Here is a 115,343-nt window from a genome sequence, read left to right on the forward strand (position 1 = left end):
TCTTGTCCCTGTCTATGCCTGCTGCCAGAGCCATGTTAACCGACTCATCCAGATCTGATACAACATCAGCCAGATAGTCTGTGTAATCTGTGTTCTCCCTGTTGTGCATAAGACAGCACGCCTTGTCGTACTTCGCTATGACAGCCGCCATCTTCTCATCGTACTTCAGTCCCCATATATCGTTTATGAGATCTGCACCTGCATGTATACCCGCCTCAGCCACCGCAGACTTGTATGTGTCGAGTGATACTGCCACGTCGAAATCTCTCTTTATCGCCTCTATGATCGGTGCGATCCTCTCTATCTCCTCCTCATCCGATATCTTTGTATATCCAGGTCTTGTGGACTCACCGCCAACATCTATTATCACAGCACCCTCAGCTATCATCTTCTCTGTGGTAAACAGAGCTGTGTCCATGGTGTTATGCTGTCCTCCATCCGAAAATGAATCCGGGGTCACATTCAGTATCCCCATCACATAAGGTTCTTTTCCACTCTCAAATGTCTTGTTTCCTATTATCATCCTTTTATCCTCCAGATATTAAATATCCGCACATGACGTGCGACCCCTTGGTACTTCCCTTAATATTTTATCCCTGTATTGCGTGCACTCTCCAGCCAGTAACACTGGTCTGATGCCTTGCAGTCAAAACAGTTTCGAGACAGCTTATCCGCATTATACAACACATATGCCAGTCCTTCCCGCTCAGCACCGTCTGTATTGTGTGAGCCTATGGCATCACATATCTGCTCATTCTCCTGCGTGGAAAATCCGCACTGCTCCAGTATCCTGCCCGCATACTCAACACTCAGCTCATGATGCTTCCTGCCGGTGTCATCAGGATCTGCCCGTCCCACATCGTGAAGAAGTGCCGCGGCATATATGATCTCCCTGTCTATCGCATATCCCTGTTCGATATTCATTATATACGCTATCCTGGCAACATCCAGGCAGTGCTCAAGTCCATGCCGGCAGAATATCCTGTCGGTCTCCTTGTTCCGCACAGTCTCCATGAGACGTCTGTATTCATCGTTGTATATGATCCTGTCCACTCTGTCCATCTCTGTCTGCATCAGCTTTCTATATATCCTCCATGTTCCGCACGGTCTATGATCGGCCCAATAAATGACAGCGAGCCAAATACCATAACCACCGGATCCTGCCTGGCATCAGCCAGCGTCATCGTCAGCCTCACGGCATCGTCCACATCTTCCTGCTCATAGACTTCATCTATATATGTCCCTGCCAGCCTTTTCAGCTCATGCCTTGAAAGTGCTCTCGGGTTATCCGGCTCAACTGCTATGAACGCAGAAGCCCCCGGCATCATGATCCTGAGCATCTGCTCATAGTCTTTGTCCTTGAACACCCCACATATATATATGAGGTCTCTTCCGGCAAAATACTCATCTATGTTCTGTCTAAGTGCTCTCCAGCCTCCCGGATTGTGTGCGCCATCCACATACAAGAGAGGTTTGTCCATAAGCTTCTGGAATCTTCCCTTCCAGAACGTCGCTTTAAGTCCTCTCCTTATGTCATCCTCAGTCAGCTCATATCCAAGCCTCATGAGAACATGTGCGGTCGCAGCCGCTGTGGCACTGTTATATATCTGATATATGCCCGGAACCTGAAGTTCGTATCTCTGTCCGTCATATATATATTCACTTCCACCTACTGACTCTCTGCATATCTCTATATCCTTCTCCCTGATAAGTACCGCCAAGTCCGATATATTATTCTGCTCACATGCCATATCCCACATATCCTCAAGCTCTGAGGCAAGCGGGTACGCCACACATGGGCAGTTCTTTTTCAATATTCCAAGCTTCTGTCTGTATATATCCCTCAGGGTATTCCCGAGGAAATGCATGTGATCCATGCTTATACTTGCTATTATCGTACAGACCGGGTGGCTACACACATTTGTGGCATCCTCCAGGCCTCCCATTCCGGTCTCAAGCAACAGGAAATCGACCTTTTTGTCGCAGAAATAACAGAACGCCACCGCTGTCTCCGTCTCAAACGATGTGGGTCTTCCCCAGCCGTCCGACACCATGTCATCCGCTGCATCTTTCACCGTCTCAAGATATACGGCAAAATCCTCCTCAGACATATATTCCTTATCTATCTGAAATCTCTCAAGATATGTAAATATCGTCGGAGATATATATCTTCCCACACTGTATCCTGCACTCTCAAGTATCTCGTCCAGAAATGCGCATATCGAACCTTTGCCATTTGTTCCTGCTATATGTATAACCGGGACTGCGTCCTGCGGATCGCCCAGCCTTCTCAGCAGCTCCTTTATACTGTCAAGCCCCAGAACGCTTCCCATGGTGTCCGTATATTCTATATAACTTCTTGCCTCTTCATAAGTCATGGCATATATCCGTCCCTTCTCATCTGTGCCTGATAAGTGGTGCATTCTCATCTATAGGCAGCAGCTCATACCCATCATCCCGGAGTCTTTCAATGAGCATCGGCAGTGATTCCACCGTGGTGTGCCTCGACTCAAGATCATGCATCAATATGACCACATCGTCGTGCTGCAGTGCATCCTTCATGATATTGTCGACAAGCTGCTCCGGCGTGTAGCTGCCACACACGGCATCATTGTTCAGCGCATTCCAATCATAATATATAAGCCCCTCGGCATTCACATAGTCTATCAGGGTGTTCATATCCACTCTGGATACCGTATTTGAACTGCCGCCCGGGAATCTGTAATATACACAATTTACACCTGTTACATCATACAATAAATTTCGCAATTCCTCAATATCTTCGGAGAAATCAGCAAGGCTTCCATATATTTTATCGTAATCATGGGTGTACGAATGAAGCCCCAGTGTATGTCCCCTATCCACTATATCCCGGTAGGCATCATAATAGCTCTTGTCGCGCCCCACGACAAAAAATGTCGCCTTCACATCGTATTTATCAAGGATATCCAGTATCTCCACTGTGTTCCCGGATGGCCCATCGTCAAATGTGAGATACGCCCTCTTCGTTATCTCCGGCTCCGCATCAGACTCCGTTTCATCCTTCTCCGGCTGCATCTCCCCGGTATCATTTGCCCCATCCACCTCCGATGGTGTGCTCTCATCCGCCCCCAGGACATTTGCCTGCTGCCTGACCGGCCCTCCGGCAGTATAAAAGCCCCACCTCGACTGGCTGATTATGTAATAACAACAGAAAATTATGGCAAGAAATATGGCAACCGCCAGCATAATATACTGCCATCTGTCAGTCACCTCCTGCACATTGTCAATTTTTTTCAAATGATCCTCGCCGCCTATAGCATTTTTTCTATTATATTATTTTTTATTTTTAATTATGTGTCTATTTTTTATGCCATGAATATTTCTCAGATATACGGAGAATATAAATAGCAAATATTAAAAAAAGGAGAACATGTACAATGAAAAAATACTTTTTACTTGTGACGTGTATGACACTCACCATGATCCTCTTCTGTGGTTGTGGCAATTCAAACGGTGCTTCAAGCACTGGCTCATCTTCAGCAGCCAGCACCCAGACAACATCTGAGGCTCAGAATGGTAACAGCTCTGAGGAAAACAGCACCGACTCATCTGACAAAGGCGTTGTAGGCGGAGCAGCCGACGCTGTAAAGGATGTCGCTGACGGCGTGGCCGACGGTGTAAAGGATGTCGCTGACGGCGTGGGAAACACCGTGTCAGGCATCTTCGGTTCATTCGATGATGCCCAGGACTGGTTCATGGATCAGCTTCCCGCAGGTGACGGAAGATTCGAGGTTGCCAACAGTGACAAGGATCTCACAGAATTTTCCGGTGGAAAAACAGGCTACCACATCGAGCTCCACGACAACAATAAAGAGGGCGACACCAAGGTCGGTGATTTCTATATCGACTCCAGCGATGGCAAGGTGTACAGATCCGATGAGCACGGGAAGACATTTGCAGAGTATGATTTCTCTGATTATAAATAGATGAAATATCCCGCATGAAAAAACAAGCGGCACGGAGGTATCTGAAAACCTCCATGCCGCTTTATTCTATGTTCTTATTCTGCCACATCCGCTGCATCATCAGCTTCAGTAACAGTCACTGGTTCGTCTTCACCCTTCTTGTCTGAGCTCAGCATCTCTCCTGTGAGCGGATTGATCTTGACTCCCATCTCCGACGCAATGAGATTGTACATGTCAAACTCTCTGTCTCTGGCAGCCTTCTTTCTGGCCTTTACGCCCCTGGATCTGACCAGCTCCACTATTCCGAATCCGATCATCAGTATGCCGAAGAATATGAAGCCCGCCATATTTTTTGAAAAAAATGCATGAGCCACACTTATTGCGCCTATTCCGATCATCACGATACCCATAACGAAATTGAACATATATGCTTTACCGCCTTTCACCAATCATCTGTTTACAAACGCATCTATGCCCGCCTTCTCGAGCATTCTGTCGTATTGCTCATACATATACTGGACACTGTTCTCAAGAAGATGATAGTGCATTATGTATGGAACAAGCAGCACCATGAATGCAAGTGCAAGTATCAGCAGCGATATATTGTCCGTCACTACAAATGTTATACATGTTGCAACCGTCAATACGGCAAACAATACCAGCACTATGAGGTGGATAAGTCTCTCATGCATGAAAAATCCTACCTGCGTGAGATGTCTCTCTGCCTCCCGTGCAAAGTCCACATCATTCCTCTTTAAAAGCTCATCAATATATGCTATATACCGGCGTATCCTCTTTGCCATCTGCCGCATCTTCCTTTCCTGATCCCTGCCGAACCGTCAGGCTAGTTCATCACCTTGTTCATAAAGTGCTCCCACTGTGCGATCACCTTATCATAGTAAAAACTCAGAACATAGGATTCCTCATCCACATCTATTATCATCTGATAGCATTTTCTGTCAGCATTCTCCGAAGACTTGAGCATCTCCTTTGGCTGACCCGAATAAAATACAACCTTGCCCTCAAAGCTCTTCAGCACATCCTCATAGTCCGCCCTGTCCACAGGCTTATCCGGTACTGACTCCTGGAGGACATCGTTCGCATCGTAATACTTATGACCCTCTAGCAGAAGTGCCTCGATCTCAGGCTCAGTGAATCTGACCTGCATATCACTGGCATATCTGTCAGTATAGAGCTCATTTGCAGAGTTGTCCTCTCTGACTACCGCGCCGTCAAATTCAAATTCCAGGATTCCCTGCTTCTCCGAATATATGCATCTGATCAGAGTCGCATCCCTGAAAGAGAGCGTCTCGATCTCATCTACACTCTTGTACTTCATATCTGTATCTCCAACTAGTCCATTGCCTTCTTGATGGCCGCAAGAAGCTCATCGTATGTCTCAAATGCCTCAAGATCAGGATTGTCCGCCTTGATCTGATCTGTGCTCTTGAACAGGAAGCCTGCCTTGCTCGCATAGATCATTCCCAGATCGTTGTGGCTGTCACCGCTTGCTATAGTGTCGTAGCCGATTGACTGCAGAGCCTTGACTGTTGTGAGCTTCGACTGTGGGCATCTCATCTTGAAGCCTGTGATCTCACCGTCATCTGCAACGATCAGCTCATTACAGAATATTGTAGGGTAACCGAGCTTCTTCATGAGAGGGCCTGCAAACTGTGAAAATGTATCGCTTATGATTATCACCTGTCCTATGGATCTCAGCTCATCCAGAAACTCCTTTGCTCCAGGGATAGGATCTATCTTTGCTATAGTCTCCTGTATCTCCTTGAGTCCAAGTCCGTGCTCCTTAAGTATACCAAGTCTCCAGTTCATGAGCTTATCGTAGTCAGGCTCATCCCTTGTTGTTCTCTTAAGCTCAGGTATTCCGCTTGCCTCCGCAAATGCGATCCAAATCTCAGGCACCAGTACTCCCTCTAAATCAAGACATGTTATATACATATTATATTATCCTCCGTTCTTATAAATAGTGTGAATTAATGCATGTCATACTCCTCCCGTTTCTGACCACACAGATGCATTATAGCACAGTATCACGCAGACTAACAATCACTACTTTCAGGCATTTGCCCGGACTTCTTCCATCTGTCCAGAGCGTATCCATAATCCCGGATTATCATGTCGAGCTGCACCCTTTCCGTCACTCTCATGTGGCTTCCCTTCAGGTATACTCCGTCCATGAAACCGGTCCGTATCGTCATTCCGCACTCACCTCTCATCGCAGCCGGTCTTTTCACCACACTTGCCCCCGCCGCCTTCTGAAGCTCTTCGTACCTTTCATAATTCTTCTGCCATGCCCTCATATAGGTCTCAACTTTCCTTCCCGGAATATTGACCCTCACTCCACCATAGCGTCCATCCGGCCCCGGGAAGAAATACTCTATCCTGAAGTCATTCTCACTTATTATTAGCGTACCGCCGCTCGCCAGCTCTTCTCTGCATGTTCTTCCCATAACTTATCCTCACACATTCCTGAGACTTTCAAATGTATTGTAAATGTTCAGCAGGCCATATCCCCACTCGGGATTCGGATACTGCCTGATCTCCAAAAGCCCGCCCGAACTTCCCGGTCTCACCGCTCCCCTTATCAGGTAGCCCCTTATCTGGTTGCCGTTTATATTCCTTATCATCTTTCTCCCATACGACCACTCAAGCATGATGGCACTGCAGCCCGCAGTGTACGAAGCCGCCACTGAGGTGCCGCTTCTTATAACCGTCTCCCCGCTGGCTCCTTCTCCCCTTATATTCACTCCGGGAGCGAGAAGATCCGGTTTCACCCTGCCGTCCGCCGTATAGCCTCTGCTGTTGTCGATATACAGATTACCATTTGAGTGATCATATGCGCAAGTGCATATCGCAGTCTCCGCCACCGCCGGGCTCGTTATGGTCACTCCCGGATCACTTGACACAAATCTCGTCCCCGGGGATACAAAGCTGCTTATGGGCAGCCACGCGTTAAAGCTGAGCTCCGTGGTTCCAACACCGTACACCCTTATCCGCCATATACCATTTGCCGGGGTTATAAATCTGAGCATGATGAGCTCCTGCCCAGCAGAATCCTCTACGAGAAAATAGTCGACATATATCATCCCACCTCCAAATATCGGACGGATGATCGAGCTCCTGTCATACCTCGGCGATATCCTCTCTATAAATTCCCCGCCGGGAATCTCTATGGCCACCGAGTAGGTATTGGTGGACTTACCCCATATCTCAAGTGTAAAGCTGTTGTGATCTGCCACATCGATCTCAACGACATCATATGCCCCTGTGACGATCCCGGAATAATGATGTCCTGCTCTCCCCTCGTTGCCACCGGCAGCAGATACCGCAAACCCCTGAAGATCTCCTATGTTGTTTATATATTTGTCCAGCGCTCCCGCCCCCGTATGGCTTCCACTGTTGGTCCCAAGCGTCACGAGTATGCTCATAGGCATGCGCAGCTTTTTCTGCTGCTCAAGCAGATATGCTATCGCTGTCATTATGTCAACCTCACTGTACGCATTTGCATCCGATGGAATACCATAAAAGCTGCGGAGATTCTCCTTTGCCTGCTTTAACTTCACCACCACCAGGTCTGCCGACGGAGCCACACTCACAGCCGTTCCCGCGCAGAAGCTTCCATGCCCGGTGGTATCCGTCAATATCCTTTGTCTCTCATCCACAGCAGCCTGTATCTCCTCCGTGCTATACTCCCTGCCGTAGCCGTATGATGCGTTGTCAGCCTCCTCCACAGTCTGATCCCACGCCGCAAGTATCTTTGTCTTACCCCCATCCCGCACAAATGAACTGCCAAATATATCGATCCCCGTATCAACGATGCCAAGCAGTATCCCCTTTCCGGTGAGTCCGAGTATATTTTCCTGCTGGATATTGATAACCCCTATAGCCTCAAGAGCCCCCACATCGTCCATCAGGCCGTACACTTTTGGGAAAAGATTGTACTCAAGCCTTGAAAAACTCTCCATATACCCGGCCGGAAACGGCTGATATGCCACCGCATATCTGTCGTCTATTATGTTGAGCCCGTATGGCTGATACAGATCCATCAGAGCTTCCCTGTCTCCGTTGTATTCTATTATATATTCCACATAATCCTCTGAGTAAGCAGCATCTGATATCACCGCACATTCCTCCAGGGGCAATCTATATAGTATATGCAGCAAATTCCGAATCTTTACACAAAAATACCGCAGCACGGAAATTTCTCCGGCTGCGGTATGTCTCCATCTGTACATTATATGTACCGGCTATATTCTATTTTATTGTTTTGTATCAATATACTTCTGAACCTGCTGCTTCAGGATATTGAACTGGCATGGACCTGTCTCGAGAACGACTGTATTGAACTCCTTCAGGTCAAACTTTGATCCAAGCTGTTCCTCAGCATAATCCCTGATCTCCTGCATCTCATAGAAGCCTGTTGAATAACTCTGGTATACGGCAGGATCACCTATCATGGTAGTATACAGATCGTCGGCGGCATCGCCGTTGAATCCCTTTTCATTCAGGTAATCTTTTGCTTCCTGCAGTGACCAGCCCTCATAGTTGATTCCTATATCGATCCTTCCACTTATAAGATAATTGATCTCATCGTTTAACCTGTACAGTTTTGCAACGGTGTCCGAATCAGATGCCCCATCAAATGTGTAATAGTTTATGGCATCATAGCACGCATACATTGCCCAGCCCTCCTTGTATCCAAGGAAGCTTAATATGGTACGTACCGGTTCAGGATCTGTTGACATGTAGTATGCATTCTGCAGCATGTGTCCCGGATATCCCTCATGGGCAAGTGTGGTCCACATACCATCCGTATGTTTGCCATTTACCCTGATAAGGTTGTTGTCCTGGTCATCGATCGCAGGTGACATATAGTATGCCAGCGTATTCTCCTGAATATCCTCAAGGCTCTTATCAAGCTTCTTCGCCTGATACTTTATCTCTCCAAAGTCTGGGTAGTTCTCGGTGGCTGTATTCATGAGTATATCTATTATTTCTGAAGGCTCCTTTGAGTCACTGTCTCCAAAGAGGTCATCGTAGTGCTCCACAAAATATTCATATGAATCGTACTGTGTCATGGCTATGGAATACAGATCTGTCATGAGATCTGACAGGTTGTCATCCAGCATCTGTGCCACTTCCTCAGGTGTCTTATCAGTTCCCGCAGCGTCCTTCAAAAGGTAAGCGTAATACTCTTTACCACCTTCATAGCCACACACACCGCCCTGGTTCTTACCGGTTCCCTTGAGCGATGACAGCACATCTATAACATCCTCATATGCAGGTATAAGACTTTCCGCAACGGCCTTCTTATTCTGTTCCTCAAAGTCCGCTATCTCGTCCGCAGTCAGAAAGTCCAGCGCCTCGATGTTATCGTTGAACACCTGTATCATGAAGTGATTGTCCTTGTCCTTGATGAAGTCTTCGCACTGCTCGATGACCTTATCGCACACGGCATCACTCATAAAATATCCCTTCTCGGACTTTGTCTTCTCAAACTCTAGATTGTCATCAAAATAATCCCTTACCATTCCAAGCACCTGGAGATATCTCTCCACATCACCCTTGTCGTCAAAACGGTAGTCTGTGAAATATGTGGATATATTCGACTGCAGTCCCTTCATAGGTGAGAACGGCTCGCTGAGGTATATGTTCAGATAACCCTCTGACTCCGTCTCCAGATACTGATTAAGTATATCATATGTGAGCTGCTGGCTCTCCGTGAGATCGTCCCTGTCAAATGACTTGAGCTTGTCAAAGGACTCATCAAACTCAGCCTTACGTTTTTTGATTCCCTCATCGCTCATATCCGAATCGCCCAGAGATACCTCCGGCTCAGGAATACCAAGGGCATCCCCATCCTTTATCTCATAGTTGTACGAGAGTGTGTCCGATGTCACACTGTCCACATACTCATCGTGCAGATATTCCTCGAACTCCTTCTGCACCTTTGTGTAGTTGTCCGCATTATCCTTTATTGTTCCTGTGATAGTCTTCTCATCAAACATATGAGAAGTACATGCAGTCATCGACATGGCCATGGCTCCGACAACAGCAGCCACGACAAATCTTCTCATATTCTTTTTGAATCTGGTCATACATCTACTCCTTACTTAATATATTGTCCCTTCACATAACCTATCTACACATTGTATGCCATAAACCATACTATTGTCCATTTATTTTATGTTAAGGTTACAATATACCGAGTCCGTCCAGAACAACCTTTACTCCTATGAGTATAAGTATGATACCTCCGGCAAGCTCAGCCTTTGACTTGTACTTTGTTCCGAATATACTTCCGATCTTCACTCCGACCGCTGAACATATGAATGTGATACATCCTATGAATAATACCGCAAGTATGATATACAGAGTGGACAGCTTGAGGAATGCAAATGACACTCCAACCGCCAGTGCGTCTATGCTGGTTGCAACCGCCAGAAGGAACATGACCTTAAAGCTCATATCTGCATCTACTTCCTCTTCCCCGCCAAACGACTCCTTGATCATGCTTCCGCCGATGAACAGGAGGAGCACAAATGCGATCCAGTGTGACCATTTGCTTACCAGATCTGCAAAAAAGCTTCCGAGGACATATCCTACCGTCGGCATAAGTGCCTGAAATCCTCCAAACCACGCACCTGCGATAAGCATGTGCTTCACCTTGATGTTGCGCAGGGACAACCCCTTACAGATAGACACGGCAAATGCATCCATTGAAAGACCAACTGCCAACAGGAATAACTCTGCAATACTCATAATTTTTCTCCTTGATATAGATTTGACGGATGCAGTCACAGACACATATAAAAAGAGACCTCCCGGGCAGCTAAAAGCTGTCCAGAAAGTCTCATCATCTACAGTAATACCAGATTCACGCCATCATCGACCGATGGCTGTCAATCATTATGTTGATATCACAACACATGCTCTGCGCTGACTACTCCCTTAATGAACGGTGATATTCTAGCATATTGATAAAATATTATCAAGTAGCATTTCCCTGTTATCGCATTATTGTCATTACAGATCTGTTCAGTCCTGCTTATCGATCTGAGTTGCGCTTGCCTCCTCAAGTGCCGGTGTTCCGCGCAGTTCTATGATTGGGCTTCCCTTGCCCTTTATATAATCACCTGTGATGGTCACCCTTCCTATGGTGTCATCCCTTGGGATCTGGTACATGATATCCAGCATGAATTTCTCTATAATTGCACGCAATGCTCTGGCTCCCGTCTTCCTCTTGATCGCCTCCTCGGCTATCGCCTCGTATGCCGAATCGTCAAATCTAAGATCCACCTCATCCAGTGCAAGGAGCTTCTTATACTGCTTTAATATCGCATTCTTAGGCTCCTTGAGTATGCTCACGTACATATCCTTGTCCAACGCATCAAGTGTGAAGAGTACCGGAAGTCTTCCAAGGAACTCAGGTATCATGCCAAACTCACGGAGATCCTCGGTTGTAACCTGCCTCAGCAGATTCGGATCATCATCATATTTGTCCTTGAGTTCAGCCTTGAAGCCCATGGACGCCTGCTTGCTGATCCTCTGCTTGATGATCTCCTCTATATCAGGAAATGCTCCACCACATATAAACAGTATGTTTCTTGTATTGATGGTCGTCATGGGAACCATAGCATTCTTGCTGCCCGATCCCACAGGCACCTCGACATCCGCGCCCTCGAGGAGCTTTAGCAGTCCCTGCTGTACGGATTCGCCGCTCACATCCCTGCTGTTGCTGTTCTGCTTCTTGGCGATCTTGTCTATCTCATCTATAAACACGATTCCTCTCTCTGCCTTCTCCACATCGTTGTCGGCGGCGGCGAGAAGCTTTGACAGAACGCTCTCAACATCATCGCCTATATAACCGGCCTCAGTGAGAGTTGTGGCATCAGTTATTGCGAGAGGCACCTTGAGAAGTCTTGCTATGGTCTTGACTATATATGTCTTACCACAGCCTGTAGGTCCCACCATCAGCATGTTGGACTTCTCTATCTCTATATCATCCATGGTATCTGTGAGAACCCTCTTATAATGATTGTATACAGCCACGGATATAACCTTCTTGGCATATTCCTGTCCCACAACATACTCGTCCAGCATAGCCTTGATCTTATGAGGAGCCGGAATGGTCTTAAGCGTGAGCTCTTCCTCCTGCTTCTTTTCCTTTGGCGCCTTCTTCTTGACCTTCTGTGACTTTGGCACGTCATTCTGTGCCTTGAACTTGGACATGTCTATATTGCCAAATGGCATGTTCGTAAGATCTATGAATTGCATATTGCCAAGCCCCGGCATGTTGCCAAAACCGGAATTGTTAAAGCTGTCAAATGATCTCTGCATGCAGTCCGCACATATATTTATATCTCCAGGCATATGTATCAGCTTGCCGGCCACGCTCTCCGGTCTCCTGCACAGGTAGCAGTATTTCTCGTAGTCGTCATCGTTGTCCTTATCATCCGATGCATGTCCATCTGTATCCACCGTATCCGGTGTCTTCTTATCTATATCATCATAATTCTCTGCCATATCTCATTTTCCTTTCCTGATTATACATATAGTCTCAGTCAGAAATATAATAACACACATATACCACATTTACCAACACCTGCAAATATGAAATTACTGTAAAATAGCCGTGACCAAACTCCTCATACCATCATTTTCTCCTTAATAATATTAAGTCAAACTCCCGTTTTTTATGTCATTTTACAACTGTGGTCTTTCGAATCGTTTTTATATTTCAGCATTTGCGAAGTGCTATGGAATTGGATTTTTCGCTATGCTATAATCATAAAAAATAAATCCAACGGGTAAAAGGAGGACTGTAATTATGAAGAAACTTGAAATCGTAGTTCGTTCAGAAAAGCTTGATGATGTAAAGTCAATACTTGATGAGTGTGAATCAACAGGTGCCATGGTATCAAACATCATGGGTTACGGTAATCAGAAGGGATATAAGACAACTTACAGAGGAAGCGAATATGTTGTAAACCTTATTCCAAAGGTAAAGATCGAGACCATCGCAGCAGACGATGTTGCGGACAAGATCATTTTCAAGGTTTGCGAGAGAATATCCACAGGTAAGATCGGTGATGGTAAGATCTTCGTATATGATGTGGCAGATGTCGTTCGTATCCGTACAGGCGAGCGCGGAGAGACAGCACTCTAATAAGCACAGGTATCCAGTATCATTTCTTTTTCTAAATTGGCAGGCAGTGGCATTTGTACACTGCCTGTTTTTTATCGTTCTGCTCTGTCTCCCAGTATCTTCAGCAGACCCCCCGGGGTCATCCCTGTATACCACTTAAACTCTCTCTGGAAATGCGCCTGGTCAGAATATCCCATGTCATCCATATAATCCGTGACATGTCCGCCCGGATGCTCCAGCATTTTTCTCACAGTCTCCCTGATCCTCACGATGCGGGCAAATCTCTTGGGACCCATCCCCAGTTCCTCCACGAACCTTCTATGCACGTGTCTCACTGTACACCCCATATTCGCCGCCAGCTCAGTTACACTCACCTTGCCATTTGTAGTATATATGGTGTCTGCCTGCTTCATAATGCCAGCATCTGTCATGACTGCATTCTTCCACAAAGGCTCACAAGACTCTACATAACCTGTAATTATATCCATTGCAGCTCCCAGCGAATCTCCGGAATTTTTGTCCGCACAGCCCATACCATCCGTCAGCAATCTTCCAAACGGCTTCATATCACACACAGCCAGCGCTTTCCTGTTGAAGCAGGAGTCCATCTCCACTGATATAAAGCTGCAGCTTCCATCAATATCAACCGGAGTATCGAGATCCCCCAGACACACCTCTCTTATATGTCCATCCATACATACCAGGCATATACCCGCATTTTCCTGGGGCACAAGTCTTATCCCATCCATACTGTACCCCGCCCTCACATATACAGACCGGTCATTCTTTTTTACAAAATGTGTATATATCTCATTACAAAAATTAACATTCAATAAAATCTGACTATTCATAAGCAATGTCTCCATAATTTTATTTATCTTTGCCACATCTTTGCTTTATTATATTAAGTCATCACAAAATATAATAAGGTTTATCGCCCCATGTCCGATTTATTCAATATTTTACCATATCTCAATACTATACTCAACCCAAGTTAGTAATTGAGGTGTGGCACTGAGATACTTATTATCAGTCATATCTCAGTGACGTACGATCAGATATAATGTGCACAAAGATGTGTTTTGTCAGGAGCATACCTGGCGGGACGCATCTTTTTTTATTATCTGATCACTTCCACAACTACAATGTATTAAAAGGAGGAATGATTATGGAAGACGTAAGCACAATTGTATTTGGAGTATGGTTCCTCGTTGGAGCCGCACTGGTATTCTGGATGCAGGCCGGATTTGCAATGGTTGAGGCCGGTTTCACAAGAGCCAAGAATGCCGGAAACATTATAATGAAGAATCTCATGGATTTCTGTCTCGGTACAGTTTCATTCATGATCCTCGGTTCATCACTTCTGCTCGGCAGCAGTGACTGGGCACTCGGAGGTTTCATCGGAAAACCATCATGGGATTTGTTCCTTCACTTTGAAAACTATGACTGGTCAAGCTTCGTATTCAACCTTGTGTTCTGTGCAACAGCAGCAACCATCGTGTCAGGAGCTATGGCAGAGAGAACAAAGTTCTCTGCATACTGCATATACTCAGCTATCATCTCACTGCTGATATATCCTATTGAAGCTCATTGGATCTGGAATCCAGGCGGCTGGCTTGTAAAGCTTGGCTTCCATGATTTCGCCGGTTCATGTGCCATCCACATGGTAGGTGGTATATCAGCCCTGATAGGAGCAGCATTACTTGGACCTCGTATCGGAAAGTTCAATAAGGATGAGAATGGCAAAGTAGTAAAGGTTCACACCTTCCCTGGTCATAACCTTCCACTCGGCGCACTCGGTGTATTCATCCTGTGGTTCGGCTGGTACGGATTCAATGGTGCAGCCGCAACATCTGTTGAGCAGTTAGGTTCTATCTTCCTCACTACTACTATCGCACCTGCACTTGCAACAGTTTCATGTATGATATTTACATGGCTCAAATATGGCAAGCCTGATGTGTCAATGTGTCTCAACGCTTCACTCGCTGGTCTCGTTGCCATCACAGCTCCTTGTGATACAGTCGATGCTTTCGGCGCAGCTATCATCGGTATCGTTGCCGGACTTCTCGTAGTATTCGGAGTATGGCTCTGTGACCACGCATTACATGTTGACGATCCTGTCGGTGCCGTAGCCGTACATGGTGTAAACGGTATCTGGGGAACTCTTGCTGTTGGTCTTTTCTCTACAACTTCTGTTCCTGGAAACGACACATTAAATGGTCTGTTCTATGGCGGTGGAATACATCCACTCCTCATACAGTTACTTGGATTTGCAGCAGTTGCAGCATGGACAGCAGTTACGATTACCATCGTATTCCTGATAATCAAGAAAACTATCGGTCTTCGAGTATCTGAGGAAGAAGAGATCAAGGGTCTTGATCCTACAGAGCATGGTCTTCCTACAGCATACGCTGATTTCCTGACAACAAAGTAATCCATAATATATATTTGCAGCAAAAAGCCTGCGGTATGAATAAAATTCATATCACAGGCTTTTTAATATATTCACATACACAGCTTTCTCTAATTACGATTTATGTCCTGCCGGGCTGCATGCTGCTTTTCTTACAAGCTCTTCCTCATGTAGTCCTTCAATATATCGCTGTACTCTTCCTGATGCTTGAACATATATACGCAATGGCCATAACCCTTTCTGACCGTTATCGTCGCCTCAGGATAATACTTCTGTATCAGCTTGCGGCACACAATGTGCGAATCCCTGCTGCCAAACTCAAAAAACAATCTTCTCTGCACATCTGCCGGAAGCATACTCTGCTCGTATTTGAAGCTGTTGCAGGTATGCACCATACATGCAAGCGCCTTCTTGTCTGTCCTGCCCATGGAACCGGAAAGCTTCTTCATCACGTCAGAATCTATCTCTGCCGCAGAATACATCTTCGCCGCAGCCTCCGGGTGCTTCTGCATGCCTCCCATCATCCCGCGGAACATCCATTCAACGCCCTTCATTCTCGTGAGTGCAGCCCCTTCAAGCACTGAACACTTCACCGTGAGCCAAGGACTGTCAGCCACAAGATACATGGCCACGACGCAGCCCAGGGACGTAGAAAACATGAGATCCAATGTCTTTATATCATGATCTGCAAGCCATTTGCCGATCTGTACAGCGTCCTGCTCTGCCCCCTCAAAACTTCCCATATCACTTCCATGCCCAGTGAGATCCGGCGCAATTATATGATACTCACTGCGCATTTTCTCTACATATGGAAGCATCATCTCATGACACATCCACATGCCATGTATAAGCAGTATATGCGGATTCTTCCTGTCTCCATACTCGTGTATTGTCATCTCTTACCCCCTGTAAAAGCATTAGTTAGATTATCCTAACCTATGACATATTATCACAGAAAGGCACCTATATACAACACAATATTGCACAAAGAAAAAAGATCCCAGTCATTACGACCGGGATCCGTCTTAAAACAAACATCTATAGATTAAAGACTGTAAGAACCTGATTCTCCATCAGCTGTATAATATACCATGCCTGTTTCTGGCTGGTAGTATACGTTCAATTCCTTAACTGTCTTATTGCCAATAACTTCCTTCACCTTAGCAACGATTGCTGCCATCTCGATCTGACCGCCAGCGAACTCAACAAATACATTCTCTGTTGTCTTAGCTGGAGCTGCCTTCTTTGCTGGAGCCTTCTTTGCAGGTGCTGCTGCCTTTGGCTCTTCCTTCTTAGCTGGTGCTGTTTTCTTTGCAGGTGCTGCCTTTGGCTCTTCCTTAACTGGAGCTGCCTTCTTTGCAGGTGCTGCCTTTGTCTCTGTAGCTGCTGTCTTCTTTGCAGCTTCCTCTTTCTTAACTGCCTCAACCTTAGCAAGTGCTGCTGCAGGTGTTGCCTTTGTTACCTTCTTTGTCTCATCTGCCTTCTTTGCTGTAGCCATGATTCTTTCCTCCCAAATAAAAAGTATCTATGTAATCTTATGTATTTATTTTCAAGCTAGGTTGATATTACTCCATTTTTTATATTTTTTCAATATAACCAAATTCTTTTCTCCCTTTTGTATCGTTTTGGGAATTGATTTACAATAAATGGCAACACTTTACACAAAAAGGCGGTCACAGATCGTTGTAAATCCGTGACCGCTTTTGTCATTTTGTACAAATACACACACTAATTCGTGAGAATATTAACCACTTCACTCAATTTCATTCCGTTTGATCCCTTCAAAAGCACTATATCCTCAGGCTTCATGAGCGCCATAAGGTATATCGCGATCTCCTCCGTGTCAGTGAATGACACAGTCTTGGCATACTTCGTATCACAGGCATCCAGAGCTTCCTTGATCTTCTGGGCATGCTCTCCGATGACTATGACCTCATCTATCTTCTTATCTCTGAGATACTCTCCGACTTCATAGTGGTACTCATCGCTCTTCTCTCCGAGCTCAAGCATATCGCCGAGCACGATATACTTCTTGCCCTCGCACTTCATGTCACAGAGGACATCGGTGCTGGCCTTCATGGAATCGGGGCTTGCATTGTATGTATCGTCTATGATCGTGTATTTGCCAGGAAGCTTGATGACCTTCTGTCTGAGACCTCTGAAATTCTCAAATGCCTTCGACGACTTCTCATATGGAACTCCAAGCTGATGCGACACAGCCATGGCCACCAATGAATTGCGCACGTTGTGCAGTCCCATCACTCCTACCTTGACAGTTACAACGTCATCCCCATGTACCATATCGTATACAGAATATCCATCCTCCATGCGGATGTTAGTCGCTCTGAAGTCCATGCCCTCGCCGCAACCATATGTGTATACCTTACATGGTATCTCATCCTTGACCGCATACAGCATAGGATCATCACCGTTGATATACAGTGTTCCATTCTCGCCCATGCCCTTGATAATGCTGAGCTTCTCCTTGCGGGTGTTCTCCAGTGAACCCATATATTCTATATGTGCAACGCCTATGGTCGTTATAACGCATATATCCGGCTGAGCTATATCAGTGAGGATGTCCATCTCACCCGGCTCGCCGATTCCAAGCTCAAGAACAGCCGCATCGTACTCGTCTGTCATCCTTGACACCGTGATAGGCTCGCCGTACACCGAATTATAATTGCCCTCTGTGTGGAAGCACTTCATTCCAGCACTGACAGCCGCTGTGATCATCTCTCTTGTCGTGGTCTTGCCCACGCTTCCTGTAACCGCCACAACAGGCATATCGTATCTGTTCCTTATATACTTTCCAATGGCCTGCAATGCCTTAACAGTATCATCCACCCTGATATACGCCTTGTCCGACACCACAACATTGTCATGCTCCGATGTGAGTGTGGCTGCTGCAGTCTGAAGTGCTGATTCTATAAATCTGTGTCCGTCGGTTCTTGTTCCTATGATCGGCACGAACAGATCGCCCTCCTTGGCCTCCTTAGAGTTTATACAGATGTCAGTGAGAACAGTGTTCTCATCTCCGCAGAGGAGTACGCCTCCTGTAGCTTCCAGAATATTTTTTACTGTTATATCTACCATCACTATCCCCTTTTTTCATATTGATAAAATATATACAACCGGGCTTTACCGCCGCTCCGGCTTCATCAGGTGTCCATTATAGCACTGTATTATGCTTTTGTATATTTAAATCTCTTTACTTTTATAATCCCAGAACTGTTCAAGGATCCCGTCCACATTTTGCATGTTGCATATCACGCTGTCATTCCATTCCACAGGAAACAGCTCCGTGTAACGCCTGGTGGCAAATCTCTCGTCTATCAGAAGTATTATCCCCTGATCCGTCTCCGTCCTTATGACTCTTCCGGCAGCCTGAAATACCTTGTTTATTCCCGGGTACTGGTACGCATATCTGAATCCATTCCTGTCGGATGCAGCCTCTTTTTCGTCCGCCGCGGTTCTGCTGTCGAAGTAATCCATCATCAGCTTTCTCTCCGTGCACACCTGGGGAAGACCGGGTCCGACTATTATCGCTCCTATCAGCCTGTCACCAGTCAGATCGATTCCCTCGGAGAATATTCCGCCCATGATACACAGTGCTAGCACATTGTCCTTCTCCTCAAATGCCCTCAGAAAGCTCTCTCTATCGCTCTCCGTCATGTATTGTTCCTGGGATATAACTTCCACCCCAAGAGACTCTGGAAGCTCTTCAGTGAGCACATGCACCTTCTCCAGCATGGCATACGATGGAAAGAACACCATATAGTTGCCCGGTCTCGCACTTATCACGCGCTCTATATAGCTGTAAATGTTCCTGTACATCGCCTCATTACGGTTCGTGTATCTGGTCGTGACATCATTTGCTATCATTATCTTCCTGTTCTCCGCAGAAAATGGAGACGGGATGTATATTGCCCTGTCCTCCGGGCAGTCCGACAGCATCTCCATATAATATCTGACAGGAAGTATCGTAGCCGAGAAAAACACCGTGGCAAGCCCTTTGTCCAAGCAGTTTCTTATGTTAACTGCAGGCTTGACGCAGTACAGTCTCACCACAAATCTTCCGTCATCCCTTATCTCGTCATACACGACATAATTCTCATCCATCATCTCCGCAATGTTCAGAAATGAGGTGAGATTAAAATAAAAGTTCAGGACTTCCTTTCTCTCCGGGATCTGCCTGTGCTCCTCCAGAAAGAGCTGTATTGCTTCATGGAGGCTGAGCAATTTCAGGTGAAGAGGTGCTATGCTCGAGAGCACCCTGTATCCCTCCTCAGGAACCTCCTTCTTCATCGTAAGCAGCTCTCTGTTGCAGCTTCCTATATGTCTTGCCATACGGCCGCCATACTGGGCTGTGAGCTTCTTGAGCTCCAGAAAGTCCTCCTTCACGATCTCCGCACTGTACATGGACGATGCCCTGTCCACAAGGTTGTGCGCCTCATCCACAAGGAATACATAATCTCCCGGCTTACCGCCCTCTGCCGCAAAGAACCTCTTGAGGCTCGCCCTCGGATCAAAGACATAGTTATAGTCACATATCACCATGTCAGCAAACAGACTCACATCAAGGCTCAACTCAAACGGACACACCCTGTGAGCCTGTGCGTACCGTATTACCACATCTCTGTCAACCACCGTCTCATGTAATACCACGTCGTACAGCGCATCATTTACCCTGTCAAAATGCCCCTCGGCATACGGACATACCGCAGGATTGCAATCCACCTGTTCCTGACAACATATCTTCTCTTTTGCCGTGAGTATTACAGTCTTAAGCCTGAGACCTCTGTCCTCCAGCAGCTCCACCGCATTTCTCGACACAGTGTGGGCTATGGTCTTGGCTGTCAGATAGAATATTTTCGACACGTGTCCCTGAACCATGGATTTTATGGACGGGTACACCGCCGCCATGGTCTTTCCGATTCCAGTTGGTGCCTGGACATACAGATGTTTTTCCTGCTCAATAGCCCTGTACACATACAGAGCCATCTCCTTCTGGCCCTTCCTGTACTCAAATGGGAACTCCATGTCCGAGATGGACTGATTCCTCATAAGCTGATGCTTCTCCACCAGATCAATCCATTTGCAAAGCTCCGCCATCATTGAGCTGAACCATTTCTCCAGATAGCCAAATGAATATCTCCGCCTGAAGAACTTCTCCTTCTCGCTGTCAAGGTTTACATAACTTATCCTTACATCTATCCAGCTATAATTATTCTCTTTTGAATATATATACGCATAGCACATCGCCTGGGCCACGTGGACGCGCTGCGGGCTCTCCATGTCATCGAGGTTCCTGTATATGCCCTTTATCTCATCTATAAGCACATCGCTGTCATGGAAGTCCACAGCATACCCCTCTGCCATGTCAAAGCCGTCGTCAATATCCCCGGGCTCTTCCTGTTCGCCACCGCATCTGTCTATGATTCCATCAGCCCGGCCCTCCACAGTTATCAGATGTCCGCCAAGCTCCTCTGTATACCGGAGCGGCACCTCTGAATTATAATGAGACCCTGCCCTTTTCTGAAGCTTCCTGTGAATCCTGCTACCCGCATTCATCGCTTCTCTGGACAGAGTCCCACTACTGCTATCACTTATATCGCCACTGCGGAAGATGAATTCCACCAGGCTCCTAACTGATATTTTTATATTCATTATCTCTTATATACTATCTTCTCTGCGAGATCGTCCGCAGTCTGTCTGTCTATGAGTATCTCAACCAGCTTAAGTGCAAATTCTATGGCTGTTCCCACTCCTCTGCTGGTGATCACATTTCCGTCCACCACTACCGGCTCCGTGCTGTGGCGCTTCGCCATGAGCTGATCCTCACATCCCGGATAACATGTTGCATTCTTGTCCGCAAGCACGCCAAATGCGCCAAGTGCTGTAGGTCCCGCACAGATAGCAGCCACATAACCGCCTCTGTCATTCTGTGCCTTGACCATGGCCTGAACCTTTGAATTTGCCTTGAGGTTCGGAACCCCCGGAATACCTCCAGGAAGAACTACAAGATCGCACTGGTCATCGATCTCTGATAACTTCTCATCCATCGTGACCTCCATGCCGCGCGCTCCTGTCACTGTATCCTGATCGTCAGCCGACACCATCAGGCACTCAACTCCGGCTCTCCTCAAGAGATCCACCACCGTGAGAGCCTCTACCTCTTCATAACCTGTTGCAAATAAAACTCTTGCCTTCATCGCTTTTCCTCCTTATTCGCACTCTTTACAAAACTGTCTATATCACGTCTGTCCATGCCGCTCAGGGCGCTGTTCTGATAGATACCGTCCTCAGTCACATCCCTGCCAAACCAAGTCGGCGGCACAAATGTATTTGCAAATTTCTCCTCCGGGAATTCAACCTCAGCATAGGTGAGTCCGCCAAATATCCCGTCGAACACGTCCAGCTCGATCTTCAGTTTCCTGTCCACCTCACTGTCACCACAGGTTCCGTCTGTATCGGAAAGCGGTATTATATACCGGTCCTTCTCTATTATATTGCCGTCTGCCTTACATCTGAGATTCCTGTATTCATCCTCGTCCAGATCCATCTCGAATTCCTGCCTGATGAGCAGTCCCTTGGATTTGACCGTGAGCACACGTCTGTCGTCCGTTCTCCTGATCCTTATGACCGGCTTCACGGACACATACATCTGTTCCATGTGCTTCACCTGATATTTTGTCAGATCGACAGGTATCTCATGTACAAGGTATTTTCTCTCTATCTCCATATATGCCTCCACCTATTCAAACCAAATGACCGCCTTATCAGAACACATCTCCCGGCGGTATATCTCCACTCACATAGCTTCCTATAGCTTTGTTCATAAATACCATGGACACGACAAGTGCGATGATCCATACAACAAACGAGGATAACAGATATCCAAGAGCAGTGTTGACCGATATTATGAACACCGACAGAGTCTGTGCATAGACACATATCGTAAATACCTTGCCGTAGGACAGTCCCGTGTTGAGATTTCTTGCAAGTCCATTGCCCGCTATACTGAATATCAGCGCAAGGAGAAGCTGTCTGCCCGCCGATGCCGCCATCACCGAAATGAACATGATCACCATGTACATATAAAATACCGGTGTCAGTGCCGCCAGCTTGCTATTGTTGAAGCCATCCGGCAGGAACATGTATTTGAGCGGTGTCACCATGTACTCATAGCCCTTGCCATCTGAGACCATTCCCATGACTATATTCTCACTTCCTATGGCGATGTACACTCCATCCGTTTCCATGGAGTCAAGGTCCACTGACGCATTCTCCGTGTTGATGTACAGAGTAGCATTTCCTATCTCAAGCTGCATATCGTGTTCCATGTCGAGCTTATTGTCATGATATGTGAATGCCGGGATCTTATTTGTTATGAGATTTCTCAGACCTCCGACCTTGCCGACCCAGAATATGGCGTCTATTCCAAACTCTATAAATGCCAGCAAAAAGGATATGATCACCACAAACCACACAAGGCGTCCCGTCTTCAGCTTGACCAGTTGTTTGTAATTCTTCGGACTGCTGACCGCTATCGACAACTGATCGAGCAGCGTCACCTTCTTGTTCTCTTCCTGTTCTTCCATATAAATCTCCAACTCTAATAATTATTGACCGGCAAAATGAACCAGCTATTCCATCGGCTCTATGATCCCAAGCTTCACCATAGCCTTATATATTCCATCATTCTCCGCATCGTCTGTGACCATCATAACCTGTCTTTTGAGCTCCTCCGGCCCCTTCGCCATGATTATGCTGTTCGGACAATATAATAACATAGGTGCGTCATTGTTGCCATCACCAAATGCATATGCATTTTCAAGCGGAATATCAAAATAATCCAGAAGATACTGTATACCTGTCGCCTTACTGAATCCCTTGGGAACTATCTCGCAGAAATTTGAACCTCTGTCGATATAGTCAAAATGCTGTGATACATACTCGCGGAACTCAGGAACATTTTTATTGTCATCCGCGAACCAGCAGCAGAACTTGTCGAATTCAAAGTCATCCGAGTCCACATCCTCCCCAACAAATATTCCATTTGCCCGGAAGTATCTGACCATCTCTGCAAGGAGTTCATTTCCCATGTTCTGACCGTCCACGTACACCTTGTCCCTATGCTCATACATTCCAAACATGTCATATCTGCGGCATGCATAAGCTATATCCCTGCACACATCCCTGCTGACATCATTGTGGAACAGCTCTTTGCCGTCATAGTAAATGGATGTTCCGCAGCCACACACAAAGCCGTCAAAACCCGCAGCCTTGATCTCATCAGTGACATTACAGTAAACCCTGCCAGTGTTGATGAACACCAGATGTCCGTTGGCTCTCGCCTGCGCCAGCGCACGCCTTGCGCTGTCCGGGAAGTATCTCCTTCCGTCCTCGGTTATAAGCGTTCCATCTATATCAAAGAACAATATCTTCCTGTCTGTGCTTTTCATATATTATATCCATCCTGTCATATATTTACAGGCACATGTATTATAACTACACGTGCCTGTATCTTCTGTACGCATTATATTTTCACTTGATAACCTGCGCATGCTTCATTATATCGCTTTTTCTGCAGTCTGCATTACAACTGCTTCATGAGGTCGATCATCTCAAGAGCTCCCATAGCGCAGTCATAACCCTTGTTGCCGGCCTTTGTTCCTGCACGCTCGATGGCCTGCTCGATATTCTCTGTTGTGACAACTCCAAACATTACAGGTACACCTGTCTCAAGTGATACTGAGGCAACGCCCTTTGAAACCTCGTTGCACACATAATCATAGTGGCTTGTCGCACCACGGATAACAGCACCAAGACAGATAACAGCGTCATACTTGCCGCTTGCAGCCATCTTCTTTGCGATCACAGGGATCTCAAATGCTCCCGGAACCCATGCAACTGTGATGTCGTCAGCATTTACATCATGACGGAGAAGTGCATCCTCTGCACCGCTTACGAGCTTTGAAACTATGAACTCATTAAATCTTGCTGCCACTATACCTATCTTTGCTCCATTTGCTACTAACTTTCCTTCTACCTTATTCATCTGATTTATCCTCCTTATTCTATATCGGAGCTTACCCAGCCCCTTCTTATGAAATATTAGACTTCGTGTAACATATGACCCATTTTCTCTTTTTTTGTCTTGAGATAAAATGCGTCAAACTTGGTTGGCTCTATCTCTATAGGAACTCTCTCCACGATCTCAAGATTGTAGCCTGCAAGGCCGTATACCTTGAGTGGGTTGTTGGTGAGGAGTCTGATCTGTCTGATTCCGAGATCCACAAGTATCTGTGTTCCTATGGTGTAATCCCTTGCATCATCAGGGAAACCAAGCTTGAGGTTTGCCTCAACGGTGTCAAGCCCCTGATCCTGAAGCGCATATGCCCTGATCTTGTTGATAAGGCCGATTCCTCTGCCCTCCTGTCTCATGTACAGGAGCACGCCTCTGCCTTCCTTGGCAATGGCCTTCATGGCCGCATCGAGCTGCTGTCCGCAGTCACACTTCTGTGAGCCGAAGCAATCGCCTGTGAGGCACTCGCTGTGCACACGGCAGAGAACAGGCTTGCCGTCAGCTATATCACCCATTGTGAGTGCCACGTGATGTTCACCGTTCAGCTTGTTGATATATCCACAGATCGTAAACTCACCATACTTTGTTGGAAGCTTTGCCTTGGCTACGCACTCAACGAATACTTCATGCTCTTTTCTGTACTGCACAAGCTTCTCTATGGTCGATATCTTAAGGTCATGAACCTTTGCAAATTCCACAAGGTCATCCTTTCTCGCCATGGTTCCGTCATCCTTCATGATCTCACAGCACAGTCCGCAAGGCTTAAGTCCTGCAACCTTCATAAGATCAACTGTAGCCTCTGTGTGGCCGTTTCTCTCTATGACTCCGCCTGCAACTGCCTGAAGTGGGAACATATGTCCCGGTCTTCTGAAGTCATCAGGCTTTGCATTCTCATCCACAAATTTTCTGGCTGTGTAGCCTCTCTCCTCGGCTGAGATTCCTGTGGTTGTATCCACATGATCCACTGATACTGAAAATGCTGTGCAGTGGTTATCTGTATTGGTTATACACATCTGTGGGAGATTCAGCTTATCCGCATATGACGCATCCATAGGCATGCATATGAGACCTCTCGCCCACTTTGCCATGAAGTTGACATTCTCCGTTGTAGCAAATTCTGCTGCACAGATTACATCTCCCTCATTCTCTCTGTCCTCGTTGTCGAGCATGACAACCGGCTTTCCCGCCGCAAGATCTGCAGCGATCTCCTCTATCGAGTTGAATTCAAAACTCATCACTCTACCTCCTTAAAATATCTGTCTACATAAATCCATTTTCTGCCAGAAACTTCATATCAAGTCCTGATCTATCTGAAGCATTTCCATTTGAAAGCTTTTCATCTGTATCGTCACCTTTGTATGGCATAAGCAGTTTCTCAACATACTTTCCAACCACATCATTTTCAAGGTTGACCACCTTGCCCGGCTTGCCATCCAGCAGCGTCGTCTCTCCCGCCGTGTGCGGAATGATCGACACCTTAAAGCATGTATCATCGACATACGCAACCGTAAGGCTTATACCGTCTATGGCTATTGAGCCCTTCTCAATGATGTATCTGAGTATCTTCGGAGAACAATCTATTGTCACCCACACTGCATTGTCCTCCCTTTTGAGCTCTCTGATCGTTCCGGTTCCATCTATATGTCCTGACACTATATGTCCGCCAAATCTTCCTCCGGCCGCCATGGCACGCTCAAGGTTCACCCTGCTGCCACCGGTAAGCTGTCCAAGTCCGCTTCGTCTCAAAGTCTCAGGCATGACATCCGCAGTAAAGATATTCCCCGATATGCCGGTTGCAGTAAGACACACACCGTTTACCGCTATACTGTCTCCAACCTGGCTTCCATGGAGAACCTTGTCTGCCTGCACCGTGATGCTGCAGGAGCTTACGCCTTTATCTATCTTTCTTATAGTTCCTATCTCTTCTACTATTCCTGTGAACATGTATGACCTCTTTTCTATAAGTTCTTAAACCTTTTTGTATCTGAGCATCACATCTTCATCAAATCTTCTGACCTCGTCAAGTCCAAACATATGTGCATCCGCAGGCACATCAACACCCGTTCCGGATACCGGACTGTACTTGCCCTCGCCGCCAAATATCTTCGGGGCAATGAATACACATGCCTCATCCACAAGACCTTCAGACACCATGCTGTAGTTGAGCTCGCCGCCGCCCTCAAGCAGTATTCCATCTATGCCTTTCCCGCCGAGGATCGTCATGAGCTGCCTTAGATCCACCTGTCCATCCACATCTTCGATCTCTATGATGCTTACACCTTTATCCTTGAGTCTCTCACACTTTGCTGAGTCTGAAGCTCCCGCTGCCGTCGTGGCAACTATGGTCTCTATCTCCCCGGCTGTCTGTACGATCTGTGAATCCTCCGGAATCCTGAGCTTGCTGTCACAAACTATCCTGATCGGATTTCTGACATTATCAGTATCCCTGTCCGTGCTTTTCTCTATTCTGCATGTCAGCATCGGATCATCCGCAAGCACTGTTCCTATGCCCGCCATAATACCCTTATGTCTGTTTCTGAGTTCCATGACATACGCCCTTGATGCCTCACCGGTTATCCACTTGCTGGCCCCTGTGTGGGTAGCGATCCTGCCGTCCATGGTCATGGCATATTTCATGGTCACATACGGCTGTTTATTTACTATATACTTAAAGAAAATGCCGTTTATGGCATCGCACTCGGCTTTGAGGCAGTGTGTGTACACCTCTATCCCGGCATCACGCAGTCTCTTAAAACCTTTTCCTGCCACCATAGCATTCGGATCATCGGAACCACAGTAGACCTTTCTGATCTTGTGCTCTATGATCGCGTCCACACATGGAGGCTGCTTGCCAAAATGACAGCACGGCTCAAGCGTCACATACATGACTGCGCCCTCGGCATCTGCCTGATCCTTAAGACTGGCAAATGCTGCGCGCTCAGCGTGGAGCTCTCCATATCTCACATGATATCCCTCTCCTATGATCCTGCCATTCTTCACTATGACAGCACCTACAAGCGGATTTGGATTCACTGCTCCAGTGCCGCGCCTTGCAAGCTCTATGGCACGTCTCATATATGACGGATCAAATTCATCATCTATATCATATTTTTCCATATGACCACCATCCTACTTAATACCTTTACAGACAGACTATCGGATATTGCTCATTCAAGCCTCCGAAGTATCTGTTCGAAACACAAGAGAAAACCCCGAAGATAACTTCGGGGTTTTCTCTTGTTCAGGTATCCATCACCGAAATCCATCACAACGGACTTCCATCAGATACCCTGTTCTGAATATATAATACTTCTCTCATCCAGACTATACTGTCGGTCCCGGAATCACACCGGATCATGCCTCATGGCTCACGGACTTAAGGTTTCCCTAACACCGTCGGTGGAGAATTGCACTCACCCCCGAAGATCTATCATCATATGCAGTTGTCTCTTAAAAACGACTATATTGTATTCCATATGCCAACGGAATGCAACTGTTTTTTATGATGTATTTTACCGATAAATTTTAAAGCTGTGAATTGAACAGGCTCTTTATCTTGTAGATAATATCATCACTGTCCGCATTTATAGATGCCGCCTCATTTATTCCTGAGAGCTTTGCAAGCTCATCCGTGTCAGCATCTCCGCCGTAACCTATCGTGTATACAGGTATGTTCGACTGTCTGAGCGCACTTGTTATCTCATCCATGGAATATCCCACATTGGCATATCCATCGCTGAGAAGGAACAGCATACACTTTGCATCCGGGTGCTCTGCCTTTGCATCGGTTATCATCTTCATCGCAACCACAACGGCATCATACGAAGCCGTTCCTCCTGAAGCCATCAGATTGTTGACCGATCCCTGGAAATATGATCTCTGGTTCAGGTCAAACTGGGCGATCGGAACCTCCACTGTAACTGAGCTTGAGTAGCTGACAAGCCCAACATAATTGTTGTCATTGATATACTGCGCACCGTTTGTCAGACTGTTCTTGAGCTGGTTCATAGGATCTCCGTCCATGGAACCGCTGCAGTCCGCAACAAACACCGCGATGATGTCCTTGCCGTTATCCTTTGTCTTCTTGTATGTCTTGAGTCCCTGTGTGACCTGTGCACCGGAGAATTCTTCCGCCGCAGTATAATCATCGTTGGCATTGAAGCCCTTCTTTGTCGCGATCGTCTGCATATCATCACTCTTGCAGTAATCCACAACGAGCTGTATGGCCTCAAGCTCTGATGCAGACTTTCCCGACTTGTTACATATGTATACAGGATTGTCATGTCTCACGCCAAATGCAATGAAATCATACATTGACACGAGATTGCTGTCATTGATATATGCCTGATACTCTGACAGCATAGCATCGAGTGTTCCGTTTGATGCACTATCTCTCATCTGCTGTGTTGTATATGCAACGTATGGTATGTTTGAGTTAAACTTTGTAAAGTTATCCTCTCCGTCCTGAAGCAGCGTGAGCAGGAGGTTAAGTCCTGTGGCACTTGTCTGTGGGTTCGTGTATCCCATGGTGATCTTGTTATCCTGAACGGCCTTTATGGCATCGGCAGCAGTAGTGTAACCGCTGTCCTTCTTCACAAGGATTCCCGCTGTATTTCCAACCAGCCTGTCCGCGTAAAGCTCAAGGCTGCCACTGTTCGACATCGCATACTCTCCGAACAGGGTGTTGCTCGGGGTGTACAGATCCGGGAGATATTTGCCGGAAATGATATAGTCAGCGGCTGTACCGGATGGCACTGATCTCACGCTCATCGATACCGACTTGCCGTCCGCTGTCTTCACACCAGAACCGTTGAAGGAATTTGCAACATCTATAAGCCATGAGTCGTTGTCCTTTCCCGCCTTCTCACCTGATGTAAATATCTCTATATCTATGTCTCCATTACCCTCAACTGCCAGTGGATATTTGTCTATCTCAGGCAGCTCCGCATACAGATCCGGAGTGTCCAGAGTGACCGTACCCTTTACAGGGGTCGCTTCATTTACATCGAGATCTGCATATAACTCATCAAGAGTCATATCCGATCTTGATGATCCTCCATTTCCACTGCCTGCTATGTTGATAACCTTCCTGCCGACTATTCCGATAATGACCGCGATCATCGCAATTATCACCAGCACTCCGACTACCACTAATCCTTTTGTCCTCTTATCCATTTCTTCCTCCTTTTACATTCCCTGACTGTGGACATCCTGCCTCATGCCATTCATGCACTCTATGACATCATCCACATATTTCATATCCAGCGAGCTCAGGTTGGTGTCAATATCAACCATCTTCTCCACCAGAATATTGAACTTTCTCACCAGCTCGTCGCCCTGTCTGCACAGATTGTCGAGGTATACCGGCTGGGGTCTAGTGTAATAATCGTATGTCTGTATAAAGCCTATGGCACTGTCCATGTTGCTCTGTGCCTGCTGCTTTATATCCTCGTACAGATTGCGGACACCACTGCCCTCCTCCACATTCTCCTGGAAGTATTCCTCCCTGGACATTATGCTCTCATACTGTCTGTTGAGTCTCTCTATCTGTGCATCAAACAAATGTCCCCTGGCACTGTCCTTGAGCTTCTCCGTCGAGCGTCTTCCCTTGAGTATATGTACATTTGCTGTTATGGTGAATGTCAGCCACACTACACTGATCGCAACACCTATAGCTATTCCCACCATACTGTCAGCCAGCACAAACATCACTATTGCCAGTATGAACATTATCAACCCTATGATATTGACCGCTATCAATCCCATCGTTTTTCCTCCTAAAGTCAATATATATCACACCGCATCTGCATGTTCATTGTCTCTCTGCAATACGCTGAGCCTTTGTTTTGCAGCATCGGTGACCATAAGTCCCGAAAAGTCAGCAAATTCCTTCTTCTCATTGCTTATGAGCATGACCGCAAACTCCCTGTCCGTCTCCTCCGCGCAGGACAGCAGTTCATGGTAATCCACCGGCCTATCCTCATATATTCGAAGCGCAACAGCCTCCGGCACAACAATAAACGTCATGGACGTGTGCGTCTTATCCGCTATGTATATCTCCGCCTTGTCCGCAAATTTTGCAAATTCCTCCGCCTGAGTCTGAAAGCCTCCACTCTGAAGCTCCGCCAATATCCTGTCTCTGTCCTCCATGAGACTGTCGAGATACAGATAGCCCTTCAGCAACAGGAGTCCCATAAGTCCATCTGACATATTGAAGTCAAGTATACAGCCATGTCCCTCGTCACTGTCCGTCAGTACATGACACACGCACTCCGCTATATCCTCATCGCTGAGTCCGCTGTATTTATACGCCTGCTCAATCCCATCATTTGTTATGAGCACGGTCTCTACATTTCCCCTTACAGACTTTTTCTTCCTAATGCTCTCAACAGGACGTGCAGCTATCTTGAACGCCTTCAGCGCATTTACAGCATCATCTATGCTCTTCTTCCCTGATATAGAGGTCTCAAACCGTCCCTGATCCGTAGCTGCCGCCTGCACATTCCTGTATATCCTTTGTACAGAGATCTTATTTCTCCTCATTATCGCACTTAAAATGTCAATATCTGACTTCTGACCGGCCAGATATCTCTGAAGCTCCGCTCTGAGCTTTCTCCTGAAATCAAGCTCGTACTCAGTGTTGGTTATATCCGTTCCTGAATACCACCGTTTCTCCAGATATTTGTAATTATCCGGATCCCTCAGTCTGTCCAGCGCACTGTTCTTCAGACTGTTCACACCTTCCTCATCGGTCTCCAACTCACAGGCAAGTTCCGGCACACTGCATCTGTCATGTCTGTAGCCATAGAGCTTATCTATCACTATCTTCTCCCTATAATTCAGTTTGTCTATGAGTTCATCGAACATCCGCCTGCACATACCATCCTGTGAATAGGACAGCGTATCCGCCTGCACCCCAAATACAGAACTGTACAGTGCTTCATACGAACTGATAACATCCAGCATATATTTATTATTTTCTTTTCTTAGAACATACGCCCTGTGCAATATCCCACACCTCATTCTATATAAGTTCTTAATCCAATATGCAAACCGACATACATATCTGATATGCCCATCATCATTTTTACTTATATCTGAACTTAATCATTTTCATTATACATGTTTTGCCACAAATTAAAAACATAAAAGTGACGGGATATGGTATTTTATTATTTTATTAAGTGTTTATACAACTGTCTGTCCACCTGTGGTATAATGAATCGACAACAAACTGGGAGGATATCTATGATCAGATTTTTGCCGGATGAATACTATTCATCCACATACAAGATAGATTTCAAAAAGTATTACGACATGGGATACAGAGGTATACTGTTCGACATAGACAACACTCTTGTGAGACATAATGAGCCGGCCACATCCAGAGCGATCCAGCTCATGGAACAGCTCAAGGCCATGGGCTTCAAGGTATGTCTGGTATCCAACAACAAGGAGCCAAGGGTTGCCGCTTTCAACAAAAAGATGAAGGTGAATTACATATTCAAAGCCGGCAAACCATCGAAAAAGGGCTACATCCGTGCCATGAACGAGATAGGCTGCAACATAGACAACACGATTGCCGTGGGCGACCAGATCTACACTGACATCATCGGAAGTGCCAGCCTTGGCATACACACTATCCTTGTCAAGCCTATAGACACAAGCCACGAGGAGATACAGATCACCCTCAAGAGGATCATTGAAAAACCATTTATTTTCTACTTCAGGAAAAAGCATGGCATGGTAAGATAATTTCTGTTATTCATAACGCAACACAAAAGGCCGTATTCGCATATCTGTCTGATATGTGAATACAGCCTTTTATTAAATATCTCAGTAACATATACGTTCTGTCATGATGTTACACATCTGTGTGATCCACAGAACGTATGTTAGTCGTTGTACACCTTCTTGAACTCTGTGTATCCCTCTGACTCCAGCATGTTTATCTGCTGCTTCATGTTCTTTCTCATCATCTGGATAGTCACTGTCTTACCTGCCTGGCGAAGTTCCTTTGCCTCCTTGAAGATCTCAAGCTTCTTGTCCAGTGTCACATCCTTGTGAATGAGGATAGCCACGTTGTCAGAATCTATCTTGTATCCATTCTCAAGCTTGTCCTTGAGGATGGTGATTATTCTCTCAAAACCTATTGAAAATCCTGTTGCAGGAACATCCTGTCCACAGAAGTTTCCAACCATCTTGTCATATCTTCCGCCGCCGGCGATGGAGAAGTTGTAGTCATCTATTGTAACCTCAAAAATAGGTCCTGTGTAATATCCCATACCTCTCACAAGAGTAGGGTCAAATACGATCTTTACGCCATCTGCAACCATGGTCTTTGCACTTGATATGATCTCGTCCATATTGGTTATAACCTTTGGATCAAGGCACTCAGCGTCTATGTCCTTACAGAACTCAGCGCAGCTCATATCTCCAAGGTTCTGGTATATCTCAAGATACTTGTCCACCATCTCTGCGTCGTATCCGTTCTCTGTGAGCTCTGCTCTTATGCCATCCAGACCTATCTTGTCATACTTGTCAAGGCTGATGAGTATGGAAGCAATGTCTTCCTCTGCAAATCCCGCATTCTTCGCAGCACCACGAAGTATCTGTCTGTCGTTGATGTGGATAGTAAAATCTGTTATTCCCACCTCAGAGAATATTCTTGAGAGCATATCGGATGTGGCTGCCACAAGCTCTATCTCCGCAAGGTTTGTATTGTCACCAAGTATATCTATATCGCACTGGGTGAACATTCTGAATCGTCCCTTCTGGGGCTGATCCGCACGGAATACAGGTCCGATCTGGAGTGCCTTGAACGGGCTTGGAAGCTGTTCCTTGTTGTTCGCATAATATCTTGAGAGTGGAAGTGTCAGATCATATCTGAGTCCGCTGTCTGCCAGCTCTCCCTTACCTGCATCGATGGCTCTCGCAAGGTCTGCGCCTCTCTTCATCACCTTGAAGATAAGCTTCTCATTGTCACCACCCTGCTTGCTTGTAAGATTCTCTATATGTTCCATAACAGGAGTCTCTATCTGTGTAAATCCAAATCTGGAATAACTTGTCTTGATCATTGAAAGCACATGCTCTCTAAGCCTCATATCAGCCGGAAGCTGATCACACATACCTTTTACCGGTGTCTTGATGAATTTTGCCATTTCTAATCCTCCTGATCTTACATCTTTATTAAATCCAACCTATTCTAGCATATACAACTATATTTTTCCACCCTTAAAAAGAACACCGGAACAAACTTGTAGTTTGTTCCGGTGCTTTTCACATAATATATTGATATTTTTAATTGTCCTGTAATATCAGATTACTTGAGAAGATCATAGTTGAGCTTCTTGATAACAAGGAAGGCCTTGTTTCTGAGTTCCTCACCTGAGAATTCATCAAGCTGTACATTCATATCCCAGTTGTACTTCATGAGTGTATTCATAAGATCCTCAATGTAATCCTTTACATACTTGACGTTGCTCTCACTCTTATCCTTGAGCTGGACAACTATATTGTCTATAGCCTCGATGATTCCTGACTCCTGCTTCTCCGGTGCCTGTCCTGACTCATCGTTGAGCTCTATAACCTTACCTGTCTTGGTTATGATGACCTTCTTGTTAGGAGCTGCAGCAGCCTTGCTCTTCTTGTTGATCATATGGTTGATACACTTGATCAGACATGCTACAGAGTATGTCATCTCCTCGTTTGATGGCTTGTCTATTCCCTTGAGAGTGTGCTGATGGTACAGGTACTCTGACTTGCACAGCATCTCCTCAACAATAGCTACCTTACACAGTGATACCAGATCAGCCGGCATAGCCTGCTGCTTCTTACCGAAGAGACCACCGCCACCCTGCTCATTGTCCTCCTTATACTTCTCAGGAAGGGCTGTTCTGACATATGTATCGTGCAGGTACTTCTTGGCTGTGTTGATATCGTAGCTTGATGCAAGAACCATCTTCTTGGTACTGTTGAGTCCGTTAACGACCATATCCTCAGCAGCCATGAACAGAAGGATCTTCTGTCTGTTGTCAAGCATTGAGTAAACCTCTCTGTTCTTGTTGTTCTTCTCAACAATTGACTTCTTTCTGACATCAAATACCTTTACCTTCTCCTTTACACTGAAGAATGCCTTCAGCATTGAAGGGTTAGCGTTCAGGAAGTTGCAGCACCATGTGAGCTCTATGTACTGATCCTCGATCTTATTTGATACCTCATACAGGCTGTATCCCTCAAACAGTACGTTGAGTGCCTTGGAGAGGATCTCCAGACTCTCATACTTCTCCTCGTATGACTTCTGTGTTATATCAGAGTTAACATATGCCTTGATTCCGCACTCTATGAAGAGCTTGTTGTACTCATATGCTCCCTCAGGAATGTTCTGACGTCCGCTGAGCTGTGCTCCTGAACCAAGTGTCTGAAGTACCTTCTTGACCTCCGGCTCATTCTCGATAGCCTGATATACCTTCTTGGTAAATGCGCAGGTCTCATTCAGCAGTGAATCGATCCTCTTGTTGTATACCTCCTGCTTGGAGATCTCTGAAGCCACCTTGCTGCTGAGGATCTTTGCTGCCTCTGTGCTTGTGACATTCTTGATGAGCTCCTTGAAGTTTGAGTATACTGACAGGTTATCTATAGGTATGTACTCTGCGTTCAGTCCGTAGAACTGGAATGCCTTCTCATACTGCTTGTTCGCAATGTAGATAGAGAAGAGGTTGATAGATAACTGTATCTTGTAATCGTTAGGTGCATGTGCATCCTCAATGACGTAATCATAAAGTACCTCGAGGTTGTTGATATATGAATCAGAGCCTATGTCTTTGGCTGAGATATCCATCTCCATAACCACATTGATCAAATCCAGGTATCCGAGCAGAGCCTTGTCAAAGTTCTTTGGTCTGTCATCATCCTCAAGTATCTGGTATGAAATGTTGATGAGAAGTGGAGCGATCTTATCCCCGATCAGTCTCATGCACTCCGGGATCTTCTCAAGCTGTAAGAGATACAGCAGCCATACACTGTAACGATAAACACCTGTAGCTGATACAGGCGCATCTATATCGGCAGGGTCAATATCACCATATACAAATCTGAATAAAGGCTCTATCCACTCTTCGATCGCATAGTGTCCGGTCGCCTTTATATTGAAGTCTACAAACTCTGCAAGCTCATACAGCTTTGTACACTGAGCACGAACCTCGTCATCCACTGTCATGGTCGACAGATCAAAATTAGAATCCTTCAGGCTGTCTATAACCAATGTATAGAATCCGTCCTCAACCTGATCATTCAGATAACGAATAAGTGTTCCTTTATTACTGGATGCCGCTATTGATAATGCGTTATCCCCTGCCTGTCCTATATTTGCTGGTAACATAATATGTCTACCTCCTTTTGTTTTCGTATGTCTGGCTTACGAATATTCTTGTATTATTCCCCTCAAATCACTACTCCAAATATAACATATTTGGTAAAATCATTCAACAAAGTTTTTGGTTATTACTGATAACTGTCATTGTGCATAATTACCCAAAAATTATAGCACTAAAAAAATCGCATTTTTTGTGCATTTTTACTGTTATGCCAGATAATGCCAGATTTCAGCATCAGTCGAGTCCTGCCATGTGAAGTATCGCCATGGCATTTGTCGTGGTACACCTGCCATCCTTCTTCTTATAGTCGAATTTCAACTGGTCTCCCTCGTAATATTCCTCGAAATGATAGTTCGCAGCAGGTGTTCCGTCCTCCGCCTTGAGATCACACAGCTCAAAATCGTGTGTCGATACCAGTGTCATTGAACCCGCTCCAGCAAGCTTTCTGATGACCTGTGTTGCTCCCACTATTCTGTCAGCAGAATTTGTTCCCTTGAATATCTCATCTATAAGACAGAGCATAGGTCTGTTCTCTTTTCTGTACTCAACCATCGTCTTTATCCTGAGTATCTCTGCATAGAACGTTGATATTCCATTGCTGACATCATCGGTCACCCTCATGGATGTGAATATCTTCATCCTGTCAGCCTCCATATAGCCCGCACACACTGGAGCGCCCGCATATGCAAGCACCAGATTTATACCCAGTGTTCTGAGGAAAGTCGTCTTTCCGGACATATTACTTCCGGTTATTATCGTGGCACCGCCCTTGAAGTCCGCATCATTTGCCACGACTGTATCAGGGCTTATCAGAGGATGTCTCATATCCCTGGCGGTGACATGCACTCTGGCATTTGCGCCGACCTGTGGATAGCTCACTTCCCTCGTTCTTGAAAGGACAGCAAATGACATGAGTTCCTCCATATCAGAGACAGCCTTTATCCAGCCCTCAACGCTCTGTCCATTCTTCTGTTTCCATTTGTCCATCATCCTGCCTATGTGGAAGTCCCACATTATAAGTCCACACAGTATCTGATGAACTATAGGATTGTATCTGATATTGAACGCCGCACTTATCGTCCTCAGTTTTCTTATAGCCGCCAGGGCACCAGAGTCATTTGACAGATGCGATTTGATATCATTTAAAAGTTCACTGTCGAAATTCTCCCCGGAGATCAGCTCGAACATTCTTATATAGTCCTCTATCACATAGCCAAATGAGATCATCGGCATGACAGCCTGACCCGCAACTCCGCCAAAAAGCCAGGAGAACAAAAGCACAACAAAGAATGAGACAAGCGTCCAGCCTATGTTTATCTCACCCATTATTCCAAGTATAAATGCCACCAGTGTTATCGCCGGCAGTAAAAATCTCAATATGTTGAACACCGCAGGTATATGGTCATCGCCATTGCAGTATGCCACAAATTCATCCGCGGTATATTTCTTCTTTTTGCCCATACCGGTCTTCACGCCGAGGGTCTCAAAATCCATCGAGAACTCTCTCTTTGAAGTGAGCTCTTTTATCGCCTCCTGTCGCTTCTCTATGTCTGCTATATCGTATTTCGGATCGCGTATACTCTCGGCGAGAGCCCTTTTTCCCTCCTCGGTTCCCGCAACACAGATAAACTGATACAGAGAGCTCTGTCCAAGAAGATCCATATCCCTTGCAACCAGATCGTCATCGCCGAGATACTGCGCACCGTTATCCTCAAACTTCTTCCAGCCGTCGCCAAATCTCTCAATATACCTCCTGAGCACCTCCGACTTGGCTTTCTTATATTCCAGCTCCTCACTGAGCTTTCCATGGATAAACACCATTGCGACAAATGCCACAGCGGCCATTATTCCCAGGATCAGCACTGTCACTCTGTTGTCATATATGCCTATTATCAGCCCTGCCAGAGCTGCAAGGAACATCACAAATCTAACCCCTGAATACGTTGCAGACTTCCCCTCAAGCGCCTTGATGTCCTTCTCCAAAATGTCCCTTTCGTCCTTGTATTCGTTCATGTTATCGTCCTTTCATAAAAAACAATATATTTACTTTTTGTCCGGCTTGTCCTTCTTCTTATATGACATCACACCGTTCTCTGATACATCTATCATGTCCGGCTTGACAACGAGCACGATACCCATTACCCCAAATACCACACACAACACGATGCATATTATTCCGATCACCTTATACGATGTAAATGCGAGCATGCCAACTCCCACTGCCAGTGTGAGTGCCGCACATAGAAAATAGTTCTTCTGAAGTGCCTTTATCGCCTGTTCTTCTTTGTTGTAATCCTGTCCACTATTATTCATGTTCCATTTTACCTCCATATATCCATTCCATTATAGATGAATATATCATACACGGTATATCATTCGCAAATATTAATTCCTGTGAATCAATCAACCACACTTATTGCATTTGACACGAATACATATTAAAATAAATGGACAGGTTATATTCTATGGGAAGGAGATTTTTATCATGAACAAATTGACAAAAATGGCGCTCACTCTTGCCGCTGCAGGAAGTGTCTGCTACTTATTCAAAGACAAGATCAAGACAACGAAAGCTTACCAGACAGTTGAGAACAATGATACTGTAAAGAAGGCAAAAGCCACAGCTACAGATACTTACCACAAAGTAAAGGACTCCGAGACAGTCAAAAAGATCAAGGACTCTGAAACATACCACAAGGTAAAGGACTCTGAGACAGTCCAGAAGGCAAAGGATACGATCAAGGATACCTACAATAAAGTAAAAGATTCCGAGACAGTCCAGAAAGCAAAGAATACAGTATCCGACACATATGACAAGCTCAAGGACAAGGTTAAGGAAAAAGCTGCTTCCACCGAAGATGGCGACCGTGAATATTTCACACTTCACGAAGACACCACCGGAGCAGAAGAAACCACATCCGAAGAAGCCGCAACCGAGGATGCTGTAACCCCGGAAGCCACAGCGGATATTCCGGATGAGACAACCGCAAAGGCCGTAACCGAGACCGTAGCTGAGGCTGAGGATGTTCTCGCCGAGGCAACCGGCGCCGTTGCAAATGCCGCTGACGCCGAGACCTCAGAGGTAATCGGCGATGAGTACATGGGACTTTCAGATGTATCTGAGGATCCATCAGTGCTCTCCGATCAGGACAAGCTTGACGTATAGTCTGCACAGTATAATAGGCAAAACAAAAACAGTATATGCGATCCGTTTGATAACGAACCGCATATACTGTTTTATTTTTTCCCTGAATCTCTCAGATATGACAATGCTTCATCTATGGCAGCCTCCGTCTTGAAGTCCTGCTCATATGTCACACCGTCCACATCCACCATGAGTAGTTTGTATATCTTTTTGTCTGCCGGCCCTATATTCGCCGATGTTCTGAGCTTCTTGAACGTCTCTATGGTGCTGAGTTCCACCACATCCGTGTGCCAGGTTCCGTGATATACCAGATATTTGTCTGTTATGGCTATGCCATCCTGATCATAGTAGAGATTGTATCTGAGCTGTTCATCTATATCCCTGACAATATTCCTGTCTGACTTTCCGCCCGATACGACCTGCATTCCTGACACCTTCCATGGACAGCACACACCGTATATACATCTGACTATATTATATAAAGCCCACAAAACGGTCAACACAAGAACCAACAGCATCATATTATAATAGATCCTCGGGAAATCCACCTCACTTATTATGAGTGGGTATACCTTACTCTCAAGCTGCTTTGATGGTATTCCCATGTCCTGTGCAAGTCCGTCAACTATAGATGTATACACATCCTCCGCCGAGACCACTCTGCCTCTCAGCGTATAATTCAGCAGTACATCCTCATTGCTCCTGATTAGCAGGATGGCATACCTGCCATCCTGCTGACAGTAGTAATATCTGCCCTGTCTCTCGGAGTCCACAAAATAATCGTATCCGATATAATCCGCCCGATCCACGGTTATCGTCACATCCCTGTCGTTTGGATTCGCTCTGGACTCTATATCAGCTATGCTCCTGTATGTCCTGCTCCTTATCCTGTCCGGCAGACTGAAATGCCACGCCATGATGATCATGCATCCCACCATGATCAGTGATAGAATGATCCCGGGTATTCTGTTTTTTAGAATATAACTTTCAAACTTCCTGTTCTTCATAATATGTCTTTCCCGCGTACGGTCAGATTTTTAGAAATGGCTTCCGCCACCGCCATGACCACCGCCACCGCCTGATCCACCAGAACCTCCTGAGCTGCTCTGGATAGTCACGCTGGTTACTTCCTTACGTATAAATATATCTCTTCTGTCAAGCTCCTTGGCATTTCCATCGCTGTATGTAGAAGCTGTTGTGGTATCTTTTCCTGCTTTCTTCGACAGATTCACGATGCAGAATGCGATGGCTGCTCCAAGAGATACAAGGAAGCATATAAATGGTGACAGGAACTTTAATCCTCCTGTGCTGCTCTTCATAGCCGTCTCTGTTCTTGACATCATTCTCTCAAATGCTCCAAGAGTATCCGATCTGAGTATCTTTCCACCGTATTCCGTTATGGATGTCGCCTTGGAATCACTTATTCTCTTCTTCGCCTTGCCGGCTGTGCACAGATAAACATATCCATCGTTCTCCTGCCAGTTGGCAACTATAACTACGCTTGTGCTGGCATCCCTGCCGTCAAGATATGTTCCTGCAGGCCACTCTTCCCAGCCGAATCTGTAATAATCACAGATCTTCTCTGCTATATCCTTTGTGTTAGACTCTATGTCATATGAAACTGCATCGGCATCATATTCTGACAGATCTGTGTACTGATCCATGGTAACGACAACAAAGTCCATACCCACTTTATCTTCCAGTTCTGCTATCTCCCCGCGGAGAGTATCCTCCTCCGAATCAGACAGCTTATCTGCATAGTCAAACACTCTCTCATTTGTCTTACATTCTGTATTATTTCTGGCGTCATGCTTGAGATTGGCATTTGATTTCACAAAGTATCCTATAAAGAACACTATTCCAAGTCCAAGTACCACGAGCATTGCCACGATAAATTTCTTTACTGCATTCATTTACAACACCCCCAATAACATAGACAAGCCATCAAGCAATACAAATGCTGCGCCAAACAAAAGTGCGGTAAGTCCAACTGCCTTACTCATGCTCTTCGGCTCTGTTCCGACACATTTTCCAGTCTGTCCGTTGACATAGAACTTATAGTTTTTGCCCTGGAAACGGTACTCATATACCCACACCGGCATGAGTCCGAACTTTGTTCCCGTGAGTCTGTTGTTGTTCCTGAATCTCTCATTTGTAAGTGATGAATATCCGGTTGTGGTGCTTCTCACCCAATCTCTGTTTGCCTTCTCTGCCTTTGCCTGAGCCCTCGGCTCCACCTCATTCGGCGGCATATTGTAAGTCTCCGCATCGAATCCCGAGAGGTACTTGTTGTCATGCTGCATGAGCTCTTTGTAGTTGTACGGCTCCATGAGATCCATGATTCCATCCTCCATGGCTATGGATGCATCAACCGGTATGCCCTCATAATTCACATGCAGTCTTCTTCCGACATCAAAATATGAAGTCTCTGTATATCTCTTGTCTCCAGACGTCCATGATCTGACCTTTGTTCCTATGGCCTCATAAGCCACATCCGAATCATAATCGTACATCCAGAATGGGACATACACTCCCTTAAGCGCCTCAAGCGTCTTCTGTGAGAGGAATGTTCCCGGTATAAATAGCTTTTTACCAAATTCATTCCTCAGCTTCTCCTCAGCCTCATGCTTTGATATCTTAAATGGAAGTATCACATCAGCCCCATACGGATAATTTACTTTGTCATCCCTGAGCAGATATGTTCCACATGAAGGACATCTTCCCGCAGACTGATACTCAGTGTAAGGTATCTGCGAACCACAGTTTATACATATTACAGGCTCCTGTGACGGAACCAGCTCCTGACAGTCGCTCCCTCCGCAACTGAGGCACACCATCTTTTTCTTTGCAGGATCGTACACTACGTTACCCCCACAATTTACACAACGATACAGCAAGTTATCTTCCCCCTGTCCTTTTTTATCGTTTTTCCTTCCAAACTTCCTACGCTATCTCCCAGCGTACTTGCGCTTATTATAGCATAGTAAGTCTGTTTTTAGAACATCGAATTGGATGCCTTAAGGCAGCTTTATAACACATTTTAGATATCTTACATGAAACAAAATATTTTTTGAACAAATGTGTAACACATCATGTTCATGCGAATATGTTAAACCATGAACAAAATAATGGAGGCTTACCATGAGTGATTTATCGGCAACACAGTGTGCCTGTGGCGGTTGTGGCTGTGGCGGCAGAAATGGACTTTCTTGCGGAGGTTCCTGCGGATGCAACAGTTGCACTCTGATCATCATCCTTCTCCTCTGCTGTGGCGGCTGCGGCGGCGATGGTTTCGGTTTTAATGGCGGTTGTGGCAATGACAACAGTTGCATCTGGATCATCCTTCTCTTATTCTGCTGCGGTGGCTGTGGCAATAACAACGGATGTGGCTGCGGCGGCTGCGGTGGCAATGATTGCGGCTGCTGCTAAAAGCGGACTCACCACGATCTATAAACGGGATATCGGGCAGAATGACTGTCCGATATCCGCAAAAAGTGGCCAGCAGGAGCAATTCTGCTGGTATTTTTTTACTGAAAATCAATAGAATATAGTATAGCTGTCTTACCAAGTGATCACTGCATGAAACGGAGCTTCATATGTTTAATGGCAACTTCCATCATCCACTGGACAACTTAATAAAAGATGACCGCCTGTTCATGATGGAGGCCATTCTCCCATTTGTGGATGACCGTATGAAAGCTCCTCTGGCAATGTACATAAAGATCATGGAACTTCAGACCATATTGAATGCCCTGCGCGATACAAATTATGTAAACTCCTGTGGACTCCACAAAGATATAAACAATCAGGATGATATACTGTCATCCCTTGCCGGGTGTGGATTTCCCGATATCAAGGACCAGTTTGCCAGCATGAAAAAAGCCATGGATATGATGAAGACCATGGAGGCCATGAATACACAGCAATCCACGGATTCTCTGTACCGGCACTATCAAAGCAGAACTGCCTCTGAAACCGAGGGCGAAGAAAACTACGACAACACTGAATCCCAGTCATCCCAGGATATATACAGCTCCGTCAAAGACCTGTTTGAAAAATATGATATGGAGGGATATTAAACATGAATCTTCAAAATGACCCAAGACTTAAAAGCATGCACCCGCTAAAAAGGGAAATTCTTCTCAGATTATCCAACTCCCAGTCAACCATGACACCGGAACAGATGCTCCCCCAGCTAATGGAGATCAACAAAGAACTGCAGAAAAGGGATCTCTCCTTCAGCAGAGCAGAGTCCGAGATCGTTCTGGATGTGCTGAGCGAAGGCATGTCTCCACAGGAAAAACAAAAGATAAATATGATAAAGTCCATGCTGTAAAAAATGCATTTCAATAAATGTAACACAATTTTATTTTTGTGGCTGTCGGCTATAGTTTCATATTTTTGTACCTGATAGTTTCTGGCTGGCGATACCGTTATTGACAGATACTATTTGCATAAAATGTAGCTGATAGATATTATTTCAGCAAAATGGAGGTTATTGTGATAGATATCTTTGACTTGGGATTGCGGATAAGAAATGTGTGAAAGGCTCATAATCTTACTCAGGAACAGCTTGCCGAGAAAATAAAAGTGTCTCCTCATTATGTGTACGAGATTGAGCACGGATATAAAAGTATGAGTATATATACTCTTGCCAATATTGCAACTGTTCTTGATGCGCCACTGGATTTTCTGGTATTCGGAAAGGAACCCTTCACCACCCCCGAGAACAAGGATTATATCACTCATGACGATCTTGACAGACTGGTGGAATCGATACCGCTGTACAAACGTGACAGTGCATACAGCGCACTCAAGAATCTGCTGCCTTATCTGAAATAAATGATAATCCGATATATATTAAACATCAAGAAAGCCACATGGATTTTTCTCCATGTGGCTTTCTCATGTTTATAGTTTTTTTATTTCATAACAATATTCACAATACGTCCAGGAACATAGATCTCCTTGATAACGTTACCTGTGAGCTTGTCGGCGATCACTTCCTTAGCCTTTGCGATAACCTCATCCTTTGGATCCTCCTTGCCGATCGCAAGTGTTGCCTTAGTCTTACCGTTGATCTGTACAGCGATCTCTACTGTTGACTCTACTGTCTTTGCCTCATCAAACTCTGGCCATGTCTGCTGATATACATATCCGCCATAGTTCTTTACTGACCACAGCTCCTCTGTGATATGAGGTGCAACAGGGTTTAACAGGATGAGCAGTGTCTTGAACTCATCTGCTGTAACGCTTCCCTTCTTGTAGAAGTCGTTGAGAAGTGCCATCATGGCTGCGATAGCTGTGTTGTACTTCAGGTTCTCGAAGTCATTTGAAACCTTCTTGATAACCTGGTGCATCTTGGTCTCCATATCCTTGGAGTAGCCCTTCTCGTCTGTCACACTGTCCTGAAGCTTCCATACTCTGTCGAGGAATCTTCTACATCCCTTGACACCATCCTCTGACCATGAAGCTGCAAGGTCAAATGCTCCGATGAACATCTCGTAAGTACGAAGTGTATCTGCACCGTATACATCTACGATGTCGTCAGGATTTACAACGTTGCCTCTTGACTTACTCATCTTCTCGCCGTTCTCACCGAGGATCATACCATGTGATGTTCTCTTCTGGTATGGCTCTGGTGTAGGAACTACGCCCTGATCGTACAAGAACTTGTGCCAGAATCTTGAATACAGAAGGTGGAGTGTTGTATGCTCCATTCCTCCGTTGTACCAGTCAACAGGAAGCCAGTACTTGAGTGCCTCCTTGCTTGCAAGAGCCTCTGTGTTGTGAGGATCTGTATATCTGAGGAAATACCATGATGATCCAGCCCACTGTGGCATAGTATCCGTCTCTCTCTTTGCAGGACCGCCGCAGCATGGACATGTGGTGTTTACCCAGTCTGTCATGGCTGCAAGTGGTGACTCGCCGTTGTCTGTCGGCATGTAGCTGTCTACCTCTGGAAGAAGCAACGGAAGCTGGCTCTCGTCGATAGGTACATAACCACACTTATCGCAGTGAACGATAGGAATTGGCTCGCCCCAGTATCTCTGACGTGAGAATACCCAGTCACGGAGCTTGTAGTTTGTCTTTGCCTGACCGATACCCTTCTCCTCCAGGAACTTTATCATCTTCTCCTTTGCATCCTTTACCTCAAGGCCGTTGAGGAAATCTGAGTTGATGAGCACTCCTGTTGCCACGTCTGTAAATGCAGCCTCATTTATATCTACTTCCTCGCCATCCTTTGCAACAACCTGAATGAGTGGAAGTCCGAACTTCTTTGCAAATTCCCAGTCTCTGTCATCATGTGCAGGAACCGCCATGATAGCACCTGTTCCGTAGCTCATGAGTACATAGTCTGATACGTATATAGGGATCTCCTTGCCATTTACAGGGTTGATGGCTGTGAGTCCGTCTATGCATACACCAGTCTTATCCTTTGCAAGCTCTGAACGCTCAAAGTCGCTCTTCTTCGCTGCCTGCTCACGGTATGCCTCGATGTCTGACCAGTTGCCGATCTCGTCCTTGTACTTGTCAAGGATTGGATGCTCTGGTGAAACAACCATGTATGTTACTCCGAATAATGTATCGCATCTTGTTGTATATATGCGGAGCTTGTCCTCTTTGCCCTTTACTGAGAAATCTACCTCAGCTCCTGTTGAACGTCCGATCCAGTTCTTCTGTGAAACCTTTACACGCTCGATGTAATCCACGCCGTCAAGTCCTTCAATGAGCTTGTCTGCGTAATCTGTGATCTTGAGCATCCACTCAGACTTAACCTTGCGGACAACCTCGCTGCCACAACGCTCACATACGCCGTTGACAACCTCCTCATTTGCAAGACCAACCTTACATGATGTACACCAGTTGATAGGCATCTCCTTCTTGTATGCGAGACCAGCCTTGAAGAGTTTGAGGAATATCCACTGTGTCCACTTGTAATATTCAGGATCAGTTGTGTTGATCTCTCTGTCCCAGTCGAATGAGTATCCAAGTGAGTGGAGCTGCTTCTTGAATCTTGCAACATTGGTCTTGGTTACTTCCTTTGGATGGATCTTGTTCTTGATCGCATAGTTCTCTGTAGGGAGACCAAATGCGTCCCATCCCATTGGGTACAGAACATTGTAGCCCTGCATTCTTCTCTTCCTTGCTACTATATCAAGCGCTGTGTATGGTCTTGGGTGACCTACGTGAAGTCCCTGTCCTGATGGGTATGGGAATTCAACTAACGCATAATACTTTGGTTTTGAATAATCATCTGTAGCAGCAAATGCCTTGTTGTCATCCCAGACCTTCTGCCACTTTCCTTCAACGACTTTGTGGTTGTATGTCTCAGCCATTTTTGAAAATGCCTCCTTGAAATTTATCTTTTCAGGCTTTATAACGCTTTTTCGCCCGATTCCTCTCTAATCTTAACTATATTAGCATATATGCTGTGTTTTTCAAACTGTTTTTTGGTATAAGCAGCCCGGCTTATTCAAACACTTTCTTGATACTGTCATAATGAAGGAAGATTCCCTGCTCTGCATATTCTTTTATCTCATCCAGCGTTGCCAGCTTAAAACCATCAGTCTCCGCCTCCTGAGGCCTGATATCTATTTCAGAAAAATCTCCAGTAAACTTATAGACATCCACAAAGTAGTTGTCCTTCTCATCCGGGTTATCTCTCCTATATGTAAACTGCAAGCCTCCATCGAAATCACTTACGTCTATGCCTGTCTCCTCTATCACCTCTCGTCTGACAGCCTCTATGGATGACTCTCCTGCCTGCACTCCGCCGCCGGATACCTCCCACCAGCCTGCTGCCCACGCCTTTGTCATGACACGCTTGGTAATCAGATACTTTCCCTCTCTGTTCTGGAGCACACCGAGCACTGTGAGGTGATAATCCCCCGGTTTCATATTCCAGTCATTTCTCTTCATCGTGCGCCCTGTAGGCTGCTTGTTTACATCGTAAATATCCCAGTATTCCATCTCTGCTTGTCCTCTTTCTGATTTTTATATTTGTTCTGCCCAGTAACATAATAAATGCTATTTTAAGTTTCTTCAACAATCATTCGAATTTTATGCATAATTATTTATTGCAGTTTACTATAAAACTTAAGCTGTGGTACAATTCAAACTGTTATCAAGAGATTTGACCAGCGCAGGCTGAAGGAGGAAGCATGAACGCTTATGAGGTATTCGCCAGTGTCTATGATGAACTGATGGACAACATTCCATACGATGACTGGTGCACATATATAATAGAAGTTTTGAGAAAATACGGAGTGAACGAAGGGCTCATATGTGAGCTTGGATGTGGCACCGGAGAGATAACGGAAAGGCTTGCGGATGCCGGATACGACATGATCGGTATCGACAATTCATATGAGATGCTTGAGGTGGCAAATGAGAAAAAGCTGGATACAGGACATGAATCCATCTTATATCTCATGCAGGACATGAGGGAGTTTGAGCTCTTCGGCACGGTGAATGCCATCGTGTGCGTGTGCGACAGCATCAACTATCTTACGGAGCTTGCCGACATAACCCACGTATTCAGGCTGGCAAATAACTATCTCGAATCAAAGGGCATATTTATCTGCGACTTCAAGACCCGCCACTATTTCAAGGATGTGGTTGCCGACAGCACCATAGCCGAGGACAGGGACGACGTGAGCTTTATCTGGGATAACTACTACGATACGGAAACCGATATAAATGAGCTGGCTCTCAGCCTGTTTCTCCCAAAATACCCAGAATCAGGCATTGAACCGGATGATGAGTGTCCTCTTTACAGGAAGTATCAGGAATTCCATTATCAGCGAGGCCTGACCCTTGATGACATGAGGAAATGCGTTGCTGACTCAGGCATGGAGCTCGTCGCCATGTACGATGCATTTACATGGCAGCCAGCCACAGATTCCAGTGAAAGGGTATACGTGGTTGCAAGGGAGACACACCAGGATAACAAACACTATGAATAGGCTTGTCTTATTCTGCACTTTATTATAGAATGTCAAAGATTATGTAAATACACTACAGGCAATCGCAAAACTTGGAACTTTGGGCTTTGACCATCATACTGACACACATCATATTTCTGAGTTTCGCAACGCCACATTAAAGAGAGGAAATAAACATGAGTGATCATATAATAAGAGGTATGGCGGCGAACAATCAGGTAAGATTCTTTGCCGGAACAACAAGAGATATCGTGGAAACCGCAAGGTCTATACACAACACAAGCCCAGTAGCTACAGCAGCCCTTGGAAGACTGCTCACAGCAGGCGCGCTTATGGGAGCGCAGTGCAAGAACGAATCTGACGTACTCACACTTCAGATCCAGTGCAACGGTCCTATCGGCGGACTGACTGTAACTGCAGACGCACATTCAAGAGTCAAGGGTTATGTAAACAATCCAAATGTAATCCTCCATGCCAATGACAAGGGCAAGCTGGATGTTGCAAAAGCCCTTGATCTCGGCGTACTGTCAGTCATCAAGGATATAGGTCTCAAGGAGCCTTATGTAGGTCAGACCCAGCTCGTGTCCGGTGAGATCGCCGAGGATCTGACATATTATTTTGCAACATCAGAGCAGATCCCTACATCTGTTGCCCTTGGTGTTCTCATGGAGAAGGACAACACCGTCAAACAGGCAGGCGGCTTCATCATACAGCTTATGCCATTTGCATCGGACGAGCTCATAGACGTTCTTGAGAAGAGACTTAACGAGTTCTCTTCTATCACCAGTCTCCTCGATGCGGGCAAGACTCCTCTTGACATCATCAAGGATGTATTTGAAGGATATGACGTTGTAGTGACCGATGAGTTGCCTACCGAGTGGCACTGCAACTGCAGCAAGGAGAGATACTACAATGCGGTACTCAGCCTTGGCAAAAAAGAGATCGCAAGTCTTCTCGAGGAGGGCGAGCCTATAGAGGTCAACTGCCAGTTCTGCAATTCACACTACAAGTTCTCACCTGACGAACTCAAAGAGATGCTGCTCAAAGCGGCTGCAAAATAATCATTTTTCCGCCATTTGCCCTCATTTTTACTACATTTTTGTACATTATCATTATTGCATTGGTTTTTTCACTATGCTAGAATGTTAAGCGTTGTAAAATAGACTAATTTTGAAAGAAAGAGTGAATATTATGAAGATAACAAGAGATGATATCAGAAATGTGGCTATCATCGCCCACGTTGACCACGGTAAAACAACACTTGTAGACGAGCTCTTAAAGCAGAGCGGTGTGTTCCGTGACAATCAGGAGGTCGCTGAGCGTGTCATGGATTCCAACGATATCGAGCGTGAAAGAGGAATCACTATCCTCTCCAAGAATACTGCCGTAACATATGGAAGCACCAAGATCAACATCATTGATACTCCGGGTCATGCAGACTTCGGCGGTGAGGTTGAGCGAGTTCTTAAGATGGTAAACGGAGTAATCCTCGTTGTTGATGCATTTGAGGGTCCTATGCCACAGACCAAGTTCGTTCTGAAGAAGGCTCTTGAGCTTAATCTTGCAGTTATCGTATGTGTAAATAAATGTGATCGTCCTGAGGCACGTCCTGACGAGGTAGTTGACGAAGTTCTTGAGCTCCTCATCGAGCTCGATGCAAATGAGGATCAGCTTGACTGCCCATTTGTATTTGCTTCTGCCAAGTCCGGTTATGCAACACTTGACTCATCCGAGCCAGGCACAGACATGAAGCCTCTGTTCGACACTATAATTGATTACATTCCTGCTCCTACAGGCGATCCTGAGGCAGGTGTACAGATGCTTGTCAGCACAATCGACTACAACGAGTACGTTGGACGTATCGGTGTCGGCAAGGTCGACAATGGTGTCCTCAAGGTAAATGAGGATCTTGTCATAGTAAATGAGCATGACCCGGACAAGCTCGAGAGGGTTCGTATCGGAAAGCTTTTCGAGTATGAGGGGCTTAACAAGATAGAGGTTAAGGAAGCACAGATAGGTTCTATCGTTGCTGTTTCAGGTATCGCAGATGTACAGATAGGTGATACTCTCTGCTCCCCTGAGAATCCTGACCCAATTCCTTTCCAGAAGATTTCTGAGCCAACCATCGCCATGACATTCATGGTAAATGACTCTCCTCTCGCAGGCAAGGAAGGTAAGTTCGTAACATCAAGACATCTCCGTGAGAGACTTTTCAGAGAGCTGAACACAGATGTCAGCCTCCGAGTTGAGGAGACTGACACAACTGAGGCTTTCAAGGTTTCAGGCCGTGGTGAGCTTCACCTGTCAGTCCTCATCGAGAACATGAGACGTGAAGGTTATGAATTTGCAGTAAGTAAGGCTGAGGTTATCTACAAGGAAGATGAGCTCGGACATAAGCTTGAGCCATTTGAGATCGCTTATATAGATGTTCCTGACGAATTTGCAGGTACTATCATCAACATGCTGAACCAGAGAAAGGGTGAGCTTCAGGGAATGGCTCCTACAGGAAATGGAACCACAAGACTTGAGTTCTCTGTTCCATCCCGTGGACTTATCGGATTCCGTGGTGACTTCATGACAGCTACCAAGGGTACAGGTATCATCAACACAACATTTGACGAGTATCTTCCATACAAGGGTGACATGAGCTACCGTTCAAAGGGATCACTCATCGCATTCGAGTCAGGTACTTCGATCACATATGGTCTTTTCAACGCACAGGAGCGTGGAACACTGTTCATCGGACCTGGTGAGCAGGTTTACGCCGGTATGGTTGTAGGTGAGAATCCTCGTGCTGAGGACATGGAGGTCAATGTCTGCAAGAAGAAGCAGCTTACCAACACACGTTCTTCAGGATCAGATGATGCTCTCAAGCTTTCACCTCCAAAGGTGATGAGTCTTGAGCAGGCTCTTGACTTCATCGACACTGATGAGCTTCTGGAGATCACACCAAAGTCATTCAGAATCCGTAAGAAGATTCTTGACCATACTCTCCGTTACAGAGCCAATAGGAAGTAGGACGAAAACGGACGAAAAGTCCTTTGAGATAGTGAAGCCCGTACACTGTAAGGATGTGGATCCATCACGCTCGACTTCCTGAACTTTGACTTGCTTCTATATGCACTCGGCTTCGGCAGCGATAAGGTCGTTGCTGCCTACGCCTCGGCAAGAAGCGTCAAAGCTCAGGAGTCTTCGCTAACGATGGCCCCACACCCTTACAGGGTACGAGCTAATTTACTTTCTTATAGGGCTTTTCTGTTTTTTGTATCTTTCTGGCTTTTTCTTTATGTTTGCGATAATTTTGTGACCTTTTACCTCCTTGTCACGGCGTCTATTGGTCTTAGTTTTGAGGCCCATCTTGCTGGGAAATAGCCTGCTGCCACTCCGAGGATCACGGAGCCGAGGACTCCGGTCAGTGCAAGCCACCATGGGATCATGGCTATCTGGGTTCCTTTTGCAAGGTTGAACATGGAGACGGCGGCTTTATTCACCACTATTCTCACTCCGTAGGAGGATAATACTCCGAGGACGCCTCCGACAAGTCCTATCACTGCGGCCTCCATGAGGAACAGAAGTCTGAGCTCGTCTATGTCGCAGCCGAGGACCTTCAATATACCGATCTCGTTTACCCGGTCGAATACAGAGGTCGTCATGGTGTTGCTTATTCCTATGACAGCCACAATAAGTGCTATCATTCCGATTCCGCCGAGAAGAAGCTGTATCATCTTGAGGTACTTCTGTATCGTGTCCAGATATTCCTTGGAATTCTCTGTCTGATACCCCATGTCCTGAAGCTTTTTTACCATCGCATCGACGTTATTTATATCATCTACGATCACCACCGCTGATGTGTAGACAAATTCACGGTAGCTGTTGCCATTGCCATCCACCGGCTGACCGTACAGCTTGCCATCGGCGCTGACCTTTCTGAGCAGGCTTTTCAGTGAATCCATATCACAGTATATCGTCTGAGACTTCTCGCTGTAGCTGTCAGAGATGTCCAGCGATTCGTCAGACTCTTCATCCTGAACTGCGCTGTCATAAGAAGTGTCAGCAGAAGCATTGTCAGAGCTGTTATCCGTATCTCCATCAGATAAAACCCCGGCGAGCTTCAGTTTGAATATCCTGTCACTTTCACCGCTCCATCCGACGGTCGTGTCAAATCTCTTTCCGACAAGGGACGCAATACTCTTATTCTCTCTCTTCTCGTAACTGTCAAATATCTTTTGATTGAAGAACATTTTGCCCACACTGCTGCCCGAGATCAGTTCAGGTGTCCCATGTGAAGAATTGCTGTTTTCCCCATAGGCCAGACTCCAGCCATCAAGCTCATTTCCCGGCACACCCACAAGATTGCCAAAGTATTCATACTCCCCATACTTCATACTCACAGGCACCTCATACAGAGGATAACAACCATCCACATTTGCAAGATCTGTCAATGTAGATATCGTTCTGTCCGTTATCATTCGATCCTTATGCTTACTTCCGGTCTCACTGTACATCGTTATCTGGTTGACACTTCCACTTGCAACCGCAGAATCTATCATCTCGTTCTTGACTCCGATTCCCACAGCCAGAAGTGCTACAACCGATATAACACCTATCATCACGCCGAGAACGGTGAGAAATGTTCTGATCTTTCTTCTCTTCATATTCATAAGACACAAATGCCATATCCACCCCATACAATCTATCTCCTTATAAACTCTCTCCCCGTGACCGGAATCTAAAATTCATCAAGAATCTCCTTTTTTCTCCTGTGCTTTCTTATTGCACATATACATAACAGAGCTATCACTATAACCACAGCAATTACACCATATAACACCTTTTTACCACTGCTTTTTGTGCTGTCCTTTATCTTCTCTACATTGTCATACACCGGAGATTCCACAGTCGCCTTGAAATTCCCCTCAATCGTCGTCTCATTCCCCTCTTTGTCCTCATATGTAACTATCACCTTTGACATATCACCGCTCGCAGCAGTCGTCGCCACGGCATTCGTGAGGATATCTATGCTTCCGCTCTTTCCAGACTCTATATTGCCTATATACGTCTCAATCTCCTCCATACTTCCCAACAAGCAATTTTCAACCGACGCACCGCAGGACGGGAGGGCGAAAATACGGAAAAGGGTACTCTTTTCCTATGCTTGCTAAGAAAGTTTTTTCCTCACTTATCACTACAACGGAACTCCCAGTATGCCAAAAAGCGCAAAAGAAAAACGCCGCAATTCTGCGGCGCTTCATTCACTTTATGCAGACAAAAACGAGGGAACTTTATTCCCCCGTCCTGTCATTGTTGGCTTCCTCTATGCCTTTTGCAGTAGCAGACATGATTTTTAAGTCTGTTTCGCTCATTGTGTCAAGCATGGTATCGAGCTGACGGCGGCGTGTGGACTTCTCTTGTTCCCGTTCCGGGAAAAAGAACTGGTCTACTGATACGTCAAGCAGGGTTACAAGCTCATATAAAATCTGTAAACTTGGGTGCTGCCCGCTGTTTTCAATGGACGCGATATACCTGGGCGCAATATTCAGTGTGTCGGCTAACTGATTGCGTGATATTCCCTTTGCTTTTCTTGCTGCTTTAATGGCTTGCCCGAAAGCCTTAAAATCATACTTCACTTTATCCTGCTTCATATTTTTCACCCTATTACATTTTACTGTTCCTCTTTTCTTTGAGATATGATTACACATATCATAGTATTGATGGCAATAGAGCATAAAACATGCAGAGTAAGGTTGCTACAACTCATATTGCCATATATAATATCTAATGACATCGAAAATTAAAGAAATTGATTAGAAATAGATTTTTGTTTGATAATCTTAAATCAGATATTCACAATGGAGGCATATTTATGGCGCAGAGTATTTTAATTGTAGACGATGAAAAAGAAATTGTATCAATGCTGTATGTATTGCTATTTCAGCAAACTTGGATATACGGTATATACTGCAACAGCAGGAAATGCTGCATTAAAAGAAGTAGAAAAAAAACCTGACATTATTTTGTTAGACGTTAATATGCCAGATATTGATGGATTTACTGTTTGTGAAAGAATACGGGATTATGTTTCATGCCCTATAATTTTTTTAACAGCACGCATTGAAGATAGTGATAAAATAAAAGGATTTTCTATTGGCGCAGACGACTATGTAATAAAACCATTTTCTGTTGATGAATTAGAAGCTCGCATTGCAGCACATCTTCGCAGAGAAAAAAGACACAATACATCTTCAAAGGTGCAATTTGATGAAGATATGGTTATAGATTATTCCTCACGTATTGTGTTTTATCATAATAAGGATATGGCTTTTACCAAAAAGGAATTTGATATAATATCTTTCCTTTCACAAAACAAAGGAATTGTTTTTGACCGGGAAACTATTTATGAAAAAGTTTGGGGATTAGACGGCATTGGTGATAATACAGTTGTTACAGAACATATCAGACGTATTAAGGCAAAATTTTTATCTTTAGGCGATAGACCTTACATTGAAACTGTTTGGGGGTGCGGATATAAATGGAAAAATTAAAGAGAAGCAGATGGTTCAATCGGTTAAATAGCATGAGTATTAGGATGTCCTTTGTTCTTTATGCTTTGTTTTCGTTGTTGATTGGAATAATTATTTGTATACTTTTAATTTCAATGGTTGACAAATACAGAATAAATTTGAACTATAAGTATGAAAATATGTCAACAAGGTATGATATACCGGAAAATGGTTCATTTACCGCCGCTTATAGTAATGACCAAACAAAATACACAATATTTGATACGAAAGGAAACGAGATATGCAAGTTCAATGTTGATTATCAAAAAGAACGCCCAGTACACGAATATGTCTATCCGAACCATGTTTCATATATCGAAGTTTCACCTAATTTTACAAACCGGGATAGGCTTATTGACAGTGTTTTAGGTTCATTAAATGTTGCAATTATTCCTATCGTATTATCTATTAATATGATATGTTGTGTAACATTTTTTTATAAAAAAAATATCGAAACCTATTAAGCTATTAACTAATGCGTATCATAAAATTGAAGCAAATGACTTAGATTTTACGTTATCATATCCATTAAATGATGAAATGGGAAAACTCTGTCATGCCTTTGAAAAAATGAAAGACTGTTTGGCGAAAAATAATGAAACTATGTTTCGACAATTTGCTGAACAGCGCCGTCTAAACGCTGCTTTTTCACATGACTTACGCACTCCTTTGACTTTACTAAAGGGTCATGCTACTATGCTGCTTTCCTTTATTCCCAAAGGCTTAGTATCACAAGAAGAAATATTAGATGAAATATCAGTAATGTCAAAAAATGTTTCACGTCTTGAAAAATATGTAAATGCTATGACGAACTTATATAGGTTAGAGGATATTGATATTCCACGGCAACAGATTACATTTCATGCACTTATTGATAATTTTAATAACACAGCAGAAGCACTTTGTTATGACAAACATTTTTCAATTACTACAAGCGGTGATAATATAACCTTGTTTATCAATTTAAATACAGTCATGCAGATTTATGAAAATTTACTCTCTAATAGTATTAGATACGCAAAAAGTGATATTGCTATTAGCGCAGTAATAGAGAATAATAATTTAGTTATATCTGTTTCAGATGATGGTTGCGGGTTTAAAAATATTGATATTGAAAAAGCGACATTACCATTTTATAAATCATCGAAAGATATATCTACTGAACATTTGGGATTAGGGCTGAATATTAGTAAGATTTTAAGTGAAAGACATGGCGGAAATATCCAAATTGCTAATAACGAAGCAGGGGGAGCATGTGTTACAGTAAAAATAAATTGCAATGAAAGTTGATTGAAAATAGACATTTTATTGCTATTATAAATTTAAAAGAAAGGAGATAAGGACAAATGAAAAAAATAATATGTATGTTTCTAAACTTATCGTTATTGGTGTGTATTGTTGGGTGCAGTCAAGCAAAGGACAGTGATAACCATGTAGTACAAGATTATTCCGAAGAATATGAGGTTTCTCCTTATGGAAGTGAAGAAGCACTTGACACTTTGGGTGATTTGAATATTTCAATGAGTACAGAAAAGGATTAAGATTTGAAGCACCTTTCATTTCTAATAGAAAATACTTCTGATAAAGAATACCGATATTCACCAAATTATTTTGAAATAGAAGCTGAACAATCCGGCACTTGGTATCAACTTAAACAGCTTGATGACCCCTCAAAGAGCAATGAAAAGGATTGTTTTATTAATCCTAACGAACGATTAACATTAGAAATTGATGTTAAAAGTTTTTATGGAGAATTGCCTGCTGGACACTATCGTTTGATTAAACAATTTGCGTTCTTTGAAAGTGAAAGAGATTGGGATTACGATACATATAATTTATCTTGCGAATTTACGATAAGGTAAAAATTCTCTACTTCATAAGCATGAAATAAAAAAAACGCTTATGAAGTAGAAAGTTCGACTCAGAACTTTTGAAAAGATAGTCAAAAATTACTTTGTGATTTCAGAATAAACATCATAGACTTTTCACACATGTTTTCTTTTTTCTACATCTCTTCGTTTATGATAACACTCTTTATACCTGAGACACTGTTAAGTGCGTTCAGTATACCCGTTACCGCCATGTTGCTATTTTCTTCTAATACGCCGCCAAGATCAAGGTATATCATTATCTGGTCTTCGCCCTTATATATATCAATATACCCCATATAGTTTTCTTCATCACCATTTTGTGAAGAATAATCCGCCATCACCTGCTGGATCTCATCTACCTTCTCATCTGTGACACCGCCATCAATATGCACACTATACAAAAAGCTCTCTCCGTCAAATCCTGCAACATGTGCCTCGTAGTTCAGGTCAAGCTGATCTATCCCAAATATACTGTCAAAGTCGAATTCTCCGTCTTCTCCAAATCCATATTCTCCATAATTTTCTGCCATAGCATCATCCATATTATCTGCCATTTCACTATTCCCCTCTATCTCATTCTCTTTCTCTGCAACCTCCGTCTCATCCTGTTCTTCCGCTGCAGCATCCTCAGGACTTCTCTCAAACCTCGCATATCCGCTGTCATATTTCAGATAAATGACATTCTTCTCAGTTGTGCTGATATATATTTCCTGTCCAGCTTCAAGATCCACGCCTGCTGCCGCAAAATTCTCTGCAGGATAGTCTTTGCTGTCGACCTTTTTTATCGTTCCCGCGATCTCGTATCCTTCCGGCAATTTCTCATCTCTTCCGGTTGCATTGTAATAATAGATGTGTCCATCATACATGACCTGTGGCTGCTCTATTATTCCGCTCTCCACACCGGTCGAGGTCTCCGCACCATTTGTTTCTGAAACATTTCCACCTGAATTTCCACAGGCCGTACACGCCATAATGGAGAGCATCGCAGCAACTATAAATATTTCTTTTCGTATCCCCATATAAATTTCCCCTTTTTAATTCTTATTTATTGATGTAATGTAAACCAACTAACTGTATGTCCATATTAACATGGCTTTTCCAGCTCTGCAACATACTTATTATTAAAGTTGTCACCATATGCTTACTTCCGTCCATCCATATTCTCATCCCGAACATATCTCGCATTGAACTCCATATTTATCTCACGAAGCTCTTTCTTCCCGTCAATATAATCCTGGTACATCTCTGTGATACCACACATACAGCCATCACAGTAAGCATCTATATTTCCCAGAGAATCGGCAACTATCTGCTCCCGCTCCTGCCTGGTCGTATCCTTGATAAGATATCCCGCCATAAAAACCTCCTAATAATAAAATTGGCACCGACATTATTAGACAATATACACGCAAAACAATATGTACAAGCGGTAATGAAAGCGACCGATCTTCAGCGCTTACCTGCTGATGTGAAAGCCGCAGCGCCCTTATCGCGGCTGTAACATCATGCAGATGTAAGCCAGCTGAAGTGAGGGTAGCTGAATGTGCTTGTACATATGTTTTGCGTTATTTCTAAAATGTCAGTGCCGTCCGGCCTTTTTACTGTCTGACCTTAATGTGAACCTCACGGAGCTGCTGCTCTGTAACCTCGCCAGGTGCTCCGCACATAAGATCCTGTGCATTTCCATTCATTGGGAATGGGATGACCTCTCTGATATTCTCCTCGTTTCTGAGAAGCATGATCATTCTGTCCACACCAGGAGCCATACCTGCATGAGGTGGTGCTCCGAACTGGAATGCATTGTAGAGTGCTCCGAACTTCTCCTTCAGATCATCCTCTGTGTATCCTGCGATCTCAAATGCCTTAACCATGATCTTCATGTCGTGGTTTCTTACGGCACCTGATGAAAGCTCGATACCGTTGCAGACGATATCGTACTGGTAAGCCAGGATATCAAGTGGATCCTTCTCATTTAACGCCTCAAGTCCGCCCTGTGGCATTGAGAACGGATTGTGAGTGAAGATGATCTTCTTGCTCTCCTTGTCGTACTCGTACATTGGGAAGTCATTTATATAGCAGAAACGGAATGCGTTCTTCTCGTTGAGATCAAGTCTGTTACCAAGCTCAACTCTGATCTGTCCTGCAAATGACGCTGCAAGCTCCTCCACGTCTGCGATGAAGAAAATAGTATCTCCAGGCTGAAGGCCTGCAAGCTCTGCGATCTCACCCTTCATATCATCAGGAATGAACTTGTCGATAGGTCCCTTGTATGACATATCCTCAAGTATCTCCAGATATCCAAGGCCGCCCATGCCGATGCTCTGTGCAAACTTGAGCATCTTCTCATGCTGTCCCTTTGAAAGCTTCTTGTGTACATTGATGGCACGTACCGTCTTGCCGTGGAATGGCTTGAATGTACATCTCTGGAAGAAATCTGTAAGATCTATTATTCTAAGTGGGTTTCTGAGGTCAGGCTTATCTGTACCGAACTCAAGCATAGCCTGCTTGTAGCTGATGATAGGATATGGAGCCTGTGTAACAACTGCGCCCTCAGGTGCAAACTTCTCAAATGTTGCTGAGAGGACTTCCTCTCCAACCTTGAATACATCCTCCTGTGTTGCAAAGCTCATCTCAAAGTCAAGCTGGTAGAACTCACCAGGTGAACGGTCTGCTCTCGCATCCTCATCTCTGAAACAAGGAGCAATCTGGAAGTACTTGTCAAATCCTGATACCATGAGGAGCTGCTTGTACTGCTGTGGTGCCTGTGGAAGTGCATAGAACTTGCCCTTGAACTTTCTTGATGGCACGATGTAATCTCTTGCACCCTCAGGTGATGATGCGCAGAGGATAGGTGTCTGGATCTCAAGGAATCCCATCTCAGTCATCTTCTGACGAAGGTAGCTGATGACCTGGCTTCTGAAAATCATGTTGTCCTTAACCTTCTTGTTTCTGAGGTCAAGATATCTGTACTTGAGTCTCACATCCTCACGTGTCTCCTTGGATGTCTGGATCTCAAATGGAATCTGCTTATATACCTTGCCAAGTATCTCTACAGTCTTTGCCTCAAGCTCAATAGTACCTGTAGGGATCTTAGGATTGTATGTCTCCTCATCTCTGTGCTCAACGATACCCTCGATTGATACACAATCCTCCTTTGTTATTCCGTCAAGCAGTGATGTGTCTCTCATTACTACCTGGAGCACGCCATACATATCACGAAGATCGATAAATGATACTCCACCGTGGTCACGGATATTCTCTACCCATCCGGCAACCTTAAGTGTCTTTCCCACATCGCCCTCAGTGATCTCGTTCATTGTTCTGTTACGATAAATGTTCTCGATTGTCATCTGTTCTCTCCTTTTCTTTACTATTTGCCTGTGGCTTTATGTCCACTTTGGCTTTTTCAGGATTACGCACTGGCTGTTATTTCTCTTGCAAATAGAAAAAGCTTATGTTCATCCTGAATCAGATGCACATATACATATGCAAATATTCAGGACGAACATAAGCTCTCTCAAACTACCTGTCGGTTACTTGTCTGCTTTAATGTCCGCGGTACCACCTGATTTACCGTTACACGATCTTCGTATATTCAAAGCATCGCGTCCCAGTCCCTCTCAGTCACCTTGCTCATGACCTCTCTGCGTATCGTGCAGCTACGGCTCCCCTACTCGACATAAAACACGTATCCCGCTATGGGCTATATCTTTCAGCTTGCGGCTGGTAAAGTGTTATTCACATATATTCACTCCGCCGGACTCCCACCACCACCGGCTCTCTGTGGGCGATAATCTATGCTACTTCTCTTCGTCATTGCCTTATATATGGCGTCAGCACATATCTGACGCCACATTATTATATTCTAGTGATTCAAGTTCTGTCAACTATATTTATGTATATTTCCACCATCATCCCACAATCTCTGCACCAAAAGGCATGAGCGCCAGCTTGGCGATCTTAAAGAACTGAAGCCCAAATGGAATTCCGACTATCGTTATGCAAAGCAGCAGCCCCAGGCAGGCATTCTCTACCGCCATAGGTATTCCGCAGCAGAGCAGCCATATGATATTCGCGATCAGCGAGCCAGCCCCGCCTCCATACACTATCTCTTTTCCAAATGGAAAGAATGCAAGTCCTGCAAACTTAAAGCACTGCATCCCAATCGGAATCCCTATTATCGTTATACAGCACAGCACCCCGCTTGCCCCCCACGAAAGTCCGCTCAATATTCCGCCACATAAAAACCATATACAATTTCCAAGACATCCCATGATATCATCTCCTATCTGCACAGTGCAGCCAGCATCCTGACTGCCGCCTCATACTCACCATTATCTCTAGTCTTCCGGATCTTCTTAAGAGCCCTCTCAGCTCCCTCCACATCATAAAACAGCCTCGACCAGTAAGCCCACAGCTCCTTCATCTTGAACATCGTGTTGCCCCTGCCCACATCCGACTCACAGTAATTCCTGTAAAGTTCATCGTGGAATATGAAGAATCTGTTCCAGTCATATGTACTGTCGCCACACTCTTCTTTTATCCGCTCCGCCAGACAAGGATCAGCTATTATCCCCCTGCCTATCATAACCTTACTTATATCAGGAAAATCGCCCGTGAACCTGTCATAATCCGCCACACTGTTTATATCTCCGTTGTAGCACACTGTGTCTGGTCTTCCATATGAAGCCACACCTTCGGCAAACACTTCCATGTTTGGCGTATTCTTGTAGAAATCCGTCTGTATTCTCGGATGTATGATCAGCTCACTTATCGGATACTTCTTATATATTTCTATGATATCCTCAAACTCCACAGAACTGTCTCTTCCTATTCTGGTCTTTATAGACACATCCATCACGTCGGCGACAAATACTTCATATAAGAAGTTGTCAAGCCTCTCCGTATCGTATATCAAACCCGAGCCTTTATACTTCGTTACTACAGTTTTTGACGGACAGCCGAGATTGATATTCACCTCGTTATATCCAAGCTCCTTCAGGAACTTTGCAGCCTTCACAAATCCCTCGCCGCTGTTGGTCAGAAGCTGCGGCACCACATTTATCCCCTGATTGTTTTCCGGCAGCACATCCCTTAGTTCCCTGTTTCTGAGAGGACGTCCTTTCGCCGGGGCAATGAACGGCATAAAGTATTTGTCAACGCTGCCGAAATATTTGTGATGTGCATTTCTGTATATGTATCCTGTTATCCCCTCCATCGGGGCAAGATATATCAAATCATCCCTGTTGTTCATCCATCATTCTCCCATTAAATCCGTAACCCCGGTATAAATATCCTGCAAACGACATCCCATACGCAAAAAATATAGAGACATTCATCACCCACATGACAAATGCCTCTACATTATAAACTATATTGTTCTATTTGAACAGATTGGTAACAAACTGTACAAAGTCAATTCCAAACGACTGGAGAAGCAGCAATGCAAGCAGTATTGGTGCCACAAACTTTACCATGACAATATAGAGCTTCTTCCTTCCAAACTTCTCGCCATTTCTTGTAACCTCGTCTATAACCGTCTTAGGCTTCACTACCCAGCCGATAAGTATACATGACAGGATAGCCACAAGCGGCATGAAGATGTTGTTACTCAGGTAATCCATCACATCGAGGATCTGGGCTGTAGCTCCATTTGGAAGCTTGAGCTCAAAGTACCATATGTTGTAACCGAAACATACGACCAACATTCCGACAACCGCATATACAGTTGTTATGACCGCACTCTTCTTTCTCGTGAGATGGAACTTATCCATAAGTCCTGACACTATCGCTTCCATGACCGATACTGAGGATGTGATCGCCGCAAATGTAACCATGATGAAGAACAGGGCTCCGATGACTGTTCCGACCTTACCCATGGCATTGAATACCTTTGGCAGAGATATGAACATAAGTCCAGGGCCCGCTGACATGCCTTCCGTTCCAGAGAACACATACACCGCAGGGACTATCATCAGACCAGCAAGGAAAGCCACTGCCGTGTCAAATATCTCTATCTGATTGATCGACTTCATAAGGTTAACATCCTTCTTAACATATGAGCCATACGCAACCATGATACCCATAGCGACACTTATCGAGAAGAAGAGCTGTCCCATGGCATCCATTACAACCATGAATATATCCCTGAATGTCATTCCCTTAAAATTAGGAATCAAATATACCTTCAGCCCATCAATTCCTGTTCTGATCGTACCATCATCACCGGTATGCTTGATCGTCAGTGAATAGATCGAAATTCCAATTATAAGAATTACCAATATCGGCATGAGCACCTTGCTAAACTTCTCTATTCCCTTTTCAACACCACAGAATACGACAACGCCTGTGGCCGTAAGGAATATAAGTGCAAATACTATAGGCGCAGTCTGGGCTGTTATAAAACCGGTGAAATAACCGTCACCAGTGGCAGCCTCTGTCTGACCTGTAAAATATGCTGTCATATACTTCAGAACCCATCCTCCGATAGTACAGTAATATGGAAGGATTATGACCGGTACGATCCACGCCAGACCGCCAAGCCATTTCCACTTCTTATGTATAAGACCATAAGCTGTGAGCGGTCCCTGCCGAGTCTTTCTTCCTATTGCAATATCTGTTGTGAGCAGTGTGAATCCAAATGTAAGCGCAAGTATTATATACACAAGTATAAACACACCACCGTTGTCCTTTGCCGCAAGATATGGGAACCTCCATATATTACCAAGTCCTACCGCACTTCCCGCTGCTGCCATAACAAAGCCCAGCGTCCCCGTAAAATTACTTCTTTCCTTCTTATTCATAATCGCCCTTTCTGTTTTTGCTTTTATTTTTTGCTATCCAGTCCCCTGTCTGAACAGTTACTTTTCATTTTTGCCTTCAGTTTTGCCGATGCCGCAAAGTATGCGCGACATCTTGCAGGATAATTTCGGAATGCGCCATATATATTGTATAAATAAAATCCATACGTCAGGAATTTGCCGGCAGGTCCTATCTTGTCCTTCAAGGTCTTCGGGTATCTCTTTCCGCCAACCTCGGGATGATTGCCGTCATTTATATAATTTATCAGATCATCCTCCGAATGTATATAATCCGGAAGATATGTACCTGCAAGTCCGACACAGTTCTCCTTATGGGCATCGCTTCCACCCAAAACAGGTATATCATAGTATGACGCAAGCCTTCTGGCCATCTTATTCCTCTTGGCTGATTCACAGCAATTATATCCCTCTATGAAGTCAAAATGCTGTGCATATAGTCTGTGCTCTATCATGCCAAGCCTTCTCGTGCTGCCAAAGCTCATGAACTTCTCGCCAAATGGATGAGCTGGGCCAAGTATACCGCCGCACTCGTGCACAAGCCATATCACCCTGATAAGCGCCATGCCCCTGTGTTCAAACAGGTCGTACACCTCCTCAGGTGTATCTGATGGCAGTACGATGAGGAAATGTCCATAGTCAAACGTATCATACTCGATACCTCTGAGCACAGTGAAATCCTTCACCTTATCTTTCTGCCTTAAGTACGCCTTGTATCCGGAATATGAATCATGGTCTGTGACCAGCATTCCGTGAAAACCACGCTGCTTTAACAGATCAATATAATCAAGAATCTTTACTTTGGCATCGGGTGATCCCTCAGCCGTATGACAATGCATGTCAAATCTTACTCTGTTCATGTGACCATCTCCTCTGATTATCCATCATGACATACAATCTAATACTCTGCTCCGTTTCCAAGCCATGTTATCTGTGAAAATGGGAAATACACAAATTCTGCTTTGGCAAGTATCTTGTCACGCTTCACATAGGTATTCTCCCAAAGTCTGGCATCCGCTGAGTTTGGTCTGTTGTCTCCCAGCATAAAGTAACAGTCCTCAGGAACCTGATATGGTCCAAACGATCTTACGTCAGTCCTTGCCTCATCACTAAGATAATCCTCCTTGAGCGGAGTATCACTTCCATTTATATATACCTTACCATCTATGATCTCCACGGTCTCACCCGGCAGTCCCATGATTCTCTTGATATATATCTGGGACTCATCGTCCGGCCACTTGAATATGGCTATATCGCCACGCTCAGGATCAGAGAACTTATATGTAAGCCTGCTTCCTATTATATTGTCTCCAAGCTGTATTGTCTCAAGCATGGAACCAGTAGGTACATTACAGTTTAATATCACAAATCGTCCCAGCAGAAATGCCAGTACGGCGGCCACAACTACTATCACTATACAATCAATCACATCCTGCTTATAATCACGTTTTATATCTCTGCGCCTTATCCTCATCTGATGCCAGACGACACCGCCATGCTCAGATTCACTCACGCCCTCATCCACAAAACCAAATTGTTCGTAGAATGGGATCATGTTCTCTTTACATGTGAGGACGACTCCGTCGAGTTTACATTTGACCGTCTCCTGAAGAACCTCATGCATTATCTTCGCCGCATATCCATTGTGCTGATAGTCCGGCAGAGTTGACACGCCGAATATCATAAGCCAGCGACCCTTCTTGTCGTAGAAGTCCTCGCCCGTATACATGGCATCGCTCAAATCCTTCTCATTAGTAGTAATGCCATTTATACCTGCTATTATTCGTCCGTCCTTCTTGAGCACCCAGAAGGTTTCTCTGTGTGCCTTCAGTCTTCGCTCTATAGACTCCCGGCTTGCTGCCTCAGCCTCAGGAAATGTCTCCTGCTCAAGCATCACAAGCTGGTCAAGATCTTTTTTACCTGGATTGTTTACCTTCATAAATATCCAAACACCTCTTTTCTAAGACACCTATTCTCCATTATCTCACATAACAGAACGGTGTCAAGAAAAAAGGATGCATATCTGACAGATATGCATCCTCTTATCTGATATCATCTATGCAAATTTCTATTACTCTACACTGTAGTTAGGAGCTTCCTTTGTGATATGGATATCATGTGGATGGCTCTCCTTGAGTGAAGCTGCTGAAATCTTGACGAACTCTGCCTTCTCATGAAGCTCTGCAATGTTCTTTGCTCCGCAGTAACCCATACCTGAACGAAGTCCACCGATGAGCTGGAATACTGTATCCTCAAGTGATCCCTTGTATGCCACACGGCCCTCAACGCCCTCTGGGACAAGCTTTCTTGCGTTCTCCTGGAAGTATCTGTCCTTAGAACCATTCTCCATGGCTGCTATAGATCCCATACCTCTGTATACCTTGTACTTACGTCCCTGATAAAGCTCGAAATCACCAGGAGCCTCATCTGTACCTGCGAACAGACTTCCCATCATACATACGTTGGCACCTGCTGCCAGAGCCTTTGTGATATCTCCTGAATACTTGATACCGCCATCTGCGATAACAGGGATTCCGGCATTCATAGCTGCATCATATGCCTGCATGATAGCTGTGATCTGTGGTACACCGATACCTGCAACAACTCTTGTTGTACAGATAGAACCAGGTCCGATACCGATCTTGACTGCATCTACACCCATGTCGATCATAGCCTGTGCGCCTGATCTTGTTGCAACGTTACCGGCAATAACCTGAAGGTCAGGATACTTCTCCTTAACCATCTTGAAAGTTCTCAGAACGTTGGCTGAATGTCCATGTGCTGTATCTATAACTATCGCATCAACCTTTGCTGATACGAGCTCTGCAACTCTGTCGAGGATGTTGGCTGTACATCCTACTGCTGCTGCACAGAGAAGTCTGCCCTGTGCGTCATGTGCTGAATATGGGTACTTGATCTGCTTCTCAATATCCTTGATCGTGATGAGTCCCTTCAGGTGGAAATCGTCATCAACGATAGGAAGCTTCTCCTTACGAGCCTTTCCAAGGATCTCTCTAGCCTCGTCAAGTGTGATTCCCTCCTTTGCTGTAACAAGACCCTCAGATGTCATTGACTCCTTGATCTTCTTGGTGTAGTCCTTCTCAAACTTCAGGTCACGGTTGGTTATGATTCCAACAAGCTTGCCATCCTCTGTGATAGGTACACCTGAGATTCTGAACTTGCTCATAAGCTCGTCAGCATCTGCCAGTGTATGCTCTGGAGATAAGTAAAATGGATCTGATATTACACCGTTCTCTGAACGCTTTACCTTGTCAACTTCCTCTGCCTGCTTCTCTATGGACATGTTCTTGTGGATAACTCCGATACCACCCTGACGAGCCATGGCAATAGCCATTCTGTGCTCTGTAACTGTGTCCATACCGGCACTCATAAGAGGAATGTTCAACTTAATCTTCTGTGTCAGCTGTGTTGTAAGGTCAACGTCATTTGGTAATACCTCAGAATAAGCAGGTACCAATAAAACGTCATCAAATGTAATTCCTTCGCCAATAATCTTACCCATTTTCTTCTCTCTCTTTCTGTAAAATATTTAATAAGAGCATTGTGCTCATTATGTACGTCAATTAGCCTTAATAGAGAAAACACATCACCCAACACTTATCGCGTTGGGTGATGTAACTTTTTAAACATGCTAACAAATTATATAGTTCTTGTCAAGGCAGTTCTTCCGTCTCCGTGGTCACATTTGTCTCTGTGTCCTCCGGATCTTCAGGATCTCCCTTATATACATAAGTGTCTTCCACTCCGAAATCTATACTGTCGTCTCCGACCTGCGCCACGGATATCTCCTTGCCCGCCTCAAACGAGTCCTCATATGGAAGAAACAGCGTATCTCTGTCTATATAGATAGTCTCCTTCAAAAAGGCATCATCTATCCACACAAATGTACATTCATTGAAGTTGCTTCCGTGGATATAATATCCATTCATAGGCTGTGGCTCCTCAGCACTCTCACCGTCCCCGGAACCATCATTTGCCGTGAAATCCGCTTCTTCATCAACCGGTGGCACATACACGCCCTTTTTGATCTCCGAGATCCTGATCTTGCTTATGCCGTATTTCATATTCGTCGGCTCATATGGCCATCCATCAGGATACATGTATCTCTGTCCATAAAGCATATCATACTCAATGTTCTCGAGATCATCATCATAGTTTGCATCGCCCGGCTTGTACTTTGACTGGAACTTCTGCACATAGCTCTTCTCAAATCCCAGCATATCAAACACCTTTGTGCTGAGCTGATATGCCTCTATATCCTCATCCTCAACCGGGAAGTTCTTCATATTGCTCCAGACAAAATACTCTGTCTGGTAAAGGTCTCCGTTGGTTATATCGTCCTCTGTGATCTCAAATCCAGGAAGATGGTCTCCATACATAACGAGAACGACCGGCTCATCGTACGCCGTAAGTCTGTCTATAAGCTTGCCAATGAAATCGTCCATCTCGTGGAGCTGGTTACAGTAATATGTCCACTGTGTATCAAGACTCTCATCGCCTGTTCCGGCAACCTTTATAGGATAGCTGTAATTCTCCTCGTCAAGCTCTGATGGGTATCTTCCATGTCCCTGTACGCTGACGGTGAATATGAAATCCCGTCCAGTGGTGGAGTACAGAGTCTTCATGATCTCACCGGTAAGGACATTGTCCTTCTCCCAGTTCTTCTGAGTATGCTCCAGATTGTACATATACTCCATCGGGGTAAATGTATCAAATCCCATGTTTTTATACACCTTGTATCTGTCATAGAATGTACCATCGTGATTGTGCATGGCATGTGTTGAATAACCATCAAGCTTCAGCTGTGTCGCCATGCTCTCTATGGTCTGCTTGCCAAGTATGGTCTTATATGGATACTCACCTGCACCGAAATATGCCACGTTAAATCCCGTGAGCACCTCAAATTCCGAATTGGCTGTACCTGCACCGATCGCCGGCATCGTCAGGAATCCTGATGTACATTCCTCCTTCAGCTTTGTGAAATTCGGAATAGGATTCTCATTGAACGTGAGGCATTTTACATATGACGGATCCATGAATGACTCAAGCTGTACAAATATAACGTTTGGCTTGTCCTTGCCATGCTTTGAATCCGTTGTGCCAACACTGTCCAGATCATCCTTTATCTCAAGCATCTTATCCTCGCTGTAATCACTCGGCTGTCCTATACCTACATCGACCACACTGTTTGAGAAACAGTATACAAATCCATAATTGTTGTATGCCGTTGCAAGGTTTGCAAAATTATCTGATATAGTCTGTGCATTGAGCGCGATCTTGGTGAAGAGCATTACACAGAAGAATGTCGCAACTATAAACACAGTCGTTCTCGTTCTATATATATTGCCCGTAACCGTCGGCGATTTTATGAACAGAACTATGATGGCTGCCAGCGCAACGAACAGAAGCGCAGCTATGAGCACGATCTGCCATACATTAAAATATTTGTCTATGATAGTTATCGTATTCCTCGCCATAAGCATATCGATAGCTGAAAATGGCGTTATTCTGAATCCCAGAACTATGCAGTTCGTGATTCCAAGTATCAGCCATGCAAACGATATAACGCAGTATCCGAATATTCTCTTTCTCATGAGCAGCGAAAGTGTCAGCGTAAAGAAAATGATCGAACAGTTATACAGAAATATGAGCGGCTGATTCCACACATACGATATCGCCTTAAACAGCGAATGTCTTCCAAGAGCTTCCAGAACAACGTCCAGAACAATTGCAAGAACCAGACAGATAAAAACTGCTGAATGATGAAAATTCTTAAGTCTCTCTTTCATAATTTAATCATTACCTCGTAAAAATTATACTTTTTCTGATATTCAACGATTGTGATTGATTATATCACTACATGTCATTTATTCAATAGTAAAAATGTTTAAATTTTATTACCAATCGCTTCTGAGGGCAAAAAAAAATCAGGATTGAATCCTGAGTGTGAATTAATATAAAAGAGCGCGAGACGGGAATCGAACCCGCGACCCTCTCCTTGGCAAGGAGATGCTCCACCGCTGAGCCACTCGCGCTTATCTGCTGTGCTACCAACAACAATATGGATAATATCACACCGCCAGCAAACTGTCAACAACTTTTTTAAAATTTTAGCAACATGGAAATTATCCAGAGCGCGAGACGGGAATCGAACCCGCGACCCTCTCCTTGGCAAGGAGATGCTCCACCGCTGAGCCACTCGCGCTTATCTGTTGTGTTTTCAACAACAATATGGATAATACCACATCTTATTCGAATTGCCAACAATTTTTTGAAAATTTTTTACAATTTTTTATTCAAGCCTTTATCCTATACCGGTTACTGAGTATCCACACTTCTCTACACAGCTCTTAAGCTCATCATCAGATACTTCTCTTCCGAGCTTAACGATAGCCTGCTTCTTCTTGAGGTCGACTTTTGCGTTCACCTGGCTCAGACTGTTCAGTGCATTCTGTACACGATCTGAACAGTTGCTGCAGTGCATTCCCTCTATGTAAATAGTCTTCACGGCGACAACATCCTTTATCTTGTCACCCTTGACCTTGACGGAACCACCGCCGCCACAGCAGCCTCCTTCTCCTTTAAAGTGCTTTGTAGAACTGATAACTGCACCCACTACTATAAGCACCAGTATGCACACTACCAATATTGTTCCACCCATTGTAGATCATCTCCTTCGTTATTAACAACATGAGCCACAGCCACAAGGCTTTACATTGACACCTGTCACCATCTGATTCTCAATATATCCGCCAGCCATAAGTCCTGCACGGATTATCCTGTTCCACTCTTTGGCCGAAAGCTCAATGCTGGATGAATCATCAAGCTCAATGACACAGGCATCCTCTATACCACAGTTGGCACCACAGGCAACCTTATACATGTTTTTACGGTTGATGGCTCCTATATCCTCCAATGTATTCACCATTCTGTACACTGTAGCCGAGCCTATACGACTGTCCTGCTTGGTCGCCTTATAATAAATCTCCTTGCAGGAAGAACACTCTTCCCCGAGTATTATGTCAAGGAGTATCATTCTCTGTCTGGTTATCCTGCATCCCATTTCCCTGAGTCTGCTGATAACGATCTCTTTCTGCATCTCTGTACGCTGGATACCTGTATCATCTATACTCTTCTTGTCCGTCTCTAATCTTTCGTTAGTCATCATACACGCCTCCTTCTGATTGTTGATAATATTATCATCAAGGTTAGTATGCCCTAACTCAAATTAGTTGTCAATAACGTTTTGTGCTAAAATCTAATATTTTTTCATAATTCAACCTGCAGATCACACATTATTCTAACAATTGGTTTTCTTCTGCGGAGTTCCGCAGTCAAATGTTATAACTGCCTTGAACAGATCACCATCTATGCTCAATCTGAATTTTGCACCCATCAGTGTACACAGACTGTTTGCAATAGACAATCCCAGTCCGCTTCCCTCCGTATTTCTGGAGCTGTCTCCACGGACAAATCTCTCCATGAGCTCATCACTGGACACATTGAGCGGATCTCTGGATATATTCTTGAACTCAATCCTGGTCTTTCTGTCATCGATTATCACCGATGCATATACCCTTGTCCCCGGCATTGCATATTTGCTTATATTACACAGAAGATTATCAAATACTCTCCACAGATGCTGTCCATCAGCTCTTATGACTGCCGGCAACTCTGATCTTGTGAATACGACCTTAAGCCCGGCATTTGCAAGTTTATCCTCATATTCTGCAACAGCCTGCTCAAGCAGCATATTGGCATCTATCTCTGCCCAGTTTATCTGGATATTGCCAGTGGATGCCTTGGATGCCTCGACCAGATCCTCTATGAGTTTTTTCAATCTCGCAGACTGCCTTGAGAGAACTTCTATATATTCCTGTCTTGTCTTCTCATCCATATCGTCCTTCTGCAGCAGATCAACATAGTTGATTATGGATGTAAGCGGGGTCTTTATATCGTGGGATACATTTGTTATGAGTTCTGTCTTCAAATGCTCGCTCTTCATTCTGGCCTCAACAGCCTTTGACATGCCGTCTCTTATCTGGTTGAGGTGTTCACCATGTGCGCGGAATACCCAGAACATTTTGCTTGTGTCCGCTTTCCTGTCCAGATTGCCCTCCGCCATCTCCTTTGCGCACTTGTATAACTCTTGTGTCTGTATGAGATATGCCACTATTCCGACTATGCACAGCCATTTTAAAATGATATAAATCACCACCCAAAGAAGGCCTCTCATGCTGCCTGCTGCCAGGATTGCCACAAAAATTATCTCTACTATAGTTATACCTATATAAGCCCATACGCCCTTCTGCGTCAGGGACATATGACTTTTCACATACCTGAAACAAGCTTTCGTCTTTCTTGCTATCCACTTCAGTGCGCGGATTATCAGACAGTCTGCAAAAAATGTTCCCGCCTTCACCTTAGCGACTATATTATTAAAGAAAAACAATGCCACAGAATATAGGCATGCCACCGGCACCAGAAACGCAATATACTGTATATTCTCTGATACAAATGTGTAATTCCTATACTGGTTCACACACATGGATGCAATACCGCTTTCAACGCAGATCCCTACTGCTGCTGCAACAGAGCATACTGTCATAGCCAGCACAAGCTCAGTCGGAGTCCTCTCAAATCTGCCAAGAGTGATCGTCTCCTTCCCTGTCTTTACGCCGGCGTTGACCATTGAAAATATTGACATGACGATGCACAGCAGCAGCATAACTGCAAATCCCGCCAATATCCCCTTGCTCTTCGTCCTCCATATTCCAATGTATTGAACCATTTCCGGATTTGACGCTTTGATGTTGTCTACAGCAGCCGCCACGTCCACATAGCATTTTCCCGTGATATTTATAAATGAATATGCATCATAGCTTAGCACAAGACAGTAGACCTTTCCAGATGAACTGCCAGAATCGTCTGCTTCATCAAGATACAGTTTTTCAACTGAGCTAGGATAATAATCGCCATACATGATATCCTGTTTGGTAATAGACTTGCCATCCGCTGTCAATACAGAATCTGTATCAGCCTCCACAGTATCACTTTCTTCATATTCTTCATTATAAATGTATTCGTCATAATATGGATCATAATTCCCCAGCAGAGCATTGATATACTGCTCGCCCTGTTCCATATCGCTCTGTTTGTCAAACACAATATATCTTTTAACAGGTACTTCTATCGTGCTATCATAATCATTTGTATATATATTATCGTCCAGCCGTGCATCATCGTTTATCAGCTTTATATTTCCGGTCGTTACTTTTATCTTTCCATTATTGATGCTGACATTTGTATCATCACTGCAGGATGCCGTCAGCATATAGCCGATATCACCTCGTTCGCTCATATCCTCATACCGGTATGACGACTTGATCGCAGATGTTGTATCCGCATTGGTCAATCTCCGGAAAACATCATCCGCAGTTATAACCATATCTCCGTTATGATCAGCACTCACGAGCTGATTATATGTTGTAATGCTTTCCAGCTGCGACCTTGTATCCTGGATGTAAGCCTTCACCTTTTCGGTAAGCGCATCATTTGTGTCCTCCACATAATCGTTTACAAGTCTCTCATACGGCGTCGCGCCCTGATCATCATCACTGTACACTCCAAGGTAGCTTCCCTGCAGCACCAGACCGCCTGTATACAGCGTTCCATATGCCAGCACCGCCACAAGAATATATATTCCAAGTTTAAAGAACACATTTCCTCGTATCTTATAAATTGTTTTATCCACTATTGTCCCTCCATTCTATATCCTCTTCCCCAGATAACCTTTATGTATCTCGGATCAGATGGATTTATCTCTATCTTTTCTCTCAGGTGTCTTATATGAACCGCAACAGAGCCTTCCGCTCCCATCGGATCCTCCTTCCACACCGCCTTATATATCTCCTTCGTGGAAAATACCTTTCCCACATTCTGCATAAGAAGTTTCAGGATGTCATACTCCGTCGGGGTGAGTGGCATAAGTTCACCGTCAAGTGTGACCTGTTTGGATTTGTCGTCAAGTTCTATACCTCCGATAACCAGCTTATCCTTTGGTGTCTCTCCGCCTCCCAGCTGCATGTAACGCCTGAGCTGGGACTTTACCCTTGCCAGAAGTTCCACCGGATTAAATGGTTTTGTCACATAGTCATCTGCGCCGACCTCAAGTCCCAGCACCTTGTCGGTATCCTCACTCTTTGCCGTAAGCATGATAACCGGCACATTGCTGCTCTCTCTTATCTTTGCCATGGCTGTTATACCGTCCATCTGAGGCATCATGACGTCCATGAGTACAAGCTGTATGTCATTAGAATTTACCATATCAACTGCCTCCATACCATTGTAAGCTTTATACACCGAATACCCGGCTGTCTTAAGATATATCTCTATAGCTGATACTATATCTTTTTCATCGTCACATATTAATATATTGTACATTTTTCTTGTCCTCACCTTTTTCGTATTTATCCTTAGCTTACCACAATCACCTCCTGTTCTCAATTATCGCCATACTGCCATTAAGAAACAACCATTATAAAGTTTAAGATATCTTTAAGACTTGTCATTATTTGTGGTATACTTAGGAGGCGGTCTGTCATTGCAGATGTTATAACGCAAAATATATCACTATATAGAAACGGAGTTTTATTTATGACAAAAAAAGACGTACTTGAGATAAGACACCTGTTTGCTCCAAAGGAATGCTCCATAAGCAAGATCCGCGGATGCTACGTGGACGGAGACTGCAACAAGGTGGCGACCATCAACGAACAGTTTCTCACCATGCCGGAAGAAGAAACATACAAATATTTTGAAATACTGAAAAAGACTTTATCAGGAAGCATTGGCAAGAATCTTGTCACCATGCCATTTCCTACCTCACAGGAGTTTGAAGGCGGCACACAGGAATTCCTGAATAAACTCAGGAAGAGCAAGCTTGAGAACGATGAGCTGATAAATGAGTTCTATGACAAGGTCATCGAGAACTACGATTACACCGGCAACTACCTCATACTGCTCATCCACGATACATATGATGTTCCGGGCAAGACAACCGACGGCATCATGATGGACGATGCATCAGACGAGGTGTATGACTATATCATGTGCTCCATTTGCCACGTCAACCTGTCCAAGGCGGGACTCAGCTACTTCGACGTTGAAAGCACATTCCACAACAGAGTCCGCGACTGGGTGGTCGACATGCCGGACATAGGCTTCCTGTTCCCGGCATTTATCGACAGGAGCACGGATATCCACAACGTTCTGTACTACACCAAAAAACCGGAGGAGCTTCACGACAGCTTCATAAGTAACATCCTTGGCACTTCTCTTCCTATAACAGCGGGCGAGCAGAAGGATGTATTCCAGGAGATCGTGGCTGAGACTCTGGGCGATGACTGTAATTACGACATGGTGCGTACAATACACGACAATCTGAACGAGATGATAGAGCAGAGAAAGGACAGTCCTGAACCGCTGACCCTATCCAAGAACACTATAAAGAATCTGCTGACAGAGAGCGGAGTATCAGATGAGAAGATGGCAGATTTTGACGCCCACTACGAGAAGGTAACCGCTGCGGCAGCACCGCCTGAGCAGCCATCTGAGAACCCGGAGGATGAACCGGCCATAGTTGTACCGCGTGAGAAGTCAACTGTCATGTACGCGACAAATGTTGCAAACACAAAAACATTTGAGGTAAAGACTCCTGATGTGGTCATCAAGGTGAATCCTGAGAGAACTGATCTGGTAGAGACCATGGAGATCGACGGAAGGAAATGCATCGTCATCCAGATATCCGATCAGGTCGAGGTAAACGGAATACCTATCAACAACAAATAACAACGGCACAAAAAAGGACCACCGGCAGCAACAAAACCGCCGGTGATCCTTTTTCTATCTGCCCTATTGTTTGAGCATCTTCTTTTTCTTCAATATCAAAGCTATCACAATACTTATAACGAGTATTATACCGCACACTATCTCAAATCCATATGGTACATTCGCAAATGGCATCCACTTCGTGCCCACATTCATTCCATACACACCCGATATAACTGTAGGCACAGCCATGACGATGGTTATGGCCGCCAGAAACTTCATGGCGTTGTTCAGTCTGTTGTTTATGATGGTCGTCATGAGCTCTCTCGTACCACTTATGATATCCCTGTATATCTGTGTCATCTCGATAGCCTGCTTGTTCTCCACCAAAACGTCGTCAAGCAATTCCTTGTCCTCCGGATACTGCTTGATCCTGCCGTATCTTGTCAGCTTGTCAAGAACTACTCCATTCGCTCTCAGTGATGTGGCGAAGTATACGAGGTTGGACTCCAGCTCGTGAAGATCTATGAGATCCGCATCCTCGGTCTCCTCCTGGATACGTTGCTCAATAAGGGTTCTTCTTCTGTCCATGACTCTCAGATAATACTGGTATGTGGTACAGTTCCTGTAGAGTATCTGGTACATGAACCTCATCCTCTTCTTGGTACTGAATTCTCTCACCTTGCCTTCCATGAATGCCTCAAGTACCGGTGTCTCCTCAGCACATATGGTGATGATACAGTCTGCAACAAGTATGATACCAAGTGGAATCGTAGTATATGCCTCACGTTCATTTCTTATCTCTATAGAAGGGATATCCACGATTATCAGTGTGTAGTTGTCCTCCACCTGAACACGTGAGCTCTCCTCGTCATCCAGTGCGGCTCTGACATCCGCCAGATCTATCTCAAACCTCTCGGCTATGCTCTTACTCTCATCTATTGTTGGCTTAGTCATGACTATCCAGGCACCAGGACCATATTCCTGTATTTCACTCAAAATTCTGTCATCTGTTCTGTACAGCGTGATCATATCTGCGCCTCCTGCCACATAGATTACAGCATGCCTCAAATGCACATTACCGCCTGATAATATTAACATAAAAAACACGGCCTTTCAACAAAGTTTTGTGTAAAGACCGTGTAATATCTATGTATATGACCCGTCGCTTTTATCGCGTCTACATGCACGTTTATCCTATACTAGTCAAGTGCCTTTCTGTGGGCTACTGTAACCGTCTCCTCGTAGCATGAGAAGGCATCCTCGACCTTCTTCTGGTCAGGCTTCTTTGTGAACAGGCTCACAATAGGAACTATTATGAGACCGCCCACCATTGCAACCGCACCGCAGTTGATAGGTGACTGCATCACTGCCGGGAACTTGAACAATCCCCATGTATTGCTTATAAAGTTCAGCGTCATGATTCCTGTTCCCCATATAAAGCATGTCCAGCATGCCGCAACTGTAGTCTTCTTCCAGTATAAGCCATATAAAAATGGAGCAAGGAACGCACCTGCTATAGCCCCCCATGAAACACCCATAAGCTGTGCTATGAACGTTATCCTGCTTGAGTACTGCACGATGGCAATAACAGCCGATACAGCAACAAACATAACGAGCATGAGCCTCATGACAAGTATCTGTTTCTTCTCATCCATCTTCGGTGCAATGACCGGCTTTATAAAGTCGATGGTAAGCGTTGAGCTGGATGTAAGGACCAGCGAAGAAAGTGTGGACATAGATGCTGAAAGCACCAGTATGACCACAAGTCCCATAAGGGCAGCTGGAAGCTTCTCAAGCAGATGTGGAATGATGGCATCGAATCCCTCTGTAGCAACATCGGTTCCTGTCAGTCTTCCAAAACCGCCGAGGAAATAGCATCCGCCGGCAACTACGATCGCAAACAGTGTCGACACAACCGTACCTGTCTTGATGGATCTCTCATCCTTTATGGCGTAGAACTTCTGTACCATCTGTGGAAGTCCCCATGTTCCAAGGGATGTCAGCACGACGACACAAAACAGATTGAACACGTCAGGTCCCAGGAATGATGCAAATACACCAGGTGTATCTGACACTGCAGGATCATTTATCCTTGCCAGACTGTCTAGCGCGCCTGTGAGTCCACCATAGTTGTTGAGTACCGCATATATGACTGCCACGATTCCCACCAGCATGATGAGTCCCTGGATGAAATCGTTGATAGCAGTCGCCATGTATCCACCAACGATTACATATATACCTGTAAGGGCAGCCATGACGATTACGCATATCTTATAGTCAACATTGAACGCCATTCCGAACAGTCTTGAAAGTCCGTTGTACAGTGACGCTGTATATGGAATGAGGAAGATGAAGATGATGATCGACGAGAAAAGCTTCAATGACTTGCTGGAGTATCTCTTCTCGAAGAACTCCGGCATAGTTCTCGTGTCAAGCTCCTGTGTGAGCAGTCTTGTTCTTCTTCCGAGAACTACCCATGCCACCAGTGAGCCAAGCAGCGCATTTCCAATTCCTATCCATGTGGAAGCAATTCCGTACTTCCATCCAAACTGTCCGGCATATCCAATGAATATAACCGCTGAGAAGTAAGATGTTCCATAGGCAAATGCCGTGAGCCACGGGCCAACACTTCTGCCTCCGAGAACAAATCCATTCACATCCTTTGTGTGTTTTCTCGAGTAAAATCCAACTCCAAGCATGATTGCAAAGAAAACAACAAGCATAATAACTTTGAGTACCATAGTATCCTCCCAATACATTTTTTATCCGCGGTTTACTTTATCACATCAAAGCGTGTCAACTTTAAAGTTTTGCGGTTTAAATTGCTATATCTGATTATAAGTTATACCCATACCATAGTCAAGAAATATCCACAAAAAATACAGCGTGCGGCAATCGCTACACGCTGTATTTTTTATTGAGATCTAATCAAGTTCATCTAAATCATAAAAATCATCCATACTGTAATAATCCTTGTCATAGTGACTTGTTATACACACCAACTCTTCCGGTTCATAATCATCACATAAATGACTATACCCCATTCATTTGATATCTGCTACATATAATTCTTGTACATAATATAAGCAAAATATACCGCATACACAGCCAGCATCACTATTCCGCCCGACCTGGTGAGCTTCTTCTTTCTGACGCTGCACACCCAGAGGAGAACAGCAGCCACTATTGCCATGATGCCATCCAACAGGAAGTTCTGCTCAAACTGCACTGGGGTTATGAGCATTGTAGTTCCGGCAACGAAAAGTATATTGAATATATTGCTTCCAACTATGTTGCCTATGGCAATATCTGTCTGCCCCTTTTTTGCCGCTGTGCATGATGTCACAAGCTCAGGAAGAGATGTGCCAAATGCCACTATTGTAAGACCTATGAGTCTCTCTGTCATACCGAGCTTTCCAGCTATATATGATGCCGCATTTACAGTGAAATTACTTCCGACCACGACCAGCGCTAATCCTATGATTATAAACAGTATAAGTCTCGGAGTCTTATCCTTCTCCGTGAGTTCTATAGAATCACTCTCGCTGTTGCCATTCTTCGCGCTGATGATCAGATATACCAAAAATCCAATAAACACTACATAGAATATCACACCCTCAAGTCTGCTGAGCACACCATCAAAATATCCCATGCAGAGTATCATGATCGATGCCACGATAACAAATGGTATATCTATCCTAAGTGTATTTTTCTTTATAGGAAGTGCTGCTATGAGTGCTGTCACTCCAAGGATGACAAGTATGTTAATAATGTTGCTTCCAAGCACATTTCCAACAGTGATCCCGGCTCCCGCAGGCGAAAGTGCCGCCTTTATGCTGACAGCTGCTTCTGGAGCACTAGTGCCCATGGCAACTATTGTTAAGCCAACTACCATCTCTGGTATGTTGCATTTGACAGCTATTTTAGACGCACCATCTACAAATACATCCGCTCCCTTTATCATAAACACAAATCCAAGCACAAGAAGCAGTATCTGACCTAACATTTTTAATATCTCCATACATTCCCTCCATTGTATATATGCTACATTTTCACCTCAGCTATATAAGCAGCTTTTCTATCCCTATCATGTGGCATATGACGTATTACAGATCTCTTCTGACAATTATCATGCCCGCAACGCTGTCCAGCAATTCCTCAATTCCAAGACCTTCCGCTTTGATATTGATATGGCAGTATTTCTCATAAAGCTTTGTCCTCTCATTATACAAATCTTTCAGAGTCTGTCCATCCTTCAGCACCACGCCTCTTCTCTTGATATTGCCAAGTCTGTTCGCTATCTCCTCATACGGAAGATTTATATATATAACTGTATCCTCCGCCATGTATTTCTTCATGGCCTCAGTACAGTACACAGCGCTTCCACCTGTGGCTATGACTGCATGTTGGTCTGTGATACCCTTGTTCACATCATTCTCTATCTTTAAAAACCCATCATCGCCATACTTTGCTATTATCTCCCTGAGCAGCATTCCCTGACTGTTCTGTATGAGAATATCTGCATCGATGAACTTATAACCGAGAACCTTTGCCAGAAGAACCCCTATAGTGCTCTTGCCCGCTCCCGGCATGCCTGTAAGTACTATGTTGTTCATTTTTCCTTTACCTCCGGTATAACTGATACTTCGTCCTTGAGCGTCTTGAGAACAAAGTGCGTTTCAGTTGCAGACACACCCTCATATCCCTTCACAAATCTATACACCTCGTCCAGACCTGCAGCGGAATCAGTCACTATCTTCAATATAAAGTCAAAATCTCCTGTCATATAGAAGCATGCGACTATGCTGTCATTTGTCTGTATAAGCTGTGCAAATTCATCATAATATTTCGGATGCTTCAGTCTCACTTCCATGATGGCTACCATCTCATTGCCCAGCTTTTTCTGGTCAACCTCAATGGTATATCCCTTTATTACCCCGCTGCTCTCCATCTTCCTTATTCTCTCTATCACGGCCGAGACAGAGAGATTGATCTCTTCACTGATGGCCGATGCTGTAAGTCTCGCATTGTCCTTCAGGCATCTCAGTATCTTGTAGTCAATGTTATCCATTAATTAAACCTCTGTATAATAAAATTAGATTACTCCCAAACATTTTAACACAAACACCCACAGAGTCAACGTCACTGACGATAATAATGTGGATAAAACGATAATATTCGATGACAGCACATAATCATTGTCCATATTCTTCGCCATGATGTATCCCGACACCGTAGCCGGTGCTCCAACCATTATAAGTATAGCAACAATCTCACTCGGCCCAAAGCCCATACCAATGGCAGCCGGAAGGAATATGACAGGAAGAATCACAAGCTTTATGACCGTTGCCACAAGTGACGGCTTGAGCCTGGTCAATGCCTGCTGTGAGTCAAATCCAGCACCTATGGCTATGAGCGCTATAGGAGTCGCCGTCTGTGCTATATAACTGATAGTTCTTGTCGGTATGGCTGGTATCGGTATGTCAAATACAGAGAACGGGATTCCAAGCAATATTCCTATGATGATCGGATTCTTCAATATATTGACGAACGCTTTCTTGATACCCGCTGTTCCCCTCTGTCTGTCGTTCCCGCCAAATGTCAGAGCTATTACTGATATAATATTGTACATCGGCACCGCTGACACTATCATGAGAGGCGCCATGCCCGAGTTGCCACAGATATTCTCCACAAATGCAACGCCGAGAACCGCAGCACTTCCTCTTGCTCCCCCCTGCACAAATGCACCAATCATGGTTCTGTCCTTACAGTATATCAGTGCCAACACCCATACCAGCCCAAACATTATGATCGTTCCAAAGAAGCAGAACAGAACAAACTTTACATTGAGGTCGTCCAATATGGAGGTCGTCGCAATATCCCTGAACAGCAGAACCGGAAGGGCTACCTTGAACACATATTTATTCGCCACGTTGGCGAACTCTTCTGTTATAATATGTATCTTCATCAGAAACCATCCCAGAAGTATCACCAGAAATATCGGTATCGTTGCATTTATGCTGAATATAAAATTATCCATTACTACACATCCTCACAATTTTCAATTTTTTTCAAAATACCTATTGACTTTCGCTCCTATAATGCATATAATGCAAAAGTCGGTTTGATGAACAGGCGATAACGTCTGATTCAATATAACACATCAGCAACTGATTTTCAAAAAAAAATTAAAAAAGTTGTTGACAAACATCACCGACTTGTGTATAATAGGTTTTGCGTTGGTCGCAAAGGACTAACGGGGTGTGGCTCAGCTTGGCTAGAGCGCTTGATTTGGGATCAAGAGGTCGCAGGTTCGAATCCTGTCACCCCGACTTATAATCCAAAACACTGTTAAGCATTATGCGGGTGTAGTTCAATGGTAGAACACTAGCCTTCCAAGCTAGATACGTGGGTTCGATTCCCATCACCCGCTCTTTATTTTCGCTAACATATACATATAGCGGGAATTGGTACGTGTCCGTAGCTCAGCTGGATAGAGCAACGGCCTTCTAAGCCGTGGGTCGGGGGTTCGAATCCCTTCGGGCACATTTTTGTATCTTAGCTACTACTACTGTTAGCAGGCTAAGATATATTTTTATAAAATAACAATTATTTTATAAGCCTATGGTGGGTATGGCGCAGTTGGCTAGCGCGCCAGATTGTGGCTCTGGAGGCCGAGGGTTCGAGTCCCTCTATCCACCCTTTTTCTTTATCGCACATATTAGCGATGCTATTGGGTTATCGCCAAGCGGTAAGGCACAGGACTTTGACTCCTGCATTCGCTGGTTCGAATCCAGCTAGCCCAGTTATTAAAGTCCAGACTTATGGGCCATTAGCTCAGGCGGTAGAGCACTTGACTTTTAATCAAGTTGTCCGGGGTTCGAGTCCCCGATGGCTCACTATTTCCCTTCTGGTATGAGGGGCTATTTTTATTTTACGGAGAATTAAGCGGATATGGCGGAACTGGCAGACGCGCTAGACTTAGGATCTAGTCCTTCGGGGTGCAGGTTCGATTCCTGTTATCCGCATTTTTTATACCTTTTATCATGACGTTTCGTCCTATCTTCCATTTTTTTTAGTAGATGGCAAAAAAATACGCTCTATCCTCAATGGATAGAGCGTATCTTTATACTACCATATTCTTCTATATAATACAGTACGAATTACTCAGCGTCTGCCGCCTCGGCTGCTTCTGCTGCTGGCTCTGCCTCATCTGTATCTTCCTCATCATCGAAGAAGTCATCGTCGAAATCATCGTCGAAGTCATCATCAAAATCATCAAGGAAGTCTGGTGTAAGATATGAATATACTGCATATGCAATACCTGCAATAGCAGCAACGGCACCAATGATAACCAAGATCACAAATAATGTGCTCTTTGCCTTCTCTTCTGTTGCATCGCCTTTAACTAAGATTACGTCACTACTCTTCATCGTTACATTCCACCCTTTCTTAACCCTGTAACGGGTTTCATTATATTATATTGATTTGAGAGAAGAAACATACAGTTATTATCTCCCAACACATACCAAAATTATAGCATACGGTTTTGATTATTTCTATATGTATTTTATAAATAAATCTAACATGCGGTTTAATTGACTACTCGCATTTTTTGAGCTTTGCAAACGAAGCAAACATCTTCCTGACACCGCATCTGTCGAAATTCACTGTAACCTCGTAATCCTTATCGCCCTTCTCCAAAGCCTCCACAGTACCCGGACCAAACTTAATATGTCTGACTCTGTCTCCAACAGCATAATCCGGCTTGCCAACACTGTTTACCACAAAGGCTTTGCCGAACGAAGGCTGGGAAGACGGCTGCCCGTATGACTGCTGTTTTGCATAGCTGCTGTATGGATTCTTCTGTCCATAGCTTCTGCCTGAGGCTGCTCCAGCGGTTCTTCCACCGCCATAGCCGGCATATGTATCACCATATGAACTTCCATACGCATCTCTGCGTCCTTCACCTCTGTTATATCTGTCGACAGACTCCGACTCTCTTCGCTTTGCCATATTCTTCATATCAGCTTCATGCTCAAACAGCATAGGCGGGATCTCTCTTATGAATCTGGACACATCGCTGTACACCCTGTTACCATGCATCATTCGTTCCTTCGCCGCACTCAGGTACAGCTTTTTCATGGCTCTGGTTATACCCACGTAACACAGACGTCTCTCCTCCTCAAGAGCATCGGGATCATCTGAGTTGAGTGCCATTCCACTAGGAAATACTCTGTCCTCCATTCCGCATATAAATACATATGGGAACTCCAGACCCTTGGCACTGTGGAGAGTCATCAGCTTGACCTGATTGTCATCCTCCGACATGGCATCGAGGTCAGACACAAGCGCAATCTCCTCCAGGAACTCGCTGAGCCCTGCCTCCTCATTATCCTCTGTGAATTCCACCACCTTGTTGCGGAGTTCATCGATATTCTCAAGCCTAGTCATGGCCTCCTCTGTGTGCTCTGCTATGAGCTCTGACTCATAACCCGTATCCTCAAGGATCCTGTCGTACACCGAGTCAAGGCTCTCACCATCCGCCAGCATATCCCTGAATGATGTGATAAGCTCCGCAAACTGCCTGATCTTAGCCGAGGTCTTGGCAGCCATTCCCGGTATCTCGTCAGCTCTCGCCGCAGCATCCATCATCGACAATCCATACGCATCCGCAAATGACTCAACCTTGCTGAGACTCGCCTCGCCTATACCTCTCTTCGGAACATTTACCACTCTCCTGAAGTACAGGTTGTCAGTGGAATTGTTGATGACCTTGAGATATGCCAGAACATCCTTGATCTCCTTTCGGGCATAGAAGTTTGTGCCGCCATATACTCTGTATGGTATGTTCGCATACACCATCTTCTCTCCGAGCACACGGGACTGTGCATTCGTCCTGTAGAGGATAGCTATATCCCTGTAGTCCACTCCCTGTCTGACAAGAGTCTTGATACGGCTCGCCACCATATCCCCCTCTGCATATTCCGAATCGCACTGCTCAAACGAGATCTTCTCACCGGCATCCTTATCCGTCCACAGAGCCTTATCCTTACGGCCTGCATTGTGCTGTATGACTGCATTCGCTGCGGCAAGTATATTGCCACAGGATCTATAGTTCTGTTCCAGCTTGATAACCTTCGCATCCTCATATTCCTTCTCAAAGTTCAGGATATTGGTTATATTCGCTCCTCTGAACTTGTATATGGACTGATCATCGTCTCCCACCACACACAGGTTCCTGTATTTTCTCGCAAGCATCTTGACCAGCAGGAACTGTATGTGATTAGTATCCTGATACTCGTCAACCATGATATATCTGAATCTATTCTGATATGTATCAAGGACATCAGGATTGTGCTCGAACAGCTCCACCGTCTTGTAAATAAGATCGTCAAAGTCCATCGCATTGTTCTTCTTAAGACGACTCTGATACTCAGTGTACACCTCTGCAGCCTTTGTTCCTGCATAGTCTGCAACATTCTTTTTTGCAAATTCATCAGGTGACAGATACTTCTCCTTGGCCTTGGATATCTCCGCCATGAACATCTTCTCGGGATACCTCTTCGGGTCTATCTGAAAATCCTTGAGTATACTCTTCACCGTACTCTTCTGGTCATCCGAATCATATATATCAAAGTTCTTGCCATAGCCGATCTTATCAGCATATCTTCTGAGTATCCTCACACACAGCGAATGAAATGTGCTGACCCATACCCTGTCAGCTCCGTCCCCAACTATCAGATCAACTCTCTCTCGCATCTCACGGGCCGCCTTGTTGGTGAATGTGATCGCCAGTATGTTCAGAGGATTAACTCCTTCGTGCTCCATGAGATAGGCTACCCTGTGTGTGATAACCCTGGTCTTTCCGCTTCCTGCTCCCGCAAGTATGAGCAGTGGCCCATCCACATGCTCACAGGCCTGTTCCTGCATATCGTTAAGTCCTGCCATAATTCCTCCTGTATCCTGTGACGTAAAAAACGCCGTTATATATACCAAACATATGTTTTATTCCATCTGCCTAGTATATCATAACAGCGTTTATTTGAAAATATCATTATTCAATTATAATGTATTTGTCTTTAGATCAGCTTCGTTCCACAGTTGCCACAGAACTTCGCACCGTTAGTTGGCTGTCCACAGTTAGGACAGAACTTTGGGGCTGTTCCGGTTCCCGCTGCCTGCGTTGCTGCATTGTTCATCTGGTTCATAGCTCCGGCCATCTGACCTGCCATAGCCATTCCCATCTGCATTCCTACCATGGCATTTGCCATATCCGTTGCATTGCTTCCGGCTGTTCCTGTACGGCCACCCCTTGCCATGGAATCAACCATATTCACCTGCTGGAATCTGTTCATATCCCCTATCATAGAATACTCAGCAGCCTGATCAGCACGCTTCTGTATATTCTCAGGATATGTAAACTCGCTTATTCTGAAATCAGTTATCGTAAGTCCGATTCCCAAGAGTTCCATGTCCAGATCTTCCTTGATACCCTTAGCTATATCAACGGAATTGGCCATAAGATTGAATACGTCTCCGCCAACCTTTGTGATCCACTTCATCAGCAGTCCGTCCAGGATACCCCTTATCCTGTCTCTTATGTCATCGACTGTGAACTGCTGCTTTATACCTGCAACCTTCTCTATTAGAACATTATAATCGTCTATCTTGAATGAGAATTTACCATTTGATCTCACAGGAAGTCCGCCCGGAAGTCCCGGTGCCTGAAGTCTGATCGGTGAACTGGTTCCCCAGTTACATGTAAACTCTTTTGTATTCACAAACAGAACCTCTGCGCGAAGTCCTGAATTGAATCCGAACTTAAATCCCTTCAATGTTGAAAGGAATGGTATGATCTGTGAATCAATAGTGTAGTTTCCAGACTCGGTAAATATACCTTCAACCGCTCCGTTATAAAGGAATATAGCATCCTGTCCCGGTTTGATTATAAGCTTTGAATCCTTCTTGATCTCTCTATTTGTCCACTTCCAGAAGATGACGTCATCTCTGTACTCTTCCCATTCTACAACATTAGCAAACTGATTTGAAAATAAACCCATGTAGTGCACTCCTCTCTGTTCTGCAATATGTTTGGAATATTATAATCCCATCTTTGCCTTAAGTGCTGCAAGCTCATCCTGAACGTCTGCATTTGGAGCTGCATCATACTTGCTTGCAAGATCATCTATTGAATCTGCGCTTGATGAATTGAGCTCGCTCATTGCATTTGCCTTGTCAAGCATAGCGTCTGCCTTTGCTTCCATTCTTGAAAATGCATCAAGTGAAGCTGATGAATCGCCGATACCGCTCATCATCTTGTTCATACGCTCCTGAGTCTTAGCAACCTGAACCTTTGCCTTGATAGTCTCTTTTCTTGCATTGAGATCGCTGACATCCTTTGTGAGCTTGTCATGCATCTGTCTCATCTTGGCTGCGTTAGCTGCTGCTGCATCATATGCCTGCTGAAGAGCTACCTGCTTCTGCGTGAGCTGGTTCTTCTTCTCGAGGAACTTCATTGCATCGCCCTCGTTACCTGCTACAAGTGCCTTCTCTGCATATGTCTGCATCTTTGCGATCTCTGCGTCACACTCATCAAGCTGTCTCTTGCATCTCTGCTCCTCTGCCATAACAGTTGCAGTCTCTGACTTAACCTTTCTGAGATCCTCCTGAAGGTCTCTGAGGTACTGATCTATCATCTTCTCAGGATCCTCTGCCTTGTCAAGAAGTGCATTGATGTTTGATGACATAATGTCCTTAAATCTCTTTAAAATTCCCATAACTTTTTACCTCCGCGTTTTAGGTTGATTTATTTGTATATAATATTAAATGTTGCCTCCTGTCGACGACACCACCATTATATGATCTCCCATGCTCCGGCGCAATGCCATGCATGCTGTGTTGCTGCATCATATAATGTGCTATTCGACACGTTACCCCCTGTAAAGTATCAGCCGCCAACTTATCAGGCTTTAATATTCAAAACTAGCGCGTCCCCTGCATGTTGCACGAAACTTTTATACGACTCCGTCATCCACGTCATCATAGGCATCGGATATACGTCCGCCTATTCTGAAATCAGGTCTGCCGTTCTTGTCTGAGTCGCTTCCCTTGGCACTCGCATCCGTTATCGACTCCTCAAGTCTCACCGGTGTTCTGTCTCCAAAGCGTCTCATCTTATCGTCATGATCACTGTCTTTTATGACATGTATCGAAGAATCCGCATCGTCAGTCTCCCTCTGGACACTCTTGACCGGTTCCCTGGATGCCTTCACCCGGATCGGTTCAGGCTCCTTCTTATCTTCAAAATCGAACTCCCACTGAACCATCTCCGGCTCACCGTTCTTATCCTTGTGCTCCTCATCCTTGGCTTTGTTCTTCTCGTAATACAGCTCATTCGCCAGAAGCTGGCTGATCTCCAGTATATCGGCATAGCGCTCCTGCTTCTTCATATCCATGAGACCTTCCATGAGCTCCTTCTTGTTGTTCTCAATGATCTCAGATTTCTTTCTCAGAGAATCAAGGACTCTGTCGCTCTCCATGCTTATCATATTATATGCCTGGTTCACGGTCTCGTTGATCTCCATCAGCATCTCATTTGTATAAATGATAGATGCCGCATATATCTCGTTGGCCGTTCTGAGCGCCTGCCTGTCCTGCTTGCCAAGGCTCTTGACCTTGCGGTCCACAAAGAGCGGGCTTGGCTTTGTAAGCCTGATCCTGGATGCAGTCTCCTCGGCCTCCGCGATGATCTCATCGGCCTCCTGCTCTGCCTCCTTGATGATCTTGCTTCTCTTGTCTGTGATCTCATGATATGCCTTGAGTTCCAGATCTATAGTAGTCTTGAGCTCCTCAACGATCTCAAGAACCTCTTCCTTGTTGACCAGTACCTTACCTGCTGCAAATGGAACGTTCTGTCCATCTCCAACTATATCCTGTATTCTATCTAAAAGCTGTTTAGCTTTTCCGTTCTCCATAATAGTGCCTCCATCGCAACTTTTCTATCTCATAAGTATACGCTAGTTTATTTTAGCATCTTTCATATGGCATTTCAACGTTAATCTATCGCCGGTTTCACATCATCTCTCGGAAGCCCAAGGAAATCCTGTATAAGATGTCTTGTAAAAAGCCGTCCTTCCTCGCTCTCAAATATACGCTCAGGATGCCACTGGAAGGCAAGTATGCTCATCGTCGGTGATACAAATGCCTCGACAGATTCATTCTCCTCATCGACCACTATCGGATAGAACATCGTCGACAGATTTTCCAGATAGACACAGTCGCTGTGGAAGTTGTTTACCTTGATATATCTGTCCGTCTTGACTATCCTTGCCATGTGGTCTGTGCCTCTGGGTCTTGGCACCTTAAAGCGCGCGGAATAACTTATCTTACCGCCAAACAGCGCATTTATGTGCTGCATTCCCCTGCACACGCCTATCACTGGGATCTCATTCTGGACGCAGTACATTATGAGTTGCTCCTCTAGCGCATCACGGTGCGGCTGCAGCTCTGCATTGTGCGGCTCCACATAATGTCTCGGATGGAGCGTTCCGCCCCCTGTCACTATCAGGAGATCAAACTGTTCATCCACTATCTCATCAAAGTTTTTTGTAAAGTTGGATACCGGTCTGAGTCTTATTCCAAGGCTCTCATAGAACTCCACATAAGCAGCCTCGAGAACGTCCGTATATTTTCCATACATATTGTGTCCTTCCCGCTGTGTTATAAGTGCATGTAACATAAAACCTATACCCCCTTTGTTATCTTACCGTGTGCACAGTCGAGCGTCACCGTCTGCTGTTTTTCCACGAAACTGTATATGCAGTCTCCGCAGCCTATTGCCGCCGGGATGTTGAACTCCGCACACCTTATCGCCATGTGGGATGCAACTCCGCCGTATTTCGTTATAAATCCTTTTATCCCCTTTGCAAATATCCAGTCGTATCCCGGATCCGCCTTCGGGAGAACTACTATCTTATCCTGAACGTCAGCCACATCCTCGTGATCCTCATTCTCATAATTTTCAAGCAGGAGAATGTCACCCGTGACGCATTCAGATGTTATGAAGTTAGGTCTGGCCTCCCATATCTCTATGCATTTTAACTGCAACGGATCATATATGACCTCCGGCAGTATAAGCATGGACGCCCTCTGGAATTTCTTTTTGTTCTGATCTATGATCTTTCTCCATATATCGCCTGTGAATTCCGCAGGTCTGTTCACCATAAGCTGAATATCCGGCACCTCAAGATATGCCATGTCTTCCTTGCTTATGCCAAGTTTATCGCCTATATCTATAAGTATGTCTATGGCAAGGCTTAATGTCTTGGTGAACTCGAACTTGAAGAATTCCCTCTCCTCCATGGAATCCTTGAGGAAATCCAGAAATTCCCTGAGATCCACATAAAAGCCTATATCCTCAAGTGCCTCCATGAGCTTAACCGAATCCAGAGGATTATGCTTAAGCTCCTCTATGGTCTGCCTCTGCTTTCTCGCAGCAGCGCTTCCCTTGGACAGGTCGAACTCGTGCTGGGCGTATGTCTCGCAGGTTATGTCGTATGTGCCTGAACGCAGATGTCCATATTTTTCATCAAATGTAACTCTTGTTATCCTGCCGTCCACCAGATCCTGAAAGTCAGAATCGTACTCCGACGCAACAGTATATATCGACATCATAAAATCGTCTATCTCTTTGTCCGTAAAATATCCTCTGTACACAAGGGATCTGCTAATCGCCTTCGATATGAATGCCAGTCTCGCCTGTCGCGCAAATTTCGGGGTTCCGTAATGCTTTATGCTCTCTATGAGCTGTACAAAATACTGTATCAGCGTTACCACATCATTGTGCGCCATAAGCCAGTTGCTTCTCGTATTCTCACGGTGGACACGAAGGCCGTTAAGAGCCCTGAGATCCTTCATCCTGTTTCTATTGAAATTGCATATCGCATTGTTTGTCAGATTGAACAGCGAATCCGAGAGGTCCGCAATCTCCTCCCTGGTGAACCCGGCTTCCGTCAGTGTCCCCAGCTTGTCCTCCGTCGAGAAGTCATATTCGGAAAATGCTATCTCAAATTCTATCTTGTCATGGGCGGTCGGATCATCTATAAGCTTCTTATCGTAATACTTCAGAAGCTTCGCCTCCAGCCTGTCATCCAGTTCATCCGGCATCAGCCCCAGGAACGACTTCTTAAGAGATATGTACGGCTTGTTGCCAAGCTTATACATGAGGTCTCCATCCACCTCTCTGTAACCAATGTAGCTGAGTCCCTGATTCCATGCCGCAGACGTGATGATCTCCCTGTACAGGGAATAGTCAAGCGGATGGGGATTTTCACCTATGATCTCCGCAGGATTCCAGAATGCCATATCCGACAATATGGTGTTCCTGTCCCCAACCAGGCTGCTGATCTCCCTGTATGTATCCTCAGCCTCCAAAACAGTCCTGAACACCTCTTCGTCATCGACATCGGAGTGAACACCATTGATGCTGGCTGCAAGAGGTCTCATCTGAAATATCGTGACTGTATTGTCCTCATCTATTGCGAACTCCACATCCAGTGGATATTCAGGGTGCATCTCCTCCAGCTCACGCATGGATCTGATGAGCGCAGCCCAGTTCGCCGGCAGCTCATCACAGTCCACATTCCTGATTATGTATACCGTCTTTCCTCCCCTTCCGCTTGTAACCGCGTCTGTGGATGAATCATCGTAGGTTATCGTATAATATGGCCTGTCCTTCTTGATCTCCCTTGAAAATATAACGCCGCTGTAGCTGATATTCGTGATCTGTCTCTGTATGAGAACCTGTTCGCCGGACACATCGTCCAGATCACATTTATATGAATCCAGCACTTCCCTGACTGCCCTTACTACCGCCTCTCCGTCTGAAGGGTCCACTCCCAGAATACTCTCATAGTGACCGGCATTCGAAGTGTTGAGTCCGTCTTCATTTGAGGACGAGCTTCTGACCACGATATACCCTCCGGCAAATTCTTCTGCTATCTCCGCCGCAAGTCCATACGGATCGGCATCAAGCTCAGCTCCGGTTACTATCTTCAGCTTTTCCACTCTCGAATACTTCAATTTTTCATACAGGCTCTTAAGAACATCAGCCTTTGAAGAAATCCTGTCTGCCATGTTGCCTCCTTATTAAAAAAAGCTGCACTTAGTGTATACTAAAGTGCAGCTTACATCAATTTCTTTTTATATGTAATTGTACCGTTCTGTGATCTACTTCACTGTGAGAAGGTCGTCCACTGACTTTCTAGGCGGCATCTCCGGTGCAAATGCAGGATAACCCATAGCCACAACTGCGGCAACAGTCTGTCCATCAGGAATACCAACTATCTCCCCTACCTTTGCATCGTCAAATATTCCGAGTATGACTGTTCCAACGCCCTTATCATGAGCGGCAAGACAGAATGTCTGGGTTGCTATACCGGCATCGAACATCTCCCACTCGCTGCCCTTGCTTGTGCTGAACTCTCCTGACTTCTCATAGCCACATATTCCGTCCTTCTTGGTGACTATCATGAGCTGCTTCGCTCTGCTGACTGTCTTCTGGTTGAGAGGGAAATCCATAACGCCCTCTGCAGCTATCTTAGCGATGATCTCCGGCTCCTCCACAAGTGTATATCTGATAACCTGTGTATTCTTCCATGATGGCGCATATGACGCCAGCTCAACAATCTCTCTGACTGTGTCAACACTCACCATCTCATCTGTAAACTTTCTCACACTTCTTCTGGTCTTGATACATTCTACTGCGTTCATACAATGTCCTCCTGGTGTAAAATCTTATAATAATCCCTGGATATATAATATCCCGCTCGTGAACTTGTCACCGACGTTATTCACGTAATTCCTGTATTCCTTATAGTCTATATAATACTTCTTTCCCCATGAAGATACAACAAGATATTCTCTTCCTTTTATGGTGCACACTCCTGTAACAGTCACATAATGTGAGTGGACATTCTCCCTGATGGAGCTCTTCAGCTCACCGTCCTTGTCCACATAAAGGCTGATACCCTTCTTGCCAAATGGATTGTATCTGTTAGGTCCTATGGCCAGTATGACCGGCTTATTCTTTCTTATGAGATGTCTTATATCTCTCAGCATCGATTCATCGGACTGCATCATCTTCCACTTTGCCTTGAGCCCTATGTCGTTCAGCATGAAATATCTGTTCATCGTATGCTTGAGTGCTATTCCCAGCATACCCTTGTGCATGAGAAGTATCACGTAGTGCACATAGAAAAATCTCACATACTCAAGATAGTCATGCTTGTTGTATAAGCCTTTTGGCTTGTTGATCTTTCGGATGGCATCGGTCATCATATTCGGATTCTGCTCAGCAAGATACATCGTGAGGTCTGCCATGGCTATAACACCACATCCGACCTTCTGCATCTTCTTTGACTTTGACCAGTTCTGATTGCCACCGTAGCTCACCAGATTCAGATTCTTTATCTTCACATAATCTCTATTAGTTAAATATACATCTTCCATTGTTAGTCCTTTCCAGCGCTGTGTGCGCCATATGCCTGAAGTCATATATTAGTCTGCTCGTCTTTGCTATAGATTATATCATGAATTGCAATCCACATCAAGCATTCTTAACTGTGTTAAGTAGTTTTAAAAACTACATTCGTTGTTTTTTGATTATTTTCACTTTACTTTTTGCCGGTGATTTGTTATAAGATTATATGAGTTGGATAAGTGATCGCGGCTGCATTTTTGCAGGTGAGGAAAGTCCGGGCTTCACAGGGCAGGATGCCGGATAACGTCCGGTGGAGGCGACTCCCAGGCCAGTGCAACAGAAATATACCGCCATATTCGTATGGTAAGGGTGGAAAGGCGAGGTAAGAGCTCACCGCTGCCATGGTAACATGACAGGCTCTGTAAACCCCATCCGAAGCAAGACCAAATATAGCTTCTGCAAAGGAGCTTGTGGAATGATACAGTTGCCCGCTGCATTCCAGGTAGGTTGCTTGAGTTTTATGGTAACATAAATCCTAGATAGATGATCACTCTCGACATAACCCGGCTTACAGTCCAACTCATTCCCTTTCATAGTATTTTTCTTATATTTTGAACAAAAAATACGGCACGGAGACATTTGATTTGCCTCTGTGCCGTATTTTTTATGCTACTGGTTATTCTTATTGGTTATTCTATATCCTTGTGTGAACCTTCATCATATCCTGAAGCATCCGCCACCTATAAATTCTCTGAGTATGGAATTGGCAGGTATGTATTCCGTGTCTATATCGTGGAACATATCTATCAGACGCAGAAGTCTCGCCGCATCCTGGTAATGCTCTGAAGTCTCATCTACCCCGAGCAGCAATGGTCTCGCCTCACGCCGTATGGCGGTATATTCGTACAACAGTCCCGAGTTAAACATCTCATCAGCCTCGCTCTCATATGGGAAGATATATTTCTCCTCTCCCCTTCTGACTGAGCTCCACATGGAAAGTGTCTTCTCCACATCGTTCCCTCTGGTCCTGCTGTCTCTGACTATTCTCCTGAGCAGTCTGCTGTCTATGGTTGAAACCTTTGCCGGCTCGCCGTCCTCACCTTCAACGTACAACTGATTAAGAGGACTTATGTATATCTTGTACTTGTCTTCATCCGCCAGGCCGTATGTCATCTTCGGGTTAAGCGAATGGATTCCTTCCATGATGATAACATCATTTTCACCTATTTTGAGAAGGTCCCCATGATATTCCCTCACTCCGGTCTTGAAGTTGAAAACAGGAAGCTCTATCTCTTCACCGTCCAACAGCCTTGTCATATCCCTATTAAGTGTTTCAAGATCCATGGCCTCCAGGCACTCGAAATCATAGTTGCCATTCTCATCCTTCGGATTGTCTTCACGGTTCACAAAATAGTTATCCGCAGCTATCGCATGTGGTCTGAGTCCCATGGCACGAAGCTGGATACTGAGTCTGTGGGAAAGTGTTGTCTTGCCCGCCGAGCTCGGCCCGGATATCAGTATTATCCTGCGCTTCTGTTCGGAGACTTTTCTGGCTATCTCATACATGCAGTTACTCTGCATAGCCTCGCATACCAGTATGAGCTCCAGTCCCTTTCCTGAATCGATCATCTCGTTCAGCCTGTCGACCGAATCGATACCGACTTTCCTCGCCCACTCCTTTGCAGTTGTCTTTAATGATGTTATACTTCTCTGCTCATCACCCATATAAATATCTACTCCATATCCGATATAAGTCTCAATGCCTCTTCCATGCATTCCTTTTCATGCGTGAGCTCACCGGCACGCCGTCTGGCATTGACCGTATCCGCCTTCTTCAGTCCTTCAAGAACTTTTCCGGTCGAATCAAGCTTATCCCTCAGATACTCTCCGAGGATCTTGTCATGATTATGTATGAGGTAATATCCGTATTTATAATATACTTCATCCATGGCTGACTTATTACCAAAATCCTGTGCTGTCACATCCACGTTCAGTACAACGTAGTATTTGCCAGCATCTATCAGCATTTTTTCCTCTGTGATCTTCCAGCCATTCTCTGCGATGTACCTTCTCAAATGCTCTGTCTCCGACTGGGGCTGCAGCACGAGCTGACCGGCTGACTGTACCACATCCATGCCGGCTTCAAGTATATCCGTTATGAGGATTCCTCCCATGCCGGCTATTATGATGGAATCCACCTCACCCGGAGATATGGTTGCAAGTCCGTTTCCGAGTCTCAGATCAATACGGTCTGTCATATTCCACCTGGCTATATTATCCCTGGCTATAGCACACGGACCGGTTCTAACATCTGATGCTATGACCCGGTCCGATATGCCATTTGCCACAAGGTATATGGACACAAATGCATGGTCGCATCCAATATCACACACTCTGCCGCCGGGCTTTACCATGTCGGCAACAGTCTTCATACGAAGTGACAATTCTATATCTTTCATAATTATTATCCTCGCACCATCCATGCCAGATCGCGCGGTCCTCTCTGCTAGTTATACAGGAAATCCTTGAGCTTTCTGCTTCTGTTAGGATGTCTCAGCTTTCTGAGCGCCTTTGCCTCGATCTGTCTGATACGCTCTCTTGTGACATTGAACTCCTTGCCGACTTCCTCAAGGGTTCTTGGTCTTCCGTCATCCCATCCAAATCTGAGCTTTATAACTCTCTGCTCTCTCTCTGTAAGTGTGCTGACTACCTCGTCGAGCTGCTCGTGCAGCAGTGTCTGGTTTGTCGCCTCAACAGGTGTAGGGATACTCTCATCCTGTATGAAATCTCCAAGATGGCTGTCCTCCTCCTCACCGATAGGAGTCTCCAGTGATACAGGCTCCTGTGCGATCTTCATGATCTCCTGAACTCTCTCCTTTGGAAGTCCCATAACCTCTCCGACTTCCTCTGGAAGCGGCTCTCTGCCGAGCTTCTGAAGCAGATCTCTGCTCACTCTGGTAACCTTGTTGATGGTCTCAACCATATGAACCGGGATTCTTATGGTTCTCGCCTGATCTGCGATGGCCCTTGTGATGGCCTGTCTGATCCACCATGTCGCATATGTTGAGAACTTGTAACCCTTTCTGTAATCAAACTTCTCCACGGCCTTGAGCAGACCGAGGTTACCCTCCTGTATTAGATCGAGGAATAACATTCCACGTCCAACATATCTCTTGGCTATACTTACAACAAGTCTGAGGTTGGACTCAGCAAGCTTCTTCTTTGCCATCTCATCGCCTGCCTCCATTCTCTTGGCAAGCTCTATCTCCTCCTCCGCGCTGAGCAGAGGCACCTTTCCTATATCCTTCAGGTACATCTTGACAGGATCCTGTGTTGTGCTTGATATATCACCTGTATCTGTGAAATCTATCTTCTCAACATCCTCGCCCTCAGCGATCACGTCCTCGTCAAGTGTTGGCTCCTCCTCATCGTCATCTGTTATCTGAAGTATGTCCACACCGTTCTTTTCAAGGAAATTGAAGATCTTCTGCATGGTATCCAGATCAAGGGCAACCTCCTTGAGATCGTTAAAATGCTTGATGAGCTCTGTGTCCTCTATAACGTTCTTCTTGCTGTGAGCTATGTCAAGCAATTCCTGAAGCTTTGTGTTGAACTTTGCGTTGATCGCATCGTCCTCACTCACCTTGATCATATACTTGTCTTCATTTGAATTGATCGCATCCATTGTACTCATATCTTTCCTCCACATAATGTATTGTTTATTTCTTATAAAATAACTTTAAACTTTTCTATCTTTTTCCTGTCCTTGATGAGCTGCTGAACCTTCATCATGTCATTCTCGCTCTCAAGCTGCTTTTTTATGCTGGCAAGCTTTATCTTTTTCACGACCTCGGTTATGGCATTGCCAACCTCCTCCTCGGTCATGTCTATCGCCAGATCTGTCTGGAGCATGCCTGCCACCAGTCTCTGTTCCTCCACATCCTGGAATGTGTTCACCACCACAGCGGGCTCAACCTTGTGCTTCTCCCTGTACTGTGAGTACAGCTTGTCCGCTACGGTCCGGTATATTCCCGGCTCAAAGTCCGCCTCACTCACCACGCCGTCAAGTCTGGCAAACAGCTCCGGCCGGTTCACAAGCCATGTGAGCAGCAGCTTGGCGGTCTTATTATCCTTTGTCTCAGGTCTTCCCGGAGCTCCCGCGCTCTGGTCTCCCGGGAACTCTTCATAGCCCTGCTGTTCCTGGAGTCTGCGGGTCTCCCGCTCCACTATCTCCGGCTTTGCCGTGCCCGCAACACCGTAGGCATGTACCTTCGCGGCTAGGGCATCCTTGTCGATCACATATTTCCTCGCTATGGCATCGACATAATTATTTCTCTCCAGGTCGTCCTCAATATATGCCAGTTCCCTAGCTATCTGGTTCTGGAACTTGGTCAGCTCACCCGGATCGCTCTGGTCATATTCCTCAGAATATATCCTTGCAAGGAACATCATTCCGCTCTCAGCTTTCTTTATCCTCTCCTCAAATGCCTCGCTTCCAAGGTTCTGTATGAACTCATCGGGATCCTTGTACGGTCTCATATTGATGACCCTTGCGCTGACTCCGACCTCCCGGAGAATTGCTATGACCTTCTTCGTCGCCTCCACGCCTGCGCCGTCACTGTCGTACGCCAGATAAACCTCATCGGCATATCTCTTTATTATCCCAGCATGTCCAAATGTAAATGCCGTTCCAAGGGATGCCACGGCATTGTCAAATCCTGCCTGATGCATGGAGATGACATCCATATATCCCTCACAGCATATAAATCCTTTTCTCCTGCTCCGCCTTGCTATGTTCATGGCAAACAGCGTATGGCTCTTGTCGAACACCGCAGTATCACTGGTATTTATATATTTCGGTTTTCCATCGCCCATGACTCGTCCGCCAAATGCGATGACCTTGCCGTTTATATCCAGTATCGGGATCATGGCTCTGTTCCAGAACTTGTCCACACCGCCTTCCTTCTCGCTGATCTCAACAAGTCCCGAGCCCTTCATCTGATCATCTGTATATCCCTTGCTCTTCAGATACCTGTACAGATCATCCCTGTATATATCTGAATATCCAAGCGCAAATTTATTTATCGTCTCATCAGAGAGACCTCTTGTCTCGTGAAAATACTCATAAGCCTTCTCACCATGCTGGCTGTGCTTCAATATATAATGAAAATATGCAGCCGCAGTCTTGTTCATCTCCCTGAGCGTTATCTTATACTGCTCCCTCGACCTCTCCTGGGCGTTCATGGACTTCTCAGGGAGCTGTACTCCAGCCCTCTCCGCAAGTCTCTCCACAGCCTCCGGGAAATTGAGGTTCTCATATTCCATGACAAATGTAAACACGTTGCCACCGACTCCGCAGCCGAAGCAGTGATACATCTGTTTTTCCCTGTTGACCTTAAATGACGGAGTCTTCTCATGATGGAACGGACAGCATGCCTCGTAATTCGCGCCCTTCTTCTTAAGGCTTGCGTAGCTTCCGATAACATCCACTATATCATTTCTTGACAAGACTTCATTTATCACGTCATCCGAATAATACAATTCGATTCCTCCTGTTTGTCAGGTATGCTCAGACCTTCCAGGACTTCGGTATATATATACTCTTAAATGTCTCTATCGCATAATTGTCTGTCATACCAGCTATGTAGTCGCACACGACTGTCTTGGGATCCTCTCCCATATATATCATCTCAACACATTCATTTGTCAGCCTGCTGGCGTCCTCAATGAAGTATTCATACAATATCCTCAGCATCTTGTCGGCCTTGAGCTCCTCGCTCTTGGCTATCGGGTTAGTGTAGAGATATCTGAACATGTATGTTCTCAGCTTCCCCAGAGCATCCCCGATCTCCGCCGACATACCGACATAATCCTTGTCCTGACTCGTATTTATCACATCATGTATGAGACAGTTCAGTCTGGTGCGGGTATTCTTCCCGAGAATGTCGGTGATATTGGTCGGAAGATCCTCCTCCTTCAATATGTTACCCCTTATCGCATCATCTATATCATGATTGACGTACGCTATCTTGTCCGCCAGTCTCACACACTGTCCCTCCAGCGTATGCGGAGTGCATGATGTCTTATGGTTTAGCATTCCGTCCCGGACCTCCCAGGTGAGATTAAGTCCCTCACCACGGTTCTCAAGACGTTCCACAACCCTTACGCTCTGAACATTGTGGCTGAAATTATTGCCCGCGCAGGCCGCAAGTGTCCGCTCACCGACATGTCCAAATGGCGTATGTCCCAGGTCATGTCCCAGCGCTATCGCCTCCGTCAGATCCTCGTTAAGCCTGAGTGATCTGGCTATCGTCCTTGCTATCTGCGACACCTCCAGAGTATGGGTCAGTCTGGTCCTGTAGTGATCATCACCCGGCGACAGAAATACCTGAGTCTTATGCTTAAGTCTCCTGAACGCCTTGCAGTGGAGTATCCTGTCCCTGTCTCTCTGGTAGACCGTTCTGAGGTCGCACTGCTCCTCCGGTCTGTCACGTCCTGTGGACTGATCACTGAACGCCGCATATCTGCTGAGCACTTCGTGCTCCCTTTTTTCCTGCTGTTCCCGTATCGTCATAGAATCTCTCCTATCACATGATCAATATTTCTTACCACACATTTTTATTATTCTCCGTTTTTTCTCAAAATCCTTTTTTATTTTTCAAATTTTCTGATGAAAGAATGACATGATAGTAAGTATAGTGATATACTTATCTAAGATTTTTGAGGTGAATGACATGTTTGATTTTGAAGAAGAACTTAAGAAGCTCCCCCATGTCCCAGGAGTATATCTCATGCACGATTCGGGGGATCATATTATATATGTAGGAAAAGCCATAGATCTGTACAACAGAGTACATCAGTATTTCCAGACCGGCTACAAGAAATCCCCGAAGATTCAGAAGATGGTATCCCATATTGCATGGTTTGAATATATTGTCTGCGGTTCAGAGATCGAGGCTCTCGTTCTAGAGTGCAACCTTATAAAGGAGCACAGACCGCACTACAACACCATGCTCACGGATGACAAGGGTTATCCCTATATCCGCATTACTGTGGAGGAGGATTACCCGCGCATACTGTACAGCCATCAGATGAAACGGGATCACTCCAAATATTTCGGCCCATACACCAATTCCAAAGCGGTGAAGGATATCATAGAGCTGATGAAAAAGCTGTATCACATCAGGAGCTGCAACAAGGTTCTGCCAAGGGATATGGGCCTTGAAAGACCCTGCCTGTATCACCAGATAAAGCAGTGCATGGCGCCCTGTCAGGGATATATCTCCAAGGAGGATTACAACAAAAATGTCCAGGATGCCATAAGCTTTCTGAACGGCAACCACGGTCATGTGATCAGGGATCTCGAAAAGCAGATGAAGGAGCTGTCCGAGGATATGGAATTTGAACAGGCCGCCGAGATCAGGGATCTGATAAAGAGCATCCATCACATTGAGTCCACCCAGAGAGTCGGTGACACAAGCGCAGACGACAGGGATGTGATCGCCATGGCCACCGATCTTGGAAATGAGTGTGTCATATCCATATTCTTCATAAGATCCGGCAAGATGATCGGCAGGGAACACTACCACATGAGCGGCGTAAATGCTGAGGCTTACAGCACGATCATGGAGTCTTTTCTCAAGCAATACTACGCTTCCACTCCATATCTGCCAAAGGAGATCATTATCGAGCAGCAGATCGAGGACTACAAGGTCATCGAGGAATATCTGAGCGCCCGCCGGGGAAGTCAGGTACACATCATTGTTCCCCAGAAGGGAGACAAGCAGAAGCTTCTCAAGCTGGCAAAGGACAATGCTTTTCTGGTCATGAACCAGGATGCCGACAAGCTCAAGCGTGAAAAGGAGCGCACTGAGGGTGCGGCAAATGAGCTGGCACAGCTTATCGGAGTTTCATCCGCAAGACGCCTTGAAGCATTTGATATATCGCATATAAGCGGCTATCACTCCGTGGCATCCATGGTGGTATTTGAAAACGGACGCGCCAAGAAGAATGACTACAGAAAGTTCAAGCTCAGGACCATAGACGGGCCGGATGACTACGCAAGCATGAGGGAGGTACTCACAAGAAGGTTCACAGACGAGCGGTTTAATATCTACCCTGATGTACTCATGATGGATGGCGGCCGGGGTCAGGTCAACATAGCTCTGGAGGTTCTTGACGAGCTTGGTCTCAACATCCCGGTATGCGGAATGGTAAAGGATGACCACCACAGAACCAGAGGACTCTATTACAACAACAAGGAGATAGATTTTCCTGCAAATACACAGGCCTTCAACATGATAACAAGACTTCAGGATGAGGCCCACAGATTTGCAATCGAGTACCACAGAAGTCTCAGAAGCAAATCCCAGATCCACTCAGTTCTGGACGATATTGAGGGCATCGGTCCGGCAAGGAGAAAGGCTCTTCTGGCATACTTCAAGGACATAGACAAGATCCGTGCCGCCAGCATTGCTGATCTCGAGATCCCGCAGGGAATGAACAAGACTGCAGCCACTGCGGTATATAACTTTTTCCACAACGATAAACAGAAGTAACGAGGATTTTATGATGGAATACAACTTTTTTGCACTTATATCACGAATGAAATATATTGACAGATGGGCACTCATGAGGAACAACCGCGAGGAGAATCTGTGTGAGCACTGCCTGGAGGTGAGCATGATAGCCCACGCACTGGCAACCATCGGCAATGTACGCTACGGCAAGACTCTGAACGCCGAGAGAGCTGCACTCATAGGTCTCTATCACGATGCATCGGAGATCATCACCGGCGACATGCCGACCCCAGTGAAATACTACAACGATGATATCAAGACAGCCTTCAAGGATGTGGAAGATATCGCATGCCACACACTGCTTGACAAGCTGCCGGACGATCTCAGACCAGCCTATGAACCGATATTCTTTAAGGATGCCGACGACGAGAATGATGTATATCTTTGGAAGCTCGTCAAAGCGGCTGACAAGCTGTCCGCCCTGATCAAATGCATGGAGGAGACAGGATCGGGAAATACCGAGTTCTCCAGTGCCATGGGTACGATCATGAATTCCGTGTCACAGATGGCTGAGACTTATCCTGAGGTAAACGACTTCGTGTGTGAGTTTTTACCGGCATACGGCAAGACCCTGGACGATCTTCAGCAGATATAATCTAAAGCAGATATAGAAAAAAGAGAAGCCGGAGCTTTTTGCCAGCCCCGGCTTCTCTTTTTTTGATCTTATTATTGTTTTAATTTTATTCCTGTTCAACATTTTGTTCAGCATTTTCAACTCTGTTGAATATCTCCATGAACTCCTGGCCTGTTATCGACTCCTTCTCTATCAGATACTGTGCGATGGCATCCAACGCATTCATGTGCTCTGAGAGAAGCTTCTTGGCCTCATCATATGCCTTCTTGAGCTGATTCCTAATCTCCTCATCGACCTTTGCAGCAGTCTTGTCTGAACACTGGAGCACTGCATTTCTGTCGAGATATTTTCCCTGAACAGTCTCAAGCTGCATGAGTCCGAACTTGTCTGACATTCCGTACATGGTTATCATCGCTCTCACTGTCTTGGTCGCCTGCTCTATATCATTTGCCGCGCCGGTGGTCACTGACTCGAATTTCAATTCCTCTGCAGCTCTTCCGCCGAGGGTCGTCACAATGTTCGCCTCAAGCTCAGCCTTGGTCTCCATATACTTCTCTTCCTCAGGCACCTGCCATACATATCCCAGAGAACCCATCGTTCTAGGAACTATTGTAATTCTCTGAACAGGCTCAGTGTGCTTCTGGAGAGCAACCAGAAGAGCATGTCCAACTTCATGATATGCAACGACCTTCTTCTCCTGGTCGCCGAGCAGCTTGCCCTTCTTCTCTTTTCCTGCAAATACAAGCTCCACCGCACCAATCAGATCAGCCTGTGAAACCATGCTCCTTCCGGATCTGACCGCAGTGAGCGCCGCCTCATTTATTATGTTGGCGAGATCTGCTCCAACCGCACCTGCTGTGGCAAGCGCAAGCTCACGGAGATCCACAGTCTCATCCATCTTGACATTTCTGGAGTGTACCTTCAGCGTGTCTATTCTACCCTGAAGATCCGGCTTCTCAACTATTACTCTTCTGTCAAATCTTCCCGGTCTCAGGAGTGCCTTGTCAAGTGTCTCCGGCCTGTTGGTTGCAGCCAGTATCACTATTCCCTTGGATGTGTCAAATCCATCCATCTCGGCAAGAAGCTGGTTCAGTGTCTGTTCTCTCTCCGAATCACCGCCCCTCACGCTGTCTCTGCTCTGGCCTATGGCATCTATCTCGTCTATGAATATTATACAAGGAGCCATCTCAGATGCCTGTTTGAACAGGTCTCTGACTCTCGATGCTCCGACTCCCACGTACATCTCCACGAAGCTTGATCCCGACATGGAGAAAAATGGCACGTTTGCCTCTCCGGCAACAGCCTTTGCCAGAAGTGTCTTTCCGGTTCCCGGAGGGCCGACCAGCAGTGCTCCCTTTGGAAGCTTTGCACCTATAGCCATATACTTCTTAGGGTTGTGAAGGAAGTCGACCATCTCAGTCAGGGATTCCTTTGCCTCATCCTCTCCTGCAACATCTGCAAATGTGACTCCGGTCTTCTTCTCCATATATACCTTGGCGTTTGATTTGCCAAAGCCCATCATTCCGCTCCGCCTTGTCACGAGCGAAAGAAACAGATAGAATGCAGCTATCATTACCACATATGAAAGTATCGTTCCGACCATGGCTGAACCGCTCTCGTCTTTTCCCTCGTATGTTGTGGCATACTTCTCATGGGCCGTCTTAAGTCGGTCTGCCAGCTTATCGTCGCTTATCCTCACAGTCACATAGGTGTTCTTGTCCAGAGTTCCATCAGACTCCTTTGAGGTAAATTTGATCTTCTTGGCATATATCTCTGCATTGTCCACCTCTCCCGAATCCAGCATCTCCACAAATCCGCTGTACGGGATCTCTTTTTTCGTTCCATTTGTGATCTTGTCGTATGCTCTCCAGCACAGCAGTGTCAATATCACCGAGATGACAAGCAGAACCATGACATTCCTGTTTTTGCCTTTGTTGCCATTATTCTTGTTGTCGTCATTCTTGTCGTTTTGTTCTTTGTTGTAATCGTTATTCAACACGTTTCTCCTTTTACTCTGATATGGATATCCCATTTATCCATCTATGACTTTACCGCCTAACAAATTATAAGTCAAGTAAACTGTTTGTATGAAATTGTCTTTATTGACATTACGGGGGCTCCGGGGGTACACTTTTTTACAAATTGACAAATATATTCTATATGGGAGGGCTGCAATGCCGGGATACATAATACACCTGTGCGAGGGCAGATACATCGCAGATAAACTTCATATTTCAAAGGAATCCCAGCCGGAGCTGCTGAATGATTTCCTGCTGGGCTGCGTTCTTCCAGATGCGGTTACGGACAAAGCCCTGACACATTTCAGGCCGGAATGGCAGAACGATCTCATAACAAAATATCCGGACATCGATCACATATTGTCAGAATATCCAGTGGAAGCTATGACACCTGCCGACCTTGGCATACTTGCCCATCTCATGATGGACGCCGCCTATGTGGAGGAATTCTGGCCGCAATATTTTCAGTTTGAGGCAGGCGATAACACTCCCACCTGTGTGACACGCGACATAGACCATGTCCGAATGCACGAGCTCAGCATGCAGCCGGAGGGAAGGTGCATCCCATTCCGGGATTTCTTCTCAGAACAGTTTTTCTACGGTGATTACAATGTGACAAATCCATTGTTTATCAGGGATTTCTCACCGATCATACCGAAGGTTTCATCACCTGATATGACCATAAAAAAATGTCTATGTTTCTCACAGAGCAGACTGCGGAGTGATCTCGACTCATTCACCTCCATAGGCACCGATGTAGGCAATAATACAACGAATGTATTTCCATATAAAGCACTTAAGGACTTTATCATCTCTCAGGCGGACAGATTCCTCCGCCTCATAGATAACAAAAAAGCATCCACCAGATAAGCCTGTTTCCAGGCTCACCCGGTTGGATGCTTTTTATAGTTTTATTTCCGGCTTTCCCTTATCTAACTGTCAGTCACTATTTGACAACGATCTTCTTTACTGTTGAGTATGAACTCTTATATGTTGTCTTACCTGACTTGTTAAATGCACGCACCTTGAAGTAATATGTCTTGCCTTTCTTCAGGCCCTTCTTGGTGTATGAAGTAGTTCCTGCCTTTCTTATGGTTGCAACAGCCTTATACGTGCCACGCTTTGATGTTGACATGTATACGATGTAACCTGTCGCTCCCTTGGCTCTCTTCCATGCAATTTTCGCCTGCTTGACTCCGGCCTTAGCTGATACAACAGGTGTTGCAGGAAGTGTAAATCCTGATACATATGTTCCGGCATTCTCTACGATCGCCTTTCCATCCTTCTTGTATGCCACAACTCTGTACTTATACGTTGTTCCGGCACTGAGCTTTGAGCTTACAAATACGACCTTTGACTTGCTTGTGATGGTCTTGATCTTGACTGCTCTGTTGCCGCGGTATCTGTAAACTATGTATCCATCAGCGTTGTTTACCTTGCTCCATTTCATCGTTATTGATGCATTGCTTCTGGCACTGATCTTAAGATTCTTGACTGCCGATGGCGTTGTCATGATCCTTGCTGTAGCATCCTCACCAACGAGCTCCTTGCTGCCGACCTTCTTGTATGCAACTACCTTGAATGTGTAAGCTGTACTTCCAGTCAGACCGTTTACATTATAAGCTGTCTTTGATGTCGAACCAAGATATTTGTAATTGTCCTTTGCTACAAGTCTGTATACCTTGTAGCCTGTAGCTCCCTTAACTGTATTCCACTTGAGCGCTATCGACTTCTCTGCCCTGCTGCTGAATGAAATACCTGAAACCTTAGCTGGCTTTGTTGCTGCATTTATGACTGTCTTCTCGCTATACAGTGTCTTGCCTGACGACTTCACATATGCTGATACCGCAAACTTGTAATCAGTTCCCGCTGCCAGACCTGTGATATTGCTGCTTGTGCCCGTCACTGTTGCAACCTTCACATATGTCTTCTTACCTGTATCATATCTGTACACCTCATATCCCTGGGCATATGCACTGCTGCTCCATGATAGCTTCAGTGATGTTGTTGTCTCACCGCTTGCCGCAAGGTTCTTCACCTTTGCAGTAAGGATGTTGAATGTAACCTTCTTTGTTCCGTAGAAGTTGTTAAGTCCTGTGATCGTAACACTTGCAACACCCGGCTTCACGTTGTTGCTGTACTCAACCGTGTACTCCTTTGGATTTATCACTGTACTGCCGATCTTAACTGTAACCGCCGGCTTGATCGCTGATCCTGTGTAGGTCTTGTCTGCTATCGCTGATACGGTTGCCTTTGATATGTCAAATGCCTTGATCCTGAATTGCTTTGTAACGCTTCCCTTGTAGTCGCCCACGAACTTCACAGTGACTGAAGCCTTACTTGTTCTCGTCATGGTGATTCCGCTGTTGTTCTGGTATGTGATCGTGTAATCTCTGCCTTCCTTCAGCACATTTGTTCCCCATGTTATCGTGACATTATCAAACTTAAATGCTGTGCCCTTGTATATAACCTCGGACTCAATTCCGTTTATAACAGCCGTGTTGCTTATATCTGCCTTGCTTATCACAAAGCTCTTCTTTACAGAATCTGTGTAGTTGCCTGCACCTGTTATTGTTATGACTGCTGTTCCTACATGAACATTGTTCTCGTACTTCACAGTATAGTCCGTTCCCTGGCTGAGCTTCTGTCCATCCAGTTCAACTTCAATATCCTGTGTTATTGCATTACCTGTGAATACCTTTCCTGTAATACCCTTGATCTCAGCTCCAGCGATACTCTTCTTTGTAATTGCAAAGTATCTTGTCACTGAATCCTTGTAGTTGCCCTTACCGGTCACAACCACCTTTGCGCGTCCTGTCACATCTGTGTTCATATCGAAGCTGAGTATGTAGTCAACTCCCTCTGTCAGCTCCACATCACCATTCTTTACCTTTACAACAGGTATGAGCTGGTTTCCTGTGTACTCGATCGATGTGCTGCACTCAACTGTACAGTTCTTGATACTTCTTGCTGTTATCTCAAATGTACCTGTTGTCTCTCCGGTGTAGTTGCCCTTTCCTGTTATGCTTACCTCTGCGGTTCCGACCTCAGTGTTGTTACTGTAAGCCACTGTGTAATCCGCTGCTGATAACACAACACCGTTGACTGTCACTGTAACGGCTGGAGTTACCGGCTTTCCTGTGTATTCCGTATCCTCTGCCACAACTACTGCATTATCGATTGATGCCGCTGTTATGGCAAATGTTGCTGTCACACTTCCTGTGTAGTTAGACCGGCTTCCTGCTGTAGCTGTAACCGTTGCTGTTCCAACGTTTACATTTGAAGCATATCTCACTATGAAGCCCGCGATATCTTCATCGTCAAGCACAAATGCTCCGTCACTGCTGTTAATAGCTGTAACTGATGGAGTGAGTGTCTTTCCGGTGTATGTCATGCTACTCTTTGAAAGCTCTGCTACATAACCTGTTACGTCTCTCTTGACGATCTCGAAAGTTGCCGTCTTAGAACTTACGTAGTCTCCATATCCTGTGATCGTCACTGTGGCAGTTCCAACATTATAGTTATTGATGTATGAAACCTTGTAATCAGTTCCCTGTACAAGCGTCTTGCCACCGTATGTAACATTTACCGCAGGTGTGATATTCTTCTTTGCAAACTCCTGATCAGGTATTGCACTGATCTTGGCTCCGCTTATATTTACAGGATCCTTTGTAATGGTAAATTCTCTCTCCACAGTTCCTGTGTAGCTTCTCTTACCTGTTACTATTGCCTTTGCCGGCTGTCCGCCTGCTGTAGGCTCAATATTATTGCTGTACTCGATCTCGTAGTCAACACCCTCTACAAGCACCAGATCTCCATATGTAATTGTGAGCTCCGGCTCTATCTTCTTGCCTGTGTAAATCTGACCCTCGATCTCGCTCACATGACAGTCTGCAAGATTTCTTCTTGTTATAGCAAAGTATCTGTTAACACTTCCTGTGTAGTTGCCAATACCTGTGATGGTAACACTTGCCTTGTCCGTCACGTTCTTATTTCCACTGTATGATACAGTGTAGTCTCTTCCTGCCACAAGTACATCGTCGCCGTATGTTACCTTAAGTCCGGCAAATGTTATTGCCTTTCCTGTGTAGGTTACGCTGTCTTTTATACCTGTTATATCTGCATCTGCAATATCAGCACCGCCAATAGCAAACAGCTTGCTGGCAGCTCCTGAATAATTGCCCTTTCCTGTTATCACCGCAACTGCTGCCGTTGTCACCTCGACATTGTTCTTGTAGCTTACGGTGTAATCCCTGCCTGCCACAAGCTCTCTCTGTCCGTCAACAACCGTGAGCTTTGGTGTAACCGCATTACCGGTATAATTCTGTCTGTCGATGTCCTTTATCTCTACAAGAGATATGTCTCTGGCTGCGATATCGAATTTCTCAACCGCCGTTCCAGTGTAGTTGCCTATACCTGTGATGGTAACGCCTGCCTTATCTGTGTCTGTTGTGACATTCACATTGTCACTGTATGAAACTGTAAAGTCTCTGTCCTCCACAAGAGCTGTTCCGCCAAGTGAAACTGTAACTGCAGGTGTAAGTGGATCTCCTGTGTATCTTGCCGATGCCACCGTAATGTCTGCATCTGCAAGATTTCTGGCACTTATCTTAAATCTTGCTGTGGTGCTTCCACTGTAGTTACCCATACCTGTGATGGTGAGCACTGCACTGTCTGTCACGTTCACATTGTTGCTGTAGTCTGCTCTGTAGTCGCGTCCCTCAACAAGTGTCCTGCCTCCGAGTGTAACTGTGTGATCCGGAGTTACAGCTTCACCCGTATAAACTCCGTTTCCAACCTTTACTGAAGCATTGTCGACTGAAGCACCTACTATTGCAAATGTCTTGCTGACACTTCCTGTGAAGCCTTCACCCTCAAGTGCCTTTATAGTAACCTTACCTGTTCCAACATTTGTATTTGACGAGTAGCTGATCTCAAGGTTGTCAAAATCAGTAACTGTCACTGTCTTTCCAGCTCTCTTCACTGTAAATGAATTGATCACCGGTTTTACTGCTGTTCCTGTATACATATACTCGGATGCATCAAGAGCTATCTGTCCATCACTTATATCGACAGGATTGATGTTAAACTTAGCCGATAAAGATCCGGTATTTGAATTGATACCTCTAACTGTTACGGTTGCCACACCCTCATCGATGTTGTCCACATATACGAGTGCGTAATCCTCGCCGTATACAAGTGTCTTTCCACCAAATGTAACTGTCACATCCGGTGTGAGCGGCTGGCCGAAGTTGTAAAGCTGATCACTGATCTTGCTTATCACAGCCTTGGATATATCCACAAGATTCTTAGATATCGTGAAGTTCACTGTTATGCTTCCTGTGTAGTTACCAGATCCTGTGATCTTGATCTCAGCCTTCGAGCTGGCCGTTGTCTCATTTATGTTGTTGCTGTACTCTGTCTTGTAATCTGTTCCAGACACGAGAGCCTGTGCTCCGTCTCTCACTGTGACCTCAGGTGTTACAGCCTTTCCTGTGTATACCTGTCCGCCAATCGCATCGACGCTACACTTGCTTATGTCCTTAGCTGTGATCTTGAATGTTCTGCTCAGCTCTCCGCTGTAATTGCCGATACCTGTTATCACAACCTCCGCACTGTCTGTCACGTTTACATTGTTCTTATACTCTACTGTGTAATCCTCATCCTCGGACAGTTTCTTTCCGCCCAGTGTCACAACAATCTCACCAAATGTTATGGCCTTTCCTGTGTATTCTGTGCCGGCTGGTATACCTGATACCTCTGCGTCCTCAAGAGTGAGACTCTTTATACTGAAGTTCTTCTCTACAGTTCCCTTGTAATTGCCCTTACCGGTTACGATAAGCTTGGCTGAATCTGAAACCTCTATGTTGTTCTCATATGTCACAGTGTAGTCCGTTCCTGCAACAAGCTGTACTCCATCGAGTGTCACCTTTGCATCCGGTCTGATCTCACTGCCGCTGTACATCTGATCCGGTATATCATTGATCTTCGCCTCATCGATCGCCTTTGGCTCAATGTCGAATGTTGCAGTCACAGTGCCCTGATAGTTTCCTGTTCCCTTGACGGTCACAGTCGCCTTTGACTTTGCTGTCGTAGCGTTTACATTGTTGCTGTAAGAAACAACATAATCAATGTCTGCATTTAATATCTCATCATCGAGAGTTACTGTCACAGCCGGTGTAAGTGGCTTTCCAGTGTAAACTGATGACTGGACATTCACATCTGCCTTGCTCAGATCCTTTGCAGTTATCGCAAAGTATGCGACAACTGTTCCCTTGTAGTTTCCTGTACCGGTCACTGTGAGGATGGCTGCTGTTCCAACATTTACATTGTTGCTGAACACCACATTAAAATCTGTTCCCGCAGTGAGTTTCTTGCCATCAAGTGTCACTGTATATGCAGGCTTTACTGCACTTCCTGTGTACACATGGTCTTCCACATCAACTACAGCCTGTGCGATATCCACCTCTGTGATCTCAAACTTCTTTGTCACAGCTCCTGTAAATCCGCTTCCCTTTGCTGCCTTTATAACCGCACCAGCAGTTCCGACATTTGTATTGTCCGTGTATGTCACATCAAATGCTGTCATAGATGTCACTGCCGTCGCCTTGCCATCCCTGCTTACTGTTATCATCTTAACTGCAGGTCTGATCTCTGATCCCGTGTACTCAAATGAGTCATTCTCAAGTACAACCTCAGCAGTTGTTATATCTACTGGCTTTATGGCAAATGTTGTGCTCACCGAGCCTGTGTTCTTGTTGATACCATTTGCCTGTATCGTCGCCGTACCTTCATTGATATTGTCGATGTATACAAGCTCGTAGTCCACATCCTGTGTCAATGTCTTGCCGCCATATGTAAGTGTAACCTCTGGTCTTATGGCATTTCCAAAGTTGTAATACTGGTCATCGACCTTGCTCATTACAGCCTTTGATATATCCACAACCTCCTGTGCGATGGTGAATACCGCACTGTTGCTGCCTCTGTAGTTGCCCTTACCTGTTATGGTGACCTCAGCACTGTCTGTCACATCTGTGTTGTTGCTGTAAGTAATGTCATAATCCTTTCCGGTCTCCAGTATCCTTGCGCCATCTCTGACTGTGATCTCAGGCTCAACCGCCTTACCTGTGTATATCTGTCCGCCAATCGGATCAATGCTGCATCTGCCGATATTCTTAGCTGTTATGGCAAATGCTGTTCTAACCTGTCCGCCGTAGTTTCCTGTGCCCTTTATGATCACATATGCAGGATTCTTCTCATCTGTAACGTTCAGGTTGTTCTCGTAGCTTACTGTGTAGTCCGTACCGTTCACAAGTGTCCTGCCGTTTACTACAACTGCTATATCTGCAAATTCAATGGCATCTCCTGTAAATACTACCGCATCCTGGATTCCACTTATCTCTGCATTGTCTATGCTGTATGCCTTTATAGCAAATGTTCTGGTCACTGATCCCTTGTAGCTTCCTCTACCTGAGATAATAGCGCTGGCCTTGTCTGTAACCGAATCGTTGTTCTCGTATGCCACTGTGTAATCAGTGCCCTCTGAGAGGACATTGTTGCCATTTACAATTCTCAGTTCAGGTTTTACTGCCTGACCGCCGTATGTCTGATCTGGTATCTCCGGTATGTCAAGCTTTGATATATCCATAGGAGTTATAGAGAACTCTCCCTGGACTGTTCCTGTGTAGTTGCCTGTTCCTGTCACTGTCACAACAGCCTTTGCTGTGTCAGATGTGACATTCACATTGTCGCTGTAGCTGAGCTTATAGTCAGTTCCCTGAACAAGAGTCTTTCCATCAAGGACTACACTGACTGTTGTCGTAACTGCGCTTCCTGTGTATTCAGCATCATCGGCCTTTACCTCAGCCTGTGATATCCTCTTAGGAGTTATGCTGAACTTCTGTGAGAGCTTTCCGGTGTAATTTCCGGTTCCCTCTATAGTAACCAGTGCATTGTCAGTAACATTCACATTGCCTGAAACTGTTACCTTGTAGTCAACGCCCTCTGCAAGAGTCTTTCCTCCGAGAACTACTCTGCATACAGGAGTGATTGCGCTTCCCGTATATACTGCACTGTCAACGCTGACCTCTGCCTGCTCTATTGAAGCTGCAACGATCCTGAAGGATGTGCTTGTGCTTCCTGTATAGCTCTGGCCTTCGCCTGCGGCGATCTTAACTGTAGCCGTACCGACATTTACATTGTCTGTACATGTGATCTCAAATCCTGCGAGATCTGTGAGTACCTTCTTAACTCCATTTCTTGTGACTGTTATCGATTCTACATCTGCTGTTACCGCATCTCCTGTGAAACCATATGAATCCTTCACAAGTGCGATCTCTGCAGTTGTTATATCTATAGGAAGGATCTTGAATGTCTTACTTACCTCGCCCTTATTCTGGTCGATTCCCTTCACTGTAGCTGTAGCCGTACCGGCCTCAATGTTATCAGTGTAGGTTACGCTGTAATCAACATTCTCTGTAAGCTTTCTTCCTCCAAGATTTACACTGAGTGCAGGTGTGAGCTCCTCACCGAAGTTGTAATACTGATCTGCGATATCACTTATCACCGCATTTGAAATGTCGAGCACTTCCTTTGCGATGGTGAACTCTGCTGTAAGCTGTCCGGTGTAGTTGCCCTTACCTTCTATAACTGCCTTGGCATTCTTGCCCACCTCGATATTGTCACTGTAAGATACCGTGTAGTCTCTTCCATTTTCGAGTACCTTTGATCCATCTCTTACTGTAACCTCAGGGGTGATCTCCCTGCCTGTATATGTCTGTCCTCCGATGGCATCGACCTTGCACTTCTCAAGACTTCTTGGGGTTATGCTGAAGGCTGTTCTTATCTGTCCACCGTAGTTGTCGTTACCCTTTATGATAACGTATGCCATGCTGTCCTCAGTGGTTGCATTGACATTGTTCTCATAACTTACTGTGTAATCTGTTCCATATACAAGTGTCTTTCCATTCATCACAACTGTTATGTCCTTAAAGGTTATGCTGTCACCTGTATATTCTGCGCTCTCAGGTATTCCTGTCACAACCGCCGGTGCTATGCTTGCTCCGCATATCTCAAACAGCTTTGTAACGGTTCCCTGATAGTTACCCTTACCTTTGACTACTGCTCTCGCCTCTGTAGTCTTGTCTGTATTGTTGCTGTATGTTACATCGTAATCTCTTCCCGCAACAAGAACTGTGTCTCCGTTTCTTACGACCACAACTGGCTCTATCGCCTCGCCGGTGTATTCCTGAGCATCAATGCTGTCAACATCGGCTGCTGTAAGAGTCTTTGCCGTGATGTCAAAGTAAACTGTGAGCTTTCCTGTGTAGTTGCCCATGGCCTTGATGATCGCTGATGCCTTCTTCTCAGCCGTTGTGACATCTATGTTGTCTGCGTATGTAACTGTGTAGTCCTCACCCTTGGTCAGAGTCTTGCCTCCAACCTCAAGAACTACATCAGGTGTCAGCGCAGATCCTATATATACCTGAGCCGGTATGCTGCACTTTCCGCCGTCTATGCTCTTTGCACTGATCTCAAATGTCTGGCTCAGTACGCCCTCATAATTACCGCATCCGGTGATCTTTAACAGAGCGTCCTCTCCTGCCTCTACATTGTTTTCAGCCGATACCGTGTAATCCACGCCTGCTGTCAGCACCTTATCTCCCAGAGTTACCTTTACATCCGGTATAACCTCTGATCCGGTGTACTCAGCATCTGCCACGCTCACGACCGCACCGCTTATGCTCTTTCTTGTGATAGTAAATGTGGTTGATGCAGTTCCGGTGTAGTTCGTATCCTTTCCTGCACTTACAGTAACCTTTGCCGTCCCGGCATCTGTATTGTCACTGTATTCCACAGCGAATGAAGAGAGATCTGTGATACTCTCTGTCACACCACCATTAGGAACGCTAAGTCTTGTCACTGCAGGTGTAATCGCCTCACCTGTGTAGGTGAATGATGTTCCCCTGAGAACTACTGACGCCTTTGATATATCTGCCGGCTTTATGACAAATGTCTTTGTAACCGACTTGTTGTAATCACCTGTACCTATGATCTTTACAGTTGCAGTTCCCGCATCAATATTATCGGTATAAGTCACTGTATAGTCGGTGTTAAGTGTAAGTACCTTTCCTCCAAAGCTTACCTTGACTTCAGGGGTTATGGCCTGTCCGAACGTATATGTCTGATCCGGAATAGCCTCTATCTCAGCCTTTGATATATCTGTAAATACTCTTCCTATAACGAATTCCTTCGTTACCTTTCCTGTGTAGTTGCCCTTTCCTGTGATTATAGCCTTAGCCTTTGTTGTCTCTGTAGTCTCATTTATATTCGACTCATATGTGACATCATAGTCAACGTCGCTCACAAGAAGAACATTACCATTTCTTATCGTTACTTCCGGCTCTATGGCCTTTCCTGTGTATATCTGGCTTTCAATCTCCTCGACATCACATTCCCTGAGATCCTTTGCCGTAATCACAAAGTGTACATCCTTGCTTCCGGTGTAATTGCCTGTACCTGTTACTGTAAAGTATGTACCATCCTCTGTTGTGACTGCCTTGTTACCCGTGTATGTGATCCTGTAATCAATTCCCTCTGTGAGGATCTCGCTTCCATCGGCAACTATAATATCTGCAAATGTCACATCAGCACCTGTGTAAGCCACAGACTCACTGTATCCGCTGATGGCGACTCCTGTAAGTGACTTAGGTACTATCGCAAATGTTGTTCTGAGGGTTCCTACATAGTTGCCATTTCCTGTGATAACCACCTGTGCAGGTGCATCCTTTGTCGTAACATCTGTGTTTCCTGTGTATTCAGCCTCATAGTCAACACCGGCTTTCAGTGTTGTTCCATCAGCCATGCTTACTGTCACTGCCGGGGTGATAGGACTTCCGGTATATGTCTGATCACTGATCTTATACGCAACTGCACTTGAAATGTCTGCTGCAGCTATTCTGAAGGTCTTTGTGATAGTGTCTTTATAATTGCCGGTTCCCTTTACTATAACGTTTGCCGTGCCGACATTGACATTCTTCTCATAGGTAACTGTGTAATCCACACCATTTGTCAGAAGCTTGTCTCCAAGTGTTACTTCCACATCAGGAGTGAGCTCCTTACCTGTGTAGATCTGATCTGCGACTTCCACATCGGCATCAGTGATCGTTCTCTCTGTTATAGCAAACTCTGCACTGACGGTTCCCTTATAATTGCCACTTCCTGTAATCTTTACAGTACCCTTTCCTACGTTTGTGTTACTGCTGTAGCTCAGAGTGTAATCCCTGCCCTCTGTCAGAACCACTGTACCAAGTGTTACCCTGACAGCCGGTGTAAGAGGTGTTCCCTGATATACCGCATCGTCTACCTCAACTGCTGCGCCTGACAGATCTGCCTCTGTTATGGCAAACTCACCTGTCACGCTGCCCTTGTAGTTGGTGTTGCTCTTTGCTGATACGCTGATGGACGCTGTTCCTACATTGACATTGCTGCCAAAGCTTATGTC

The 115,343-nt window shown here is 45.2% G+C and carries 95 protein-coding genes, 9 tRNA genes, 1 other RNA gene, 3 pseudogenes and 1 riboswitch (2 of these 109 running past the window's edge); of the genes and pseudogenes, 29 read left to right on the plus strand and 79 right to left on the minus strand.

Annotated features, from left to right (window positions below):
- The 4 genes in view from folP to DW159_RS05525 are tightly spaced (at most 59 nt apart) and all read right to left on the minus strand, a layout consistent with a single transcriptional unit that may run on beyond the window.
- Nucleotides 1-523: the 5' portion of a dihydropteroate synthase gene (gene folP / locus DW159_RS05510; protein WP_117549231.1), read on the minus strand. The gene continues 287 nt to the left of window position 1, outside the view; only the first 523 of its 810 coding nucleotides appear in the window; the start codon lies at nucleotides 521-523; the stop codon falls past the left edge of the window.
- A gap of 59 nt (nucleotides 524-582) precedes the next feature.
- Nucleotides 583-1,074: an HD domain-containing protein gene (locus DW159_RS05515; protein ID WP_015533888.1), complete on the minus strand. Its 492-nt coding sequence runs from the start codon at nucleotides 1,072-1,074 to the stop codon at nucleotides 583-585.
- Nucleotides 1,074-2,378 (minus strand): bifunctional folylpolyglutamate synthase/dihydrofolate synthase, encoded by a 1,305-nt coding sequence (locus DW159_RS05520; protein WP_242992617.1) that lies wholly within the window; start codon nucleotides 2,376-2,378, stop codon nucleotides 1,074-1,076. The genes DW159_RS05515 and DW159_RS05520 overlap by 1 nt, the downstream gene beginning before the upstream one ends.
- A gap of 19 nt (nucleotides 2,379-2,397) precedes the next feature.
- A complete protein-coding gene (locus DW159_RS05525; protein ID WP_238051350.1) occupies nucleotides 2,398-3,279 on the minus strand; it encodes a polysaccharide deacetylase family protein in 882 nt (293 codons plus the stop codon).
- Between the two features lie 140 nt (nucleotides 3,280-3,419).
- On the opposite strand from DW159_RS05525, the gene DW159_RS05530 reads away from it, so the two are divergent.
- Nucleotides 3,420-3,968 (plus strand): hypothetical protein, encoded by a 549-nt coding sequence (locus DW159_RS05530; RefSeq protein ID WP_117549238.1) that lies wholly within the window; start codon nucleotides 3,420-3,422, stop codon nucleotides 3,966-3,968.
- A 74-nt stretch (nucleotides 3,969-4,042) separates the two neighbouring features.
- Here DW159_RS05530 and DW159_RS05535 read toward each other — a convergent pair whose 3' ends face one another.
- The 9 genes from DW159_RS05535 to clpX form a co-directional block, all read right to left on the minus strand.
- A complete protein-coding gene (locus DW159_RS05535; RefSeq protein WP_117549241.1) occupies nucleotides 4,043-4,372 on the minus strand; it encodes a DUF308 domain-containing protein in 330 nt (109 codons plus the stop codon).
- Nucleotides 4,373-4,396: 24 nt separating this feature from the next.
- Entirely contained in the window at nucleotides 4,397-4,750 is a 354-nt protein-coding gene (locus DW159_RS05540) for a hypothetical protein (RefSeq protein WP_117549243.1), read from the minus strand.
- Nucleotides 4,751-4,791: 41 nt separating this feature from the next.
- On the minus strand, nucleotides 4,792-5,286 hold the full coding sequence (locus DW159_RS05545) for a hypothetical protein (RefSeq protein WP_015533893.1): 495 nt from the start codon (nucleotides 5,284-5,286) through the stop codon (nucleotides 4,792-4,794).
- Nucleotides 5,287-5,300: 14 nt separating this feature from the next.
- On the minus strand, nucleotides 5,301-5,903 hold the full coding sequence (thrH, locus tag DW159_RS05550) for a bifunctional phosphoserine phosphatase/homoserine phosphotransferase ThrH (RefSeq protein WP_015533894.1): 603 nt from the start codon (nucleotides 5,901-5,903) through the stop codon (nucleotides 5,301-5,303).
- A gap of 101 nt (nucleotides 5,904-6,004) precedes the next feature.
- Nucleotides 6,005-6,415 carry a hypothetical protein gene (locus DW159_RS05555; protein WP_015533895.1) on the minus strand — a complete coding sequence of 137 codons (411 nt, stop codon included), beginning with the start codon at nucleotides 6,413-6,415 and terminating at the stop codon, nucleotides 6,005-6,007.
- Nucleotides 6,416-6,424: 9 nt separating this feature from the next.
- Nucleotides 6,425-8,086: a S8 family peptidase gene (locus DW159_RS05560; protein WP_117549245.1), complete on the minus strand. Its 1,662-nt coding sequence runs from the start codon at nucleotides 8,084-8,086 to the stop codon at nucleotides 6,425-6,427.
- Nucleotides 8,087-8,224: 138 nt separating this feature from the next.
- Nucleotides 8,225-10,063, minus strand: coding sequence for a DUF885 domain-containing protein (locus tag DW159_RS05565; RefSeq protein ID WP_117549247.1), 1,839 nt, complete (start codon nucleotides 10,061-10,063; stop codon nucleotides 8,225-8,227).
- A gap of 97 nt (nucleotides 10,064-10,160) precedes the next feature.
- Nucleotides 10,161-10,727 (minus strand): manganese efflux pump MntP, encoded by a 567-nt coding sequence (locus tag DW159_RS05570; RefSeq protein WP_117549249.1) that lies wholly within the window; start codon nucleotides 10,725-10,727, stop codon nucleotides 10,161-10,163.
- 276 nt (nucleotides 10,728-11,003) lie between these two features.
- Nucleotides 11,004-12,491 (minus strand): ATP-dependent Clp protease ATP-binding subunit ClpX, encoded by a 1,488-nt coding sequence (gene clpX, locus DW159_RS05575; protein WP_117549250.1) that lies wholly within the window; start codon nucleotides 12,489-12,491, stop codon nucleotides 11,004-11,006.
- Between the two features lie 304 nt (nucleotides 12,492-12,795).
- Between clpX and DW159_RS05580 the strand changes: the two genes are divergently transcribed.
- Nucleotides 12,796-13,134 carry a P-II family nitrogen regulator gene (locus DW159_RS05580; RefSeq protein ID WP_015533899.1) on the plus strand — a complete coding sequence of 113 codons (339 nt, stop codon included), beginning with the start codon at nucleotides 12,796-12,798 and terminating at the stop codon, nucleotides 13,132-13,134.
- Between the two features lie 71 nt (nucleotides 13,135-13,205).
- On the opposite strand, the gene DW159_RS05585 is transcribed toward DW159_RS05580, so the two are convergent.
- Nucleotides 13,206-13,964, minus strand: coding sequence for a helix-turn-helix domain-containing protein (locus DW159_RS05585; RefSeq protein WP_158547580.1), 759 nt, complete (start codon nucleotides 13,962-13,964; stop codon nucleotides 13,206-13,208).
- A gap of 311 nt (nucleotides 13,965-14,275) precedes the next feature.
- On the opposite strand from DW159_RS05585, the pseudogene DW159_RS05590 reads away from it, so the two are divergent.
- Nucleotides 14,276-15,532 (plus strand): annotated as a pseudogene (locus tag DW159_RS05590) (ammonium transporter); the annotation flags it as partial.
- Nucleotides 15,533-15,678: 146 nt separating this feature from the next.
- Here the strand turns inward: DW159_RS05590 and DW159_RS05595 are convergent.
- The 15 genes from DW159_RS05595 to DW159_RS05665 form a co-directional block, all read right to left on the minus strand.
- Nucleotides 15,679-16,422 carry an alpha/beta fold hydrolase gene (locus DW159_RS05595; protein ID WP_117549256.1) on the minus strand — a complete coding sequence of 248 codons (744 nt, stop codon included), beginning with the start codon at nucleotides 16,420-16,422 and terminating at the stop codon, nucleotides 15,679-15,681.
- Between the two features lie 149 nt (nucleotides 16,423-16,571).
- Entirely contained in the window at nucleotides 16,572-17,024 is a 453-nt protein-coding gene (locus tag DW159_RS05600) for a DUF6465 family protein (RefSeq protein ID WP_117549258.1), read from the minus strand.
- Nucleotides 17,025-17,254: 230 nt separating this feature from the next.
- Nucleotides 17,255-18,622: a UDP-N-acetylmuramoyl-tripeptide--D-alanyl-D-alanine ligase gene (locus DW159_RS05605; protein WP_022215917.1), complete on the minus strand. Its 1,368-nt coding sequence runs from the start codon at nucleotides 18,620-18,622 to the stop codon at nucleotides 17,255-17,257.
- 105 nt (nucleotides 18,623-18,727) lie between these two features.
- Complete coding sequence (locus DW159_RS05610; RefSeq protein WP_117549259.1) at nucleotides 18,728-21,196, minus strand: ATP-dependent DNA helicase; 2,469 nt, start codon at nucleotides 21,194-21,196, stop codon at nucleotides 18,728-18,730.
- Nucleotides 21,196-21,741: a DJ-1 family glyoxalase III gene (locus DW159_RS05615; protein WP_117549261.1), complete on the minus strand. Its 546-nt coding sequence runs from the start codon at nucleotides 21,739-21,741 to the stop codon at nucleotides 21,196-21,198. The genes DW159_RS05610 and DW159_RS05615 overlap by 1 nt, the downstream gene beginning before the upstream one ends.
- Nucleotides 21,738-22,271 carry a CYTH domain-containing protein gene (locus DW159_RS05620; protein ID WP_117549263.1) on the minus strand — a complete coding sequence of 178 codons (534 nt, stop codon included), beginning with the start codon at nucleotides 22,269-22,271 and terminating at the stop codon, nucleotides 21,738-21,740. The genes DW159_RS05615 and DW159_RS05620 overlap by 4 nt, the downstream gene beginning before the upstream one ends.
- Nucleotides 22,272-22,308: 37 nt before the next feature.
- On the minus strand, nucleotides 22,309-23,130 hold the full coding sequence (locus tag DW159_RS05625; protein ID WP_117549265.1) for a DUF1189 domain-containing protein: 822 nt from the start codon (nucleotides 23,128-23,130) through the stop codon (nucleotides 22,309-22,311).
- Nucleotides 23,131-23,175: 45 nt separating this feature from the next.
- A complete protein-coding gene (locus DW159_RS05630; RefSeq protein WP_117549267.1) occupies nucleotides 23,176-23,994 on the minus strand; it encodes a Cof-type HAD-IIB family hydrolase in 819 nt (272 codons plus the stop codon).
- Nucleotides 23,995-24,128: 134 nt separating this feature from the next.
- Nucleotides 24,129-24,590 (minus strand): 6,7-dimethyl-8-ribityllumazine synthase, encoded by a 462-nt coding sequence (gene ribH / locus DW159_RS05635; protein WP_015533909.1) that lies wholly within the window; start codon nucleotides 24,588-24,590, stop codon nucleotides 24,129-24,131.
- A 56-nt stretch (nucleotides 24,591-24,646) separates the two neighbouring features.
- On the minus strand, nucleotides 24,647-25,852 hold the full coding sequence (locus DW159_RS05640) for a bifunctional 3,4-dihydroxy-2-butanone-4-phosphate synthase/GTP cyclohydrolase II (protein WP_117549269.1): 1,206 nt from the start codon (nucleotides 25,850-25,852) through the stop codon (nucleotides 24,647-24,649).
- A gap of 25 nt (nucleotides 25,853-25,877) precedes the next feature.
- Nucleotides 25,878-26,561, minus strand: a complete 684-nt coding sequence (locus DW159_RS05645) for a riboflavin synthase (RefSeq protein ID WP_015533911.1) — start codon at nucleotides 26,559-26,561, stop codon at nucleotides 25,878-25,880.
- A gap of 24 nt (nucleotides 26,562-26,585) precedes the next feature.
- Nucleotides 26,586-27,734, minus strand: a complete 1,149-nt coding sequence (gene ribD / locus DW159_RS05650; protein WP_117549271.1) for a bifunctional diaminohydroxyphosphoribosylaminopyrimidine deaminase/5-amino-6-(5-phosphoribosylamino)uracil reductase RibD — start codon at nucleotides 27,732-27,734, stop codon at nucleotides 26,586-26,588.
- 186 nt (nucleotides 27,735-27,920) lie between these two features.
- A riboswitch (FMN riboswitch) is annotated at nucleotides 27,921-28,048 on the minus strand.
- 94 nt (nucleotides 28,049-28,142) lie between these two features.
- Nucleotides 28,143-29,792 (minus strand): vWA domain-containing protein, encoded by a 1,650-nt coding sequence (locus tag DW159_RS05655; protein ID WP_117549273.1) that lies wholly within the window; start codon nucleotides 29,790-29,792, stop codon nucleotides 28,143-28,145.
- A 12-nt stretch (nucleotides 29,793-29,804) separates the two neighbouring features.
- Complete coding sequence (locus DW159_RS05660; RefSeq protein WP_022215910.1) at nucleotides 29,805-30,383, minus strand: hypothetical protein; 579 nt, start codon at nucleotides 30,381-30,383, stop codon at nucleotides 29,805-29,807.
- Between the two features lie 27 nt (nucleotides 30,384-30,410).
- Nucleotides 30,411-31,583 carry a hypothetical protein gene (locus tag DW159_RS05665; protein WP_117549275.1) on the minus strand — a complete coding sequence of 391 codons (1,173 nt, stop codon included), beginning with the start codon at nucleotides 31,581-31,583 and terminating at the stop codon, nucleotides 30,411-30,413.
- A gap of 282 nt (nucleotides 31,584-31,865) precedes the next feature.
- Between DW159_RS05665 and DW159_RS05670 the strand changes: the two genes are divergently transcribed.
- A complete protein-coding gene (locus tag DW159_RS05670; protein ID WP_015533916.1) occupies nucleotides 31,866-32,372 on the plus strand; it encodes a YqeG family HAD IIIA-type phosphatase in 507 nt (168 codons plus the stop codon).
- Nucleotides 32,373-32,512: 140 nt separating this feature from the next.
- On the opposite strand, the gene hisS is transcribed toward DW159_RS05670, so the two are convergent.
- The 4 genes from hisS to DW159_RS05690 all read right to left on the minus strand — a co-directional run bounded on the left by hisS (nucleotide 32,513) and on the right by DW159_RS05690 (nucleotide 38,305).
- Nucleotides 32,513-33,778: a histidine--tRNA ligase gene (hisS, locus tag DW159_RS05675; protein WP_117549277.1), complete on the minus strand. Its 1,266-nt coding sequence runs from the start codon at nucleotides 33,776-33,778 to the stop codon at nucleotides 32,513-32,515.
- A 161-nt stretch (nucleotides 33,779-33,939) separates the two neighbouring features.
- On the minus strand, nucleotides 33,940-35,997 hold the full coding sequence (locus DW159_RS05680; protein ID WP_117549279.1) for a hypothetical protein: 2,058 nt from the start codon (nucleotides 35,995-35,997) through the stop codon (nucleotides 33,940-33,942).
- Nucleotides 35,998-36,226: 229 nt separating this feature from the next.
- Nucleotides 36,227-38,005 carry a MutS-related protein gene (locus tag DW159_RS05685; protein ID WP_117549281.1) on the minus strand — a complete coding sequence of 593 codons (1,779 nt, stop codon included), beginning with the start codon at nucleotides 38,003-38,005 and terminating at the stop codon, nucleotides 36,227-36,229.
- 30 nt (nucleotides 38,006-38,035) lie between these two features.
- Nucleotides 38,036-38,305: a hypothetical protein gene (locus DW159_RS05690; RefSeq protein ID WP_117549283.1), complete on the minus strand. Its 270-nt coding sequence runs from the start codon at nucleotides 38,303-38,305 to the stop codon at nucleotides 38,036-38,038.
- Nucleotides 38,306-38,477: 172 nt separating this feature from the next.
- Here DW159_RS05690 and DW159_RS05695 point away from each other — a divergent pair, with 172 nt between their 5' ends.
- Entirely contained in the window at nucleotides 38,478-39,158 is a 681-nt protein-coding gene (locus DW159_RS05695) for a hypothetical protein (RefSeq protein WP_117549285.1), read from the plus strand.
- 71 nt (nucleotides 39,159-39,229) lie between these two features.
- On the opposite strand, the gene DW159_RS05700 is transcribed toward DW159_RS05695, so the two are convergent.
- From DW159_RS05700 to DW159_RS05710, 3 genes are read right to left on the minus strand one after another with little or no spacing between them, the layout of a single operon-like run.
- Entirely contained in the window at nucleotides 39,230-40,144 is a 915-nt protein-coding gene (locus DW159_RS05700; protein WP_147323106.1) for a hypothetical protein, read from the minus strand.
- A gap of 30 nt (nucleotides 40,145-40,174) precedes the next feature.
- Nucleotides 40,175-41,050, minus strand: coding sequence for a TPM domain-containing protein (locus tag DW159_RS05705; protein ID WP_117549289.1), 876 nt, complete (start codon nucleotides 41,048-41,050; stop codon nucleotides 40,175-40,177).
- Nucleotides 41,051-42,034, minus strand: coding sequence for a hypothetical protein (locus DW159_RS05710; RefSeq protein ID WP_187115852.1), 984 nt, complete (start codon nucleotides 42,032-42,034; stop codon nucleotides 41,051-41,053).
- Nucleotides 42,035-42,278: 244 nt separating this feature from the next.
- Between DW159_RS05710 and DW159_RS05715 the strand changes: the two genes are divergently transcribed.
- The 4 genes and pseudogenes from DW159_RS05715 to DW159_RS05730 all read left to right on the plus strand — a co-directional run.
- Nucleotides 42,279-42,566, plus strand: coding sequence for a chorion class high-cysteine HCB protein 13 (locus tag DW159_RS05715; protein ID WP_117549292.1), 288 nt, complete (start codon nucleotides 42,279-42,281; stop codon nucleotides 42,564-42,566).
- Between the two features lie 167 nt (nucleotides 42,567-42,733).
- On the plus strand, nucleotides 42,734-43,216 hold the full coding sequence (locus DW159_RS05720; RefSeq protein WP_117549294.1) for a hypothetical protein: 483 nt from the start codon (nucleotides 42,734-42,736) through the stop codon (nucleotides 43,214-43,216).
- Between the two features lie 2 nt (nucleotides 43,217-43,218).
- Nucleotides 43,219-43,473 carry a hypothetical protein gene (locus tag DW159_RS05725; protein ID WP_117549296.1) on the plus strand — a complete coding sequence of 85 codons (255 nt, stop codon included), beginning with the start codon at nucleotides 43,219-43,221 and terminating at the stop codon, nucleotides 43,471-43,473.
- 221 nt (nucleotides 43,474-43,694) lie between these two features.
- Nucleotides 43,695-43,979 (plus strand): annotated as a pseudogene (locus DW159_RS05730) (helix-turn-helix domain-containing protein); the annotation flags it as partial.
- An 80-nt stretch (nucleotides 43,980-44,059) separates the two neighbouring features.
- On the opposite strand, the gene leuS reads toward DW159_RS05730, so the two are convergent.
- Both leuS and DW159_RS05740 read right to left on the minus strand, forming a co-directional pair.
- Nucleotides 44,060-46,477, minus strand: coding sequence for a leucine--tRNA ligase (gene leuS / locus DW159_RS05735; RefSeq protein ID WP_055146959.1), 2,418 nt, complete (start codon nucleotides 46,475-46,477; stop codon nucleotides 44,060-44,062).
- Between the two features lie 133 nt (nucleotides 46,478-46,610).
- Nucleotides 46,611-47,111 (minus strand): NUDIX hydrolase, encoded by a 501-nt coding sequence (locus tag DW159_RS05740; protein ID WP_015533927.1) that lies wholly within the window; start codon nucleotides 47,109-47,111, stop codon nucleotides 46,611-46,613.
- Between the two features lie 191 nt (nucleotides 47,112-47,302).
- Between DW159_RS05740 and DW159_RS05745 the strand changes: the two genes are divergently transcribed.
- From DW159_RS05745 to typA, 3 genes are all read left to right on the plus strand, one after another.
- Nucleotides 47,303-48,106, plus strand: coding sequence for a class I SAM-dependent DNA methyltransferase (locus DW159_RS05745; protein WP_117549300.1), 804 nt, complete (start codon nucleotides 47,303-47,305; stop codon nucleotides 48,104-48,106).
- A 155-nt stretch (nucleotides 48,107-48,261) separates the two neighbouring features.
- Nucleotides 48,262-49,146: an Hsp33 family molecular chaperone HslO gene (gene hslO / locus DW159_RS05750; protein WP_015533929.1), complete on the plus strand. Its 885-nt coding sequence runs from the start codon at nucleotides 48,262-48,264 to the stop codon at nucleotides 49,144-49,146.
- A gap of 130 nt (nucleotides 49,147-49,276) precedes the next feature.
- Nucleotides 49,277-51,103, plus strand: coding sequence for a translational GTPase TypA (gene typA / locus DW159_RS05755; RefSeq protein ID WP_022215896.1), 1,827 nt, complete (start codon nucleotides 49,277-49,279; stop codon nucleotides 51,101-51,103).
- 293 nt (nucleotides 51,104-51,396) lie between these two features.
- Here the strand turns inward: typA and DW159_RS05760 are convergent, their stop codons facing one another.
- From DW159_RS05760 to DW159_RS05770, 3 genes are all read right to left on the minus strand, one after another.
- Complete coding sequence (locus DW159_RS05760) at nucleotides 51,397-52,773, minus strand: ABC transporter permease (protein WP_117549301.1); 1,377 nt, start codon at nucleotides 52,771-52,773, stop codon at nucleotides 51,397-51,399.
- Nucleotides 52,774-52,814: 41 nt separating this feature from the next.
- Nucleotides 52,815-53,159, minus strand: coding sequence for a hypothetical protein (locus DW159_RS05765; RefSeq protein ID WP_117549303.1), 345 nt, complete (start codon nucleotides 53,157-53,159; stop codon nucleotides 52,815-52,817).
- A gap of 208 nt (nucleotides 53,160-53,367) precedes the next feature.
- Nucleotides 53,368-53,727: a helix-turn-helix transcriptional regulator gene (locus DW159_RS05770; protein WP_022215893.1), complete on the minus strand. Its 360-nt coding sequence runs from the start codon at nucleotides 53,725-53,727 to the stop codon at nucleotides 53,368-53,370.
- Nucleotides 53,728-53,948: 221 nt separating this feature from the next.
- Between DW159_RS05770 and DW159_RS05775 the strand changes: the two are divergent.
- The 5 genes and pseudogenes from DW159_RS05775 to DW159_RS13845 all read left to right on the plus strand — a co-directional run bounded on the left by DW159_RS05775 (nucleotide 53,949) and on the right by DW159_RS13845 (nucleotide 56,507).
- Nucleotides 53,949-54,627 (plus strand): annotated as a pseudogene (locus DW159_RS05775) (response regulator transcription factor).
- Nucleotides 54,615-55,109 carry a hypothetical protein gene (locus DW159_RS13825; RefSeq protein ID WP_242992619.1) on the plus strand — a complete coding sequence of 165 codons (495 nt, stop codon included), beginning with the start codon at nucleotides 54,615-54,617 and terminating at the stop codon, nucleotides 55,107-55,109. Before DW159_RS05775 ends, DW159_RS13825 begins: the two are co-directional and overlap by 13 nt.
- 76 nt (nucleotides 55,110-55,185) lie before the next feature.
- Nucleotides 55,186-55,935: a sensor histidine kinase gene (locus tag DW159_RS13835; RefSeq protein WP_242857342.1), complete on the plus strand. Its 750-nt coding sequence runs from the start codon at nucleotides 55,186-55,188 to the stop codon at nucleotides 55,933-55,935.
- Nucleotides 55,936-55,991: 56 nt separating this feature from the next.
- Nucleotides 55,992-56,186, plus strand: a complete 195-nt coding sequence (locus DW159_RS13840; RefSeq protein WP_242992620.1) for a hypothetical protein — start codon at nucleotides 55,992-55,994, stop codon at nucleotides 56,184-56,186.
- A 3-nt stretch (nucleotides 56,187-56,189) separates the two neighbouring features.
- Nucleotides 56,190-56,507 (plus strand): immunoglobulin-like domain-containing protein, encoded by a 318-nt coding sequence (locus tag DW159_RS13845; protein ID WP_242992621.1) that lies wholly within the window; start codon nucleotides 56,190-56,192, stop codon nucleotides 56,505-56,507.
- A gap of 143 nt (nucleotides 56,508-56,650) precedes the next feature.
- On the opposite strand, the gene DW159_RS05790 is transcribed toward DW159_RS13845, so the two are convergent.
- The 16 genes from DW159_RS05790 to DW159_RS05865 form a co-directional block, all read right to left on the minus strand.
- On the minus strand, nucleotides 56,651-57,535 hold the full coding sequence (locus DW159_RS05790; protein ID WP_117549305.1) for a hypothetical protein: 885 nt from the start codon (nucleotides 57,533-57,535) through the stop codon (nucleotides 56,651-56,653).
- Nucleotides 57,536-57,657: 122 nt separating this feature from the next.
- Nucleotides 57,658-57,873 carry a purine biosynthesis protein PurH gene (locus tag DW159_RS05795; RefSeq protein WP_117549307.1) on the minus strand — a complete coding sequence of 72 codons (216 nt, stop codon included), beginning with the start codon at nucleotides 57,871-57,873 and terminating at the stop codon, nucleotides 57,658-57,660.
- A gap of 241 nt (nucleotides 57,874-58,114) precedes the next feature.
- A complete protein-coding gene (gene aspS / locus DW159_RS05800) occupies nucleotides 58,115-59,866 on the minus strand; it encodes an aspartate--tRNA ligase (protein WP_117549309.1) in 1,752 nt (583 codons plus the stop codon).
- Nucleotides 59,867-60,427: 561 nt separating this feature from the next.
- Nucleotides 60,428-60,790 carry a YccF domain-containing protein gene (locus DW159_RS05805; RefSeq protein WP_117549311.1) on the minus strand — a complete coding sequence of 121 codons (363 nt, stop codon included), beginning with the start codon at nucleotides 60,788-60,790 and terminating at the stop codon, nucleotides 60,428-60,430.
- A gap of 11 nt (nucleotides 60,791-60,801) precedes the next feature.
- Nucleotides 60,802-61,770 (minus strand): tRNA dihydrouridine synthase, encoded by a 969-nt coding sequence (locus DW159_RS05810; RefSeq protein ID WP_117549313.1) that lies wholly within the window; start codon nucleotides 61,768-61,770, stop codon nucleotides 60,802-60,804.
- Nucleotides 61,771-61,897: 127 nt separating this feature from the next.
- Nucleotides 61,898-63,319, minus strand: coding sequence for a sodium-dependent transporter (locus tag DW159_RS05815; RefSeq protein WP_117549315.1), 1,422 nt, complete (start codon nucleotides 63,317-63,319; stop codon nucleotides 61,898-61,900).
- 23 nt (nucleotides 63,320-63,342) lie between these two features.
- Nucleotides 63,343-64,194: a PHP-associated domain-containing protein gene (locus tag DW159_RS05820; protein ID WP_117549317.1), complete on the minus strand. Its 852-nt coding sequence runs from the start codon at nucleotides 64,192-64,194 to the stop codon at nucleotides 63,343-63,345.
- Between the two features lie 38 nt (nucleotides 64,195-64,232).
- Nucleotides 64,233-65,273, minus strand: coding sequence for a signal peptidase I (gene lepB, locus DW159_RS05825; protein ID WP_117549319.1), 1,041 nt, complete (start codon nucleotides 65,271-65,273; stop codon nucleotides 64,233-64,235).
- Between the two features lie 132 nt (nucleotides 65,274-65,405).
- A complete protein-coding gene (gene guaB, locus DW159_RS05830) occupies nucleotides 65,406-66,857 on the minus strand; it encodes an IMP dehydrogenase (RefSeq protein ID WP_117549321.1) in 1,452 nt (483 codons plus the stop codon).
- Between the two features lie 151 nt (nucleotides 66,858-67,008).
- Nucleotides 67,009-69,144, minus strand: coding sequence for an LTA synthase family protein (locus tag DW159_RS05835; protein ID WP_117549323.1), 2,136 nt, complete (start codon nucleotides 69,142-69,144; stop codon nucleotides 67,009-67,011).
- Between the two features lie 174 nt (nucleotides 69,145-69,318).
- Nucleotides 69,319-69,390, minus strand: a tRNA-Gly gene (locus tag DW159_RS05840).
- A 98-nt stretch (nucleotides 69,391-69,488) separates the two neighbouring features.
- Nucleotides 69,489-69,560: transfer RNA gene (locus tag DW159_RS05845), tRNA-Gly, on the minus strand.
- Between the two features lie 99 nt (nucleotides 69,561-69,659).
- Complete coding sequence (locus DW159_RS05850; protein ID WP_117549325.1) at nucleotides 69,660-70,016, minus strand: heavy-metal-associated domain-containing protein; 357 nt, start codon at nucleotides 70,014-70,016, stop codon at nucleotides 69,660-69,662.
- 21 nt (nucleotides 70,017-70,037) lie between these two features.
- Entirely contained in the window at nucleotides 70,038-70,520 is a 483-nt protein-coding gene (locus DW159_RS05855; protein ID WP_117549327.1) for a transcriptional repressor, read from the minus strand.
- Nucleotides 70,521-70,655: 135 nt separating this feature from the next.
- Nucleotides 70,656-73,109: a sensor histidine kinase gene (locus DW159_RS05860; RefSeq protein WP_117549329.1), complete on the minus strand. Its 2,454-nt coding sequence runs from the start codon at nucleotides 73,107-73,109 to the stop codon at nucleotides 70,656-70,658.
- The gene (locus tag DW159_RS05865) at nucleotides 73,109-73,798 is read right to left on the minus strand and encodes a response regulator transcription factor (protein ID WP_117549467.1); all 690 of its coding nucleotides are present in this window, start codon (nucleotides 73,796-73,798) and stop codon (nucleotides 73,109-73,111) included. The genes DW159_RS05860 and DW159_RS05865 overlap by 1 nt, the downstream gene beginning before the upstream one ends.
- A gap of 213 nt (nucleotides 73,799-74,011) precedes the next feature.
- Between DW159_RS05865 and DW159_RS05870 the strand changes: the two genes are divergently transcribed.
- The gene (locus DW159_RS05870) at nucleotides 74,012-75,205 is read left to right on the plus strand and encodes a DUF4317 domain-containing protein (protein WP_015533946.1); all 1,194 of its coding nucleotides are present in this window, start codon (nucleotides 74,012-74,014) and stop codon (nucleotides 75,203-75,205) included.
- Nucleotides 75,206-75,268: 63 nt separating this feature from the next.
- Here the strand turns inward: DW159_RS05870 and DW159_RS05875 are convergent, their stop codons facing one another.
- From DW159_RS05875 to DW159_RS05900, 6 genes are all read right to left on the minus strand, one after another.
- Nucleotides 75,269-76,216: a magnesium transporter CorA family protein gene (locus DW159_RS05875; protein ID WP_117549331.1), complete on the minus strand. Its 948-nt coding sequence runs from the start codon at nucleotides 76,214-76,216 to the stop codon at nucleotides 75,269-75,271.
- A 170-nt stretch (nucleotides 76,217-76,386) separates the two neighbouring features.
- Nucleotides 76,387-77,928, minus strand: coding sequence for a sodium:solute symporter family protein (locus DW159_RS05880; RefSeq protein WP_117549333.1), 1,542 nt, complete (start codon nucleotides 77,926-77,928; stop codon nucleotides 76,387-76,389).
- Between the two features lie 317 nt (nucleotides 77,929-78,245).
- A complete protein-coding gene (locus tag DW159_RS05885; RefSeq protein WP_117549335.1) occupies nucleotides 78,246-79,208 on the minus strand; it encodes a calcium/sodium antiporter in 963 nt (320 codons plus the stop codon).
- Nucleotides 79,209-79,293: 85 nt separating this feature from the next.
- Nucleotides 79,294-79,803, minus strand: a complete 510-nt coding sequence (locus DW159_RS05890; protein ID WP_055146992.1) for a shikimate kinase — start codon at nucleotides 79,801-79,803, stop codon at nucleotides 79,294-79,296.
- Nucleotides 79,800-80,258 (minus strand): Lrp/AsnC family transcriptional regulator, encoded by a 459-nt coding sequence (locus DW159_RS05895; protein WP_022215931.1) that lies wholly within the window; start codon nucleotides 80,256-80,258, stop codon nucleotides 79,800-79,802. Before DW159_RS05895 ends, DW159_RS05890 begins: the two co-directional genes overlap by 4 nt.
- Before the next feature lie 24 nt (nucleotides 80,259-80,282).
- Complete coding sequence (locus DW159_RS05900; protein WP_117549337.1) at nucleotides 80,283-81,227, minus strand: AEC family transporter; 945 nt, start codon at nucleotides 81,225-81,227, stop codon at nucleotides 80,283-80,285.
- Between the two features lie 217 nt (nucleotides 81,228-81,444).
- Here DW159_RS05900 and DW159_RS05905 point away from each other — a divergent pair.
- The 7 genes from DW159_RS05905 to DW159_RS05935 all read left to right on the plus strand — a co-directional run bounded on the left by DW159_RS05905 (nucleotide 81,445) and on the right by DW159_RS05935 (nucleotide 82,215).
- Nucleotides 81,445-81,519, plus strand: a tRNA-Pro gene (locus DW159_RS05905).
- Nucleotides 81,520-81,549: 30 nt separating this feature from the next.
- Nucleotides 81,550-81,620: transfer RNA gene (locus DW159_RS05910), tRNA-Gly, on the plus strand.
- 41 nt (nucleotides 81,621-81,661) lie between these two features.
- Nucleotides 81,662-81,735: transfer RNA gene (locus DW159_RS05915), tRNA-Arg, on the plus strand.
- A 79-nt stretch (nucleotides 81,736-81,814) separates the two neighbouring features.
- Nucleotides 81,815-81,888, plus strand: a tRNA-His gene (locus tag DW159_RS05920).
- Nucleotides 81,889-81,921: 33 nt separating this feature from the next.
- Nucleotides 81,922-81,993: transfer RNA gene (locus DW159_RS05925), tRNA-Gln, on the plus strand.
- Between the two features lie 20 nt (nucleotides 81,994-82,013).
- Nucleotides 82,014-82,086 (plus strand) — tRNA-Lys (locus DW159_RS05930).
- Between the two features lie 49 nt (nucleotides 82,087-82,135).
- A tRNA-Leu gene (locus tag DW159_RS05935) sits at nucleotides 82,136-82,215 on the plus strand.
- A 135-nt stretch (nucleotides 82,216-82,350) separates the two neighbouring features.
- On the opposite strand, the gene DW159_RS05940 is transcribed toward DW159_RS05935, so the two are convergent.
- The 9 genes from DW159_RS05940 to DW159_RS05980 form a co-directional block, all read right to left on the minus strand.
- Nucleotides 82,351-82,620: a hypothetical protein gene (locus tag DW159_RS05940; RefSeq protein ID WP_015533951.1), complete on the minus strand. Its 270-nt coding sequence runs from the start codon at nucleotides 82,618-82,620 to the stop codon at nucleotides 82,351-82,353.
- A 169-nt stretch (nucleotides 82,621-82,789) separates the two neighbouring features.
- Nucleotides 82,790-85,138, minus strand: a complete 2,349-nt coding sequence (gene pcrA, locus DW159_RS05945; protein WP_117549339.1) for a DNA helicase PcrA — start codon at nucleotides 85,136-85,138, stop codon at nucleotides 82,790-82,792.
- A gap of 131 nt (nucleotides 85,139-85,269) precedes the next feature.
- Nucleotides 85,270-86,250, minus strand: coding sequence for an SPFH domain-containing protein (locus DW159_RS05950; protein WP_015533953.1), 981 nt, complete (start codon nucleotides 86,248-86,250; stop codon nucleotides 85,270-85,272).
- A gap of 39 nt (nucleotides 86,251-86,289) precedes the next feature.
- Nucleotides 86,290-86,967 (minus strand): PspA/IM30 family protein, encoded by a 678-nt coding sequence (locus DW159_RS05955; RefSeq protein WP_015533954.1) that lies wholly within the window; start codon nucleotides 86,965-86,967, stop codon nucleotides 86,290-86,292.
- Nucleotides 86,968-87,204: 237 nt separating this feature from the next.
- The gene (locus DW159_RS05960; RefSeq protein WP_117549341.1) at nucleotides 87,205-88,164 is read right to left on the minus strand and encodes a hypothetical protein; all 960 of its coding nucleotides are present in this window, start codon (nucleotides 88,162-88,164) and stop codon (nucleotides 87,205-87,207) included.
- Between the two features lie 80 nt (nucleotides 88,165-88,244).
- A complete protein-coding gene (locus DW159_RS05965; RefSeq protein WP_015533956.1) occupies nucleotides 88,245-88,928 on the minus strand; it encodes a gamma-glutamyl-gamma-aminobutyrate hydrolase family protein in 684 nt (227 codons plus the stop codon).
- 5 nt (nucleotides 88,929-88,933) lie between these two features.
- Nucleotides 88,934-91,324, minus strand: a complete 2,391-nt coding sequence (locus tag DW159_RS05970; RefSeq protein WP_117549343.1) for a PEP-utilizing enzyme — start codon at nucleotides 91,322-91,324, stop codon at nucleotides 88,934-88,936.
- Nucleotides 91,325-91,417: 93 nt separating this feature from the next.
- Nucleotides 91,418-91,960, minus strand: a complete 543-nt coding sequence (locus DW159_RS05975) for a nitroreductase family protein (protein WP_117549344.1) — start codon at nucleotides 91,958-91,960, stop codon at nucleotides 91,418-91,420.
- A gap of 24 nt (nucleotides 91,961-91,984) precedes the next feature.
- Complete coding sequence (locus tag DW159_RS05980) at nucleotides 91,985-92,698, minus strand: hypothetical protein (protein ID WP_055223258.1); 714 nt, start codon at nucleotides 92,696-92,698, stop codon at nucleotides 91,985-91,987.
- A gap of 198 nt (nucleotides 92,699-92,896) precedes the next feature.
- Between DW159_RS05980 and rnpB the strand changes: the two genes are divergently transcribed.
- An RNA gene (gene rnpB, locus DW159_RS05985) (RNase P RNA component class A) lies at nucleotides 92,897-93,256 on the plus strand.
- 130 nt (nucleotides 93,257-93,386) lie between these two features.
- On the opposite strand, the gene DW159_RS05990 is transcribed toward rnpB, so the two are convergent.
- Genes DW159_RS05990 through DW159_RS06010 form a run of 5 tightly spaced genes read right to left on the minus strand, consistent with a single transcriptional unit; the run spans nucleotide 93,387 to nucleotide 99,243 of the window.
- Nucleotides 93,387-94,394, minus strand: coding sequence for a uridine kinase family protein (locus DW159_RS05990; RefSeq protein WP_055273287.1), 1,008 nt, complete (start codon nucleotides 94,392-94,394; stop codon nucleotides 93,387-93,389).
- Between the two features lie 8 nt (nucleotides 94,395-94,402).
- Entirely contained in the window at nucleotides 94,403-95,128 is a 726-nt protein-coding gene (locus tag DW159_RS05995) for a tRNA (adenine(22)-N(1))-methyltransferase (RefSeq protein WP_117549346.1), read from the minus strand.
- Nucleotides 95,129-95,175: 47 nt separating this feature from the next.
- Nucleotides 95,176-96,363 carry an RNA polymerase sigma factor RpoD gene (rpoD, locus tag DW159_RS06000; protein WP_022216124.1) on the minus strand — a complete coding sequence of 396 codons (1,188 nt, stop codon included), beginning with the start codon at nucleotides 96,361-96,363 and terminating at the stop codon, nucleotides 95,176-95,178.
- A gap of 32 nt (nucleotides 96,364-96,395) precedes the next feature.
- Nucleotides 96,396-98,210: a DNA primase gene (dnaG, locus tag DW159_RS06005; RefSeq protein WP_117549348.1), complete on the minus strand. Its 1,815-nt coding sequence runs from the start codon at nucleotides 98,208-98,210 to the stop codon at nucleotides 96,396-96,398.
- Nucleotides 98,211-98,238: 28 nt separating this feature from the next.
- Nucleotides 98,239-99,243, minus strand: a complete 1,005-nt coding sequence (locus DW159_RS06010) for a deoxyguanosinetriphosphate triphosphohydrolase (RefSeq protein WP_022216126.1) — start codon at nucleotides 99,241-99,243, stop codon at nucleotides 98,239-98,241.
- A gap of 160 nt (nucleotides 99,244-99,403) precedes the next feature.
- Between DW159_RS06010 and uvrC the strand changes: the two genes are divergently transcribed.
- Complete coding sequence (uvrC, locus tag DW159_RS06015; protein WP_117549471.1) at nucleotides 99,404-101,227, plus strand: excinuclease ABC subunit UvrC; 1,824 nt, start codon at nucleotides 99,404-99,406, stop codon at nucleotides 101,225-101,227.
- 13 nt (nucleotides 101,228-101,240) lie between these two features.
- Nucleotides 101,241-101,843 (plus strand): 5'-deoxynucleotidase, encoded by a 603-nt coding sequence (gene yfbR / locus DW159_RS06020; protein ID WP_117549350.1) that lies wholly within the window; start codon nucleotides 101,241-101,243, stop codon nucleotides 101,841-101,843.
- Between the two features lie 85 nt (nucleotides 101,844-101,928).
- Here the strand turns inward: yfbR and ftsH are convergent, their stop codons facing one another.
- On the minus strand, nucleotides 101,929-103,734 hold the full coding sequence (gene ftsH, locus DW159_RS06025) for an ATP-dependent zinc metalloprotease FtsH (RefSeq protein WP_117549473.1): 1,806 nt from the start codon (nucleotides 103,732-103,734) through the stop codon (nucleotides 101,929-101,931).
- Nucleotides 103,735-103,996: 262 nt separating this feature from the next.
- On the opposite strand from ftsH, the gene DW159_RS06030 reads away from it, so the two are divergent.
- On the plus strand, nucleotides 103,997-104,710 hold the full coding sequence (locus tag DW159_RS06030; protein ID WP_117549352.1) for a hypothetical protein: 714 nt from the start codon (nucleotides 103,997-103,999) through the stop codon (nucleotides 104,708-104,710).
- Between the two features lie 76 nt (nucleotides 104,711-104,786).
- On the opposite strand, the gene DW159_RS06035 is transcribed toward DW159_RS06030, so the two are convergent.
- Nucleotides 104,787-115,343, minus strand: the 3' portion of a protein-coding gene (locus tag DW159_RS06035) for a fibronectin type III domain-containing protein (RefSeq protein WP_117549354.1). The gene runs 8,301 nt beyond the window's last position; 10,557 of the gene's 18,858 nt are visible here — the last part of the coding sequence; its start codon lies beyond the right edge, outside the window; its stop codon occupies nucleotides 104,787-104,789.

The sequence above is a fragment of the Coprococcus sp. AM14-16 genome (genome assembly GCF_003434675.1).
GTDB lineage: Bacteria > Bacillota > Clostridia > Lachnospirales > Lachnospiraceae > Coprococcus > Coprococcus aceti.

What these genes read in the sequence shown, in the direction of transcription:
- DW159_RS05515 (WP_015533888.1), bottom strand. Translation starts at nt 1,074, where the DNA reads ATGCAGACAGAGATGGACAGAGTGGACAGGATCATATACAACGATGAA.
- DW159_RS05520 (WP_242992617.1), bottom strand. Translation starts at nt 2,378, where the DNA reads ATGACTTATGAAGAGGCAAGAAGTTATATAGAATATACGGACACCATG.
- DW159_RS05530 (WP_117549238.1), top strand. Translation starts at nt 3,420, where the DNA reads ATGAAAAAATACTTTTTACTTGTGACGTGTATGACACTCACCATGATC.
- DW159_RS05535 (WP_117549241.1), bottom strand. Translation starts at nt 4,372, where the DNA reads ATGTTCAATTTCGTTATGGGTATCGTGATGATCGGAATAGGCGCAATA.
- DW159_RS05540 (WP_117549243.1), bottom strand. Translation starts at nt 4,750, where the DNA reads ATGGCAAAGAGGATACGCCGGTATATAGCATATATTGATGAGCTTTTA.
- DW159_RS05545 (WP_015533893.1), bottom strand. Translation starts at nt 5,286, where the DNA reads ATGAAGTACAAGAGTGTAGATGAGATCGAGACGCTCTCTTTCAGGGAT.
- thrH (WP_015533894.1), bottom strand. Translation starts at nt 5,903, where the DNA reads ATGTATATAACATGTCTTGATTTAGAGGGAGTACTGGTGCCTGAGATT.
- DW159_RS05555 (WP_015533895.1), bottom strand. Translation starts at nt 6,415, where the DNA reads ATGGGAAGAACATGCAGAGAAGAGCTGGCGAGCGGCGGTACGCTAATA.
- DW159_RS05565 (WP_117549247.1), bottom strand. Translation starts at nt 10,063, where the DNA reads ATGACCAGATTCAAAAAGAATATGAGAAGATTTGTCGTGGCTGCTGTT.
- DW159_RS05570 (WP_117549249.1), bottom strand. Translation starts at nt 10,727, where the DNA reads ATGAGTATTGCAGAGTTATTCCTGTTGGCAGTTGGTCTTTCAATGGAT.
- clpX (WP_117549250.1), bottom strand. Translation starts at nt 12,491, where the DNA reads ATGGCAGAGAATTATGATGATATAGATAAGAAGACACCGGATACGGTG.
- DW159_RS05580 (WP_015533899.1), top strand. Translation starts at nt 12,796, where the DNA reads ATGAAGAAACTTGAAATCGTAGTTCGTTCAGAAAAGCTTGATGATGTA.
- DW159_RS05585 (WP_158547580.1), bottom strand. Translation starts at nt 13,964, where the DNA reads ATGAATAGTCAGATTTTATTGAATGTTAATTTTTGTAATGAGATATAT.
- DW159_RS05595 (WP_117549256.1), bottom strand. Translation starts at nt 16,422, where the DNA reads ATGACAATACACGAGTATGGAGACAGGAAGAATCCGCATATACTGCTT.
- DW159_RS05600 (WP_117549258.1), bottom strand. Translation starts at nt 17,024, where the DNA reads ATGGCTACAGCAAAGAAGGCAGATGAGACAAAGAAGGTAACAAAGGCA.
- DW159_RS05605 (WP_022215917.1), bottom strand. Translation starts at nt 18,622, where the DNA reads ATGGTAGATATAACAGTAAAAAATATTCTGGAAGCTACAGGAGGCGTA.
- DW159_RS05610 (WP_117549259.1), bottom strand. Translation starts at nt 21,196, where the DNA reads ATGAATATAAAAATATCAGTTAGGAGCCTGGTGGAATTCATCTTCCGC.
- DW159_RS05615 (WP_117549261.1), bottom strand. Translation starts at nt 21,741, where the DNA reads ATGAAGGCAAGAGTTTTATTTGCAACAGGTTATGAAGAGGTAGAGGCT.
- DW159_RS05620 (WP_117549263.1), bottom strand. Translation starts at nt 22,271, where the DNA reads ATGGAGATAGAGAGAAAATACCTTGTACATGAGATACCTGTCGATCTG.
- DW159_RS05625 (WP_117549265.1), bottom strand. Translation starts at nt 23,130, where the DNA reads ATGGAAGAACAGGAAGAGAACAAGAAGGTGACGCTGCTCGATCAGTTG.
- DW159_RS05630 (WP_117549267.1), bottom strand. Translation starts at nt 23,994, where the DNA reads ATGAAAAGCACAGACAGGAAGATATTGTTCTTTGATATAGATGGAACG.
- ribH (WP_015533909.1), bottom strand. Translation starts at nt 24,590, where the DNA reads ATGAATAAGGTAGAAGGAAAGTTAGTAGCAAATGGAGCAAAGATAGGT.
- DW159_RS05640 (WP_117549269.1), bottom strand. Translation starts at nt 25,852, where the DNA reads ATGAGTTTTGAATTCAACTCGATAGAGGAGATCGCTGCAGATCTTGCG.
- DW159_RS05645 (WP_015533911.1), bottom strand. Translation starts at nt 26,561, where the DNA reads ATGTTCACAGGAATAGTAGAAGAGATAGGAACTATAAGAAAGATAGAT.
- ribD (WP_117549271.1), bottom strand. Translation starts at nt 27,734, where the DNA reads ATGGAAAAATATGATATAGATGATGAATTTGATCCGTCATATATGAGA.
- DW159_RS05655 (WP_117549273.1), bottom strand. Translation starts at nt 29,792, where the DNA reads ATGGATAAGAGGACAAAAGGATTAGTGGTAGTCGGAGTGCTGGTGATA.
- DW159_RS05660 (WP_022215910.1), bottom strand. Translation starts at nt 30,383, where the DNA reads ATGGGATTGATAGCGGTCAATATCATAGGGTTGATAATGTTCATACTG.
- DW159_RS05665 (WP_117549275.1), bottom strand. Translation starts at nt 31,583, where the DNA reads ATGCTGGATGTTATCAGTTCGTATGAAGCACTGTACAGTTCTGTATTT.
- DW159_RS05670 (WP_015533916.1), top strand. Translation starts at nt 31,866, where the DNA reads ATGATCAGATTTTTGCCGGATGAATACTATTCATCCACATACAAGATA.
- hisS (WP_117549277.1), bottom strand. Translation starts at nt 33,778, where the DNA reads ATGGCAAAATTCATCAAGACACCGGTAAAAGGTATGTGTGATCAGCTT.
- DW159_RS05680 (WP_117549279.1), bottom strand. Translation starts at nt 35,997, where the DNA reads ATGTTACCAGCAAATATAGGACAGGCAGGGGATAACGCATTATCAATA.
- DW159_RS05685 (WP_117549281.1), bottom strand. Translation starts at nt 38,005, where the DNA reads ATGAACGAATACAAGGACGAAAGGGACATTTTGGAGAAGGACATCAAG.
- DW159_RS05690 (WP_117549283.1), bottom strand. Translation starts at nt 38,305, where the DNA reads ATGAATAATAGTGGACAGGATTACAACAAAGAAGAACAGGCGATAAAG.
- DW159_RS05695 (WP_117549285.1), top strand. Translation starts at nt 38,478, where the DNA reads ATGAACAAATTGACAAAAATGGCGCTCACTCTTGCCGCTGCAGGAAGT.
- DW159_RS05700 (WP_147323106.1), bottom strand. Translation starts at nt 40,144, where the DNA reads ATGAAGAACAGGAAGTTTGAAAGTTATATTCTAAAAAACAGAATACCC.
- DW159_RS05705 (WP_117549289.1), bottom strand. Translation starts at nt 41,050, where the DNA reads ATGAATGCAGTAAAGAAATTTATCGTGGCAATGCTCGTGGTACTTGGA.
- DW159_RS05715 (WP_117549292.1), top strand. Translation starts at nt 42,279, where the DNA reads ATGAGTGATTTATCGGCAACACAGTGTGCCTGTGGCGGTTGTGGCTGT.
- DW159_RS05720 (WP_117549294.1), top strand. Translation starts at nt 42,734, where the DNA reads ATGTTTAATGGCAACTTCCATCATCCACTGGACAACTTAATAAAAGAT.
- DW159_RS05725 (WP_117549296.1), top strand. Translation starts at nt 43,219, where the DNA reads ATGAATCTTCAAAATGACCCAAGACTTAAAAGCATGCACCCGCTAAAA.
- leuS (WP_055146959.1), bottom strand. Translation starts at nt 46,477, where the DNA reads ATGGCTGAGACATACAACCACAAAGTCGTTGAAGGAAAGTGGCAGAAG.
- DW159_RS05740 (WP_015533927.1), bottom strand. Translation starts at nt 47,111, where the DNA reads ATGGAATACTGGGATATTTACGATGTAAACAAGCAGCCTACAGGGCGC.
- DW159_RS05745 (WP_117549300.1), top strand. Translation starts at nt 47,303, where the DNA reads ATGAACGCTTATGAGGTATTCGCCAGTGTCTATGATGAACTGATGGAC.
- hslO (WP_015533929.1), top strand. Translation starts at nt 48,262, where the DNA reads ATGAGTGATCATATAATAAGAGGTATGGCGGCGAACAATCAGGTAAGA.
- typA (WP_022215896.1), top strand. Translation starts at nt 49,277, where the DNA reads ATGAAGATAACAAGAGATGATATCAGAAATGTGGCTATCATCGCCCAC.
- DW159_RS05760 (WP_117549301.1), bottom strand. Translation starts at nt 52,773, where the DNA reads ATGGGGTGGATATGGCATTTGTGTCTTATGAATATGAAGAGAAGAAAG.
- DW159_RS05765 (WP_117549303.1), bottom strand. Translation starts at nt 53,159, where the DNA reads ATGGAGGAGATTGAGACGTATATAGGCAATATAGAGTCTGGAAAGAGC.
- DW159_RS05770 (WP_022215893.1), bottom strand. Translation starts at nt 53,727, where the DNA reads ATGAAGCAGGATAAAGTGAAGTATGATTTTAAGGCTTTCGGGCAAGCC.
- DW159_RS13825 (WP_242992619.1), top strand. Translation starts at nt 54,615, where the DNA reads ATGGAAAAATTAAAGAGAAGCAGATGGTTCAATCGGTTAAATAGCATG.
- DW159_RS13835 (WP_242857342.1), top strand. Translation starts at nt 55,186, where the DNA reads ATGGGAAAACTCTGTCATGCCTTTGAAAAAATGAAAGACTGTTTGGCG.
- DW159_RS13840 (WP_242992620.1), top strand. Translation starts at nt 55,992, where the DNA reads ATGAAAAAAATAATATGTATGTTTCTAAACTTATCGTTATTGGTGTGT.
- DW159_RS05790 (WP_117549305.1), bottom strand. Translation starts at nt 57,535, where the DNA reads ATGGGGATACGAAAAGAAATATTTATAGTTGCTGCGATGCTCTCCATT.
- DW159_RS05795 (WP_117549307.1), bottom strand. Translation starts at nt 57,873, where the DNA reads ATGGCGGGATATCTTATCAAGGATACGACCAGGCAGGAGCGGGAGCAG.
- aspS (WP_117549309.1), bottom strand. Translation starts at nt 59,866, where the DNA reads ATGACAATCGAGAACATTTATCGTAACAGAACAATGAACGAGATCACT.
- DW159_RS05805 (WP_117549311.1), bottom strand. Translation starts at nt 60,790, where the DNA reads ATGGGATGTCTTGGAAATTGTATATGGTTTTTATGTGGCGGAATATTG.
- DW159_RS05810 (WP_117549313.1), bottom strand. Translation starts at nt 61,770, where the DNA reads ATGAACAACAGGGATGATTTGATATATCTTGCCCCGATGGAGGGGATA.
- DW159_RS05815 (WP_117549315.1), bottom strand. Translation starts at nt 63,319, where the DNA reads ATGAATAAGAAGGAAAGAAGTAATTTTACGGGGACGCTGGGCTTTGTT.
- DW159_RS05820 (WP_117549317.1), bottom strand. Translation starts at nt 64,194, where the DNA reads ATGAACAGAGTAAGATTTGACATGCATTGTCATACGGCTGAGGGATCA.
- lepB (WP_117549319.1), bottom strand. Translation starts at nt 65,273, where the DNA reads ATGAAGGTAAACAATCCAGGTAAAAAAGATCTTGACCAGCTTGTGATG.
- guaB (WP_117549321.1), bottom strand. Translation starts at nt 66,857, where the DNA reads ATGGGTAAGATTATTGGCGAAGGAATTACATTTGATGACGTTTTATTG.
- DW159_RS05835 (WP_117549323.1), bottom strand. Translation starts at nt 69,144, where the DNA reads ATGAAAGAGAGACTTAAGAATTTTCATCATTCAGCAGTTTTTATCTGT.
- DW159_RS05850 (WP_117549325.1), bottom strand. Translation starts at nt 70,016, where the DNA reads ATGGGTGGAACAATATTGGTAGTGTGCATACTGGTGCTTATAGTAGTG.
- DW159_RS05855 (WP_117549327.1), bottom strand. Translation starts at nt 70,520, where the DNA reads ATGACTAACGAAAGATTAGAGACGGACAAGAAGAGTATAGATGATACA.
- DW159_RS05865 (WP_117549467.1), bottom strand. Translation starts at nt 73,798, where the DNA reads ATGTACAATATATTAATATGTGACGATGAAAAAGATATAGTATCAGCT.
- DW159_RS05870 (WP_015533946.1), top strand. Translation starts at nt 74,012, where the DNA reads ATGACAAAAAAAGACGTACTTGAGATAAGACACCTGTTTGCTCCAAAG.
- DW159_RS05875 (WP_117549331.1), bottom strand. Translation starts at nt 76,216, where the DNA reads ATGATCACGCTGTACAGAACAGATGACAGAATTTTGAGTGAAATACAG.
- DW159_RS05880 (WP_117549333.1), bottom strand. Translation starts at nt 77,928, where the DNA reads ATGGTACTCAAAGTTATTATGCTTGTTGTTTTCTTTGCAATCATGCTT.
- DW159_RS05885 (WP_117549335.1), bottom strand. Translation starts at nt 79,208, where the DNA reads ATGGAGATATTAAAAATGTTAGGTCAGATACTGCTTCTTGTGCTTGGA.
- DW159_RS05890 (WP_055146992.1), bottom strand. Translation starts at nt 79,803, where the DNA reads ATGAACAACATAGTACTTACAGGCATGCCGGGAGCGGGCAAGAGCACT.
- DW159_RS05895 (WP_022215931.1), bottom strand. Translation starts at nt 80,258, where the DNA reads ATGGATAACATTGACTACAAGATACTGAGATGCCTGAAGGACAATGCG.
- DW159_RS05900 (WP_117549337.1), bottom strand. Translation starts at nt 81,227, where the DNA reads ATGGATAATTTTATATTCAGCATAAATGCAACGATACCGATATTTCTG.
- DW159_RS05940 (WP_015533951.1), bottom strand. Translation starts at nt 82,620, where the DNA reads ATGAAGAGTAGTGACGTAATCTTAGTTAAAGGCGATGCAACAGAAGAG.
- pcrA (WP_117549339.1), bottom strand. Translation starts at nt 85,138, where the DNA reads ATGGCAGGACTTAACGATATGCAGGAACAGGCCTGTGAGCATGTGGAT.
- DW159_RS05950 (WP_015533953.1), bottom strand. Translation starts at nt 86,250, where the DNA reads ATGGGTTTATTTTCAAATCAGTTTGCTAATGTTGTAGAATGGGAAGAG.
- DW159_RS05955 (WP_015533954.1), bottom strand. Translation starts at nt 86,967, where the DNA reads ATGGGAATTTTAAAGAGATTTAAGGACATTATGTCATCAAACATCAAT.
- DW159_RS05960 (WP_117549341.1), bottom strand. Translation starts at nt 88,164, where the DNA reads ATGGAGAACGGAAAAGCTAAACAGCTTTTAGATAGAATACAGGATATA.
- DW159_RS05965 (WP_015533956.1), bottom strand. Translation starts at nt 88,928, where the DNA reads ATGTTACATGCACTTATAACACAGCGGGAAGGACACAATATGTATGGA.
- DW159_RS05970 (WP_117549343.1), bottom strand. Translation starts at nt 91,324, where the DNA reads ATGGCAGACAGGATTTCTTCAAAGGCTGATGTTCTTAAGAGCCTGTAT.
- DW159_RS05975 (WP_117549344.1), bottom strand. Translation starts at nt 91,960, where the DNA reads ATGAACGCAGTAGAATGTATCAAGACCAGAAGAAGTGTGAGAAAGTTT.
- DW159_RS05980 (WP_055223258.1), bottom strand. Translation starts at nt 92,698, where the DNA reads ATGGAAGATGTATATTTAACTAATAGAGATTATGTGAAGATAAAGAAT.
- DW159_RS05990 (WP_055273287.1), bottom strand. Translation starts at nt 94,394, where the DNA reads ATGGGTGATGAGCAGAGAAGTATAACATCATTAAAGACAACTGCAAAG.
- DW159_RS05995 (WP_117549346.1), bottom strand. Translation starts at nt 95,128, where the DNA reads ATGAAAGATATAGAATTGTCACTTCGTATGAAGACTGTTGCCGACATG.
- rpoD (WP_022216124.1), bottom strand. Translation starts at nt 96,363, where the DNA reads ATGAGTACAATGGATGCGATCAATTCAAATGAAGACAAGTATATGATC.
- DW159_RS06010 (WP_022216126.1), bottom strand. Translation starts at nt 99,243, where the DNA reads ATGACGATACGGGAACAGCAGGAAAAAAGGGAGCACGAAGTGCTCAGC.
- uvrC (WP_117549471.1), top strand. Translation starts at nt 99,404, where the DNA reads ATGTTTGATTTTGAAGAAGAACTTAAGAAGCTCCCCCATGTCCCAGGA.
- yfbR (WP_117549350.1), top strand. Translation starts at nt 101,241, where the DNA reads ATGGAATACAACTTTTTTGCACTTATATCACGAATGAAATATATTGAC.
- ftsH (WP_117549473.1), bottom strand. Translation starts at nt 103,734, where the DNA reads ATGGTTCTGCTTGTCATCTCGGTGATATTGACACTGCTGTGCTGGAGA.
- DW159_RS06030 (WP_117549352.1), top strand. Translation starts at nt 103,997, where the DNA reads ATGCCGGGATACATAATACACCTGTGCGAGGGCAGATACATCGCAGAT.